The sequence below is a fragment of the Vibrio sp. Evd11 genome (genome assembly GCF_900382755.1).
Lineage (GTDB): Bacteria > Pseudomonadota > Gammaproteobacteria > Enterobacterales > Vibrionaceae > Vibrio > Vibrio lentus.
In genome coordinates, this window is sequence record NZ_OSDX01000009.1 from 57,672 (window position 1) to 173,014 (window position 115,343).

The 115,343-nt window shown below is 45.4% G+C and carries 94 protein-coding genes and 1 pseudogene (2 of these 95 cut by a window edge); 76 read left to right on the plus strand and 19 right to left on the minus strand.

What is annotated here, in order from left to right; translation table 11 throughout:
* From ED652_RS05885 to ED652_RS06105, 45 genes are all read left to right on the plus strand, one after another.
* A protein-coding gene (locus ED652_RS05885; RefSeq protein WP_122053824.1) for a flagellin crosses the window boundary here: on the plus strand, nt 1-569 show its 3' portion. It extends 562 nt beyond the left edge of the window; only the last 569 of its 1,131 coding nucleotides appear in the window; the start codon falls outside the window, past its left edge; its stop codon occupies nt 567-569.
* 81 nt (nt 570-650) lie between these two features.
* Complete coding sequence (flaG, locus tag ED652_RS05890) at nt 651-1,076, plus strand: flagellar protein FlaG (RefSeq protein WP_017104818.1); 426 nt, start codon at nt 651-653, stop codon at nt 1,074-1,076.
* A gap of 22 nt (nt 1,077-1,098) precedes the next feature.
* Nucleotides 1,099-3,123 (plus strand): flagellar filament capping protein FliD, encoded by a 2,025-nt coding sequence (gene fliD, locus ED652_RS05895; RefSeq protein WP_122053825.1) that lies wholly within the window; start codon nt 1,099-1,101, stop codon nt 3,121-3,123.
* A gap of 3 nt (nt 3,124-3,126) precedes the next feature.
* Entirely contained in the window at nt 3,127-3,432 is a 306-nt protein-coding gene (locus ED652_RS05900) for a flagellar protein FliT (RefSeq protein WP_122053826.1), read from the plus strand.
* Nucleotides 3,433-3,444: 12 nt separating this feature from the next.
* A complete protein-coding gene (gene fliS / locus ED652_RS05905; RefSeq protein ID WP_017104821.1) occupies nt 3,445-3,855 on the plus strand; it encodes a flagellar export chaperone FliS in 411 nt (136 codons plus the stop codon).
* Between the two features lie 228 nt (nt 3,856-4,083).
* Complete coding sequence (locus ED652_RS05910; RefSeq protein ID WP_017104822.1) at nt 4,084-5,550, plus strand: sigma-54 dependent transcriptional regulator; 1,467 nt, start codon at nt 4,084-4,086, stop codon at nt 5,548-5,550.
* Nucleotides 5,551-5,735: 185 nt separating this feature from the next.
* A complete protein-coding gene (locus ED652_RS05915) occupies nt 5,736-6,770 on the plus strand; it encodes a PAS domain-containing sensor histidine kinase (RefSeq protein WP_017104823.1) in 1,035 nt (344 codons plus the stop codon).
* 30 nt (nt 6,771-6,800) lie between these two features.
* On the plus strand, nt 6,801-8,210 hold the full coding sequence (locus ED652_RS05920; protein ID WP_017104824.1) for a sigma-54 dependent transcriptional regulator: 1,410 nt from the start codon (nt 6,801-6,803) through the stop codon (nt 8,208-8,210).
* Between the two features lie 132 nt (nt 8,211-8,342).
* A complete protein-coding gene (gene fliE, locus ED652_RS05925) occupies nt 8,343-8,654 on the plus strand; it encodes a flagellar hook-basal body complex protein FliE (RefSeq protein ID WP_010439327.1) in 312 nt (103 codons plus the stop codon).
* Between the two features lie 16 nt (nt 8,655-8,670).
* Complete coding sequence (gene fliF / locus ED652_RS05930; RefSeq protein ID WP_122053827.1) at nt 8,671-10,413, plus strand: flagellar basal-body MS-ring/collar protein FliF; 1,743 nt, start codon at nt 8,671-8,673, stop codon at nt 10,411-10,413.
* Complete coding sequence (fliG, locus tag ED652_RS05935; protein ID WP_017104826.1) at nt 10,406-11,467, plus strand: flagellar motor switch protein FliG; 1,062 nt, start codon at nt 10,406-10,408, stop codon at nt 11,465-11,467. The genes fliF and fliG overlap by 8 nt, the downstream gene beginning before the upstream one ends.
* 123 nt (nt 11,468-11,590) lie before the next feature.
* Nucleotides 11,591-12,391, plus strand: coding sequence for a flagellar assembly protein FliH (gene fliH / locus ED652_RS05940; protein ID WP_065104903.1), 801 nt, complete (start codon nt 11,591-11,593; stop codon nt 12,389-12,391).
* The gene (fliI, locus tag ED652_RS05945) at nt 12,391-13,710 is read left to right on the plus strand and encodes a flagellar protein export ATPase FliI (protein ID WP_122053828.1); all 1,320 of its coding nucleotides are present in this window, start codon (nt 12,391-12,393) and stop codon (nt 13,708-13,710) included. Before fliH ends, fliI begins: the two co-directional genes overlap by 1 nt.
* A 22-nt stretch (nt 13,711-13,732) precedes the next feature.
* Nucleotides 13,733-14,170: a flagellar export protein FliJ gene (fliJ, locus tag ED652_RS05950; RefSeq protein WP_017104828.1), complete on the plus strand. Its 438-nt coding sequence runs from the start codon at nt 13,733-13,735 to the stop codon at nt 14,168-14,170.
* Nucleotides 14,171-14,352: 182 nt separating this feature from the next.
* Nucleotides 14,353-16,470, plus strand: coding sequence for a flagellar hook-length control protein FliK (locus tag ED652_RS05955; protein WP_122053829.1), 2,118 nt, complete (start codon nt 14,353-14,355; stop codon nt 16,468-16,470).
* A 53-nt stretch (nt 16,471-16,523) separates the two neighbouring features.
* Nucleotides 16,524-17,012 carry a flagellar basal body-associated protein FliL gene (gene fliL / locus ED652_RS05960; protein ID WP_122053830.1) on the plus strand — a complete coding sequence of 163 codons (489 nt, stop codon included), beginning with the start codon at nt 16,524-16,526 and terminating at the stop codon, nt 17,010-17,012.
* Nucleotides 17,013-17,019: 7 nt separating this feature from the next.
* Nucleotides 17,020-18,063 (plus strand): flagellar motor switch protein FliM, encoded by a 1,044-nt coding sequence (gene fliM / locus ED652_RS05965; protein WP_122053831.1) that lies wholly within the window; start codon nt 17,020-17,022, stop codon nt 18,061-18,063.
* Nucleotides 18,064-18,091: 28 nt separating this feature from the next.
* The gene (gene fliN / locus ED652_RS05970; RefSeq protein ID WP_122053832.1) at nt 18,092-18,502 is read left to right on the plus strand and encodes a flagellar motor switch protein FliN; all 411 of its coding nucleotides are present in this window, start codon (nt 18,092-18,094) and stop codon (nt 18,500-18,502) included.
* A complete protein-coding gene (fliO, locus tag ED652_RS05975; RefSeq protein ID WP_122053833.1) occupies nt 18,502-18,963 on the plus strand; it encodes a flagellar biosynthetic protein FliO in 462 nt (153 codons plus the stop codon). The genes fliN and fliO overlap by 1 nt, the downstream gene beginning before the upstream one ends.
* The gene (fliP, locus tag ED652_RS05980; protein WP_174214617.1) at nt 18,950-19,879 is read left to right on the plus strand and encodes a flagellar type III secretion system pore protein FliP; all 930 of its coding nucleotides are present in this window, start codon (nt 18,950-18,952) and stop codon (nt 19,877-19,879) included. Before fliO ends, fliP begins: the two co-directional genes overlap by 14 nt.
* 11 nt (nt 19,880-19,890) lie before the next feature.
* Nucleotides 19,891-20,160: a flagellar biosynthesis protein FliQ gene (fliQ, locus tag ED652_RS05985; RefSeq protein WP_029235191.1), complete on the plus strand. Its 270-nt coding sequence runs from the start codon at nt 19,891-19,893 to the stop codon at nt 20,158-20,160.
* Nucleotides 20,161-20,166: 6 nt separating this feature from the next.
* On the plus strand, nt 20,167-20,949 hold the full coding sequence (gene fliR / locus ED652_RS05990; protein WP_102361117.1) for a flagellar biosynthetic protein FliR: 783 nt from the start codon (nt 20,167-20,169) through the stop codon (nt 20,947-20,949).
* A 9-nt stretch (nt 20,950-20,958) separates the two neighbouring features.
* Nucleotides 20,959-22,089 (plus strand): flagellar biosynthesis protein FlhB, encoded by a 1,131-nt coding sequence (flhB, locus tag ED652_RS05995; protein WP_122053835.1) that lies wholly within the window; start codon nt 20,959-20,961, stop codon nt 22,087-22,089.
* Nucleotides 22,090-22,348: 259 nt separating this feature from the next.
* A complete protein-coding gene (gene flhA / locus ED652_RS06000; RefSeq protein WP_122053836.1) occupies nt 22,349-24,448 on the plus strand; it encodes a flagellar biosynthesis protein FlhA in 2,100 nt (699 codons plus the stop codon).
* 27 nt (nt 24,449-24,475) lie between these two features.
* Complete coding sequence (gene flhF, locus ED652_RS06005) at nt 24,476-26,011, plus strand: flagellar biosynthesis protein FlhF (protein WP_122053837.1); 1,536 nt, start codon at nt 24,476-24,478, stop codon at nt 26,009-26,011.
* 13 nt (nt 26,012-26,024) lie between these two features.
* Nucleotides 26,025-26,912: a MinD/ParA family protein gene (locus ED652_RS06010; protein WP_017110122.1), complete on the plus strand. Its 888-nt coding sequence runs from the start codon at nt 26,025-26,027 to the stop codon at nt 26,910-26,912.
* Nucleotides 26,905-27,639: an RNA polymerase sigma factor FliA gene (locus ED652_RS06015; RefSeq protein ID WP_122053838.1), complete on the plus strand. Its 735-nt coding sequence runs from the start codon at nt 26,905-26,907 to the stop codon at nt 27,637-27,639. The genes ED652_RS06010 and ED652_RS06015 overlap by 8 nt, the downstream gene beginning before the upstream one ends.
* Before the next feature lie 42 nt (nt 27,640-27,681).
* Complete coding sequence (cheY, locus tag ED652_RS06020) at nt 27,682-28,050, plus strand: chemotaxis response regulator CheY (RefSeq protein ID WP_017104841.1); 369 nt, start codon at nt 27,682-27,684, stop codon at nt 28,048-28,050.
* A 114-nt stretch (nt 28,051-28,164) separates the two neighbouring features.
* A complete protein-coding gene (locus ED652_RS06025; RefSeq protein WP_122053840.1) occupies nt 28,165-28,896 on the plus strand; it encodes a protein phosphatase CheZ in 732 nt (243 codons plus the stop codon).
* Between the two features lie 9 nt (nt 28,897-28,905).
* Entirely contained in the window at nt 28,906-31,074 is a 2,169-nt protein-coding gene (locus ED652_RS06030; protein ID WP_122053841.1) for a chemotaxis protein CheA, read from the plus strand.
* Between the two features lie 13 nt (nt 31,075-31,087).
* Nucleotides 31,088-32,209: a chemotaxis response regulator protein-glutamate methylesterase gene (locus tag ED652_RS06035; protein ID WP_122053843.1), complete on the plus strand. Its 1,122-nt coding sequence runs from the start codon at nt 31,088-31,090 to the stop codon at nt 32,207-32,209.
* Nucleotides 32,210-32,219: 10 nt separating this feature from the next.
* On the plus strand, nt 32,220-33,002 hold the full coding sequence (locus tag ED652_RS06040; RefSeq protein WP_017104845.1) for a ParA family protein: 783 nt from the start codon (nt 32,220-32,222) through the stop codon (nt 33,000-33,002).
* Entirely contained in the window at nt 32,989-34,092 is a 1,104-nt protein-coding gene (locus tag ED652_RS06045; protein ID WP_122053844.1) for a chemotaxis protein CheW, read from the plus strand. The genes ED652_RS06040 and ED652_RS06045 overlap by 14 nt, the downstream gene beginning before the upstream one ends.
* 72 nt (nt 34,093-34,164) lie before the next feature.
* On the plus strand, nt 34,165-34,659 hold the full coding sequence (locus tag ED652_RS06050) for a chemotaxis protein CheW (RefSeq protein ID WP_004736225.1): 495 nt from the start codon (nt 34,165-34,167) through the stop codon (nt 34,657-34,659).
* On the plus strand, nt 34,659-35,168 hold the full coding sequence (locus ED652_RS06055) for a DUF2802 domain-containing protein (protein ID WP_017104847.1): 510 nt from the start codon (nt 34,659-34,661) through the stop codon (nt 35,166-35,168). Before ED652_RS06050 ends, ED652_RS06055 begins: the two co-directional genes overlap by 1 nt.
* Nucleotides 35,169-35,448: 280 nt before the next feature.
* Nucleotides 35,449-36,066, plus strand: coding sequence for a cytochrome c biogenesis heme-transporting ATPase CcmA (gene ccmA, locus ED652_RS06060; protein WP_102278647.1), 618 nt, complete (start codon nt 35,449-35,451; stop codon nt 36,064-36,066).
* A 1-nt stretch (nt 36,067) separates the two neighbouring features.
* A complete protein-coding gene (ccmB, locus tag ED652_RS06065) occupies nt 36,068-36,736 on the plus strand; it encodes a heme exporter protein CcmB (RefSeq protein WP_122053846.1) in 669 nt (222 codons plus the stop codon).
* Nucleotides 36,737-36,913: 177 nt separating this feature from the next.
* Nucleotides 36,914-37,654 (plus strand): heme ABC transporter permease, encoded by a 741-nt coding sequence (locus ED652_RS06070; RefSeq protein WP_004736229.1) that lies wholly within the window; start codon nt 36,914-36,916, stop codon nt 37,652-37,654.
* A gap of 14 nt (nt 37,655-37,668) precedes the next feature.
* Nucleotides 37,669-37,875: a heme exporter protein CcmD gene (ccmD, locus tag ED652_RS06075; protein WP_004736230.1), complete on the plus strand. Its 207-nt coding sequence runs from the start codon at nt 37,669-37,671 to the stop codon at nt 37,873-37,875.
* Nucleotides 37,872-38,354 (plus strand): cytochrome c maturation protein CcmE, encoded by a 483-nt coding sequence (ccmE, locus tag ED652_RS06080; RefSeq protein ID WP_076678082.1) that lies wholly within the window; start codon nt 37,872-37,874, stop codon nt 38,352-38,354. The genes ccmD and ccmE overlap by 4 nt, the downstream gene beginning before the upstream one ends.
* Entirely contained in the window at nt 38,351-40,321 is a 1,971-nt protein-coding gene (locus ED652_RS06085; RefSeq protein WP_102465761.1) for a heme lyase CcmF/NrfE family subunit, read from the plus strand. Before ccmE ends, ED652_RS06085 begins: the two co-directional genes overlap by 4 nt.
* Nucleotides 40,322-40,326: 5 nt before the next feature.
* A complete protein-coding gene (locus ED652_RS06090; RefSeq protein WP_122053848.1) occupies nt 40,327-40,878 on the plus strand; it encodes a DsbE family thiol:disulfide interchange protein in 552 nt (183 codons plus the stop codon).
* A complete protein-coding gene (locus ED652_RS06095) occupies nt 40,875-41,363 on the plus strand; it encodes a cytochrome c-type biogenesis protein (protein ID WP_122053850.1) in 489 nt (162 codons plus the stop codon). The genes ED652_RS06090 and ED652_RS06095 overlap by 4 nt, the downstream gene beginning before the upstream one ends.
* Nucleotides 41,363-42,583 carry a c-type cytochrome biogenesis protein CcmI gene (ccmI, locus tag ED652_RS06100; protein ID WP_122053851.1) on the plus strand — a complete coding sequence of 407 codons (1,221 nt, stop codon included), beginning with the start codon at nt 41,363-41,365 and terminating at the stop codon, nt 42,581-42,583. Before ED652_RS06095 ends, ccmI begins: the two co-directional genes overlap by 1 nt.
* 124 nt (nt 42,584-42,707) lie before the next feature.
* Nucleotides 42,708-43,493 carry a VacJ family lipoprotein gene (locus ED652_RS06105; RefSeq protein WP_122053852.1) on the plus strand — a complete coding sequence of 262 codons (786 nt, stop codon included), beginning with the start codon at nt 42,708-42,710 and terminating at the stop codon, nt 43,491-43,493.
* Between the two features lie 95 nt (nt 43,494-43,588).
* Here the strand turns inward: ED652_RS06105 and ED652_RS06110 are convergent, their stop codons facing one another.
* The 4 genes from ED652_RS06110 to ED652_RS06125 form a co-directional block, all read right to left on the minus strand.
* Entirely contained in the window at nt 43,589-44,890 is a 1,302-nt protein-coding gene (locus ED652_RS06110) for an outer membrane protein transport protein (RefSeq protein ID WP_122053853.1), read from the minus strand.
* A gap of 296 nt (nt 44,891-45,186) precedes the next feature.
* Nucleotides 45,187-46,464, minus strand: a complete 1,278-nt coding sequence (locus tag ED652_RS06115) for an outer membrane protein transport protein (RefSeq protein ID WP_122053854.1) — start codon at nt 46,462-46,464, stop codon at nt 45,187-45,189.
* Nucleotides 46,465-46,760: 296 nt separating this feature from the next.
* A complete protein-coding gene (locus ED652_RS06120) occupies nt 46,761-47,489 on the minus strand; it encodes a DUF3379 domain-containing protein (protein WP_122053855.1) in 729 nt (242 codons plus the stop codon).
* Complete coding sequence (locus ED652_RS06125; RefSeq protein WP_004736042.1) at nt 47,482-48,030, minus strand: sigma-70 family RNA polymerase sigma factor; 549 nt, start codon at nt 48,028-48,030, stop codon at nt 47,482-47,484. Before ED652_RS06125 ends, ED652_RS06120 begins: the two co-directional genes overlap by 8 nt.
* 574 nt (nt 48,031-48,604) lie before the next feature.
* On the opposite strand from ED652_RS06125, the gene fadI reads away from it, so the two are divergent.
* Complete coding sequence (gene fadI, locus ED652_RS06130) at nt 48,605-49,912, plus strand: acetyl-CoA C-acyltransferase FadI (protein ID WP_122053857.1); 1,308 nt, start codon at nt 48,605-48,607, stop codon at nt 49,910-49,912.
* Nucleotides 49,912-52,158, plus strand: a complete 2,247-nt coding sequence (fadJ, locus tag ED652_RS06135; protein WP_162929921.1) for a fatty acid oxidation complex subunit alpha FadJ — start codon at nt 49,912-49,914, stop codon at nt 52,156-52,158. Before fadI ends, fadJ begins: the two co-directional genes overlap by 1 nt.
* A 399-nt stretch (nt 52,159-52,557) precedes the next feature.
* Here fadJ and ED652_RS06140 read toward each other — a convergent pair whose 3' ends face one another.
* Nucleotides 52,558-55,335: an insulinase family protein gene (locus ED652_RS06140; protein WP_122053859.1), complete on the minus strand. Its 2,778-nt coding sequence runs from the start codon at nt 55,333-55,335 to the stop codon at nt 52,558-52,560.
* A gap of 304 nt (nt 55,336-55,639) precedes the next feature.
* On the opposite strand from ED652_RS06140, the gene sixA reads away from it, so the two are divergent.
* Nucleotides 55,640-56,104 (plus strand): phosphohistidine phosphatase SixA, encoded by a 465-nt coding sequence (gene sixA / locus ED652_RS06145; RefSeq protein WP_012603460.1) that lies wholly within the window; start codon nt 55,640-55,642, stop codon nt 56,102-56,104.
* 135 nt (nt 56,105-56,239) lie between these two features.
* On the opposite strand, the gene smrB is transcribed toward sixA, so the two are convergent.
* Nucleotides 56,240-56,770 carry an endonuclease SmrB gene (gene smrB, locus ED652_RS06150; protein ID WP_065104881.1) on the minus strand — a complete coding sequence of 177 codons (531 nt, stop codon included), beginning with the start codon at nt 56,768-56,770 and terminating at the stop codon, nt 56,240-56,242.
* Between the two features lie 63 nt (nt 56,771-56,833).
* Here smrB and prmB point away from each other — a divergent pair, with 63 nt between their 5' ends.
* From prmB to hflX, 10 genes are all read left to right on the plus strand, one after another.
* The gene (gene prmB / locus ED652_RS06155; RefSeq protein WP_017104863.1) at nt 56,834-57,766 is read left to right on the plus strand and encodes a 50S ribosomal protein L3 N(5)-glutamine methyltransferase; all 933 of its coding nucleotides are present in this window, start codon (nt 56,834-56,836) and stop codon (nt 57,764-57,766) included.
* A gap of 261 nt (nt 57,767-58,027) precedes the next feature.
* A complete protein-coding gene (locus tag ED652_RS06160) occupies nt 58,028-58,669 on the plus strand; it encodes a LysE family translocator (RefSeq protein ID WP_122053860.1) in 642 nt (213 codons plus the stop codon).
* A gap of 489 nt (nt 58,670-59,158) precedes the next feature.
* Entirely contained in the window at nt 59,159-60,616 is a 1,458-nt protein-coding gene (locus ED652_RS06165) for a protein adenylyltransferase SelO (RefSeq protein WP_122053862.1), read from the plus strand.
* 157 nt (nt 60,617-60,773) lie between these two features.
* Nucleotides 60,774-61,502 (plus strand): response regulator, encoded by a 729-nt coding sequence (locus ED652_RS06170; RefSeq protein ID WP_122053864.1) that lies wholly within the window; start codon nt 60,774-60,776, stop codon nt 61,500-61,502.
* A 45-nt stretch (nt 61,503-61,547) separates the two neighbouring features.
* Nucleotides 61,548-62,993: an ATP-binding protein gene (locus ED652_RS06175; RefSeq protein ID WP_122053865.1), complete on the plus strand. Its 1,446-nt coding sequence runs from the start codon at nt 61,548-61,550 to the stop codon at nt 62,991-62,993.
* A gap of 110 nt (nt 62,994-63,103) precedes the next feature.
* Nucleotides 63,104-64,351 carry an ABC transporter substrate-binding protein gene (locus ED652_RS06180; RefSeq protein ID WP_122053867.1) on the plus strand — a complete coding sequence of 416 codons (1,248 nt, stop codon included), beginning with the start codon at nt 63,104-63,106 and terminating at the stop codon, nt 64,349-64,351.
* A 143-nt stretch (nt 64,352-64,494) separates the two neighbouring features.
* Nucleotides 64,495-65,433 (plus strand): carbohydrate ABC transporter permease, encoded by a 939-nt coding sequence (locus ED652_RS06185; RefSeq protein WP_099166264.1) that lies wholly within the window; start codon nt 64,495-64,497, stop codon nt 65,431-65,433.
* Nucleotides 65,430-66,287: a carbohydrate ABC transporter permease gene (locus tag ED652_RS06190; RefSeq protein ID WP_009848502.1), complete on the plus strand. Its 858-nt coding sequence runs from the start codon at nt 65,430-65,432 to the stop codon at nt 66,285-66,287. Before ED652_RS06185 ends, ED652_RS06190 begins: the two co-directional genes overlap by 4 nt.
* Before the next feature lie 6 nt (nt 66,288-66,293).
* The gene (locus ED652_RS06195; protein WP_122053868.1) at nt 66,294-67,406 is read left to right on the plus strand and encodes an ABC transporter ATP-binding protein; all 1,113 of its coding nucleotides are present in this window, start codon (nt 66,294-66,296) and stop codon (nt 67,404-67,406) included.
* Nucleotides 67,407-67,685: 279 nt separating this feature from the next.
* The gene (gene hflX, locus ED652_RS06200; RefSeq protein WP_010439465.1) at nt 67,686-69,053 is read left to right on the plus strand and encodes a GTPase HflX; all 1,368 of its coding nucleotides are present in this window, start codon (nt 67,686-67,688) and stop codon (nt 69,051-69,053) included.
* A gap of 97 nt (nt 69,054-69,150) precedes the next feature.
* On the opposite strand, the gene pfaD is transcribed toward hflX, so the two are convergent.
* Genes pfaD through ED652_RS24140 form a run of 5 tightly spaced genes read right to left on the minus strand, consistent with a single transcriptional unit; the run spans nt 69,151 to nt 86,856 of the window.
* Nucleotides 69,151-70,788: an eicosapentaenoate synthase subunit PfaD gene (gene pfaD, locus ED652_RS06205; RefSeq protein WP_122053870.1), complete on the minus strand. Its 1,638-nt coding sequence runs from the start codon at nt 70,786-70,788 to the stop codon at nt 69,151-69,153.
* 30 nt (nt 70,789-70,818) lie between these two features.
* Nucleotides 70,819-76,761 carry a beta-ketoacyl synthase N-terminal-like domain-containing protein gene (locus ED652_RS06210; protein WP_122053872.1) on the minus strand — a complete coding sequence of 1,981 codons (5,943 nt, stop codon included), beginning with the start codon at nt 76,759-76,761 and terminating at the stop codon, nt 70,819-70,821.
* Nucleotides 76,758-78,800 carry a PfaB family protein gene (locus tag ED652_RS06215; RefSeq protein WP_122053873.1) on the minus strand — a complete coding sequence of 681 codons (2,043 nt, stop codon included), beginning with the start codon at nt 78,798-78,800 and terminating at the stop codon, nt 76,758-76,760. Before ED652_RS06215 ends, ED652_RS06210 begins: the two co-directional genes overlap by 4 nt.
* Nucleotides 78,800-86,665, minus strand: coding sequence for a type I polyketide synthase (locus ED652_RS06220; RefSeq protein ID WP_122053875.1), 7,866 nt, complete (start codon nt 86,663-86,665; stop codon nt 78,800-78,802). Before ED652_RS06220 ends, ED652_RS06215 begins: the two co-directional genes overlap by 1 nt.
* Nucleotides 86,665-86,856, minus strand: coding sequence for a hypothetical protein (locus tag ED652_RS24140; RefSeq protein ID WP_017098773.1), 192 nt, complete (start codon nt 86,854-86,856; stop codon nt 86,665-86,667). The genes ED652_RS06220 and ED652_RS24140 overlap by 1 nt, the downstream gene beginning before the upstream one ends.
* A gap of 527 nt (nt 86,857-87,383) precedes the next feature.
* Between ED652_RS24140 and ED652_RS06230 the strand changes: the two genes are divergently transcribed.
* Nucleotides 87,384-88,211, plus strand: coding sequence for a 4'-phosphopantetheinyl transferase superfamily protein (locus ED652_RS06230; protein ID WP_122053876.1), 828 nt, complete (start codon nt 87,384-87,386; stop codon nt 88,209-88,211).
* A gap of 20 nt (nt 88,212-88,231) precedes the next feature.
* Here the strand turns inward: ED652_RS06230 and ED652_RS06235 are convergent, their stop codons facing one another.
* Complete coding sequence (locus ED652_RS06235) at nt 88,232-88,639, minus strand: thioesterase family protein (RefSeq protein ID WP_122053878.1); 408 nt, start codon at nt 88,637-88,639, stop codon at nt 88,232-88,234.
* Between the two features lie 346 nt (nt 88,640-88,985).
* Here ED652_RS06235 and ED652_RS06240 point away from each other — a divergent pair, with 346 nt between their 5' ends.
* From ED652_RS06240 to ED652_RS06250, 3 genes are all read left to right on the plus strand, one after another.
* Nucleotides 88,986-89,981, plus strand: a complete 996-nt coding sequence (locus ED652_RS06240; RefSeq protein ID WP_012604509.1) for a TRAP transporter substrate-binding protein — start codon at nt 88,986-88,988, stop codon at nt 89,979-89,981.
* Between the two features lie 65 nt (nt 89,982-90,046).
* Nucleotides 90,047-90,802 carry a TRAP transporter small permease gene (locus tag ED652_RS06245; RefSeq protein ID WP_102487433.1) on the plus strand — a complete coding sequence of 252 codons (756 nt, stop codon included), beginning with the start codon at nt 90,047-90,049 and terminating at the stop codon, nt 90,800-90,802.
* A gap of 2 nt (nt 90,803-90,804) precedes the next feature.
* On the plus strand, nt 90,805-92,166 hold the full coding sequence (locus ED652_RS06250; protein WP_004736074.1) for a TRAP transporter large permease: 1,362 nt from the start codon (nt 90,805-90,807) through the stop codon (nt 92,164-92,166).
* A gap of 74 nt (nt 92,167-92,240) precedes the next feature.
* Here the strand turns inward: ED652_RS06250 and ED652_RS06255 are convergent, their stop codons facing one another.
* From ED652_RS06255 to ED652_RS06265, 3 genes are all read right to left on the minus strand, one after another.
* Nucleotides 92,241-92,423, minus strand: coding sequence for a hypothetical protein (locus ED652_RS06255; RefSeq protein WP_122053880.1), 183 nt, complete (start codon nt 92,421-92,423; stop codon nt 92,241-92,243).
* Between the two features lie 156 nt (nt 92,424-92,579).
* Nucleotides 92,580-93,926, minus strand: a complete 1,347-nt coding sequence (locus tag ED652_RS06260; protein ID WP_122053881.1) for a sigma-54 dependent transcriptional regulator — start codon at nt 93,924-93,926, stop codon at nt 92,580-92,582.
* A 60-nt stretch (nt 93,927-93,986) separates the two neighbouring features.
* Nucleotides 93,987-95,795 carry an ATP-binding protein gene (locus ED652_RS06265; protein WP_122053883.1) on the minus strand — a complete coding sequence of 603 codons (1,809 nt, stop codon included), beginning with the start codon at nt 95,793-95,795 and terminating at the stop codon, nt 93,987-93,989.
* A 68-nt stretch (nt 95,796-95,863) separates the two neighbouring features.
* Here ED652_RS06265 and ED652_RS24145 point away from each other — a divergent pair.
* The 8 genes and pseudogenes from ED652_RS24145 to ED652_RS06300 all read left to right on the plus strand — a co-directional run bounded on the left by ED652_RS24145 (nt 95,864) and on the right by ED652_RS06300 (nt 105,433).
* Nucleotides 95,864-96,145: pseudogene (locus tag ED652_RS24145) on the plus strand (hypothetical protein).
* Nucleotides 96,146-96,480: 335 nt separating this feature from the next.
* Nucleotides 96,481-97,779 carry a trigger factor gene (tig, locus tag ED652_RS06270; protein ID WP_004736079.1) on the plus strand — a complete coding sequence of 433 codons (1,299 nt, stop codon included), beginning with the start codon at nt 96,481-96,483 and terminating at the stop codon, nt 97,777-97,779.
* A gap of 105 nt (nt 97,780-97,884) precedes the next feature.
* A complete protein-coding gene (gene clpP, locus ED652_RS06275) occupies nt 97,885-98,511 on the plus strand; it encodes an ATP-dependent Clp endopeptidase proteolytic subunit ClpP (RefSeq protein ID WP_004736080.1) in 627 nt (208 codons plus the stop codon).
* Nucleotides 98,512-98,592: 81 nt separating this feature from the next.
* Entirely contained in the window at nt 98,593-99,873 is a 1,281-nt protein-coding gene (gene clpX / locus ED652_RS06280; protein WP_009847283.1) for an ATP-dependent protease ATP-binding subunit ClpX, read from the plus strand.
* Between the two features lie 132 nt (nt 99,874-100,005).
* Nucleotides 100,006-102,357, plus strand: a complete 2,352-nt coding sequence (lon, locus tag ED652_RS06285) for an endopeptidase La (RefSeq protein WP_122053884.1) — start codon at nt 100,006-100,008, stop codon at nt 102,355-102,357.
* Between the two features lie 170 nt (nt 102,358-102,527).
* Nucleotides 102,528-102,821: an HU family DNA-binding protein gene (locus tag ED652_RS06290; RefSeq protein WP_012604504.1), complete on the plus strand. Its 294-nt coding sequence runs from the start codon at nt 102,528-102,530 to the stop codon at nt 102,819-102,821.
* Between the two features lie 220 nt (nt 102,822-103,041).
* On the plus strand, nt 103,042-104,907 hold the full coding sequence (gene ppiD, locus ED652_RS06295) for a peptidylprolyl isomerase (protein WP_102465941.1): 1,866 nt from the start codon (nt 103,042-103,044) through the stop codon (nt 104,905-104,907).
* Nucleotides 104,908-105,133: 226 nt separating this feature from the next.
* Nucleotides 105,134-105,433, plus strand: a complete 300-nt coding sequence (locus tag ED652_RS06300; protein WP_076678053.1) for a ComEA family DNA-binding protein — start codon at nt 105,134-105,136, stop codon at nt 105,431-105,433.
* Here ED652_RS06300 and rrtA read toward each other — a convergent pair.
* Nucleotides 105,424-105,972 (minus strand): rhombosortase, encoded by a 549-nt coding sequence (gene rrtA, locus ED652_RS06305; protein WP_122053886.1) that lies wholly within the window; start codon nt 105,970-105,972, stop codon nt 105,424-105,426. The two genes, ED652_RS06300 and rrtA, sit on opposite strands and share 10 nt — an antisense overlap.
* A 9-nt stretch (nt 105,973-105,981) precedes the next feature.
* Between rrtA and ED652_RS06310 the strand changes: the two genes are divergently transcribed.
* Nucleotides 105,982-106,581 carry a tRNA-uridine aminocarboxypropyltransferase gene (locus ED652_RS06310; RefSeq protein ID WP_122053887.1) on the plus strand — a complete coding sequence of 200 codons (600 nt, stop codon included), beginning with the start codon at nt 105,982-105,984 and terminating at the stop codon, nt 106,579-106,581.
* A 26-nt stretch (nt 106,582-106,607) separates the two neighbouring features.
* On the opposite strand, the gene ED652_RS06315 is transcribed toward ED652_RS06310, so the two are convergent.
* From ED652_RS06315 to ED652_RS06325, 3 genes are all read right to left on the minus strand, one after another.
* Nucleotides 106,608-107,951 carry an anti-phage deoxyguanosine triphosphatase gene (locus ED652_RS06315; RefSeq protein WP_122053889.1) on the minus strand — a complete coding sequence of 448 codons (1,344 nt, stop codon included), beginning with the start codon at nt 107,949-107,951 and terminating at the stop codon, nt 106,608-106,610.
* Nucleotides 107,952-108,006: 55 nt separating this feature from the next.
* A complete protein-coding gene (gene yfbR / locus ED652_RS06320) occupies nt 108,007-108,591 on the minus strand; it encodes a 5'-deoxynucleotidase (protein ID WP_122053890.1) in 585 nt (194 codons plus the stop codon).
* Between the two features lie 169 nt (nt 108,592-108,760).
* Nucleotides 108,761-109,993, minus strand: coding sequence for a pyridoxal phosphate-dependent aminotransferase (locus ED652_RS06325; protein ID WP_122053892.1), 1,233 nt, complete (start codon nt 109,991-109,993; stop codon nt 108,761-108,763).
* A 296-nt stretch (nt 109,994-110,289) separates the two neighbouring features.
* Between ED652_RS06325 and ED652_RS06330 the strand changes: the two genes are divergently transcribed.
* The 5 genes from ED652_RS06330 to menC all read left to right on the plus strand — a co-directional run.
* Nucleotides 110,290-111,597 (plus strand): isochorismate synthase MenF, encoded by a 1,308-nt coding sequence (locus ED652_RS06330; protein ID WP_122053893.1) that lies wholly within the window; start codon nt 110,290-110,292, stop codon nt 111,595-111,597.
* On the plus strand, nt 111,594-113,318 hold the full coding sequence (gene menD / locus ED652_RS06335; protein WP_122053895.1) for a 2-succinyl-5-enolpyruvyl-6-hydroxy-3-cyclohexene-1-carboxylic-acid synthase: 1,725 nt from the start codon (nt 111,594-111,596) through the stop codon (nt 113,316-113,318). Before ED652_RS06330 ends, menD begins: the two co-directional genes overlap by 4 nt.
* Before the next feature lie 9 nt (nt 113,319-113,327).
* Nucleotides 113,328-114,128: a 2-succinyl-6-hydroxy-2,4-cyclohexadiene-1-carboxylate synthase gene (menH, locus tag ED652_RS06340; protein ID WP_017110064.1), complete on the plus strand. Its 801-nt coding sequence runs from the start codon at nt 113,328-113,330 to the stop codon at nt 114,126-114,128.
* A 102-nt stretch (nt 114,129-114,230) separates the two neighbouring features.
* A complete protein-coding gene (gene menB / locus ED652_RS06345; RefSeq protein ID WP_010439547.1) occupies nt 114,231-115,097 on the plus strand; it encodes a 1,4-dihydroxy-2-naphthoyl-CoA synthase in 867 nt (288 codons plus the stop codon).
* 75 nt (nt 115,098-115,172) lie between these two features.
* Nucleotides 115,173-115,343 carry the start of an o-succinylbenzoate synthase gene (gene menC / locus ED652_RS06350; protein WP_017110063.1) on the plus strand. 837 nt of this gene lie beyond the right edge of the window, so the window shows 171 of its 1,008 coding nt (coding positions 1-171); the start codon lies at nt 115,173-115,175; the stop codon falls past the right edge of the window.

Consider the following 115,343-nt stretch of genomic DNA (forward strand, 5'->3'; position numbering starts at 1 on the left):
TGGCTGCAGGTTCTGATCTGACTATCAAATACAACGATAAGTTTGGTGAAGCTCAAGAGTTGTCTATTTCTGCAAAAGAAGGCAATGATATCGAAGAGCTGGCAACTTACATCAACGGTCAAAGCCAAGACGTTAAAGCGTCTGTTGGTGAAGGCGGCAAACTGCAACTTTTCGCTTCAAGCCAAAAAGTTGATGGTGATGTTGAGTTCGGTGGCAGCCTTGCTGGTGAACTTGGTATTGGTGCAGCTAAAGACGTGACTGTTAACGATATCGACGTAACTTCAGTTGCTGGTGCAAACGAAGCGGTGTCTATCATCGATGGCGCACTGAAATCTGTTGATAGTAACCGTGCTTCTCTTGGTGCTTTCCAAAACCGTTTTGACCACGCAATCAGCAACTTAGATAACATCAACGAAAACGTTAATGCATCTAAGAGCCGTATCAAAGATACTGATTACGCGAAAGAAACAACAGCAATGACGAAGTCTCAAATCCTACAACAGGCGAGTACTTCTATCCTAGCTCAAGCAAAACAATCACCATCAGCAGCTCTAAGCTTATTGGGCTAAACTTACTTCGGTAAGTAGCGGTAAACTCTACTTTGGGTAGAGTTTTACTGTATGGCTCACAAAGGAGGGAGGGAGACTGTTATGGAAATATCATCCAACACATCGAACATCCAGCCTTATGGCTCACCTAATGGCATTAAATTTGCAAGCGATGAAGGTAGTAGTGCGTCGAGTACTTCACGACTGAAAGAAGCAACATCTTATGGCAAAGTAGAGAAATCGAAAGAGGAAGCTACTGAAGCGGCGATTCAATTGGCTCAACATAGACAAGAGTTAAATGATGAAGAGCGAGTCAAGATGGTAGAGAAGGTAAACGAGTTTATCTCTTCTCTCAATAAAGGTGTTGCCTTTAAAGTCGATGAAGAATCGGGGAGAGATGTGGTCACGATTTATGAGACCACGACTGGAGATATTATTCGCCAGATTCCCGATGAAGAAATGCTTGAAATTCTAAGACGCCTAGCAGCCCAAAACTCAAATAGTCGAATATTTGAGGTGAAGGTTTAAGTCGTATTATTGAGGTGATTTAATGAGTTTTGGCCCAATGGGGATTTCGTCTGGCATGGATATCAATTCCATGGTCAGCAAAATTGTTGATTCTGAGCGTGTGCCTAAACAGCAACGAATCGACAATGAACGAACGCGAATCGATACCAGCATTAGTGCCTATGGAAGACTCAGAGAATCTCTCGATTCGATGAAAAACCTGATGACAAACTTTCGTCAGGAGAAAGCTTTCGCTGTGAGAACAGTCGAAAGTACCGATGAAGGTCTGGTTTCTGCAACAGCGACTACCGAAGCGATCGCTGGCAAATATGCCATCGATGTGTTGCAGCTTGCCCAAAGCCATAAAGTGGCTTCTGATGTATTGTCAGAAGACATGAAATTTGGTCCAGGCAAGCTGCAGATTTCATTAGGTGACAAGAGCTTTGACGTACAAGTTAGCGATAGATCGAAACTGATCGAGGTTGTTCGCGGAATTAACGGCGCAGATAAAAACCCAGGCGTTCGTGCTTCTATCATCAATGATGTTGAAGGCCCGCGACTTATCGTTGCTTCCAATCAGTCTGGTTCTGACCAACAAATCAATATCAATGTCGATTCCGACTCTGCAAACCCCTTAAAAAAACTCGAATACAGAACGCTTGAAGAGCGTGTTGAATCGTTAGAGAAAGCTCGCCTTGCTGCTCAAGAACTCCTAGCTCTAACGCCGGCAGGCAAAGCGGTCGAACTCATCGATGGCGCAATCGCTAACGATGACCCAAATGCAAGTGAAACACTCGATGAAAACGGAAATATCATTCCGGCAACCCAAACAGATTCCACAGCAGCTGATGAAGGCTCTCAAAGCCTGAGCTACGGCGAACAAGCCGCAGCTGACGGTCAGGCTGCTCTAGACGCAGCTCAAGCTGCAAAGTCGGTCATGCCTGAAGACAATATTCCAGGCTGGAGTGAGACGGCCTCTGGTACGCTCCTAGACTCCTATTACTCACCTGAACTTGAGCTTGATGAAAAAGCAATTGAGAAAGCACCCGATGTTCCGGGTTGGTCAAATGCAGCATCAGGTACCTTGACCGATTCATACGTCACGCCAAAAGAAGCACAGCAGAAACTCGAAGCCGAACAAGCTCGTATTGAAGAGAAAATCGCTCAAGAAAAAACTAAGCTGGCTGAAAAAGTAGAAAAGGGCGAATTGACCGCTGAACAAGCTAAAACCATCGAGCGCTCTAAGCTATCGCCTGAAGAGCGTGAGCAATTGGAAAAAGTCGACAAAGTACAAGCCGACCTAGCTCAAGCGCAGCAATCATTTGATACCTATAGCGGTATGACGGAAGTTCAAGCTGGTCAAGATTCAATGGTGGTTTTGGACGGCGTTGCTCAGCTTTCTAGCAATAATAATGTGATTGAAGATGCCGTTGAAGGTATCGATATTACGGTTAAAGGAAAAACACCGAAAGATAAGCCACCGGCAGAAATCGGTGTTGAGTACGACCGCAATAGTGTTCGCCAAGATATCGAATCCTTTGTGAGTTCTTACAACCAGTTCTATCAAGTGTCTAAAGATTTGGCGGGTGTTGACCCAACAACAGGCCAAAAAGGCCCACTTTCTGGTGATAGTACGGTACGTAATGCCGACTCAAGGCTAAAAGGTGTCTTCTCGTCGAGCATTGAGGGTGCGCCAGATAACCTTAAATCATTGACTGAGTTTGGTATCACGACAACTAGACAAGGCTCGCTAGAGATCAACTACGACATGCTTGACCGTCAACTCAACAACAACTTCGATAAGTTGGGTGAGTTCTTTGGCGGTAACAATGGTTTCGCCAAAAAAGTGGAAGATGCGATTCAAGGCATTACCGGTATTACGGGCTCTATTCGTACACGAGAAAAGAGTCTGGTCGAACAGAATTATCGCTTGGTTGATGATCAAAGTGCATTGGACCGTCGCATGGATAGCCTACAAAACCGGACACACTCTAAGTTTACGGCTATGCAAGATGCGACCAGCAAAATGCAGTCTCAACTGGGCAGTATGATGAATGCGTTGGGCTAATCGATGAATACCCAGCTTCAAGAGCTTTGTGAACTGGATCAATTAATTATCTCTAAGTTCGAGTTTAGTGAAATTAATGCTGAAGAAATAACGCAGCTTGTCGATAACAGAGAACAGTTATTGCAAAACGTGCTTCAATTCATCGACTCACACCCCGACGTTAAGCAAAGTTCTGAATGGTTTGAAGCCATTACCAGAACCAGAAAATTGGTCGAATTGATGCAGTCTGAGACGACTCGAGTAGGTAAGAACCTACACAAATACCGTCACGGTGCTAAATCAGTTCAACAATACAAAAAGTTTTTATAGAAGAGGTTTACTATGCGCGGTTCTTTACAGGCATATAAAAAGGTATCAGTGGATAGTCAGCTAACAGCTGCCTCACCCCATAAGATTGTACAAATGTTGATGGCGGGTGCTATTGAACGCTTGATTCAAGGTAAAGCGGCAATGCAAGCGGGCAACATTCCAGTGAAAGGTGAGCGTCTTGGTAAGGCTCTAGATATCATTATTAGCCTACGTAGTTGCCTTTCTATGGCCGATGGTGGCGATATTGCGAAAAACCTAGATCAACTTTATGAGTTCATGATCACGCAAATTTCTGCGGCAAATCACAAAAATGACCCACAGCCAATTGATGATGTTATCGATATTATCCGCGAAATTAAGAGCGCTTGGGACCAAATTCCGAACGAATATCACAACTTGACGTCTGCTGACGTAGGTATTTAAAGAAAAACTATCCTTCCAACTAGCGACACTTACGTTAATTGGTTGGTTGCCTTATTTTTTTAATCAAATAAAATAGAAGCCATTAGATAGCCTAATGGCTTTTTTCGTTGCTGATTTCCTTAATTTGTCCACGTAAAACATAATCATTGATATATTCTTCTGTTTTATAGATTACGTTGCTCACCGTTTTTCCGCATCGCACCAAAATAAAGGCAATAATTCCTACTTATGCATGGTTTGGCAAAACTGCTTGTCGTCGATGATAATTCTCAAGATCGTCACAATTTAAGCACAATATTAGAGTTTGTAGGAGAGAGCTGCGAAGTAATCAGCTCGGAACAAGCACGTAAAGTGGATTGGTCACTACAGTGGTCAGGCTGCATTATTGGCTCAATTAAAGGTAAAGGCTTCAACGCTTTACTCAATGAAAAGCTCGTTCACGCAAATCACATCCCATTGCTTGTCATTGGCAAGCATAATCATTCGGTCGATGAACTCACCAACTATGTTGGCGAATTAGAGCTGCCTCTTAACTATCCTCAATTAAGTGATGCATTGAGACACTGTAAAGACTTCTTAGGTCGTAAAGGTGTCCAAGTTGTTTCTTCTGCACGTGATAACACACTGTTTCGTAGCCTCGTTGGGCAAAGTGCTGGCATTCAAGAAGTTCGCCACTTAATTGAACAAGTCTCTTCAACTGACGCGAATGTACTGATTCTTGGTGAATCGGGTACGGGTAAAGAAGTGGTTGCTCGAAACATTCATTATCATTCTAAGCGTCGCTCTGGGCCTTTCGTGCCAGTGAACTGTGGCGCGATTCCGCCAGACTTATTGGAAAGTGAGCTGTTTGGTCATGAGAAAGGTGCGTTTACCGGAGCGATTACCGCACGTAAAGGGCGCTTTGAGTTAGCTGAAGGTGGCACGCTATTTCTTGATGAAATCGGCGATATGCCAATGGCGATGCAGGTTAAACTGCTGCGCGTATTACAAGAGCGATGCTTTGAACGCGTTGGTGGTAACAACACGATTCAAGCTGACGTTCGCGTGATTGCGGCAACACACCGCAACCTTGAAGACATGATCGACGATGACTCATTCCGTGAAGATCTTTACTATCGCTTGAATGTCTTTCCGATCGAAATGCCTGCGCTTCAAGATCGCAAAGAAGACATCCCATTGCTGCTTCAAGAGCTGATGACTCGAATGGAAGCGGAAGGCAGCATGCCTATCTGTTTCACCGCTCGAGCGATTAACTCTCTGATGGAGCATTACTGGCCAGGAAACGTTCGTGAACTAGCAAACTTAGTTGAGCGTATGGTTATCCTCTACCCGAACAGTTTGGTAGACGTCAATCACCTGCCCACTAAATATCGATACAGTGATATTCCTGAGTTCCAACCAGAGTTTAATAGCTTTGTATCAGAGGAAGAGCAAGAACGTGATGCTCTGGCTGACTTGTTCTCAGAGGATTTCAGCTTTGACCAACAAGACGATCTCGCTGATAACGCAAATGCACCTCAAGAGCTGCCTCCTGAAGGTGTAAATTTGAAAGAGCTTCTCGCTGATATGGAAGTGAACATGATCAATCAAGCGTTGGAAGCTCAGGGCGGAATTGTTGCTCGTGCTGCCGACATGCTTGGCATGCGCAGAACGACTCTGGTTGAAAAAATGCGTAAATATAATCTACAGCGATAGAGCTCAGATTCGCGTTCAGCGGTATCAAGTTAAGACGGGTGTTGAGTTAAAACATCGTTTTGATTGAGACAGTAGAAAGGACATAGTCGAGTTGTTGCTTGCTTAACTATGTGATAAATATAGCAAATAGCCTGACGCGTGTTTTACGTGTCAGGCTGTTTTAGTATTTGAGGCAAATTTTTGACATGCACGAATCAGAAAATCAATCACACCTAGATTCAGTTGAACAGCAGGTTGAGCGCTATAAGCAAGTGCTTGATGTGATGCCAGCAGGTGTCATCTTGTTAGATACTCATGGGGAAGTAAGAGAAGCGAACCCAGAAGCGCACCGTATTCTTGGTGTTGAGTTAGTGGGTGAGAAGTGGTTTTCGGTGATTCAAAGTGCCTTTGACCCTAAAGACGATGATGGACACGAGATTTCATTAAAGAACGGACGTAAGGTTCGCTTGGCGATCTCAGCGTCTACCACGGGTCAGCTTATTTTGATTACCGACCTGACAGAAACTCGTCTTCTACAATCTCGCGTGAGTGATCTTCAGCGTTTGTCGTCGTTAGGCAGAATGGTTGCCTCGTTGGCGCATCAGGTACGAACTCCGCTTTCGAGCGCGATGTTATACGCGTCGAATCTTGCCGCGCCTAACTTACCTCCTGCTACAAAGACACGTTTTCAATCTAAGCTTATGGATAGATTGCATGACTTAGAGAAGCAAGTGAATGACATGTTGTTGTTTGCCAAAGGTGGCGACAACAAGGTTGTGAAGCCGTTTACCGTCGCTGAATTGATCACTGAATTTCACCCAATGGTGGAAGCGGCATTAAAATCGAACCAGATTGATTATTGCCAGGAAGTGGAAGGCGAAGAGACTCAGATGTTTGGCAACGCTAATGCTATTGCGTCTGCTCTGAGCAACCTAGTTTTGAACGCGGTGCAAATTGCTGGCAAGGAATCGCAGATTGATGTGTTCTTTAGGCCCGTAAACGGCGAACTTAAGATATCAGTACAAGACAGTGGCCCCGGCGTACCGAAAGAGCTTCAAGGTAAAATTATGGAACCCTTCTTTACCACTCGTTCGCAAGGTACTGGTTTGGGGTTAGCGGTTGTGCAAATGGTCTGTCGAGCACATGAAGGCCGATTGGAATTAATATCAGAAGAAGGGGACGGTGCATGCTTTACAATGTGCTTGCCGTTAGAGAGAAGTACTTCTTCTGAAAATGAATAAGTTTTAACTGAATTTACACTGGAGAATCCTATGGCTCAAAGCAAAGTGTTAATCGTCGAAGATGATGAAGGTCTACGCGAAGCCCTTGTCGATACACTCGCACTTGCTGGCTATGAATGGCTAGAAGCGGATTGTGCGGAAGATGCTCTGGTAAAATTGAAATCGAACTCCGTTGATATCGTAGTCTCTGATGTACAGATGGCGGGTATGGGCGGCTTAGCATTGCTAAGAAACATCAAGCAGCATTGGCCAAATCTTCCGGTCTTATTGATGACGGCTTACGCCAACATTGAAGACGCGGTAGCGGCAATGAAAGAAGGTGCTATTGATTACATGGCGAAGCCATTTGCGCCTGAAGTTCTGCTTAATATGGTGAGCCGTTACGCTCCCGTAAAATCGGACGATAATGGCGATGCCATTGTTGCCGATGAGAAAAGTATCAAGCTAATGATGTTGGCCGACAAGGTGGCTAAAACCGATGCCAACGTGATGGTGCTAGGGCCAAGTGGTTCTGGTAAAGAGGTGATGTCTCGCTATATTCACAACGCTTCGAGCCGTAAAGACGGTCCGTTTGTTGCGATTAACTGTGCCGCGATTCCAGATAATATGTTGGAAGCGACACTGTTTGGCTACGACAAAGGCGCATTTACTGGCGCTATTCAAGCTTGCCCTGGGAAATTTGAACAAGCGCAGGGCGGTACTATTTTGTTGGATGAGATCAGTGAAATGGATCTTAGCCTTCAAGCGAAACTGCTGCGTGTGTTGCAAGAGCGCGAAGTTGAACGCCTAGGTAGCCGCAAGAGCATCAAACTGGACGTCCGTGTTCTGGCAACCAGTAACCGCGACCTTAAGCAGTATGTGTCTGAAGGGAATTTCCGTGAAGATTTATACTACCGATTGAATGTATTCCCAATTACGTGGCCAGCCCTGTGTGAACGTAAAGGCGATATTGAGCCGCTTGCGAAGCATTTGGTTGAACGTCATTGCACCAAACTCGGTATGCCTGTTCCTACTCTTTCCGAGCAAGCGATCAGTAAACTCGTCAATTATCCTTGGCCGGGGAATGTACGTGAACTTGATAATGTCGTGCAGCGCGCGCTAATTCTGAGTGAGCAAGAAAATATTTCAGGTGAACACATCTTACTTGAGGGTGTTGATTGGCAAGACGCAAGTGGCCTACAACAAATTGTTGAAGGTAATAGTGTTGCAGCGCCAGAAATTAAGCCGATTGCTGAAGCGAATCCTATCAATAAAGTTGTGGCAGGCAGCGAAGGGCTTGGAAATGAGCTTCGAGATCAAGAGTATGCGATTATTCTTGAAACATTGATTGCTTGTAATGGCCGCCGTAAAGAGATGGCCGAAAAATTGGGAATTAGTCCACGTACGCTGCGTTATAAGTTGGCAAAAATGCGTGATGCTGGAATAGATATCCCAAACTGAGGCTAGATTAGTGGTGCCAGATTTCTGACTGCTGTAGTACGATGTCTAGTCAAATTAATGTGTGGCACGCTAATTGCTCTGTCAATAATACAGCTAAATAGATAGTCATAATTTTGACTCCTGAGGTAGTAGATGAGAATAGATGGTTTACAAGGCGAAATGCAGGCAATGATGGTTGAAGCTGCTAGCGCGCGTCCCGCTGCAACGGGGCAAGCGGTTGGTGCAGACTTTGGCAATATGTTGACGCAAGCCATCAATAACGTGAACTCACTACAAAAGACCTCTGGCGATCTTCAAGCTCGCTTTGATAGCGGTGACCAGAGTGTATCTCTATCCGATGTGATGATCGCTCGGAATAAATCTAGTGTGGCCTTTGAGGCGACGATCCAAATTAGAAATAAATTGGTCGAGTCGTACAAAGAGCTTATGAATATGCCGGTATAAGTTAGGTAGTTGAATAGTGGCAGAAAATAGTCAAACAACAGATTTAGCCGTAAGCGATAGCAACGACCACGCACTTATTGCCGGTTCAGATCTAGACGGAGAAGGGCAAAATCCCGATCTAGGTGAACGCAGTTCATCAAAGTTCGATATGGCCGTAGGTGATCTTGATTTACTTCGTCAGGTCGTCTTAGTCCTTTCGATTTCTATCTGTGTCGCGCTTATTGTGATGCTGTTTTTCTGGGTTAAAGAGCCAGAAATGCGTCCATTAGGGGCGTATGAAACAGAAGAATTGATCCCAGTTCTTGATTACTTAGATCTACAGAAGATCGAGTATTCTCTTGAAGGCAACACCATTTCAGTACCGGTCAGTGAGTACAATTCACTGAAGCTTAATATGGTACGAGCGGGATTGAATCAAGAGAGAAACGCAGGTGACGACATCCTCATGCAAGACATGGGTTTTGGCGTATCGCAACGTTTAGAACAAGAACGCTTAAAATTAAGTCGTGAAAGACAACTTGCGAAAGCCATTGAACAGATGAAACAGGTGCGTAAAGCGCAGGTTTTACTGGCCTTGCCAAAGCAGAGTGTCTTTGTTCGTCATAATCAAGAAGCCTCCGCTTCCGTATTCCTAACCCTCAAAACCGGTACTAACCTCAAGCAGCAAGAAGTCGATTCTGTTGTGGATATGGTAGCGAGTGCCGTTCCGGGAATGAAAACCTCACGTATTACGGTGACCGATCAGCATGGTCGATTGTTGAGTTCAGGCTCTCAAGACCCAATGTCCACGGCTCGTCGCAAAGAGCACGAACTCGAACGTAACCAAGAGCAAGCGTTGCGTGAAAAAATTGACTCTATTCTTATCCCTATTCTTGGTTTTGGTAATTACACCGCTCAGGTTGATATTCAACTCGACTTTAGCGCGGTAGAGCAAACAAGAAAGCGTTTTGACCCGAACACACCAGCAACACGAAGTGAATACACGCTAGAAGATTACAACAATGGTAATACAGTGGCAGGTATCCCAGGTGCTTTGAGCAATCAACCACCGGCAGATGCTTCTATTCCTCAAGATGTTGCTCAGATGAAAGATGGAGCTTTGACAGGGCAGGGTTCGGTTCATAAAGAAGCGACTCGAAACTTCGAGCTAGATACCACCATCAGCCATGAGCGTAAGCAAAGTGGCACGGTTAATCGCCAAACGGTTTCTGTCGCAATCAAAGATCGCCAGTCGTTGAATCCAGATACCGGTGAAGTCGTTCACACGCCAATCCCAGCGAGCGAAATCAATGCGATTCGTCAGATATTGATCGGTACTGTGGGTTTTGATGAAACTCGTGGTGACCTACTTAATGTATTGAGCATGCAATTTGCGCCTCAAGTGACCGATATCGTAGCGGATGTACCAATTTGGGAGCATCCAAACTTTAACGATTGGATCCGTTGGTTTGCAAGTGCGTTGGTCATTATTGTGGTGGTGTTGGTTCTGGTTCGCCCAGCAATGAAGAAATTGCTTAACCCAGCGGCAGACAATGATGATCAAATGTACGGCCCTGATGGCATGCCGATTGGCGCCGATGGCGAAACCAGCCTGATTGGTGGCGATATCGAAGGTGGTGAATTGTTCGAATTCGGTTCGAGTATAGATTTACCTAACCTTCATAAAGACGAAGATGTGCTTAAAGCAGTACGTGCTCTTGTAGCGAATGAACCAGAGCTAGCAGCTCAAGTAGTTAAGAATTGGATGGCAGATGGCTAACGAAATTGTTCCACAACAAGCTGAAGGCGGTGAAGTGCTTGATGTCGCTAGTGTGGACATCGACTCGATATCGGGTGATGAACGCGCAGCGATCTTGTTATTGAGTCTCAATGAAGAAGATGCAGCCGGTATTATTCGTCACTTAGAGCCTAAGCAGGTTCAACGTGTAGGTAGTGCGATGGCACGTGCCACGGACTTGTCGCAAGAGAAAGTCGGCGCAGTTCACCGTGCTTTCTTGGATGATATTCAGAAGTACACCAACATCGGTATGGGCAGTGAAGACTTCATGCGTAACGCATTGGTGGCGGCTCTGGGTGAAGATAAGGCGAATAACCTTGTTGACCAGATCCTTCTGGGTACCGGTTCGAAAGGCTTGGATTCTCTTAAGTGGATGGATCCTCGTCAGGTGGCAAGTATCATCATCAACGAGCACCCTCAGATTCAAACGATTGTATTGTCTTACCTAGAAGCCGATCAGTCAGCTGAGATCTTATCTCAGTTCCCTGAACGTGTACGTCTAGACTTAATGATGCGTATTGCTAACCTTGAAGAAGTTCAACCTTCAGCGCTTGCTGAACTGAACGAAATCATGGAGAAACAGTTTGCGGGTCAAGCTGGTGCTCAAGCAGCCAAAATTGGTGGCCTGAAAGCTGCGGCTGAAATCATGAACTACATGGATAACAACGTCGAAGGTGTCTTGATGGATCAAATCCGAGATCAAGACGAAGACATGGCAACACAGATTCAAGATCTTATGTTTGTCTTTGAAAACCTTATCGAAGTTGATGACCAAGGCGTTCAACGATTGCTGCGTGATGTCCCACAAGATATTCTTCAGAAAGCACTTAAGGGTGCCGACGAAGGTTTACGTGAGAAGATCTTCAAGAACATGTCTAAACGTGCTGCCGATATGATGAGAGACGATATTGAGGCGATGCCGCCAGTGAAAGTCTCTGAAGTGGAAGCGGCTCAGAAAGAGATCTTGGGTATTGCGAGGAAAATGGCAGACAGTGGCGAGATTATGCTATCTGGCGGTGCCGACGAGTTCCTCTAATACGAAATCTCAAAGCCCCACAGTGTTGGGGCTTTTCTTTATCCAATTTCGAAATCCCGATTACTTAAGTCTAACTCTCTGAATTTAAATAGTAGTTTGACTCACACATAGATAGGTACTGATATGTCAGGTGATAGAAAACGCGGCTTCCTTCGTCCCGATGAAGATAATACGGTTGCCCAGCCTCAAAAATGGGGGCTCCCTGATTACACTTCTGACGTGAGTAAAAATGCTAAAGAGACGGCGTTTAATTACGACCCTAGCTGGATGCCGACGGTTGAAGAAGCCATTGAAGACGAAGAGCTTGTTCTGACTGAAGAGCAGATTGAACTGATCAAGCAAGGCGCTTATCAGGAAGGCCTTCACCAAGGGCAAGAAGCTGGCTTTAAGCAGGGCTACGAAAAAGGCAAAGAAGAAGGACTTGTTGCTGGCCATGCAGAAGGCAATGAAGCGGGTAAGCTTGAAGGTGTTACTGCTGGGCAAGAATATATTCAACAACAAGTCGCGGTTTTCATGGGACTGGCTAACCAATTCGCACAGCCATTAGAGCTAATGAACGCTCAGGTAGAGAAGCAATTGGTCGACATGGTATTAACCATGGTTAAAGAAGTAGTCCATGTTGAAGTTCAAACCAACCCACAAATCATATTAGATACCGTGAAAGAATCGGTCGAGTCATTGCCGATCTCTGGCCACGCAATCACTTTAAAACTTAACCCTGAAGATGTTGCGATTATCCGTTCTGCCCATGGTGACTCTGAACTGGAATGTCGGAATTGGACTCTAGTAGCAGAGCCTGCACTCAACCGTGGTGATGTGCAAATCGAAGCCGGTGAGTCGAGTGTTAATTACCGCATGGAAGATCGCGTGAAAAACGTGATTCAAAACTTCTGTGGCGCCAATCGTCATCAAGGTCATGAGTAATGCTTGAACTCGCGAATCGCCTAAGCCAATACAAAGTCGAAGGGCTGAAATCACGACCGATTGCCTCAGGTAAGTTGGTGCGTGTGGTTGGCTTAACGCTTGAGGCGACTGGCTGTAAAGCTCCGATTGGTAGCCTGTGCTTGATCGAAACTATGTCTGGTCAGATGGAAGCTGAAGTGGTGGGCTTCTCCGGTGATAATCTATTTTTGATGCCGAGTGAGCAAATCACCGGGATCTTACCGGGTGCACGTGTTACGCCAGTGACCTCTGAAAGCGGCATTCCTGTCGGGATGGAACTGCTTGGCCGTGTTATCGACGGCGTGGGTAATCCACTTGATGGATTGGGTCCAATCTATACCGAGCAACGCGCTTCATTTAACGCAGAACCCATCAACCCTTTAGCTCGTAAACCTATTTCTGAGCCACTTGATGTCGGCTTGAAGGCCATCAATGGTTTGCTTACAGTGGGTAAAGGTCAACGTATTGGTTTGTTTGCGGGTTCCGGTGTGGGTAAATCGGTCACGCTTGGTATGATGACTCGAGGCACAACGGCGCAAGTGGTCGTAGTGGGTTTGATTGGTGAACGTGGACGTGAAGTAAAAGAATTTATCGAAGAGATTCTTGGCGAAGATGGCCGTAAACGTTCGGTTGTTGTTGCCGCTCCTGCGGATTCGTCACCATTAATGCGTTTGAAGGGCTGCCAAACCGCACTAGCCGTTGCCGAGTATTTCCGAGACCAAGGCTTAGATGTCTTGCTGTTGATGGATTCACTAACCCGTTTTGCTCAAGCACAGCGTGAGATTGCACTGTCGGTCGGTGAGCCACCTGCTACTAAAGGATATCCGCCATCTGTATTTGCCAAGCTTCCTGCGCTGGTGGAAAGAGCGGGTAACGGCAATGATGAACAAGGCTCTATTACCGCTTTCTTCACTGTTCTAACCGAAGGTGATGACTTACAAGATCCGATTGCCGATGCGTCGCGAGCAATTTTGGATGGTCACATCGTATTGTCTCGAGAAATGGCCGATGCGGGTCATTATCCTGCAATTGATGTAGAGAAGTCAGTCAGTCGTGTTATGCCTCAAATTACCACTGAAGAACATGTTTTGATGTCGAAAGCAGTGCGCCAAGTGCTGTCTATTTGTCGTAAGAACCAAGATTTGGTATCGATTGGTGCTTACAAACCGGGGACTGATCCTGCGATTGATAGTGCCTTCACCTTGAAACCGAGATTGGATGAGTACTTACAACAGAAAATGAAAGAAACAGTTCCCTATGACATGTGCGTCAACATGTTGAAGCATGTGTTAGGGGGCTAGGCCGTGTTGAATAAGGTCAATCATGGATAACGCGTTAGAATTTCTTCTCGATCAAGCGAAAGACCAAGAGAACCAAGCCGTATTGGCGCTAAACAAAGCAAATTCTGAGTTACAAGGTTACTACGATCAGGTCTCGCAGATTGAAAAGTACCGACTGGATTACTGTCAGCAATTGATCGATCGAGGTAAAGCGGGGCTTACAGCCAGCCAATATGGTCACTTGAATCGATTCTTGACTCAGCTTGACGAAACGCTTTCCAAGCAAAGAGAAGCGGAACACCACTTCAAAAATCAGGTCGATAACTGCCAAGACTATTGGATGGAGCTACGTAAAAAGCGTAAATCCTACGAGTGGTTGATGGAGAAAAAGCAGAAAGAGAAAGCCAAACTGCAAGACCAAAGAGAACAAAAGCAAATGGATGAGTTCTCGACTCTGATGTATGGCCGAAAGAAGATGTGATCCTAAGCCACGAACGATGCAGGGATTGTTCGTCAGATTGTAAAATCGAAACTTATAGGCATGTTTCTTGCTCCGTTTTATATAAAATTGCGTGTTATGCCTGACAAAGGTATGAAAAACGCCCGACTTTCTTTTTGTTGCCTAGTTTGTGGCAGCAAAGCTAGTAGATAGAGCTTGTATATATGAATGTTAGTCTTTCCTCAAATTCAGCGACCAACAAAACGTCATCATTGTTGGACACCGGTTCTGCCTCTCCAAAGGTAGAAGAAACCGGCGACTCAAAAGGTTTCTTTGAGTCTTTTAAAGAAGCGCTAGGCTTTGAAGAAAGTGACAGTAAAACAACAGTTAAAGATGCCGACAGCGCCTCTAAATCTGACGGTAAGCAAACCTCGACTTCGGGTGACGACAGTGCATCGGCTAAATCGAGTTCAGCTGAAGCGTCTTCTGAGGTGACTAAAGGTGATAGTAGTGAGCCTAAGAGCGCAGACGCAGCAAGTGAAGCTCAAGCCAAGCAAGCTTCTGCAAAGTTGGAGGCTGAAAAAGTTTCTAATGAAAAGGCTGTCACTGAAAAAATGGCTGCTGAACAAACGTCTGAATTAGAACCGACACTGAAAGGTACAAGCTCATCGAATCCAACCGATGACAATGCACTCACAGAGAAATCACTAGCCAAAGGGGAACAACCTCAAGGTGCCTCTCAAGCGAATGCTGCGATGAGTGAGGGTAATAAGTTACTTGGTCAGTTGGATGAGGCAAATAAAACGCTCAATCAAACACCGAACGGCAAAGGCTTGCCTCAGCAAGCTCAAGGTCATATCGCGGGTGCTTCTGTTGCAGGGGCTTCTTCCCCTACAGGCGAAATGGACAAGGCGGCACAACAAGCCAATGTGGCAAATCAAGATAATGGCTTGGACGTCGATTCTGAAATCGCAGTGCTTACCGGTGGTAAAGGCGTTTCTCAACTGACAGATGATGAAATCCGTCAATTGATGGACAAAGGCGTTACTCCCGAGCAAATCGAAGCGAGTATGAGCCGAGAACTGAGCCAAAAAAATGCGGCTAGCGATGTTGCGGCTGTTCAAGGTCAAGCAATCTCGCCAGCAGATATTGAGCTCGCAAAGCAAGTTGACGCTAAAACCAAAGCGTTGAACCAATTGAATGCGCAAATCGACTCAGAACAGTCAATCGTCGATGGTCTGCTTCAAAAGCAACAAAGCGGGGCTAAGTTGTCGATTGATGAGCAAACCGCTCTGGCTAAAGCGACGTCTAACCTCGAAGTATTGAACCAGCAACTCACGAATGTTCAACAGCAAGCAAACGCTCTGTTAAGCCAAGCTCCGGACTTGAACGGTGCATCAGGTCAAGCCGCCGCGATTGATTGGGATAATACGGATTCGGCTGAAGCCAAAGCGTTAGCAGCAGTGGCATCGACAGCGGCTGTTGCGACGGCAGCCCAACAAGCGACGTCACAGATGTCATCTCAAGCTGCAACTAATGCTGTGGCAGACAAGGCAACAATGTTACATGCCAATAATGCGCACGCGGCTCAACAGGCTGCAGCGCAACAGTTAGCAGCTCAGCAGGGCAATGCCGCTTCTGCACAACAAGCAGCCTTGGACCCGAGTTTAACGGCGCAAAGCTTGGCAATGAATGCACCAGTAGCAACGACTAAAGCGGGTGCAACGGATATGTTGCTCAAAGCTGGCGCTGGCACGGCCGCATTGTCTGGTCTCGGAAAGGCTGGTGCTAAAGAAGACTCCAAAGATTCGACATTGGCTCAGCAGATAGCGTCTGCTGCTGGTGTTCAAAGCTCTGCAACGGCAGGTTCGGCTCCTACACGCGCTGAGATTCAAGCGGCTCAACAAGCTCCTTTGCAGCTCACTAAAGAACTGGCCAATGAGCAAGTGGCAGAAAAAGTACAAATGATGATGTCTAAGAACCTCAAGAACTTGGATATCCGCCTTGACCCACCAGAGTTGGGTCAGATGAAAATTCGCATGACCATGAATAATGACGTGGCGAACGTGCACTTTACGGTGAGCAATCAACAAGCCCGAGATGTTATTGAGCAGACTTTGCCACGCTTGAGAGAGATGCTTGCTCAACAAGGTATGCAACTGGCCGATTCGTCCGTCCAACAACAGAATTCTGGGCAGAGCCAAGATAGCTATAACAATGGTGAACAACAATCAGGCTCTAACCGCACAAATGATGGGCAAGGTGATGAAAACCTTGATAACGGCAGCAATCTTGAATTGAATGTCGCATCAAAGCGTGATGGAATTAGTTATTATGCCTAGTATCAGGTTTAGATCCGTTAGTCCGTGGAAACAACAGGAAGTTAGAGAAGAATATGGCACAAGTACAAGATGCACCCAAAGGGAAGAGTAAGCTTCTCATCATAATTATCGCAGTCGCCGTATTATTGCTTGGCGGTGGTGGTGCTGCATTTTTCTTTCTAGGCTCAAATGATGAAGCGGCTGAATCTGCTTTGGTAACTGAAGCGCAATCATCGGCCGCTGAACCAGTGGCGTATGTTAATATTCCACAACCTTTTTTGTTCAATGTCACCGGTGACAAAAAAGCTCGTCTGGTACAGATCAAAGCGCAGCTTATGGTACGAGGCAGCAAGAATGAAGACCTTGCTCGATACCACTCTCCACTCGTTGAAAGTACGTTATTGGCGACATTTGCCTCTGCAACGGTAGACCAATTGCGCTCTCCGATCGGGCGAGTAGAACTTCGTGACAAGGCAACAGAAGATATTAAAGCAAGTCTGGCTCAAGCTGTGGGTCAGCCTGTTATTGAAAAAGTGTTATTCACTGACTTCGTAATTCAATAGGTAATTTGTGACCGATTTATTAAGCCAAGACGAAATTGATGCGCTATTACATGGTGTCGATGATGTTGAAGAAGTTGAAGATGTCTTAGAGTCCGAAAACGAGAATGCGGTTAATTTCGACTTCTCATCTCAAGACCGAATCGTTCGTGGTCGAATGCCGACCCTTGAACTTATCAATGAGCGTTTCGCGCGTCATATGCGGATCAGCTTGTTTAATATGTTGCGAAAAACGGCTGAAGTGTCGATCAACGGCGTACAAATGATGAAATTTGGTGAGTACCAAAACACATTGTATGTACCGACCAGTTTAAACATGGTGCGTTTCCGACCGCTAAAAGGTACGGCGCTGATTACCATGGAAGCTCGTCTTGTTTTCATATTGGTAGAGAACTTCTTTGGTGGCGATGGACGTTTTCACGCCAAGATTGAAGGTCGTGAATTTACGCCAACTGAAAGACGAATTATTCAGCTACTGCTTAAAATTGTATTCGAAGATTATAAAGAAGCTTGGTCTCCCGTGATGGGCGTTGAGTTTGAATACTTGGATTCAGAAGTGAACCCGAGTATGGCGAATATTGTGAGCCCAACAGAAGTGATTGTGGTGAGTTCATTCCATATTGAGGTTGATGGCGGCGGCGGTGATTTCCACGTGGTTATGCCTTACTCAATGGTGGAGCCGATTCGTGAATTGCTTGATGCGGGTGTGCAATCAGATAAGATGGAGACCGACGTTCGTTGGAGCTCAGCACTGCGTGATGAAATCATGGATGTGCCCGTCAACTTCCGGGTCAATTTGCTCGAGCAAGATATCTCTTTGCGTGATTTGATGGAACTTCGTCCTGGGGATGTTATCCCGATGAATATGCCAGAACATGCGACGATGTTCGTTGAAGAACTACCAACCTATCGTGTGAAAATGGGCCGTTCAGGCGAAAAGCTGGCCGTACAGATTTCTGAAAAAATTCAAAGACCGCACGTAGTTAAAACCGATCTCGCTTTCCTAGGTAAAGACTTGATGTCTGAACTAGAAAATAGCGATGATGACGAATAGTAAAATAGTTAAAGTATAGGAATTGGTAATGGAACCTAGTGAAGATCAAAAGCTAGCAGACGAATGGGCGGCAGCGCTTGGTGAAGATCCTTCTGCTCCTTCTATTGATGTTGATGATGTCTTGGCTGCGCCTCTTGATGAACTTGTCGATTCATCACCTCAAATAACTGAAGACGAGCGTCGTAAACTGGATACCATCATGGATATTCCAGTGACCATTTCAATGGAAGTGGGTCGCTCTCAGATCAGTATTCGTAACTTGCTTCAATTGAACCAAGGTTCGGTTGTTGAGCTAGACAGAATTGCTGGTGAATCACTGGATGTAATGGTTAACGGCACTTTGATCGCTCACGGCGAAGTGGTTGTCGTGAATGACAAGTTTGGTATTCGTTTGACTGACGTGATTAGCCAAACCGAACGTATTAAGAAGCTACGTTAATGAGCCTTTCGTCTCAAAGGCTAGTGGGCTTTTCTCGCGAAGTGACCAATTTATCTCGCGGGATGACGGGTTTGCTTCGTGGAATACTAGGCATAGGCTTGTTTTCTATGCCTTCCATTGCCTTTGCTGCAGCGCCGCCTTCTCTTGATTTAGCGACCACTTTTGGGTCGCTAATTTTCGTTATAGCCTTCATCTTGTTTATCGCTTGGCTGCTTAAGAGAATGCAAGTGCCAACAATGTCCAACCAACAAGGCTTGTCCATTGTGAGACAGATAGCGGTTGGGACAAAAGAACGTATTGCTATCGTTCAAGCGGGTGAGGATCAGTATCTAGTGGGTATCACTACACAATCAATTCAACTGATCTCTAAGCTTGATAAACCTCTTACTCAGGAGATGCTGGAAAAAAGCACATTCTCAAGTCAGCTTTCCCAGCTAATAAAAAAAGATGCAAACAAGTAACGGACCTTTGAACTCATCTTACTTTTGCCAAAGCGGAGTTTTCCGAATGGTGAAAGTGTGGTTAGTTCCGCTCATTCTCCTCTGCTCTCTAGTCTTCAGCATGTCGGTATTTGCACAAGCTGAAGATGGCACCGTGATTCCCGAGAATACAGCTGGTTCAGAGTCGGTCACCATCAGTACGATGGAGCAAGACCAAGCTAAATCGCAAACCATGACCACGGGCAGCCTAACGGGAAATGGTGGCGGTATTCCTGCCTTTACCATGACCACCAATGCTAATGGTGGTGAAGACTACTCGATTAATTTACAAATTTTAGCCTTGATGACCATGCTTGGCTTCTTGCCAGCGATGGTGATTTTGATGACGTCGTTCACCCGTATTGTGGTGGTGATGTCTATCTTGCGTCAGGCGATGGGTTTGCAACAAACACCTTCAAACCAAGTCATCATTGGTATCGCGATATTTTTGACCTTCTTCATCATGTCTCCGGTGATCAATCAGGTCAATGAGCAAGCGGTTCAACCTTATCTGAATGAACAGATATCGGCACGACAGGCATTCGATGTCGCCCAAGGCCCGATTAAATCTTTCATGCTCAAGCAGACTCGAATCAAAGATTTGGAAACCTTTGTTGAGATCTCGGGCGCGGAAGTGACCAACCCTGAAGATGTTTCGATGGCGGTTCTGATTCCAGCATTTATCACGTCAGAGCTAAAAACGGCATTCCAAATCGGTTTTATGCTGTTCTTGCCGTTCCTAATTATTGATTTAGTCGTTGCTTCGGTGCTGATGGCCATGGGTATGATGATGTTGTCACCGATGATTGTATCCTTGCCATTTAAATTGATGCTGTTTGTCCTTGTTGATGGTTGGAACTTGATACTCTCCACACTCGCCGGCAGTTTTGCCTTGTAGCTGGGGGAATAATGAATCCTGAAATATTCGTAGAATTGTTCCGAGATGCACTTTGGATGGTACTGATAATGGTGTGCGCCATTATTATTCCTAGCCTGCTGATTGGTTTGGTCGTGGCGGTATTCCAAGCTGCAACCTCAATCAATGAACAAACCCTCAGCTTCTTGCCTCGTTTGATCGTAACTTTGTTGGCGTTGATGTTGTTTGCTCACTGGATGACGCAGATGATGATGGAGTTCTTTTTTGAACTCATTGAACGCTTACCGCAAGTGTTGTATTAAACCGCAATGGAATACCCAACAAGTCTAGTACTCGAGTGGTTAGCCAATTACTTTTGGCCATATACTCGCATCTCAGCGATGCTGATGGTGATGACGGTAACCGGGGCGCGCTTTGTGTCTCCACGTATTCGTCTGTATCTAGGTTTAGCGATTACGCTTGCGGTTATGCCGGCCATTCCTGCTGCCCCTAAAGACATTGAACTGTTGTCGTTTCAAGGCTTTCTCACGGTTTTTGAACAGATCGTGATTGGTGTCGCCATGGGGTTTGTCACTCAGTTTTTGATTCAGACCTTTGTTATGCTCGGTCAGATTCTAGGTATGCAATCGAGCTTGGGCTTCGCCTCTATGGTTGATCCAGCAAACGGTCAGAATACGCCAGTACTTGGTCAACTGTTTATGTTGCTCGCGACCATGTTCTTTCTTGCGACAGACGGCCACTTAAAAATGCTGCAGCTGGTGGTGTTTAGCTTTACCACATTGCCTATTGGCAGTGGTTCTTTAACCGCTGTTGATTTCAGAGAGCTAGCCTTGTGGTTGGGTATCATGTTCAAAACAGCGTTGGCGATGTCTTTATCTGGCATTATTGCGCTGCTCACGATTAACCTCTCTTTTGGTGTAATGACACGTGCTGCACCTCAGTTAAATATATTCTCTTTGGGTTTTGCGTTTGCGCTACTCGTGGGTCTGTTGCTTTGTTGGTACATTCTTGGCGGCTTATATAGCCACTATGAGCTGTATTGGTTACAAGGAGAGCAGCAGATATGTCGTCTCATCAGATTGGATTGCTAGGAGACTGAAATGGCAGAGTCAGACGGTCAAGAACGCACAGAAGACGCCACGCCCAAACGCTTGCAACAGGCCAAAGAAAAAGGGCAGGTTGCAAGGTCAAAAGAGTTAGCGTCAGCATCGGTACTGATAGTCGGCGCGATTTCTTTAATGTGGTTTGGCGAATCGATGGCGAAAGCTCTGTTCGAGGCCATGCAACGCCTGTTTTCGCTCAGCCGTGACGAAATTTTTGATACCAATAAGCTGCTGGAAATCGCTGGTGGTGCCTTGGTCAATCTGCTGTTTCCACTGTTCTTGATTCTCATCACTTTGTTTGTTGCGGCTGTGATTGGTGCTGCGGGCGTCGGTGGTGTTAACTTCTCGATGCAAGCCGCTATGCCTAAGGCGTCTAAGCTCAATCCTTTGAGCGGTATTAAGCGTATGTTTGGCCTACAAAGTTGGGTTGAGCTGCTTAAATCTATTTTGAAGGTCGCTTTGGTATCGGGCATGGCTATCTATCTTATCCAAGCATCTCAACATGACTTAATGCAATTGAGCATGGAGGTGTATCCGCAGAATATCTTCCACGCCTTGGATATCTTGCTTAACTTTATTCTGCTTATCAGTTGCTCTTTGTTGATAGTGGTGGCGATTGATATCCCATTCCAGATTTGGCAACACGCTGATCAACTTAAGATGACCAAGCAAGAAGTGAAAGATGAGTTCAAAGACACCGAAGGTAAGCCTGAAGTTAAAGGTCGTATTCGTATGTTGCAGAGAGAAGCGGCTCAGCGACGTATGATGGCTGATGTCCCTCAGGCAGATGTTATTGTTACCAACCCAGAGCACTTTTCGGTCGCTCTACGCTACAAACAGAATCAAGATAAAGCACCGATAGTCGTTGCCAAAGGTGTCGACCATATGGCGATGAAGATTCGTGAAATTGCACGTGCAAACGACATCTATATTATCCCAGCGCCTCCGTTAGCTAGGGCGCTTTATCACACTACCGAGCTAGAACAGCAAATTCCTGACGGTCTGTTTACGGCTGTTGCTCAAGTGCTTGCATATGTATTCCAGCTGAAACAGTACAGAAAAAGAGGAGGGGAGAGGCCAAAATTGCAAGATTCTAATATGCCGATCCCACCTGATTTACGTCATTAGATCAATTGCTTGAGCTCAGCCCAATGAAGCCGGATAATGGTCGCTGTATCTGATCGTCTTTATTTGCAAGCTGTGACGATAAATTGACGTTGAGATATTGGTACAGTGCTTGCTATATCAATGCCGAACATTATAAGTCCGATCAGGGAAAACCTGACCATTATAAACCTTATTGCTATAAACTTTGGCAATACAGCTTAGCCCTGAGCTTCGATTCGCTTGGTGGAAAAGCTACAACATAGCGATACTACCCAGATTTATGAAATTTACCCTCCCTTTTGCGGACAAGCTACCTAAAATCCCTAACCGTGCCATGCCTGCGATTGGCGCGCCCGTTATGGTACTTGCCACACTCGCTATGGTGGTGTTGCCAATTCCAGCTTTCTTGTTGGATATGTTCTTCACCTTCAACATCGCACTGTCTATGGTTGTGCTATTGGTTTCGGTTTATACCCGCAGGCCTTTGGACTTCGCCGCATTCCCAACGGTACTTCTGATTGCCACTCTACTTCGACTGGCCTTGAACGTTGCTTCGACACGTGTGGTATTGCTCCACGGTCATGAAGGGGGCGATGCTGCCGGTAACGTGATTGAAGCTTTTGGTAACGTGGTTATTGGTGGTAACTATGCGGTGGGTTTAGTGGTGTTCTTGATTCTAATGATCATCAACTTCATGGTTGTAACCAAAGGTGCGGGTCGTATCTCGGAAGTAAGTGCACGTTTCACGTTGGATGCCTTACCCGGTAAACAGATGGCAATCGATGCCGATTTGAATGCGGGTTTGATCGACCAAGATCAGGCTCGTACCCGACGTTTTGAAGTCACCAAGGAAGCGGATTTCTACGGTTCGATGGATGGTGCGTCTAAGTTTGTTAAAGGCGATGCAATAGCCGGTATTTTGATCCTGTTCATCAACATCATTGGTGGCTTGAGCATTGGTATGGCTCAGTTCGACCTTGGTTTTGGTGAAGCAATCGAAATCTATACGCTACTGACTATCGGTGATGGTCTGGTTGCGCAAATCCCGTCTCTATTACTTTCTATTGCTGCGGCGATGATGGTAACGCGTCAAAACACCGATGAAGATATGGGTGAGCAACTTGTCTTCCAAATGTTCGACAACCCTAAAGCCCTAATGATCACTGCCGCCATCCTTGGCATCATGGGTATTGTTCCTGGTATGCCGCATTTCTCATTCTTGAGTCTTGCCATCGTCGCAGGTGCTGGTGCGTATTACATCGATAAAAAGAACAAGAAGAAGGCTGAACAACCCAATCTTCCCGCTACGGTAGAAGCGAATGGAGAAACGGGTTCCCAGAAGGAGCTCTCTTGGGATGACGTTCAACCTGTCGATATTATTGGTTTGGAAGTCGGTTATCGTTTGATCCCGCTGGTGGATAGAGATCAAGGTGGCGAACTGTTAGAGCGTGTGAAAGGGGTTCGTAAGAAGCTGTCTCAAGATTTCGGCTTCCTGATTCCGGCGGTACATATTCGAGATAACCTAGAACTCACCCCAAATAGCTACCGAATCACTCTGATGGGTGTTGCCGTTGGCGAGGCTGAGATTAAGCCTGATATGGAACTGGCGATTAACCCGGGTCAAGTTTACGGAATGATCGATGGTGAGCCGACGATTGATCCTGCCTTTGGCCTTGAAGCCGTATGGATTCGAGAAGAGCAGCGCGAACATGCCCAAGCGTTAGGTTACACGGTTGTGGATTCGTCGACTGTACTAGCAACGCACCTCAGCCAATTGCTAACCAATAATGCGTCACAGCTTATTGGTCATGAAGAAGTACAAAACCTGCTCGAGATGCTAAGCCGCTCGACACCTAAGTTGGTCGAAGGCTTTGTACCGGATCAGCTGCAGCTCGGTGTGGTCGTAAAAGTGCTGCAAAACTTACTGAATGAAGCCATTCCAATTCGAGATATCCGTACTATAGTCCAAACTTTGTCGGAGTACTCAAGTAAGAGTCAAGAACCTGACATACTTACTGCTGCGGTTCGTATCGCTTTGAAACGATTAATTGTTCAAGAAATCAATGGTATAGAGCCTGAACTGCCAGTGATCACCTTGATTCCTGAGCTGGAACAAATATTGCATCAAACCATGCAGGCATCCGGCGGAGAATCTGCTGGTATTGAACCTGGTTTAGCCGAACGTTTACAGACATCCCTCAGCCATGCAACGCAAGAGCAAGAGCTGAAAGGTGAGCCAGCTGTATTACTGACCTCTGGCGTGTTACGTTCCACTCTCGCGAAGTTCGTGAAAAACACGATTCCAAGCTTAAGAGTTTTATCTTACCAAGAGATACCGGACGAAAAGCAGATACGCATTGTACAAGCTGTTGGTAATTAAGCCGCCTAATTAGAACGGACGATCGAATTGAAAATTAAACGATTTTTTGCAAAAGATATGCGAACCGCACTGCTCCAAGTTAAAGAAGAACTTGGCTCAGAAGCGGTGATCATGTCTAACAAAAAGGTCGCAGGTGGCGTTGAAATTGTGGCTGCTATTGATGGCGAATCTAGCCCATCGACAGCCAGCCCAAAACTCAATAAGCCTCAGCAGCCTACGCAAAGTCAATATACTCAAATGGCAGCGCCAGCCGCTCCATCTGGCCGTCGTCAGTTAGATGATGACAAAGTCAGCCTGCAGTCGAATGCTGAAGGCGGACGTTCAATGACCAAGCGTTTCGCTAATATGCTCAAGCAATATAGCCATGGCGCAGACGACGAACCGCAGCACCGAGCTGAAAATGAAGATTCGTTATCCGCGTTGCTTAACCGCCAGTCTGGTGGTAATCAATCGGCTCTTGGTAACCAACAGTCTCTCGGTTATCAACAATCTCGCAGCAGTGGCAACGTAGATTCGGCTTTTGCTCGTGAGTCTGGTTTATCCAAATTGATTGCTGAAGATCGCAGAATTGAGCGTCCAGCACCTCGCTTAGATCCTACTCGCTACGATCGCGGCCGTGATCCCGGTCAGTCAAAAGGTTCAGACACCGAAATGGAAACGATGCGCGAAGAGATGACCTCAATTCGCCGTCTGTTAGAGCATCAAGTCTCTGGGCTCATGTGGCAAGAAGTCGAACGTCGCGAACCTTTGCGAGCGATGCTTATTAAGCGCCTAGAACGTATGGGTGTTTCGGCAGAACTCGCCGATCAAATGGCCTGCTACATTCCAGAAGACACAAAACCAGCACGAGCATGGAAAGCCTTGCTTGCTCTGGTCGCTGATCAAATCTCTGTGACACAAAAAGATATTTTAAAACGCGGTGGTATTGTGGCCTTACTTGGCCCGACTGGCGTAGGTAAAACAACTACCGTTGCTAAGCTCGCAGCCCGTGCAGCAATGGAGTACGGTGCAGACAACGTTGCGCTAGTGACAACAGACACATATCGCATAGGTGCACATGAGCAGTTATCGATTTATGGTCGAATTATGGGCTGTCCTGTAAGAGTTGCTAAAGATTCTAGTGAACTGGCCGATGTAATATATCAATTACGTAATCGTCGCCTGATTCTGGTTGATACTGCAGGTATGGGACAGCGAGATGTGCGTCTATCTGAGCAGTTAGACACATTGATGCAAGAGAGTGGTTCCGTTATCAATAGCTACCTTGTGTTGCCGGCAACTGCGCAACGTAAAGTGCTGCAAGAAACCATTGAACACTTTAGAAGAATCCCGTTGTCAGGATGTATCCTGACTAAGCTGGATGAATCGCTCAGTTTGGGTGAGTTCATCAGTGTGGTAATACAAAATGCATTACCAGTTGCTTACATAGCAAATGGTCAACGAGTTCCTGAGGATATCGTTATAGCTCAGCCAAAGTACATGATTGCTAAGGCGAATGAGTTATTAGAGAAATCTACAGAGAATGAACCTCATTACTGGAATAGCGATTCTGAAGGACTCTAGGCGGCGGATAAATATGAATGAAAATATGATACATGATCAAGCTAGCGGCCTCCGTCGCTTAACGAAGCCTTCAATCACGAAAGTTATCGCTGTAACTGGCGGTAAGGGTGGGGTAGGTAAATCTAATGTGACGTTAGGTATGGCTATTTGCATGGCTCGCCAAGGCAAAAAAGTCATGGTACTGGATGCCGATTTAGGATTGGCTAACGTCGACATCATGCTAGGCATTCGTTCTAAACGAAACCTAGGGCACGTTTTGGCGGGTGAGTGTGAACTTAAGGATGCGATTGTCGAAGGGCCGTACGGGATTAAGATAATTCCAGCGACATCGGGTACACAAAGCATGACTGAACTTTCACATGCTCAACATGCTGGTTTGATTCGAGCGTTCGGTTCTCTTGAAGACGAGATGGACATCTTGCTAGTCGATACGGCAGCGGGCATCTCAGACATGGTGATTAGCTTTTCAAGAGCGGCGCAAGATGTCGTGGTTGTGGTTTGTGATGAACCAACTTCGATCACTGATGCTTATGCCTTGATTAAGCTGTTGAGCCGAGAGCACCAAGTTCAGCGATTCAAAATCGTTGCAAATATGGTCAGAAGCTATCGCGAAGGCCGAGAATTATTTGCAAAGTTGACTTTGGTCACAGAGCGTTTCTTGAATGTGAGCCTCGAACTCGTAGCATGTATTCCTTTAGATGATAAAGTACGTCAATCAGTCAAGAGACAGAAAATCGTAGTAGACGCGTTCCCTCGCTCTCCTGCGGCATTGGCAATCAGCTCATTAGCAAATAAAGCATTGACGTGGCCAATACCAAAAACACCAAGCGGACATTTGGAATTTTTTGTTGAAAGGCTGCTGAACCGTCCTGAATTTGTAGAGGAACCATTTGGTGAATAAAGCGCTTACCTACGATCAGCATGCAAATCTCAATAGCCAGCAGGCTTTTTTTGAGAAGTACTCTGTGTTGGTTAAACGTATCGCTCATCACTTGTTGGGGCGATTGCCGCCTAATGTATTGGTTGATGACTTAATTCAAGCTGGCATGATTGGCTTGATTGAAGCTCAACAAAACTATGATGGTACGAAAGGCGCAAGCTTTGAGACGTATGCAGGTATTCGAATTCGTGGCGCTATGTTGGATGACATTCGCCGTGGGGATTGGGTGCCAAGATCGGTTCATAAAAATAATCGAGAAATCAGCAGTGCGATTGCAGAACTGGAGAGTGTTCTTAATCGAGACCCAAGTGATGCCGAAGTGGCAAAACACATGGGACTCAGTTTAGATCATTATCACAGTGCTTTAACCGATATTAACTGCTCAAGATTGGTCGGTATCGAAGATTTAGGCGTCTCGGATGATGTCATATCTCCGAATGAAGACTCTCAAGACAATACGCCTTTTCAAGGGGTTGCAGATGAGTCATTCCGCCAAGCTTTGATCGATTCGATCAAACAACTTCCAGAAAGGGAAGGCCTCGTGCTTTCGCTTTATTACGACGAAGAACTCAATTTAAAAGAGATTGGGGAAGTGTTAGGTGTCAGCGAATCTCGTGTCAGCCAAATACTGAGCCAATCTATGCAGCGTTTACGCACTAAGTTAAGTGCTTGGACACAGAACGACTAACAACACTGGTTTTATTCAGTGGAGGCTAATTTGAACAAAAACATGAAAATTCTCATTGTTGACGACTTTTCAACGATGCGCCGAATTGTTAAAAACCTACTACGCGATTTAGGTTTCAACAACACTCAAGAAGCAGACGATGGCTTGACCGCGTTACCAATGCTGAAAAAAGGCGAATTTGATTTCGTGGTAACCGACTGGAACATGCCTGGTATGCAAGGTATTGACCTGTTAAAACACGTTCGTGCAGACGCAGAACTTAAGCACCTTCCAGTGCTTATGATCACGGCAGAAGCGAAACGTGAACAGATCATCGAAGCTGCTCAAGCAGGTGTTAATGGTTACATTGTGAAGCCTTTCACAGCGGCAACTCTGAAAGAGAAACTTGATAAGATTTTTGATCGCTTATAAGCGTCAATAATAACCTGTTTTTAGGCGCTTCTAGAGAAACACTCACTATTAAGTTTGTTGTTTACCTTAATAGTCGAAGCGTCACAAAGTATGCGGAGTAAGGCCGAACTCAGGATGATTTCATTAGAACAAGCAAAAAAATTAGTAGAGCTGCTTGAAAACGACGAGCAGCAAGGTGCTGATTCTCTTGTTAGAAGCATTTACGAAGATAATTTTAATCTTCAAGACAATCCAATGCTTCAAGAAATAGGTAGTCTGACTCGCGACCTCCATGACTCTTTGGCTCAATTCAATTTCGATGAACGCATCAGCGTTATCGCAAATGATGAAATCCCTGATGCTAGGGATCGCCTTCAATATGTCATTGATAAAACGGAAGTTGCAGCAAACAAGACGATGGACGCAGTCGATCGTTGTATGCCAATAGCAGACAACCTACACGAGTGTTTACTTCAAGTAAGGCCTCAATGGAATGAACTGATGCATGGCCGCATTGAGCTGGCACAATTTAAAGCTTTATGTCACCGCATTGATGGATTACTTGTCCAAGTAGAAGGCGATAGCACTGAACTACGTGGACAACTGACTGAAATCTTGATGGCTCAGGATTTCCAAGATTTAACTGGGCAGATCATTAGCAAAGTTATTACCTTGGTAAATGAGGTTGAAGGACGTTTGGTCGAGATTCTCACGGTATTCGGTGCGAATCAGATAGAGCCAACTCCAGAGAAAGAGAAGAAAGCATCTATTGCTCCTGAGGGTCCAATCATGAACCCAGAAGCGCGCGAAGACGCTGTGGCATCTCAAGATGAAGTCGACGATTTGTTATCCAGTCTTGGATTTTAAAGGTAACGTATGAGCTACGATTTAGACGAAGATATTCTTCAGGACTTTTTAGTCGAAGCAGGAGAGATACTTGAACTCCTATCAGAACAATTGGTAGAGCTTGAGAATAACCCTGACGACAAAGACCTATTAAATGCTATTTTCCGTGGTTTCCATACAGTAAAAGGTGGTGCTGGCTTCCTAGCATTGACTGAGCTGGTGGATACTTGTCATGGTGCTGAGAATGTGTTCGACATTCTAAGAAACGGCCAACGCAGCGTAACATCAGGTTTGATGGACACGATGCTGCAGGCTCTCGATACAGTTAATGTACAGTTTCGAGCCGTGCAAGATCAGGAAGCTTTAGTACCCGCTGACCAATCTTTATTGGATGAACTTCATCGTCTCTGCAAACCAGAGGCTGCTGATGAAGTCGCGCCAGCACCTGTCATCCCTGAACCTGTTGTTGCTGCGCCTGAGCCTGTTGTAGAAAGTTCTAGTATCAGTGCATCTTCAGTGGATGATATCTCTGAAGATGAGTTTGAACGCCTACTTGATGAACTTCATGGTAAAGGCGGTTCACCAACAGCAGCTTCTGCACCAACTCCGCCGCCAGCGCCCGCTGCACCTCAGCCAGTTGCTGACAGTGGTGATATTACTGATGACGAATTTGAAAAGTTATTAGATGAGCTGCACGGTGCCGGTAAGAGTCCGACAGCGGCAAGTTCAACGCCTCCACCGCCATCACCTCCTGTTGCTGCTCCAGTTTCGGCGATGTCTGAAGGCGATGACCTGATGACGGACGAAGAGTTTGAGAAGTTACTTGATCAGTTACATGGTTCAGGTAATGGCCCGTCGATTGAAGAGCTTGATGCTGCAACTAAGCCTGCTGATGTAAAAGCTGCTTCTGTTGCACCTGCACCACAAGTCGCGCCTAAGCCACAGCCAGCAACTCCGGCTGTTGCGAAACCTGCTGCTAAAGCTGAACCTAAGCCGAATGTTCCAGCTAAGAAGCAACAAGCAGAAGCAACGGTTCGTGTTGATACATCAACTCTCGATACCATCATGAACATGGTGGGTGAGTTGGTATTGGTTCGTAACCGACTGGTGAGTTTAGGCTTAAACAGCAACGACGAAGAAATGGCGAAAGCTGTCTCGAATTTAGACGTTGTTACCGCAGACCTTCAAGGCGCGGTAATGAAGACTCGTATGCAGCCGATCAAGAAAGTTTTTGGTCGTTTCCCACGAGTTGTCCGCGACCTTGCTCGTAGTTTGAAGAAAGACATTGTTCTTGAAATGCGCGGTGAAGAAACGGATCTTGATAAGAATTTAGTAGAAGCACTTGCCGATCCACTGATTCACTTAGTGAGAAACTCTGTGGACCACGGTATTGAGATGCCTGAAGCTCGTATTGCGGCTGGCAAATCACAAACAGGTAAAGTGATCCTGTCTGCCTCGCAAGAAGGTGACCATATTGAGTTGGCTATCGTTGATGACGGTGGCGGTATGGACCCTGATAAGCTTCGTGCTATTGCGGTTAAACGTGGTCTGATGGACGAAGACGCAGCGTCTCGTTTATCGAACAAAGAGTGTTTCAATCTTATTTTTGCACCTGGCTTCTCAAGCAAAGAGCAAATTTCAGATATCTCTGGCCGTGGTGTAGGCATGGACGTTGTGAAAACAGCGATCAATACACTGAATGGCTCGATCGATATCGATTCTGAAATGGGTCAAGGCACCAAGATTACGATCAAGGTTCCACTGACGCTTGCGATTCTACCAACCTTGATGGTCGGTGTTGCGGGTCACCCATTCGCATTGCCATTGGCTTCTGTGAACGAGATTTTCCACTTAGACCTTAGCCGCACTAACGTGGTTGATGGCCAGTTGACTATCATCGTTCGTGATAAATCTATCCCGTTGTTCTACTTGCAAAATTGGCTTGCACCAAAAGCCGGTATTGTTGAACTTCGCAAAGGACATGGTCACGTTGTTATCGTTCAGCTTGGCAGCCAAAGAGTTGGCTTTGTTGTCGATACGCTGATTGGCCAAGAAGAAGTCGTTATCAAGCCACTTGATAAGTTGTTGCAAGGTACACCAGGTATGGCAGGCGCGACAATTACAAGTGATGGACACATTGCATTGATTCTCGATGTGCCTGACTTGTTGAAGCAGTACGCTGCAGCATCAAGAATTTAATTTAAGGATAAATATGGCGATTAAAGTATTAGTCGTTGATGATTCGAGCTTTTTCCGCCGTCGCGTAAGCGAGATCATCAACTCAGAGGCTCGCCTAGAAGTCATCGATGTAGCTGTAAATGGTAAAGAAGCGGTTGAAAAAGCAAAGAAGCTTAGACCTGACGTCATTACTATGGACATCGAAATGCCAGTCATGGACGGCATCACAGCCGTTCGTGAAATTATGGCCGCGTCTCCAACGCCTATTTTGATGTTTTCATCGTTAACGCATGATGGTGCTAGAGCAACATTGGATGCGTTAGATGCCGGAGCTCTGGATTTCTTACCTAAGAAGTTCGAAGACATTGCTCGAAACCGAGATGATGCCGTCGCTCTGCTTCAGCAACGTGTGATTCAAATTGCTGCTAAGCGCGCATTTATGCGTCGTGTACCTGTTGCTCCTCGAGCAACGGCAGCAACGACTGCGTCGGCACCTTCATCGCTACGTCAAACTTCAGCGGCAACACCTGCTGCGAAGCCTGTTGTTACATCAACTGCAAAATTTAGAGCGTCAGGTAAAAAGTACCAGTTAACTGCCATTGGTACGTCGACTGGCGGTCCTGTTGCACTACAGAAGATTTTGACTCGCATTCCAGCTCACTATCCACATCCGATTGTGTTGGTTCAGCATATGCCGGCTACCTTTACCGCTGCGTTTGCAAGCCGACTGAATACCTTGTGTAAGATTGAAGTTCGCGAAGCGCAAGACGGAGATGTGTTGAAACCTGGAGTGGCTTATCTTGCTCCCGGTGGTAAACAGATGATGATTGATGGCCGTGCAGGATCTGCTCGCTTGAGAATTATCGACGGCGGCGACCGAATGAATTACAAGCCTTGTGTGGATGTCACATTCGGTTCTGCTGCGAAGATCTACGGTGACAAAGTCTTGTCTATGATACTGACCGGTATGGGCGCTGATGGTCGAGAAGGTTCACGTATGTTAAAAACTGCGGGCTCGACGATTTGGGCACAAGACGAAGATAGCTGTGTTGTATATGGTATGCCTCAAGCTGTAGCAAAAGCTGGCATTTCTACTGAAGACCTACCTCTAGACCGCATTGCGGAAAGGATCTTGGTTGAAGTTGGCTTAGCTTAGGTAAATCGACATGATTGTTTGGAGTGTTGCAAACCAAAAAGGTGGTGTTGGTAAAACAACCACGACAGTGACCTTGGCAGGCTTGCTTGCCTTGAAAGGGCACCGTGTTCTATTGGTTGATACCGATCCACATGCATCACTAACCACTTATCTGGGTTACGACTCAGATACAGTGGAGTCGAGTTTGTTTGATCTGTTTCAGTTGCGTGAGTTTAATGCTCAGACGGTAAGACCGTTGCTGTTACAAACGGAAGTCGAAGGCATCGATATTATCCCTGCACATATGTCGCTCGCGACATTAGACCGTGTGATGGGTAATCGCAGTGGAATGGGGTTAATTTTAAAGCGTGCGCTTGCCGCTTTGAAAGATGATTATGACTATGTACTGATCGATTGTCCGCCGATTCTTGGCGTGATGATGGTCAACGCATTGGCAGCCAGTGATCGTATCCTGATCCCAGTCCAGACTGAGTTTTTAGCAATGAAAGGGTTGGAGCGCATGATCCGCACTCTGACCATCATGCAAAAATCTCGAAAAACACCGTTTAAAGTGACGGTGGTACCAACGATGTATGACAAGCGAACCAAAGCTTCATTACAGACGTTAACTCAGCTGAAAGAAGATTATCCAAATCAAGTTTGGACATCTGCTGTCCCTATTGACACTAAGTTTCGAGATGCAAGCCTAAAGCGCTTACCAGCATCTCATTTTGCATCGGGTAGTCGTGGTGTATTTGCTTACAAACAGCTGCTTATTTATCTCGAAAGGCTGGCGATAAATGAGCGCGAATAACGAATCAACAATGGCGCGACCAAGCTTATCGAGTGAACAAGCACTTGATGATTACTTTACTGCGCTGTTAGGCGATGAAGTTCTGGATTCTGACGAATTTGTTGTTGACGAGTCTAATGATGAGTCATCATCTGCAGAGCCAGAGCCAGAGCCAGAGCCAGAGCCAGAGCCAGAGCCCAAACGTGCTAGTTACTCCACCTATGCAGAATTGCGACAGGCGGAGTTTGAGGTTCCAAATCTTGAGGATGTGCAAAAACTGTTGAGTCGCTTAGAAGCGACGAACGTAGTTGATGAACTGAATCTTGATGAATTAATGGATCAAAACACACAGAAAATTGCTCAGCACGCAGACATGCAAATGTTTGATGCTGCCGTTGAATCCGTTCAGCTTTCTGTAGAACCTGAAATTCAAGACTGGAACCTCCCTGAACCTGATTTTTCAATGGTTGTTGAGCAATCTGTTGAACAAGCTATCGAGCCGACAATTGAGTCACCAATAGCTGAAGAGTTGAACGTCGAAGTTCAACAAGACGAAACGAATATTGAACAACCAGAGATCGAATCGATCAGTGAACCTGAGGTTGAGCTTGAAACTCAATCTGGCGGTATTGAGCGGTTTACATCTTGGGAAAGCACAGCTCGAACAGAAGATTTTCAGGTATTGTATTTTGATGTCAACGGGGTAACTTTTGCGGTTCCTCTTGATGAACTGGGTGGTATTCATCGCCTTGAAGAGTTAAGCCATTTGATTGGTAAGCCTGCTTGGTATTTAGGTTTGCAAACAAACCGAGAGAGTCAGTTAGATGTTGTCGACACCGCAAAATGGGTGATGTCTGAGAAACTAACGAATGATGAATACAAAGAGAACTATCAATATATAGTCATGCTCGGAGAAAGCTTGTGGGGGCTTGCCGGCACGGAGCTGAAAGGTACCGAGCTTCTCAATACAGATAAAGTACGTTGGCGAGAAATGGCAGGGAAAAGGCCTTGGCTCGCTGGTATGGTAAAGGAAAAAATGTGTGCTTTGATTCACGTCGAAGCATTGATCGCCATGCTAAACGCAGGGCTAGATGTAAAAGCATTAAGCTAGTAATAAGCATTAGGCTAACAACAAGCATCAAGTTAATAATAGTGGTCGGTAACGACGGCAAGAGGATTAAATATGTCTCATATGAGTGAAATTGAAGTAAGAAAAGACCCAACTAATGATGAAGTACTTCAATGGGTGACATTCCAGCTAGAAGAAGAAACTTACGGCATTAATGTTATGCAGGTACGTGAAGTACTTCGCTACAGCGAAATCGCTCCAGTACCAGGTGCTCCAGACTACGTTCTAGGTATTATCAACCTACGTGGTAACGTGGTTACTGTTATCGACACTCGTTCTCGCTTTGGTTTGATGCAAGGTGAAATCACAGACAACACTCGTATCATCGTTATTGAATCTGAGCGTCAAGTTATTGGTATCTTAGTGGATAGCGTTGCTGAAGTGGTTTACCTACGCTCTTCTGAAATAGACACGACTCCAAGTGTTGGTACTGACGAAAGTGCTAAGTTCATCCAAGGTGTAAGCAACCGTGATGGCAAGCTGCTTATCTTAGTAGATCTAAACAAACTACTAAGCGAAGACGAATGGGATGAAATGGCTCACCTGTAATGTTTGAAGCGCTTCCTTTGAGTCCTGCAGTGCTAATTGCAGGAGTCGGCGTGTTTACGTTGTTCATCTTGATTTTGCTTAGCAAAGTGAAAAGTGCTATTCAAAAACAGGTGGATCAATCACGCCTTCAAGTTCGTAATTTGGACAAAGAGCTGCAAAAATCGAGTAAGCAATTACTTGAGGTTCGTTCTGTTGTTCTTGGTCTTGGTCAAAAAGTGACTGAGCAGCAAGATGTGATTAAGCATTTGAATGAGCGTATTGTTGAGCTCGAACACGCTGATACGGATGGTCGTTTGTACACACGAGCAACCAAAATGGTTCAGCTTGGGGCTGGGATCAACGAACTGATTGAAGAATGCGAATTGCCAAAAGCGGAAGCTGAGCTAATGATGTCTCTACAGAATAAGCTTGCAGGCAAAGAGAAGATTCCTTCATTAAGAAGTAATCCGTCATCTTTTGATGAACAGCCTTCTTCTCACGATCGCAAGCCTCCACCTCGACGTCGTTAAATTGAGCGCTCAATCCGTATTAATATTCAGATGTTTATTATGTACTCCTCTTAAAAAGAAGCTTCGGCTTCTTTTTTTATGTCTGTCGCTTTATTTATAGAACGATGTTTATAAGTGCTTGTATCTAGAGCAATATCTGCTTCAAGAATAAAAATGTGTAAATTGTGATGCGGTAGTAACAGTTTCTTACGGAGTTTGTTCCCTCGAAAACGCCTAGTCCTGTTTTGTGACCTTGTTGGTGTGCTACTATAGCCCTCTCATTACTCGACTAAATTTACCTATGCTAGAAGTCTCTAATTTAACTGCTATTCGTGACGACAGGGTTCTATTTGAATCGTTGTCTTTTCAGCTAAAACCAGGCGAACTGGTTCAAGTTGAAGGTCGTAACGGTACTGGAAAAACGACACTCCTGAGGATCATCACTGGCTTAGGTGACCGTGATGAAGGCACTATCTCTTGGGATGGCAGTTCTATTGAGTCGAGTCGAGATGTTTATCATCAGAACCTTCTGTTTCTTGGGCACCAAACGGGTGTTAAGCGCGAACTTAGTGCGTATGAGAACCTTAGTTTTTATCAATCGATTCATAACGCTGATACAACTAAGGAAGAGCTCTATCATGCCTTGACTCAAGTGGGGCTAGCGGGAAGAGAAGATGTCCCTGCAGGTCAACTTTCTGCAGGTCAGCAACGCCGTGTTGCGTTGGCACGTCTTTGGTTGAGTAAGCAAATGTTATGGATTTTGGATGAACCACTGACTGCAATTGATAAGCAGGGTGTCAAAGTTCTGGAATCTCTTTTTTCTCAGCATGCGGATAATGGTGGCATTGTGTTATTGACCACTCACCAAGATATGTTTGCTGACAGCCCGAAACTAAGAAAAATAAAGTTGGGTGAGTAATATGATCTCTTCAATGACAATGATCATTCGACGCGAATTGCTTATCGCATTTCGCCGTCAAGCGGATATCTTTAACCCTCTGTGGTTTTTCATCATTGTAATCACCCTTTTTCCGTTAAGTATTGGGCCAGAGCCAAACTTACTCGCTCGCATTGCAGCAGGCATCGTTTGGGTTGCCGCTTTACTCTCTGCATTGCTCTCTTTAGAGCGTTTGTTTCGCGACGATTTTCAAGATGGCGCCCTTGAGCAGATGATGCTGATGCCCATCCCGTTGCAGTTGGTAGTATTGTCCAAGGTCATAGCACACTGGTTATTGACCGGGTTACCATTAATTTTGATTAGTCCTTTATTGGCGGTATTACTGTCTTTGGATTTCGATACCTGGCTGTCGGTTGTTTTAACGTTATTGGTCGGTACACCTGCATTGAGTTTTATTGGTGCGATTGGGGTGGCTTTAACGGTAGGGCTTCAGAAAGGTGGTGTGCTTTTAAGCCTGCTTATTTTACCGCTTTATATCCCAATTCTTATATTTGCTACATCAGCGATTGATGCGGCAGCACTAGGCGTTGCGTATAACGGACAATTAGCTGTGTTAGGGGCAATGCTAATGGGCGCAATGACGCTCACCCCATTTGCCATAAGCGCAGCGCTGAGAGTGAGTGTTAACTAGTTAATTATCCAATTAAAACTAGCTAACCAAGCGCTCACCACCGCTTTGTTTGTTCAAAGTGAACTAATTTAAGCTTTCAGACTCATAGAGTCACTGAAAGAGACGTAAGCCAAATAAATTATAATAATTATAGCTGTGATAGCTGTAAGCAATATGAAGTAAGAGTGAGATTACAACATGTGGAAATGGCTCCATCCCTATGCCAAAGCAGAAACCTCTTATCAGCTAGCTGGTAAACTTTTGCCGTGGTTCTCTATCCTAGCGCTATTGTGTCTATCCGTCGGTACTGTATGGGGGCTTGCATTTGCGCCTTCTGATTATCAACAAGGCGATAGTTTTCGTATCATCTACATCCATGTTCCGTCTGCGATTTGGTCGATGGGCGTATACATGTCGATGGCAATTGCGGCATTTATCGGCTTGGTATGGCAGGTAAGACTATCAGATATGGCTGCATTGGCTATGGCGCCTATTGGTGCTGTTTTTACCTTCATAGCGCTGCTAACCGGTGCTGTGTGGGGGAAACCAATGTGGGGTGCTTGGTGGGTCTGGGATGCGCGTTTGACCTCAGAGCTGATTCTTCTATTCCTATACTTAGGTGTGATTGCACTACACCACGCGTTTGATGACCAAAAAACCGCAGCGAAAGCAGCAGGTATTTTGGCTATCGTTGGTGTCATCAACCTACCTATCATTCACTTTTCAGTAGAGTGGTGGAACACACTTCACCAAGGCGCGACGATTACGAAGTTCGATCAGCCTTCTATTTCAAGTGACATGCTATGGCCGCTTCTTCTTAACATCTTCGGCTTCGCCTTTTTCTTTGGTGCTGTGACTATGGTTCGTTTTAGAAACGAAATTATCAGTAAAGAAAGTCACCGTCCGTGGGTTCGTAAACTCGCGGCTGATAAAGCGTAGTAGGGTAGGTAATTATGTATTTTGAATCTCTGAGTGATTTCTTTGCCATGGGTGGCTACGCCTCATATGTATGGAGTGCATTTGGAATCACATTCCTCGCGATGATCATTTTACTGGTCTTAAGCGTTCGTCGTGGTAAGCAATTACTAAATGAAGTACAAGCGAAGATTGATCGTCAAGCTCGTATCGATGCAGCAAAAAATATGGAGAACACTCTATGAACCCAAGACGCAAAAAGAGGCTAGGCATTGTCTTAGCGATCTTTTTTGGTATCAGTGCAACTATTGGATTAATGGTTTATGCGCTTAACCAGAACATGGATCTGTTCTACACGCCAACTGAGCTTGTTAATGGCAAAGACGGTAAGAAACCTGAAGTTGGCCAACGCCTGCGTATTGGTGGCATGGTTGTAGTCGGTTCTGTAAGCCGTGACAACGAATCACTACGTGTAAGCTTTGACTTGAAAGATGTTGGTCCTAAAGTAACGATTTTATACGATGGCATTCTTCCTGATCTTTTCCGTGAAGGACAAGGTATTGTTGCTCAAGGCGTTCTAAAAGATGCGACAACAATTGAAGCGTTCGAAGTCTTAGCGAAACACGATGAAGAGTACATGCCTTCTGAAGTTGCTGAAGCAATGAAGAAAACCCATGAGCCAATGCAGTACTCGACAGAACAAAAAGAAGGAAGTGCTCAATGATAGCCGAGATCGGCCACTTTGCCATGATCCTGTCCTTAGGGCTGGGCTTGCTTTTGAGTGTGCTCCCACTGTATGGGGCTGCTCGAAATAACACATTATTAATGAACAGTGCGCGACCGCTATCGTGGGGTATGTTCGGATTCCTAGCGATTTCGTTTTTTATCCTATGTTACGCGTTCTACACCAATGATTTTACGATTCAATACGTAGCAAGTAACTCGAATAGCCAACTTCCTTGGTACTACCGAATCACTGCGGTTTGGGGGGCTCACGAAGGTTCATTATTGCTTTGGGTTCTTATCCAAGCGGGTTGGACGGTTGCCGTGGCGACATTCAGCCGTGGTATGCCTCAAGAGTCTGTGGCTCGTGTGCTGGCTATCATGGGTTTGATTACTGTCGGCTTCTTGCTGTTCATTATCGTAACATCTAACCCGTTCTTACGAACACTGCCTTACTTTCCTGTTGATGGCCGTGACTTAAACCCACTACTGCAAGACCCGGGTTTGATCATTCACCCGCCAATGCTTTACATGGGCTACGTAGGTTTCTCTGTTGCGTTCTCTTTCGCTATTGCATCTCTAATGAGCGGTCGTTTAGATACGGCATGGGCTCGCTGGTCTCGCCCTTGGACAATCGCTGCTTGGTTATTCCTAACTGTAGGTATCGCACTTGGTTCATGGTGGGCTTACTACGAACTTGGCTGGGGTGGCTGGTGGTTTTGGGATCCAGTAGAAAATGCTTCTTTCATGCCTTGGTTAGCTGGTACAGCGCTGATGCACTCACTAGCGGTAACCGAAAAGCGTGGCACATTTAAAGCTTGGACAGTATTGCTGGCTATCTCTGCATTCTCACTAAGCTTGCTGGGTACATTCCTAGTTCGTTCGGGCATCTTGGTATCTGTTCATGCATTCGCATCAGATCCTGCTCGTGGTATGTTTATTCTAGGCTTCCTAGTGTTCGTTATCGGTGGTTCACTGCTGTTGTTTGCTGTAAAAGGTGCATCGGTTCGTGTCCGTGGTAATTTTGATTTGGTTTCTCGTGAAAACGCACTACTTGGCAACAACGTATTGTTGATTGCAGCGTTAGTGGTTGTGTTAGTCGGTACGCTATTACCATTAGTCCACAAACAGTTAGGTCTGGGTTCGGTTTCTATCGGTGCACCATTCTTTGACATGTTGTTCTTCTGGTTAATGATCCCGTTCTCGTTCCTATTGGGTATCGGTCCATTGATCCGTTGGAAGCGTGACAACCTGTCTAAGCTGATTAAGCCAATGTTAGTGTCGGGTATCTTCTCGTTAGGTTTAAGTGCGCTAATGGTGACCATGCTAGCTGACCGCTTCAGTGGTACTGCTTTTGCTGGTTGGGTGATGGCGTTCTGGATCATCTTCATGCATGGCTTTGAATTGCATGAGCGTGCAACACACCGTCATACCTTCATGAAAGGCCTAACCAAGCTACCTCGTAGCCATTGGGCTATGATCTGTGGTCATATTGGTTTAGCCGTAACAGTGATTGGTATTGCGATGGTGCAGAACTACAGCATTGAGCGTGATGTGCGTTTAGCGCCAGGCGAAAGCTACCAACTTGAAGAATACAGCTTCCTGTTTACAGGGGTACGTGACAAAGATGGCCCTAACTACGATGGTTACATTGCTGACTTTGAAATTACCAAAGAAGGCAAATACATCAACACGCTTCACGCTGAAAAACGTTTCTACACTACTGCCAAGTCTATGATGACAGAAGCGGCGATCGATCGTGGCGTAACGCGCGACCTTTACATCGCGATGGGTGAGCGTTTAGACGACAACAAATCTTGGGCTGTACGTATCTACTACAAACCATTTGTACGTTGGATCTGGGCAGGTTCTTTGATCATGGCAATTGGTGGTGTTATTGCCATCAGTGACCGTCGTTACCGTTTCCGTAAGCCAACGAAAAAATCGGCTCAAGAGCAGGAGGCTTAATTCGAATGAACAAAAAGATTTTATTCATTCCATTGATTGCGTTCATGGTTCTAGTTGGAATCTTTGCAACTCAATTGATTCGTAACCAGTCGGGTGATGACCCGACTAAACTTGAATCCGTATTAATTGGCAAGCAGGTTCCTGAGTTTGGCCTAGAGGATTTGGAACAACCGGGTAAGTTCCATGATCAAGCTATCTTTAAAGGTGAACCACTGCTTCTTAATGTGTGGGCGACTTGGTGTCCGACTTGCTACGCAGAGCACTCTTACCTAAACAAGCTTTCTGATCAAGGCGTTAAGATTATTGGTCTTAACTACAAAGATGATCGCAATAAAGCGGTAGGTTGGTTAAACGAGTTAGGTAACCCGTACTTAATCAGTTTGTTTGATGGCGACGGAATGCTAGGTCTCGACCTTGGTGTTTATGGCGCTCCAGAGACGTTCTTAATCGATGCTGACGGTATAGTTCGCTATCGTCATGTTGGTGACGTAAATCCAACTAACTGGGCATCGACACTTAAGCCGATGTACCAGAAGTTGTTGGAGGAAGCGAAATGATTAAGAAAGCACTGATTATTCTACTCGCTACATTTGCTCTTTCGGCGACAGTTTCTGCTGCGCCTATCGAATTTCATGAATTTGATACGGTTGACCAAGAACAACAGTTCAAAGAGTTAAGCAACACGCTGCGTTGTCCAAAATGTCAGAACAACACGATTGGTGATTCGAATGCAGAGCTTGCGGTCGACTTGCGTCAAAAAGTGTATGAGATGACAAAAGACGGTAAGTCGAAGCAAGACATCATTGATTATATGATTGCTCGCTACGGCAACTTTGTTACTTATAATCCACCACTGACACTAGCCACATCGATCCTTTGGGTTGGCCCATTTTCGGTTGTTGTGTTCGGATTTGGTTTGATCATTTTACGAAGCAGAAAATCAAAGTCGAAAGCAGTGGAGTCAGATAAAGACTGGGATGCAGACAAAGAAGCTCGCTTAAAAGCGTTACTCGATGAAGAGAACGACGGAGATAAGAAGTAATGACTCTATTTTGGATTTCTACAGTTGTCCTTTCATTAGCGGCGATTTTGTTTGTTGTTATGCCTTTCATTAATAAGAAGGCGAACAATGACGAAATGCTTCGCGACGAGTTGAACAAAGCATTCTATAAAGATCGTCTCGTTGAATTAGAAGTAGAAGCAGAAGAAGGTCTTGTTGATAACCAACAAGAACTGATCGCTGATTTGAAACAGTCTCTACTTGATGATGTACCTGCACAGAAAGATATGAAAAAAACACAGGTCTCTACGTTGGGTGTTGTTGTTCCTTCTGTGATTCTGGTTCTGGTTGTGACTTATGGTATGTACTTTCAGTTTGGTGCATTAGATAAGGTTCAACACTGGCAAGAAGTGAGTTCGAACCTTCCTGAGTTGTCTAAAAAGCTGATGTCATCAGAAGGTGGTGCGCTAACCGATGATGAACTTGAAGATTTGACTCTAGCGCTTCGTACTCGTCTTCACTACCAACCAAAAGATTCGACCGGTTGGTTACTGCTTGGCCGTATTGCGTTAGCAAACCGTGACGCTGAAACAGCGAAAGATTCTATGGAAAGAGCTTATAAACTTGAACCTAAGAATGAAGATGTTCAGCTAGGTTTTGCTCAAGCACTGATGCTTTCACCTGATGAAGCCGATCAAAACCAAGCGCGTTTGATTTTGAGCCGTTTGATTCAAAACGATTATGTAGACCTTCGAGTATTCTCGCTGCTAGCGTTTGATTCGTTTGAACGTCAAGATTATCCTGGTGCTGTTAAGTACTGGAGCATCATGCAGCAGATGATTGGTCCACAAGATAGCCGCTATGAGATGCTGTCACGCAGTATTGAAAGTGCTCAGAAGAAAATGGGCGACACCATGGGTGTTGACCAAGGTAAGAGTGTTGCAGTAACGCTTGAGCTGTCTGGCGATGTGAATGCCGATCCTAAGTCTGTGCTGGTTGTTTCGGTACATAGAGCTGATGGTTCACCAATGCCGATTGCTGCCGCTCGTTATCCGCTAGGAACTTTCCCTCGTACTGTCGTTCTTGATGATGGCAACAGCATGTTGGAAGGACAGAAACTGTCCAGCCTTGAAACTCTAATGGTTAGAGCTAGGCTTGATACAGATGGTAACGTTTCAACTCGTGATGGTGATTGGTACGGTGAAAGTGAAGTGGTTGAACTGGGTGCTCCAGTGACCATCAACATCAATAAGCAATATTAATCATCACTTTGCATACGTGTTAGCTATTCCGATTTCACGATAAACGGTATAGACTTACGAAAACAATTGAGGCCAGCGATTACTGGCCTTTTTTATTAAATGAATTCCTTATGGAAAAGGTGATATGTCTGTCAGTGTTTTAAGACTCTCGAGTTTACTTTTTATCGCAAGCTTAACGGTGGGCTGTTCTAGCGCGCCAGATGAAAGCGCTAACGATAATAACCTCGAAACCTCTGAATACGTCGAAGAGTCCCATCCGAATGACCCTTTTGAAGGGTTCAACCGAGCGATGTGGGATATCAACTACGAGTATTTAGACCCTTATTTAGTTCGACCTGTTTCCCTCGCTTATGTTGACTACACCCCTGTACCCGTTCGCTCTGGTATCTCAAATTTTTTAGCTAACTTAGACGAACCTGCGAGCATGGTGAACAACATATTCATGGGCAATGGCGAGAAAGCACTCGACCATTTCAACCGCTTTTGGATTAACTCAACATTTGGTCTTTTGGGCTTGATTGATATTGCGAGTGAAGCCGGGATCACCAAGTATGATGATAAATCGTTTTCTGATGCGATTGGCCATTATGGAGTAGGGAATGGGCCGTACTTTATGGTGCCGGGTTATGGTCCTATTACGACTCGTGAGGTGACAGAGCAAGTAGACAGCTTATATGTTCCTTTGTCCCTGTTGAACTTCTGGGCTAGCTTAGGTAAGTGGGCATTTGAAGGTATGGAGACACGTGCTCAGTTAGTATCGCAAGAAGCCTTGTTGGATGACTCTCCGGATCCGTATGCTCTGACTCGTGAGGTCTACATTCAACGTCGTGACTTTAAAGCCGAAATTGAACCCGAAGAAGTTGACCTCGAAGAAGAAGATTTCATCGATGGGTACCTAGAAGATTACTAGATATAACACTCTGAATAGCGCATAAAAGAAAGGCTCGATGTTGATCTAACATCGAGCCTTTTTAATGTTTGTTACTTTAGATTAAGTAAAACAGATTAGAAGCGGTAGTTAGCTTGGATACCAACTAGCCAGATACTACCTGTCACTTCACCTTCGAAGTCACCACCAAATGGGGCAGAACTTGCATCATCTTCAAGCATTTTTGCATCTTTCGCTAGGATGTAAGTGAAGCCTGCATCTAGAGTTAGTTGCTCAGACCATTGATAGCCTGCACCAATGCTCAACCAAGTGCGGTCTGTTTCTGGGATCGTCGCTGTACGGTGCTCTTCGCTTACAGCAGAAGTGTCATATGCTATACCAGAACGTAGAGCCAGCTTTGGCGTCATTTGATAAGTCGTACCGATAGCAAAGCGGTAGTTGTCTTCCCAGTTCTCTTCTTTGATATCTTGAGTTCTAGCTGGGCCGAATTCAGGGATGTCTGCAACTAGCTCTTTAAAGCTGCTCCAGTTAGTCCAGTTAACGCTCGCGTGTACCGCTACTTTGTCTGTTAACTGATGAAAACTAGCCAATTCTGCTGTAGCAGGAAGAGCTAACGCCATAGACCCGTTGTACTTAGATTTAACTGGTCCACCAATTGCGTTTGCTACGGAATCAAAAGCAAGACCTTCTGCGTGACCTTCCAATGTTAGATCTACCTCAGATTTGTAGGTGAATCCTAGGCGGTTGCTTTCATTGATCTGCCAAGCTGTACCGACTTGCCAGCCCCACGCTGTATCATCACCTTCCATGTATTTAAGAGCATCACCTTGGTTTACCATGGTTGGGATTGTTATTGCTGATACCGCACCAAAGCTACCTTCAGCCATGATGTAACGAATACCACCACCAATAGATACGCTTTCAAGTACTTGGTATGCAGCGTTTAGGTTCAGCTCCATAGTAGTAACGCTTGCTTCGTTACCGTGGTTTGCGCCACCGAAGTCTTTACCTAGGTCTGTTTCCATGCCGTAGTTAGTGCCGGCAGCAAAGCCCAACGCGAATTTGTCGTTGTACTTATGAGAAACATAAAAGTTTGGAATTACTGCACTGTGGGCGAAGTCACTAGAGTTTGAGGTCGTTGTACCACGAAGTGTTGTAGAGGTGCCGTCAACGTCAATATTTGGATCTACATAGATACCACCAACTGAAACTTGAGTGCCTTCTAGGTAAGTTAGCATTGCAGGGTTACGCCATTGTGCGTCTGCACCGTCAGCCATTGCTGCTTCACCAGCGTATGCGCGACCTAGGCCTGTTGCTGAGTATTCTGCTAGTTGAAAGCCTGCTGCTTGAGTCACAGTAGAAGTCGAAAGTAGTCCAACTGCCACTGCAGCAGATAGAAGAGTCTTATTCATTTTCATTATTATGTTCGCTGAATCATAAGTATTTAGTGGCGTGATTCTACGTTTAGAGTTATTACTTTAAAAATGAAATTCGAATAAAACAGCATTTTAGGGATTTAATGATAAAATGTGACTGATTATTAGGTAAATAGTCTGAATGTTTCGGCTGTGTTGCGTAATTTGAGCGTACACCTGTAGGCGTATTTTGCCTTTGCAGGCTACAGCTGTAAGCCTAAATTGATGTCAGTCAGTGGTTTAGGTAATAAAAAAGGGTCGCGTAATGCGACCCTTTGGGATTGTTAACTTCGATTATATTAGAAGCTACGGCTGTACTGCAAACCCATCAAAATAGCATCTGCGTGAGTAGTTCCAGATATCGATGAAAGATATTGTGGTTGTCCAGGTGCGCCAAAGGATGGGTTTTCAGTCTTCTCTTCTACATCCACATCATCGCCCATTAAGTAGGTAAAGCCGAAGTCGATATTCGACTTGTCGTCTAAGTGGTATGTAAAACCAGCTGAGAACCATTGACGATCTGAATCTGGTACAGATATCGATGTCAATTCGTCTTGTGCACTTGTGTCATACATATAACCTGCACGTAATGTCCAGTCACGATTTAGGTAGTATGTACCACCAATAGAGTAGTGCATGCCGTTCTGCCATTCATACTCATTAAGTACGCCAGCGTCTTTAGCTTCTAGCTTGTCGAATGAGCTCCAGCCAATCCATTGAACAGAATAGTGGACAGCATATTTAGTATCTTTAATTCTGTGGTATCCAGAAAATTCAAGAAGGTCTGGCAGAGGCATGTATAAAGTATCGTCTTTATGCTCTACACCTGTGTATGTAATGTCACCTTTTGCTTCGAGTTCTGGAGAGTAATGATAAGCCAAACCAAATCGATTATTTTCATCTAGCTCGTATACCGTACCAACATTGAATCCTAATGCCCAACCATCTGCTTCTGCATCTAAAGCTGTTGAGGAGCCAAGTGCTCCTGCTAAGGTTGGATGAAGGTCACGCTTTAGTGTGCCCTTACCGTAAATTAGGTCTAGGCCGGCACCAAAACTCCATTGGTCATTAAGTCGGTATGAGCCAGCTAAACCAAAGTTAACGCTCTGAACGTCAGTTAACCCACCATATTCATGTCCTGCATAACTGTCAGAAAACTCGGTCTTAGTTCCGAAGTTTGAGTAAGCGTTGAAGCCTACAGCAAATTTTTTGTTAATAGGGACAATTAGATGAATGTTAGGAGCAATAGAGGTATCACCGGCATCATCATAGTTTGCATCTACACCATTTCCAGCGTCAAACAGTTTGTATTTAGCTTCTTTGACTTCAATCTTAGATGTAATGCTTTCAAAGCCGAGTGACAAAGAGGTTTCGTCAAACAGTGCCATTGCTGCAGGGTTACGTGCCATTACTGACGCGTTATCTGCTATTACTGCGTCACCAGCGAAAGCGCGGCCGATGCCAGTTGCTGATTGTGCGTTAATTTGAAAACCTGCTGCCATCGCTTGCGAAGACGCCAGTGTGATTGTTACTGCTAAAAGAGACTTTTTAAACAGACGCGTGTTGTTGGTAGTCATTTATTTATTCCTTTATATATCCGCCTCTACAGGGCGATTAATTTGAGCAATTGCTCAATGGTGGCTGATCCTATTGGTTAGTATAAGATATACAAATCCGACCATTGGGAATTTTGAGTGGAAAATTATGGAAATGACGCCTATCTGACACAAAAATGGTGGGAAATGCTTCTTTTTAGAGTTTTAACTCTATAGGTATTTATTTTATGAATGATTTGTTGTTTGTTTATAAGTAAAGCCCAGCAATATCAGGAGTATAGTTGCTGGGCCTTTTGTGACGGGGCTTTGAGTGCGAATTAGCTCATCGGTTTGATCATTTTGGTTAGCTTTTCGGCGATCTTAGAAACGTCCTCGCCATCTTCACCTACGAGGATCAGACTGCTGTTATCGATAGGTGTTACCGAACCTGACATGCCTTTCTCATCGAAGTCGATAGATTTGTCAGTCGGAATCCCTGTTAAAAACAGTGTGACTTTGCCTTTTTCACCTTGGAAAACCATGTGCATTGCATTGGACTTACCAAAGCCACAATGATTTAGGTAGTAAACGTGATAAGGAAACGCTTTATCAAACTGAAAAGCAAATGGGTTCATCTTGGCATTGATCTGTTGTGATGTGACTTGTTCATCAATTCCACTGACGAAGCTCTTTTCATTAACCACATGTTTCATTGCCGTATCAGCCAAACTTGCTTGAGCTGGAGAGACTAACGCATTTCCCCAGTTAACTTGGCCAACGAGTAAACCTGCAACGAATGCAACTGAGGCTGCCATTGCCATCGCTCGTCGAGCAAAAGTAGGTCTTACTACTTTGCTTTCTTCGCTTGAGGTTTGATTGAAGAGAATGCGATCAGCAAGATCGTCTGGTACATCCACGTTCATTGCTGAATGGATCTTCTTATCAAGCGATAGTACATCGTCTAAAAAGTTACTATTGGTTTCGCTATTTGCTGCCGCATCAATAATATCTTGTGTACGTTGTTTAGGTTCCGACAATACACGACGACGAAATTCCAAATCATCCATTATGTTGCCCCCTCTCTGCCTCTTCTGTATCCAGCATCTCTTTCAACTGATTTCGAGCTCTGAATAAACGTGTCATCACCGTGTTTTTGTTGAGGTCGAGAATATCTGCGATCTCATCACCACTAAACCCACCAATCACTTGCAAGAAAAGAGGTTCACGATAATCAATTTCAAGTTTCATGATCTGAGCTTGTAACCACAGATGTTGATGGTGTGGGTCATCACTGACACTAGCATCATTACCATGATCGTCGATATCAACCAGATCAAACTGCTTGCGTTCAAAACGTCGAGCGTTCTCGCGTCTCAAGATGGTAATCAGCCAAGACTTAGCGGCTTTTTCATCTTGTAGGCTATCGAGTGACTTCCATGCTCGAAGGCAAGTCTCTTGTACTAAATCCTCCGCAATGCTTTTGTCTTTACATAACCAATAGGCGTAGCGAAAGAGGTCACGATGATAGGCACGCACGAGTGCTTCGTATTTTCTTTGTTTGTCCATATCAGAGTTGACCGGACGCTTGGCTGTTTTCTTTCCAAACATTTTTATTATTGACACACGAGCCTCCATAATTGCTCTGCGTATAGCTGTCCTCTATACGTTGTGCTTCGTTTTTATATTTTTAGAGCTAACGATCATCGGCAGGAAATAGTAAAATCACATTAAAATTGATCTACTTCAAAATCTAAGGCCTCGAACCCGTTATAGTACACCTTGTCGTCTAGTTAGTCATTCGTGGCTAGCATGTTGAGCAAGACGACACTTCCTTTTGAAGGCTGACTTTACTTTCTCCTAATCAGGAAACTGATTATTTCAATTGGCGTTAAGTTAATTGCTTTATATACATTCCGACCACACAGCTTTGTGTGGTTTTTTTTTGCCTTCAGAAAATACTCTGATACAAAACCATCGACTCTTTACCCACACATAACAGTCTCAACTAGCAATAGTTTAGTCTCTTAGGACAACCTTTCCCCCAAAAAGGTTCGCCTGAATGTGCAGTTATATTTTCAAGCCGTGAGATACACGTATCACGTTTATTTAAACGCTCGTTTGATTTAATTAACAACTTCTTTACAATGATTCAGGTCAGACCTCTTAACTTTAAGGAGAAACCATGGGCAAACAGGAAGTCAAAACGCGTTCTGGAGAACGTGTTGCCGTTGTCGCTGGACTACGAACCCCATTCGCTCGTCAGAGCACAGAATTTAGCCAAGTGCCTGCGGTTGACCTAGGCAAAATAGTTGTGAGCGAAATGCTTGCACGAACGGATGTCGATCCTGCGCTTATTGAGCAAGTTGTATTCGGCCAAGTTGTGCAGATGCCAGAAGCGCCCAATATTGCGCGTGAAATCGTATTAGGCACCGGTATGGACATTAATACTGATGCTTACAGTGTGACACGCGCTTGTGCAACGAGCTTCCAAGCGGCAGTTAACGTCACAGAGAGCATTATGGCTGGCACGATTGATGTCGGTATTGCGGGTGGCGCTGATTCTTCTTCTGTATTGCCAATCGGCGTTTCGAAAAAGTTAGCGGCAAATTTATTAGCGCTGAGTAAAACCAAAACCATGGGTCAAAAGCTTAAGATTCTTAAAACGCTTTCCGTAAAAGATCTGATGCCAGTGCCGCCTGCTGTTGCCGAATACTCGACCGGTTTATCAATGGGTCAAACCGCTGAGCAGATGGCGAAAACTCATGGTATTACCCGTCAAGAACAAGATGCACTTGCTCATCGTTCTCACTCTTTGGCTTCTCAAGCTTGGAAAGAAGGGAAAATAAAAGATGAAGTGATGACGGCTTTCCCAGCACCTTATAAAAAATATTTAGCGGAAGATAACAACATTCGCCATGATTCAACGGTTGAAGGTTACGCTAAATTACGCCCTGCATTCGATAGAAAGTACGGCAGTGTTACGGCAGCCAATGCCACGCCTCTTACCGATGGCGGTGCCGCGGTGATGTTGATGCGCGAAGGTAAAGCGAAAGAGCTAGGCTTAGAAGTGCTTGGTTATATTCGTGGTTATGCGTTCTCAGCGATTGGTGTTGAGACTGATATGTTGATGGGGCCGACTTACGCGACTTCGCAAGTATTAAAGAACACAGGCCTAGAGCTTTCAGATTTGACGCTGATTGAGATGCACGAAGCATTCGCTGCGCAAGTTCTAGCGAATGTGAAAATGTTTGCCAGCGATGAGTTTGCTCAGAAGAATCTTGGCCGCGATAAAGCGATCGGTGAGATTGATATGGAGAAATTCAACGTACTGGGTAGTTCAATTGCTTACGGACACCCGTTTGCAGCGACTGGCGCACGAATGATGACTCAAACATTACGTGAGTTGAAACGTCGCGGTGGCGGCTTAGCACTGAATACCGCTTGTGCAGCTGGTGGTTTGGGTGCAGCAATGATCTTGGAGGTAGAATAATGTCTACGACTCTTGATGTGAAAAAAGAAAAGAAAGCAGTCAAAAAAACGGATTCAAAGCCAGTGACTGCATCTAAAAGTGACAAGACGATTTCAAACGATGAAGCCGTAAAACCGGCGACCGCGTTTTCTTTAACTATCGATGACCAAGATATTGCATGGCTTGCGATCGATGTGCCAAACGAAAAAATGAACACGCTACAAGCGGCGTTTGCCGAAGAAATGAAAGCAATCTTCGAGCAGTTGAAGGAAAAGCAAAGCCGAGTTAAAGGATTAATCGTTCATTCATTGAAGCCAGATAACTTCATTGCTGGCGCTGATGTTCGAATGCTTGATGCCTGCAAGACGGCTGATGAAGCACAATCTCTCGCTCGTCAGGGGCAAGAGATGTTCCAAGCGCTTTCTGATTTGCCTTATCCTGTTGTCGCAGCGATTCACGGCCCATGTTTAGGTGGTGGCTTAGAGCTAGCACTATCGTGCGATTACCGCGTATGTACAGACTCAGACAAAACTCGCCTTGGTTTACCAGAAGTCCAACTTGGTCTGCTACCGGGCTCTGGTGGTACGCAACGTCTTCCTCGTCTTATCGGTTTACTGCCTTCTCTAGACCTTATTCTTACGGGTAAACAACTGCGCGCTAAGAAAGCGAAATCGCTAGGTGTCGTGGATGCTTGTGTGCCAGAAACTATCTTGCTGGAAGTGGCTAAGAGCTTTGTCGAAAAGAACTCAGGCGGTAAAAAAGGTAAGCGTTTGGCGTCTAAAAGCCAAGCTTCGACCAAAGAAAAACTAATCTCACGTACAGGTCTTGGTCGAAAGGTTATTTTTGAACAGGCTTCGAAGAAAACTAACCAGAAAACACGCGGTAATTACCCTGCAGCCGATGCGATTCTTGATGTAATTCGTTACGGCCTTGAGAACGGCTTTGATAAAGGCCTTCAGTATGAAGCGAAGCGTTTCTCTGAACTGGTAATGACTTCAGAATCTAAAGCCCTTCGTTCGATTTTCTTTGCAACGACTGAAATGAAAAAAGAACACGGCGCAGACGCAGAACCGAAAGCGGTTAAGCGTGTTGGTGTGTTAGGTGGCGGTCTAATGGGCGCTGGTATCAGCCACGTCAGTGTTGCTAAAGCGAAAGTACCGGTTCGTATTAAAGATGTGTCTAATGAAGGTGTGCTCAATGCGCTTAACTACAACTACAAGTTGTTCGATAAGCAGCGTAAACGTCGTATCTTGAGCCGAGCTGGCCTTGAAAGTAAGATGCTTCAGCTTTCTGGTGGTATCGACTTTACAAGCTTTAACCATATTGATGTTGTGATTGAAGCGGTATTTGAAGATCTTGACCTTAAGCAGTCAATGGTTGCGGACATTGAAGCCAATGCCAAGCCTAGTACTATCTTCGCGACCAATACATCTTCATTGCCAATCCATAAAATTGCAGAGAAGGCGCAACGACCAGAAAACGTAGTCGGTCTTCATTACTTTAGCCCTGCAGAAAAAATGCCACTGGTTGAAGTTATTCCTCATGAAACAACGTCAGAAGAAACCATTTCGACGGTTGTTGCATTAGCGAAGAAGCAAGGTAAAACTCCGATTGTTGTTAAAGATACGGCTGGCTTCTACGTGAACCGTATTCTTGCTCCATACATGAATGAAGCTGCGCATCTGTTATTGGCGAATGAGCCGATTGAAAAGCTCGACAGCACGTTATTAGACTTTGGCTTCCCGGTTGGCCCAATTACTTTGCTAGACGAAGTCGGTGTTGATATCGGTGCTAAGATCATCCCGATTCTGGTAAATGAATTAGGCGAACGCTTCCAAGGCCCTGATGTATTCGACATTCTTTTGAATGACAACCGTAAAGGCCGTAAGAGTGGCAAAGGTTTCTACACTTACAAAGGTAAGAAGAAGGAAGTTGATAAGTCAGTTTACAAGCTGCTTAAGCTACAACCTGAACCTAAGCTAAGCGATAACGACATCGCAATGCGTTGTGTGTTACCAATGCTCAACGAAGCAGTTCGTTGTCTAGATGATGGCATTATCCGTAGCCCTAGAGATGGCGATATTGGTGCTATTTTCGGTATCGGTTTCCCGCCATTCCTAGGTGGTCCGTTCCGTTATATGGATCAAGTAGGTATTAAGTCACTGGTAGAGATGATGAACGACTTCGCTAAGAAGTACGGTGATCGTTTCGCGCCATGTGATGGCCTACTGACACGTGCTGGATTGGATGAATCTTTCTACAAGTAATACTCTTTAGAAGTAACTTTCTAGCACATTGATTATCAAGCCCGTATCAAGCAATTGATGCGGGCTTTTTATTTTTTGAGTGTGCGAAAAGAAGGAGCTTCCCGGCTCAGTCGTTCCTCCTTCTCGGGAATGACGGGGGAGGGTGATGTGTTCTGTAAGGTAGTGTTGATTGGTGTGGGAGATTTCTAACTCGGTCGTTTCTCCTTTTTGGGAATGACGATTGAGATGTAAAAAGTAAGCTATTGTGTTGATTAGGAGGGTGGTCAACACACCTCAATCAAAACTACCGTCATCTCCTAAAGCGACGAAGGAGCGTAATAGGAGATCTGCTCTTGTGTTGCACCCAATAAAAAAGGTTGATGCTATAACATCAACCTTTGGACTTTCTGTTAGGAACGACTAACCAAGCTCGCAGTCTTTCGGGCGCAGTTGAAACTCATCAATAGAGCCTATTTCTACACCTGCTGATAGCTTCTCTTCTTCGTTATGCGCATTACCTTGCGCGTGCATAATAAGACGATTTGCGGTGCGCGGTTTTAGTTGGCTGACGACAAAACGCATCATGTCGGAGCGAGTCAGACCTTTGAGCTCTTCTAACACACGATCCCTCTGATTGAATTCCAAATCCTTATTGCCTATCGCAACCCATAAGCGCTGAGCTCGACCTCGTAAGGTGGTATCTGGCGTTGAAATCTGATTCCAGAGGCCGCGTTTACTGCTGTGCCATTGATAGTCATTCAGCTCTAACAGCACCATATAAAAGGCATTGAGGAACTCATCTATAGAGGCTAATAAGTCTGCCGGGGCAGCATTAGGGGACTGCACGTACAACACAATACCTGGGTGTCGGTTAAGCGGCATATTACCGGTGCCGACCATATAACCTAGCTGTTGTTTGGTACGAATTTCGTGGAAGAATGTGGCCGACATCAAGTGGTTAGCCAGTGAATACAGCGCAATGTTTTCAGGTGAAATATCGGCGCACTGGTAATAAACCACGATGGCTGAATCATCTTGGTTACACACCACTTCACGTTGGAAGCTGCCGTTTTCACCCAGCATGATTAATGGGCGCAGTGACTCTTCGTACGCTTGGTCTTGAACACGCAGGGCATCTTTTAGTGTTTCCGCCATTTTGTGTGCGTCGGCTTTTTTCCAGTCGCCATACACAAACATTTCTACGTGAAGTTCAGCCAAGATAGCTTGAACGAAAGAGGATAGCTCATCGACCTCTATCGTTTCCAGCGCTTCAATTAATACAGAGTAGGGAGGATTGTTTGGCTGCAAGATCCCTGTCATTGCATTAAACAGCTGCGAAATAGGACGGTCTTGCGACGCATTATTCCAGTTTCTGAGCAATTGATGCTTAATCGTTTCGAAACGTGTTGGACTAAAGTCGCGTGCTTGAAAGCGTTCAAGGATCATATTGAGCAATTGTGGCTGTTTCTCGCTGAATCCAGATAATGTGAGTGTGACACCACCTTGATGGGTATACATGTTGTAGCCCATTCCGGCAATCTCAGCCTGATAAGTATCTTTCTCAAGCGAGTCTAAGAACATCTCTACACACAAGCGTGTTTTAACGATGTTTCTCGGGCTAGCCACTGAGTGTGGGCTGTCGATGGCGATATACACCACACCTTTGGGTACTCGAAATTGATGATCTTGTAGGTGCCACAACATAAATCCGTCTAACTCTTCGAGCAGCTGTGGAAATTCAGTTTGCTCTTCAAGCTCGGCAGGGTCTAAGTCATAACAAATAAATGGGTTTCTATCGGGTAATTCAAACTGCCAACCGGGGTTGATGCAGGTAAAGCACTGTTGCTGTTCGCTGCTAAACGGTGTCACGGAGTAGGGCGTAAAGTACCACTTCGCTTCTCGGTCGTATTCGAAACCTTGGGCAACAATGGTCGCGCGCATGTTATCGGTGGTTAAGTAAGGCAGCATAGAGCGTTGTAACTCGTCATCGAAATGCGACATTTTATAATCGCCATACACCACGTCTTGCTCTTGGTAGTGTTGCATGTTGATCACTAGGTGACTCACGACATCAAGTGGCCTTGCGGGCTCTTGGAAGCGGAAAGCGGACTCTAAAACCGCACGCTTCTCTAGGTAACGCCACTCTTCAATACCTTGTTGCTCAATCAACTTGATGTACTGGAACACGGCTTGGATGATGTTATCAGTTTTGGTCAAACCCTCGATGGTCAATGAACAACTGACCGTGAAATCACGATAGTTACTGCCACTGGCACCACCACCGGCCGAGAGAGAAGTAATCCAACCTTTTTCCTTGAGTTGCATCATTAGGCTGCCGTCACCCTCATAACCTAATAGGTGAGCAAAGAACGACAGTGGCTTAATACCATAGTGTTCATCCATGCTTGGCATTGGGAAAGTTAAAATCAGTTTTCGTACTTCTTTTATTGGTTCTACGTGTACTTGTACGCCAGTGCTTAACTCGCCAACAATGGGTACTTCAACCTTCTTGCCTTGTAGGTTGTTATTGGTAATCGAGCTAAAGCGATCCTCAACCCAGCTTTGCATCTCATTTAATGACTGATTGCCAGAAAGTGTCAGCGTCATTAAGTCAGCAGAGTATTGTTGCTGGTGGAAAGCTAAGATCTCTTGTCGAATCGTCTCACCGTTTCTGTCGCCCAACGTATCGATATTACCGACAGAAAACTTCGAGAATGGGTGATTGTGATTTACCAGCTCTTTGGTAACTTGGTACAAGCGTCGCGAGTCGTCATTGAGTTTCATCTTGTACTCAGAATCAACAGCTTGGCGTTCTTTGTCTAAGGCTTCTTCGTTGAACAGGGGAGCCGTGAAAAATTGGCTGAAGCGATCGAGTGCGGTTTCAAAGGCATTCAATTCAACATCAAAAAAGAAGCAGGTGTGCTCTGTTCCTGTCCAAGCGTTGTTGCTACCGCCATGTTGACTGATAAAACTTTGGAACTCTCCGACCTTTGGATACTTTTCAGTTCCCAAAAATAGCATATGCTCTAAGTAGTGAGCTAAACCCTCTCGGTCTGTAGGGTCATCAAAGTGCCCGACATTAACGGCGAGTGCGGCTGCAGCTTTTTGAGCGTTCTGATCGTGAACTAACAGTACTCTCAACCCGTTATCCAATGTTACGTAACGGTATTGATGTTCATCATTAGGGCTTAAATGCACAGATGCATCTCCAGAGAAGGTGGTTTTTAAATTATGTACGCGATGATTTAAGGTGCAAACCTCGCGATCATATTTTGGGATATGAAGTGCTTTTTGGTGACTTCTAAATCACTTTTATCGATTTTTATCAGTGATTTATTTTCTTTTAATAAGATTGTTAAGAAAGTTGAACTCTTTAGCAAGTGACTTGATATAATTATTTATATAGACTGCGGTTTCTCTAGTTTGAGAGCCAAACGCTAAGTAGCGTATCGCTGATATGGGATATATCGACTTTCGAAATGTTACGTAGACAGGACTGAACATGAAAATATTCATAATGCGCCACGGTGAAGCAGAACATTTTGCTAACTCGGATGCAGAACGAGCGTTAACGAAGCGCGGTAAAATGGCGTCTCTTGCGGTAGCTCAAGCTGCAAATGAGCAAGGGTTTAGCCAGTTCGATAAAGTGCTTGTGAGCCCATACTTAAGGGCACAAGAAACGTGGTTAGAAATCTCTCAAGCGTTTTCTGGAAAGAAAGTAGAAACCTGTGATGATATTACGCCTTACGGAATGTCCGACGATGTGTTTGATTTGACCATAGCAATGGCTGAAGTAGAAAAGCTAGAGACCATTTTATTTGTTTCTCATTTACCTCTAGTGGGCTATTTAACGGCTGAATTTGCGACGGGCATGGCGCCACCTATGTTCCCAACCTCAGGGCTAGCGTGTATTGAATTCGACCTTGAAAAACAAAAAGGCGAGTTGCTTTGGAACATTAATCCATAGCTGAGACCGTTTTCTCAAGATAAATAAAAGGGCACCTCATGATTATTGAGATGCCCTTTGTTGTTTCTAACGGACTATTTTGACCAAACGACAAGGTGCTGGACGTACTTTTTAGAATAAAGAGCAAGTCGATGGCTATTTATCTGGGATAGCAAGTAAAACCAGTAGCGCCCCATGGCCGCCAAACTCTAAAGGCGCTTGGTGAAAGGCCATTACGTCTGGGTGCTGTGCTAACCACAGTGGCACTTTCTGCTTCAGGATGTGCTTGCCGATACCATGCTGAACACAGGCACATGCCACACTTTCTTTAATACAGTGTGCAATCATAGCCCCAAGCTCACGTTTGGCTTCTTGTTGCGTCATACCATGCATATCGAGATACACGTCGGGCACATAGACCCCACGACGTAGACGTTTCACTTCGTATTTAGAGACATCATCGCGCGCATAACGTGTTGGTCCTTCCTCACTAAGGTGCGGAATGAACTCGTCAGAGAAGTAAAACTCGCTATCACTGGCTTGTCTGGCCGTTCGAGTAATTTCTTTTTGCTTGGTATTTCTTTTTGGCTGCTGGACTATGGTATCCTGTTGCAACTTTTTAACGCCCTTTACTGCATCGTTGAACAGGGCGAAATCGTCATCAAAGTCGGTGTCTTTTTTGCTCATCAGGTTATGAATTCTAAATTAGAAACGTAATTAGCAGTATTGTAGCGCTTTTCGGAGACAATTTTGGATAAGATTTTTGTAGAAGAAGCGGTATCAGAACTACACACGCTTCAAGATGTGATTCGTTGGACTGTTAGCCGCTTTAACGCAGCGGGCCTATTTTATGGTCACGGCACTGATAACGCGTGGGATGAGGCGGTACAACTTATTTTACCTACTCTGTATCTACCGATTGATGTTCCTCCGCATGTTTTGAACTCTCGTTTAACAAGCAGTGAGCGTCTACGCATTGTTGAGCGTGTGATCAAGCGTATCAATGATCGCACCCCAACGGCTTACCTAACCAATAAAGCTTGGTTCTGTGGTCTTGAGTTCTTTGTTGATGAGCGCGTACTTGTACCTCGCTCTCCAATTGGTGAGCTGATTGAAGCTCAATTCCAACCTTGGCTAACTGAAGAACCTGTTCGTATCATGGATATGTGTACGGGTAGTGGCTGTATTGCGATTGCATGTGCTCATGCTTTCCCTGATGCAGAAGTGGATGCGATTGATATCTCTACTGACGCACTGCAAGTTGCAGAGCAGAACGTTCAAGATCACGGCATGGAGCAACAAGTATTCCCAATCCGTTCGGATCTTTTCCGTGATTTACCAAAAGAGAAATACAACCTGATCGTATCGAACCCACCTTACGTGGACGAAGAAGATATGAACAGCCTGCCAGATGAGTTCACACACGAACCAGAACTTGGCCTAGCTGCAGGTACAGACGGACTGAAACTGGTTCGCCGTATTTTGGCAAACGCACCAGACTACCTAACTGATGATGGTATTCTGATCTGTGAAGTCGGCAACTCAATGGTTCATATGATGGATCAGTACCCAGAGCTTCCATTCACTTGGATTGAATTCTCAAACGGTGGTCACGGTGTATTCATGATTACTCGTGAGCAGTTAGTGGCTTGCGCAGACGAGTTCTCTATCTACAAAGACTAGGTTACTGATAGTTGTTAGCATAGGGACTTAGCTTAGAGATTAAGCTGGAAACTTAAGGTTAGAACTTTATAAGACGTTCTATTTGAAACGTTTGAATTTAAACGCCATGCAGTAATGCATGGCGTTTTTTATTGCTGAAATTTAAGGGTTAAGTAATCAACGCAGCGTGAATGTACTTAATATTTAGTTGCTTAATATGAATAGCTATTACATATTGGTGCTTAATATTTAGTCGTTTTAGTGAGTTAAGGAGAATTCGCGATGAGCTTTGATACATGGATTTATTATTTGTTGGCGGTGTTAATTTTAACAGCCTCGCCAGGGCCAAGCTCTTTGTTGTGCATGACTAAGGGTGTGCAATCAGGCTTTAAGTTATCGATATTTACCGCCTTGGGTAGCGTGACTGCCATTACCGGAATCTTAACGTTATCGTTTACCGGTTTAGGGGTAATTATTGCTTCATCAGAAGTGGTGTTTAATATCATTAAGTGGACGGGTGGTGCTTACCTTATTTATCTCGGTTGGAAGTCGCTACGGTCGAGTCAGCAAGATTATGACAAGCTATCGAATCAACAAGCAGGCTTTCAACCTGTTAAAGAAAGCGCTGCGCAGCATTGTGTGAGTGGCTTTATTGTTGGCGCGAGTAATCCAAAAGCTATCCTGTTTTTTACCGCACTTTTCCCTCAGTTTATTGACCCGTCGATAGCGCTATTTCCTCAATTTGTGGTGTTCGCCTTGACCTTCGTTGTCATGGAATTGTCTTGGTTATTGGTCTACGCCTACCTAGGTGCAAAGTCATCAACTTGGTTATTTGCTAAGGGTCGAGCCAAAGTATTTAATCGTGTTACAGGGGGCGTGTTTATTGGTGCAGGAGCGCTACTTTCGACGACAAGCCGAGCATAACTTTTCGATTTATCAAAGGGCTGAATAGTTACAGAAAATTCTTAATGCTGTCATAAAAGGTTAATATTAATATGCTTGCTGCTTTTAGCGAAAAGCCGATATATTGGTGTTACACCATCACGTTCTCAAGGAGAGACATATGCAGCATCAAGAAATGATTCAACACAGTAACTTTGGCGTTATCAGCCGTACTTGGCTTTTCTCTACCCTGTCTCTAGTGGGTATTCTTGCTCTAATGTAGTCAGCTTTATGGCTCTATATTTTTAGTTTTTATTATGAACACACTTATTAAAAAGTCTTCAAAGTCAGAACTCTTCTTCTCTTAAATGTGGCTCTTCTCATCAGGCTAGCCACTTAACCTTTTTCTCTGACGAATCTCTTTGTCTGATTAACCCCCTTTATCTCAATAAACTCACTGCATAACCTGATCTGAAGTTGTTATCAAACTGTGATAATCTTAAGTTATCTTTTATCTACAGTGTATCTCTCATGTCTGTCTGGGATTCTATTTCATTTAACAATCGATTTACTGCATTACCTCGATTGTTCTATACCCCAATTCAACCTACACCGCTCAGCAATGTCCAATGGCTCGCATGGAACCATAACCTTGCGGATGAACTCGGCTTTCCGTCATTTGATGATGCCTCAGAGGAATTACTTGAGACGTTGTCGGGCAATGTTGAACCTGAGCAATTCTCGCCAGTAGCAATGAAATACGCAGGCCATCAGTTTGGCTCTTATAACCCTGACTTAGGTGATGGAAGAGGGCTGTTATTAGCTCAAGTTGTCGCGAAAAGCGGTGAAACGTTCGACTTACACCTTAAAGGTGCGGGTAAAACCCCCTATTCTCGTATGGGCGATGGCCGTGCTGTTATTCGATCAACCGTTCGTGAGTACCTATGTAGTGAAGCGATGGCAGGGCTTAATATCCCAACCACTCGCGCGTTGGCGATGATGACCAGTGACACACCCGTATATCGAGAGAAGCAAGAGTGGGGCGCATTGTTGGTGCGTGCTGCTGAGTCACACATCCGTTTCGGTCACTTTGAACATCTTTTTTATACCAATCAGTTGGCTGAGCATAAGTTGTTGGCCGATAAAGTCATTGAGTGGCATTTCCCTGAATGTCTTGATGAAGAGAAGCCATACGCTGCAATGTTTAATCAGATTGTTGATCGCACTGCGGAAATGGTCGCGTTGTGGCAAGCGAATGGTTTTGCCCATGGGGTCATGAACACCGATAACATGTCGATCATCGGCCAAACCTTCGATTATGGCCCGTTCGCCTTCCTTGATGAATATGACCCGAGATTGATCTGTAATCATTCGGATTACCAAGGTCGTTACGCTTTCAATCAACAGCCTAGAATTGGATTATGGAATTTGTCGGCACTGGCTCATTCTCTTTCGCCGCTGGTGGATAAAGCCGATTTAGAGGCCGCGTTAGAACAGTACGAACCGCAAATGAATGGTTACTTCAGCCAGTTGATGCGTCGTAAGTTGGGGTTGCTTTCGAAACACGAAGGTGACAGTCGCTTGTTTGAATCGTTGTTCGAGCTGATGTCGCAAAACAAAGTCGATTACCCAAGATTCTTTAGAACGCTGTCGAACCTAGATACATTGCCGCCGCAAGACGTGATTGATTTGGTTATTGACCGCGAGGCCACAAAGCTATGGGTGAATAACTACTTGCAACGCTGTGAATTGGAAGAGAGTTCAGTGGCCGAGCGCTGTGAAAAGATGCGACAAGTAAACCCGAAATACATCCTCAGAAACTACCTAGCCCAGCTTGCGATAGATAAAGCTGAGCGCGGTGATAGCAGCGATATTGATGCATTAATGGTGGTGCTGGCAGACCCTTATGCGGAACATCCTGACTACGAACATCTTGCTGCCTTGCCGCCTGAGTGGGGCAAAGCCATGGAAATCAGCTGTTCCTCTTAACTTCTTATGATTCTTTGAGTCGCTAAGTACAAGTAGAGGTCACTAAGATGTGATCTTTATCTGTTTGTTCGTCTAACTTTACAAACATGTCAATAATCAAATAATCGGCCAGCCTATACACTATGTGAATAAGTTGTAAATTTAATAGGTTTGGGCGATGCTAACAAATACTCGAATTCTCGTGGTGGATGATGATCAAGAAATCCGCGAGCTGCTGGAAGAGTACCTCACTAAATCGGGTTTCGATGTCTCTTCTGTTGGAGATGGTGTTGAATTAGAAACCCACCTGCAAAGTCAAGGTTATCCAGACCTGATTCTGCTCGATGTGATGCTGCCCGGTGACGACGGTTTTACCTTGTGTCAGCGCGTCCGAAAGCAATCAAATGTGCCTATCATTATGCTGACAGCGGTATCGGATGAAACCGATCAGATTATCGGGTTGGAAATTGGTGCTGATGACTATATTGCAAAGCCGTTTAGTCCTCGTCAGTTAATGGCTCGAATCAAAGCGTTATTGCGCCGCGTTCAAGTGGTGGATGACAAACCGAGTGATGCACTGCCAAAGCAGATTATCTTTGGTGATTGGACGCTTGATACGCTCGCGCATCGAATCTCTCACAATGAAAACTCAGAAGAGATGGATTTGTCGGGCAGTGACTTTTCTTTGTTAATGTTGTTCTTAACTCGCCCTAACGAAATTCTTGATCGTGACACCATCTCTTTCGCAACCAGAGGCCGTGAAGCGCTGCCTTTTGAACGTGGCATTGATGTGCAGCTTAGTCGTCTGAGAAGCCGATTGGGCGACAGTGGCAAATACCCTCACTACATCAAAACCATGCGTGGTAATGGCTATATTCTTGCTGTGCCTGTTCAGTATGAACACTGATAATCAAGTGCTGTTAATGAACACCTTGCTAATGAAGTATTTCCTATGAACTGGTTGAGTCGATTAAAACCAAACTCCTTGGTCGCAAGAACATTGCTGCTGACCTTGTTAGCCGTTGTGATTGCTCAAGGTATCGCAACGTCTATTTGGTATAGCGAATCCAAACACAAAGAACTGGAGGGGATTCGCTCTGCCTCTTCGAGCATGGCAAACATGTTTGCCTCAACGGTGACTTTCTTCCAATCTCTACCCGTCAAGTATCGCCATATCGTATTAGATCAGATCCGCAATATGGGCGGTACGCGTTTCTTTGTTTCTTTCAATAAAGAGGCTTTGGTCGTTGAGCCTATCCCTGACACCCGCTTAAAAACTGCATCGATAGAAGCGATAGAAAGTGTTTTAAGTAGCAAGCTCAATAAAGTCGAATCAGTTCGGGTAGATTTTTCTCGACCTGAACACCTTCGATTACTTAAAAATGACATCTACTTGAGCGATCTCCCTCGATCGTGGGCACATCACACATTAACGTTAGAACCTCTTAATCCGCCAATTCTGGTTGTTCAAATAGAGCTAACCAGCCATGAATGGGTGTACATTGCGGCGTTGTTGCCTGCGCCATACGTGAAACTCGACGATACGATTCTTGGCAGAGAGCAGGTGATCTTCTTGATCTCTTCAACGCTTATTCTACTGGTGTTGACTTACTTGATGATTCGTCGCCAAGTACGTCCTCTTAAAAAGTTGGCAAGAGCGGCTAATGAAATGAGCATGGACATTCAGCAGCCCCAACTGAAAGAAGAGGGGGCGACTGAACTGGTCACGGCAACCAGAGCCTTTAACCGCATGCAGCAGCGGATTCGTCGTTATGTTGCCGACCGAGAGCATTTGTTCTCTGCTATCTCTCATGACTTGAAGACACCAATCACCCGACTCAGGCTTCGTGCTGAGTTGTTGGAAAGCGAAGTAAAGAAAGACAAATTCAACAAAGATCTTGATGAGCTTGAGATGATGGTGAAAGGTGCATTACAAGCAGTAAGAGACACCGACCTTCATGAAAACAATTCCATTATCGATCTCAACGAGATGATGCTCTCCGTGATTGAATTGCACAACCAATACCAAACTCAGGTCGAGTTTGAACCTGCTGTGGTTGAGCCTTTGGTAGCTAAACCTTTAGCGATTAAACGCGTGCTCACCAATCTTATCGACAATGCTGTGAAATATGGACAATCCGCCGAAGTCGATATCAGCAGTGATTCAGTGTGGGTCATTGTGACGATTCAGGATCACGGCAAAGGTATCCCTGAAGACAAGTTAGAGTTGGTTTTTGAACCCTACTTTAGGCTGGCAACCGACGACCAAGGACACGGTTTAGGGCTCGGGATCTGTCGAAACATCCTGCATGGACACGGCGGAGATCTCATTATTCGCAACTCCTCTCAAGGTGGCTTAGAAGCCAAAGTCTATATACCAAGAGGCCTAGAAGTGTAATGTAACAATTGTGTTACATAGGGCTTACCTTTTGTTTCAATCTTATAAATCAGAATAAGTAGACTCTTTATTGAACCGGACGTCGAGTCCGCTAAACATGGAAGATTATAATGAAAATCAATAAAACCCTACTTACTCTATCTCTTCTTGCTGCCTCAACATTTTCTCAAGCTGGTGAAGTGGAAGTGCTTCACTGGTGGACTGCCGGTGGCGAAGCGAAATCCGCTGCGGTACTGAAAGAGATGATTGAAGAACAAGGCCATACGTGGAAAGACTTTGCTGTTGCTGGTGGCGGCGGTGAAAGTGCGATGACTGTTTTGAAAACTCGAGCAGTATCGGGCAATCCTCCATCTGCCGCGCAGATTAAAGGTCATGATATTCAGGAGTGGGGTGGTTTAGGTTTTCTAACGTCTCTCGATGCGACTGCTAAACAAGAACAATGGGATGAACTACTACCAGAAGTAGTAATTAAAGTGATGAAGTGGGATGGCGAATATGTGGCAGTTCCTGTCAACGTTCACCGTGTTAACTGGCTTTGGGCTAACCCTGTTGTTTTAGAAAAATCAGGCGTTACGGTTCCAACTACGTTAGATGAGTTCTTTGTTGCTGCAGACAAGATTAAAGCGGCTGGCTTCATTCCATTGGCTCATGGTGGTCAACCTTGGCAAGACGCGACGGTATTCGAAGCCGTGGCACTTGATGTACTAGGCAGTGAAGACTACAACAAAGCGTTCGTTGATCTTGATATGGACGTATTATCTGGCGACAAAATGGTGGAAGTGTTCACCAAGTTCAAAAAGATGCGTGATTACATCGACAGCAACTCTCCAGGTCGTGATTGGAACGTCGCAACTTCAATGGTTATCAATGGCGAAGCCGCGATGCAAATCATGGGTGACTGGGCGAAAGGTGAATTTACTGCGGCAGGCAAAGTGCCGGGTAAAGATTACATCTGTGCACCAGCTCCAGGTACTGACGGCCAATTTACCTTCAATATCGATAGCTTTGCGTTCTTTGAGTTAAGTGACAAAGAGAACCAAAAAGCGCAGCAAGACCTAGCGAAAACCATTCTTACTAAAGATTTTCAAGAAGTCTTCAACCTTAACAAAGGTTCTATCCCTGTACGTCTAGATATGGATATGTCTAAGTTTGACCAATGTGCGTTGGACTCAATGGCTACCTTCAAAGCGAGTGCTGAATCGGGCGATCTTGTTCCGAGTATGGCTCACGGCTTAGCGACAACAAGCTACGCTCAAGGCGCTATTTATGACGTGGTGACCAACTTCTTCAACGAGAAAGATGCCGATCCGAAGCAAGCGGCAGCTAAGTTAGCAAAAGCAGTGAAAGCGGCTATCTAATCTCACTTGGTCTAACACCAAACCCCCAGGGTGGGTAGGCTCGTAGGGAGCCTATCTACTCTTACTCCCAATTCTGATATGCGTGATGCTGATGTGGTGCCGAGAGGTAAGCCATTGGCTCGATTGTGCAACAAGGATAAGTTATGGAGCATGTTTTGACTGAGTCGACTCCAAAACCCACAAGGAGCCAGCCTGCACCGAAACCGAGTTTTGCTGACAGGTTGCAACATTGGTTACCTAAAATAGTACTGGCGCCAACCGCGTTAGTGACCGTGGTGTGTATCTACGGCTACATTTTTTGGACGGCAGCGTTGTCGTTCACCAACTCTCGATTTTTGCCGAGCTTTAACTTCGTTGGTTTAACCCAATATGAAAAGCTGATGGATAACGACCGCTGGATCACCTCAATCACCAACCTCGGTTTGTTTGGTTTTCTATTTATGGCGATTGCTATCTTGCTTGGTGTTGGTTTAGCGGTATTGCTTGACCAGAATATCCGTCAAGAAGGAGCGATTCGTACTATCTATCTTTACCCAATGGCGCTGTCATTCATTGTGACGGGTACGGCGTGGAAATGGATTCTTAATCCGGGTCTTGGCATTGAAAAACTGATGCAAGATTGGGGATTTACTGACTTCAAATTTGATTGGCTAGTCGACTCTGAAATGTCGGTCTATACCTTGGTTATCGCGGCGCTTTGGCAGTCTTCAGGGTTTGTGATGGCGATGTTCTTAGCGGGTCTGCGTGGTATCGATTCTTCAATTATCAAAGCGGCGCAAATTGATGGGGCAAGCTTACCGACCATCTATCTCAAAATCATTCTGCCTTGCTTGCGCCCAGTGGTCTTCAGTGCGGTGATCATTACGTCGCACATTGCGATTAAGAGCTTCGACCTTGTGACCGCAATGACGGCAGGTGGCCCCGGTTATTCATCGGATCTTCCTGCGCTATTTATGTACGCACACTCCTTTACTCGCGGACAAATTGGCCTTGGTGCTGCCAGTGCCATGATGATGCTTGCCGGTATCTTAGCGATTCTCGTGCCTTATCTTTACTCTGAACTTAGGGAGAAAAAGTCATGATGAATAACATCAATTTTGCTCGAATCTTTATTTATTCAGCACTGCTTTTTTTCTGCTTAGTGTATTTAATGCCATTGTTCGTGATGGCGCTGACGTCATTCAAAACTCTGCCTGATATCAAGGCGGGTAACCTGATGAGCTTGCCAAAAGAGTGGGTGTTCGATGCTTGGTATAAAGCGTGGGACACCGCTTGTACTGGCGTGAAATGTGAAGGCATCAAAGGCTACTTCTGGAACTCGTTCCAAATGGTGATTCCTGCGGTTGCGATTTCAACATTGCTCGGTGCATTTAATGGTTATGTGGTGACGAAATGGCAATTCAGAGGTTCAAATCTGTTCTTTAGCTTGTTGTTGTTCGGTTGCTTCATCCCATTCCAAGTGGTGTTGTTACCAATGGCAACCATGCTCGGCAAGATGGGGCTAGCGAACACAACTATCGGCTTGGTGATTGTGCACGTTATCTATGGCATGGCGTTTACCACACTGTTTTTCCGTAACTTCTACATCTCGATTCCTGATGAATTGATCAAAGCGGCAAAACTTGATGGTGCAGGTTTCTTTACGATTTTCTTCAAGATCTTATTACCGATCTCAACGCCAATCATCATGGTGACGGTGATCTGGCAATTCACCGCAATTTGGAACGATTTTTTGTTCGGGGTGGTGTATTCGGGCTCAGAGACTCAGCCTATCACCGTGGCATTAAACAACCTAGTCAACACCAGTACGGGTGTTAAAGAATATAACGTCGACATGGCTGCCGCGATCATCGCCGCACTGCCAACGTTGTTGGTGTATGTCTTCGCAGGAAAATATTTTGTTCGTGGCCTAACGGCAGGATCAGTAAAAGGATAATTACCCATGGCAACATTAGATTTAAAACAGATCCGTAAAACTTATCGCAACGCGGACAACGAAACGTTAAAGGGCATCGACATTAGTATCGATTCGGGGGAATTTTTGATACTTGTCGGCCCTTCGGGGTGTGGAAAATCCACCCTAATGAACACCATCGCTGGGCTCGAAAATATTAGCTCGGGTGAAATCGTGATTGATGGTGTCGATGTGGCTCAGGTTGAACCTAAAGATCGCGATATTGCGATGGTATTCCAGTCGTACGCGCTTTACCCAAACATGACGGTACGCGGCAATATCGCTTTCGGTTTGAAGATCCGCAAGATGCCGCAGCAAGATATTGATGCAGAGGTAAACCGAGTAGCGGAAATGCTGCAAATTGAACAATTGCTGGATCGTAAACCGTCGCAGCTTTCTGGTGGTCAGCGTCAACGTGTCGCGATGGGCCGTGCATTGGCTCGCCGTCCTAAGCTGTATCTATTTGATGAGCCGCTTTCTAACTTGGATGCCAAGCTGCGTGTTGAAATGCGCCATCAGATTAAACGTCTGCACCAGAAGCTGAATACCACGATTGTTTATGTGACCCATGATCAGATCGAAGCTATGACTCTTGCGGATCGCATCGCAGTAATGAAAGACGGTGAACTGCAGCAACTCGGCACACCAAAAGAGATCTACACCAAGCCAAACAACATGTTCGTAGCGGGCTTTATGGGCTCACCATCAATGAACTTCATTAAAACCATGGTGGACTTGGATGACGATCAGAATCCAATCATTAAGGTTGTGGGCACGGCAGATCAAGAACACCACATTCGTTTACCACAAAGTATGCGCGACCAAGACGGCAAGGAATTGGTAATAGGGCTACGTCCTGAGCACATTACCGAGCAAGAAGGTGATGATGTGTCGGCAACCACAAAGCTAGACCTGCAATTGGAAGTATTAGAACCAACAGGGCCAGATACCATCGCAATGGTTAAAGTGAACGATCAAGAAGTCGCGTGTCGTTTATCGCCAGAATTTGAAGTGTCGGTTGGGCAAATGGCACCGCTTCATTTTGATTTATCAAAGGCGGTATTCTTCGATGCTCAAACCGAAGCGAGAATCGACTTCTAACTGCTAGTTGCTGAGTTAGTTTAACAATCAAAGTTCATGTCTAAATCAAAGGCAGTATCACCAACTACTAATAAGTAACGTGATGCTGCCTTTTTCGTTGTCTATACTTGCTTTTTATCCCTTATAAAAACAGAGGGATAAACGATATATATGCTTCTACTGCAATAATATCGTGATTTAGTATCCCTTAGCTCTATAAAGCTGACGTAGAAACGCGTAGGATCACACTACTTTAGACCAGAAACTAGGCTGCACCTTGGTGCATAAACAGAAGAATACATGAAACTAACAGCAAAACCAGCGGCGAATAACGCTTTACTTATTTCTATTACGACACCGGATTTTAAAGGTGACGAAGCAAAAGAGTCTCTTGCCGAACTTGCTCGCTTAGTGACAACCCTAGGGTTTAAAGTCGTCGGTACGCAATCGCAACACCACAGTTCATCTCAAAGACAGAATGTGTTGGGTGCGGGTAAGCTTGCCGAAATTGCACATCTAACTGGTTACCAAGGCTCTATTGAAGAAGCTGAAGATGAAGACTTTCTTGATGAGTCGGGTTTGTTTGATTCTGAAATCGATGAGCTAGATTTTGATGATCTTCCAACGGGCAACTTCCAATACGGTGCTGCTGATGTTGTGGTATTTGACTGTGATTTAAGCCCATCTCAAATGCGTACTGTTGAGGCGAGTTTGGGTGTGGAAGTATTTGACCGTACTGGCATCATCATCGAAATCTTTAGCCGTCACGCCCGTACTCGTACTGCTCGTCTGCAAGTTGATATCGCTCGTCTAAACTACTTAGTGCCACGTCTTCGTGAAACGGCTGAGGGCGATAAAGAGCGTCAAATGGGTCAGGGCGCCGGTGAAACTTCACTAGAGCTAGACCGTCGTAACGTACGTGACCAAATTGCTGCGCTTAAGCGTGAGCTAGTAAGCGTACAAGATGAAATGAAGACTCGACGCACAAGGCGCGCAGAGCTTTTCACTGTTGCTTTAGTTGGCTACACCAATGCCGGTAAATCTTCGATGATGCGTGCAATGACCGCAACCGAAGTGGTGGGAGAAGATAAACTGTTCGCAACACTAGATACTACGGTTCGTGCACTTCAACCGATTACTCAGCCACGTATCTTGGTTTCAGACACGGTTGGTTTCATCAAGAAATTGCCACACGATCTGGTTGCTTCGTTCCACTCAACGCTAGCAGAAGCGCATGATGCTTCATTGTTGCTTTATGTGGTTGATGCTTCTGACGTTTCATTCCGCGCACAACTTGATGTTGTACACGACGTATTAGCACAAGTGGGCGTTGAAGGTAGCGAAAAACTATTAGTGCTGAATAAGTGCGATAGATTGACTGAAGAACAGCAATTAGAGCTGATCGAAGAATTCCCAGATGCGATGCTAACGTCGACTCGTGATCCGTTAGATATCACTAAACTGCACAAATACATCGTTGGTGTTGCAGAAGAAGGCATGATCGAAGAAGAGATCACTATCCCTTATTCTGGCCAAGGCATCATCGGTGAGATTCGTTCAAACATGAGTGTGGTTAAAGAAGAGTACGATTACGAGTGTATTAAGTTGACTGTTCGTTCTAGTGAAATTGACTTAGCTCGACTGAAAAAGCGTATGCAGAAATCTTAATCTCTTAGCTAGTTTAAGAAGAATAACTAAAAGAAAAGCGACCCGTTAAGGTCGCTTTTTTTATTCGTTGAACTTAATTAACGCTGTATTGAAATGCCTAGGCCATTCTTTGCGTCGGCTTCCAGCGTGCTAGCTCTGGATCAAGCTTGATACCTTGCGAAGTCAGCAGGTTAACACGAGCTAAGTACGCAGCACCGTGCATCAGATGCTTAGCAAGATCAACGGCATTACGCTGTTGGTAATTATCTAAATAGCTGTCTTTTGCCCATGCGTTGAATGCGCCAAGTGCCGGGCCAGCCCATACTTGATAATCCATCTCACGACCTTGTTCACCTGTGTTTGACCAACGGCTAGAAAGGCCCAAGTACCAACGGAAAATCAACGCCATCTTACGCTTCGGGTTGCCTTCAGCACGTTCGATCTGTTTAGGGTCACGCTCGTTAAAGTGCGCCACAGTCCCTGCCCAAATGTCATCCAGTGTTGAACGGAATACTTGCTTCTCAAGCTTAAGGCGCTCTTCTACTGGAATCGCTTCAATCGAGTCATAACGTGTGTATAGCTCATACAGTTTGTTGGCACGCATTGGGAACAAGGTGCCACGCTTAACCACTTGCAGTTTCACGCCCATTTCGAACATGTCGGCCGCCGGAGCCATAGTCACGTCAGCCATTTCAGTTGTCGAAAGCAGCTTACGTGTGTGTTCGCTCGCGCCAGCCTCAACACACGCTTGGTTGATTGAACCAGTAACAATGTAAGCAGCACCCATGTTAAACGTCGCTAGAGCAGCGTCAGGCGTGCCTACGCCACCACCACAGCCAACACGTAGCGGTGTTTTGAATTGGTACTGAGCTTGAATCTGCTCTTTCAGTGCAAGAATCGTTGGTAGCAGTGTTACTAGCGGACGGTTGTCGGTGTGACCACCAGAATCGGCCTCTGCAGTAATGTCATCAGCCATAGGAACCAGCTGCGCCAGTTCCATCTGTTCTGTTGTGATTCGACCTTCATCAACTAGAGCTTGCAGCATTTTAGCTGGAGCTGGTTGCATGAACTTACTCGCGACTTCAGTACGGCTTACCTTAGCAATAACCTTGTTTCCAATCTGAATCTCACCTTGTGCATTACGGCTAAGGCCAGCGGCACGGTAGTGAACGATTTGCGGTGTTAAACCTAAGAAGGCTGAAGCCTCAACGGTTTTCACTTTGTGCTTCAAAAACAGCTCTACACTGCCGCGCTCTAGAGCGGGTTCGCTTGGGCTGTGAATCAGGTTAAACGCATAAGGACCGTTTGGCAGTGCTGCTTGAATACGGTTGATCGCTTGCTCAACGCGAGACGGGATTAAGCCCGCCGCGCCAAATGAACAAAGAATGCCAGCTTGGCCAAGCGCAATCACCAACTCTTCAGATGAAATGCCGTTTGCCATTGCGCCCGCATAGTAAGCGTATTTCACGCCATGACAGCGACGAAAATCTTCGTCGCCTAGGCTTTGTGTACCAAGAGCTGGAGCAAAGGCGCTAACAGGTTGGTTGTTCGCTGAGCTTGCTGAATCGCCCGATGCAATCTCAGCTTGTTGGCTAACACCTAAGCCTTTTTCTGGGTGGTTCACGACGTAACAAGCAAGGCTTAAGTCTTTCAATATTGTCGACATTGCTGCGTTATCAAAGCGAGTTGTGCTCTCTTCGATCTGCCAAGGCCACGGAGATAGCTTTTCGTTATTGATTGTAGTTTGAGTTGTCATACTAAATTCTTTCCTAGTTCTCTGTCAGGCTTATGCTTCTTCGATACAAATCGCGATGTCTTTCACTTCGTAAATACGCAGACCATCTTTGCTCAGGTTTGCGTCGCCAACGATGATGCGTTTGCCGTCTTCGTCTTTGATTGCGGTGATGTGTACATCCAGTGACATCTGTTTGTTCAGAGGGTTAATCTGACCACGGTATTTCCACTTCACTTCAGATTGAATTTGACCAAACTTCGGATTGCGGAAGCCAGCGCCAAGGTCTTTGTTTAGCGCGTAGGTTTGCATTAGTTCGATGATCGCTTCGACACCTAGAGAGCCTGGCATTACCGGATCTTGATGGAAGTGGAACTGGAAGAACCAATCGCTTGGGTCAATCGTACGCTCAGCGTATAGGTAACCCAGACCGTCTTTACCACCATCGCTGGTGATCTGCACCGTATCGATAAAGTTCAAGCGACCGCCAGCCAGTTGGTAGTGCTCTTGTACTTCACCAGCAGCAGAAACAGGTGCATTGAAGTAACGCGTCGTTTTGTCTAGTAGGTTGATGTTTACATCCGGCGTGCGATTGTTATCAACGTGCCAAGGGTGAGTTACTTTACCGTTGTCCAAACCCAGCTGATCTTTCAGTGCTGCGCCCTTGAAGTAACCAAATACCGCTGTACCTTGGTAGAAAGGCACGCCGTCAGTGCTCAGTTCGAAGCTGAAGCTCTGTACGATGTTGGTGCCCATCATTACTGTTGAAAGCAGACGAGAATCGTTGGTAATTGTTTTGCCACGCAAGTCGACGTTACGCAGCATTTTGCCGCTGCCATCTAGGTTGCGGAAAAACAGTTCTTCACCTGGGAAGCCCAGTGTTGTGCCCATGTAGCCAGAGATAAAGCCGTTTGGTTGCAGTGAAATCTCCATCAATACCGAGTAAGGCATTAGGGTCTGGTGGCTGTTTTCATCAAAGTACCATGCATTTTCTGGCACTTCGTACTCTGCGATACACGATGAAGGCTTCTTGAAGTCGCCACGCTTACCGTCGATCTCAACAACACGAGTAGTTAGCTGTAGGTCGCCACACGGAGTACGTGGTGGAATCATTCCACGGTAGATAGAGAAATCAGGACCGAAACATTTCTCGATATCGCCAGTCGCGAATTCGAACATGTGATAAGGCGTGAATGGAACCGTATCGGGTGTGCGGTTCGGGTAATCAGGCGTTATCGGAGCTTCAACGTGTTGAAGAGGAACGACACCTTTGTTTGGTGCAGTTTCTAGGTCTTCAATTTGAGCCATCAATGGCGCATTTGCTGAAGCTTGTTGGTTCATTGCTGGCGTATGGCCCAAGTTTTCGATAACAGGGGTCGCGACAGCTGTTTCTAAAGAAGGTAGGTAACGAGTACATTCGTCGTCTTCTTTGATCATCACACCCAAGTTTTGGAAATCAACAATCACTTTGCCGTTCAGCAAAATATCGATGTTGGCTTTTGCGTATGGGCGAGGGCTCAGACCAATCTCAGTCACTTCCATGCGGTAAGTCAGTTCTGCCGATTGTGGTAGAACTTGACCACGACAGCGTACTTGTTGAGGGGCATTTTCAAGTGGTTGGAAACGACCATTTTGGACAAGCGTGTGCATGCCAAGGTGCATCATGAAGAACTGAAGCAGTTGACCACAACCTTCTGCCATCAAAGAGCCAGCCATTACTGAATCATCTTTGAAGTGACAAGGGAAGTACCAGTGCTCAGGCTCTAGTTGCTTGTGACCTTCAATCAGACCAAGTCCCCATGTGCCACCTTGTGGTTCAACATGGCTAACCTTTTCGATCATCATGAACTTCTCTGAGCTGAAGCATAGAGAAGGCTGGTGGCTATTGGATTGGTGAGTTGGGCCAAAACACTCTGCAATGTTAGCAGTCAGTAGATGACGTAATTCTTGGTGGTTAAACTGCGTTTTAGGGCAATGCAACATAGGGTCGAAGCGTTGCTTAGTTGCAAGCTTACGCGCCTTAATTTCATCTTCAGTGTGAATCACACCTTTGCCATCTGCTAGCTCTTCATCAGTGAAGAAGCCTGCACAGCCGTTATCCATTTTCAGGATCATCTTGTCGCCAACGAAACATTCGTACGAGAAGAAGAACAGCAACGTGTCGCCATTGCGAGCAAAGTTGTTGATTGAGATATCGTAACGCAGCGTATCGCCACCACGAGGCAAGTCACCAAGGAAAGTCAGCGTACAATCAAGCAGGCGATAAACTCGCTCGCCTTTGTTTTCAAAATCGATACCTAAGTAGCTGATCAGCATTAGATCACACTGACCAGATTCAACTGCAACAGCCCAAGGGATCTGACCATCAACAAGATACGGCGCATCAACTGGGATGTCGTATTCGGTGGTCATTGTGCTTGGCTTATACTCGTTAACGGTCGCGTTTAGCTTAGTTACACGAGATACCAGTAGGTAGTCGGTGGTTGGTAGGCGAACGCGGCGCGAGTAGCTATCGATGATCGCGTAGTCAGGGCCAAATACGTTGGCGATGTCGCCTTCCGCGTATTCAACCAAATCATCGTAATCCCAGATACATGGTTTACGGATAGGTTTTACTGGTGCAGGTGTCGCAAGTGCGTTTACCGGCGCTGACTGAACCTGAGCTGGTTGAGTTTGAACAGGCTGAGCTGATGTTTGCTGACCAGTCGTTTGTTGACCATTCGTTTGTAGAGAAATGGCATTGCTATCTAAACCAGATGTCACTGCGTTTAGCTGTGCTTTTAATAGCGCATCAGCCATCTGCATGCCTTGGGCACGAGTGTGCAGGAATGCTTTGTGTACTTGCTGCGCCGCTTGCTGGTTTTGAGCAAAAGCTTGGTTGTGTGGTGTTACAGACGGCTGTAATGCTGCATCCGTATTAGCGTCGATATTCGATTCGCCATTTTTAGCGGATAGGACATGAGTCATATTGCTGTGGTTACCTGTTAGCTGACTGTGGCGAGTTGGCGCCAGAGTAGGGGATACTGATGTAGGAGTTTCGATGACTGGCTCTACCGCGTTCTGCGCTAATGCTTTCTTCTCTAACTCTTTTTGCACAAGAGCTGCTTGAATGCTTGCTGTCGTTGGAACCGACGCGACTCTTGCTGCTTGTTTACCAGAAGCTTTCTGTTGAATCGTTGCTAAGTTAGTCACTGGGGTTTGGGCAATATGTTGATAGATATCGCGACCACCAAGAGTCACTTGCTTAACCAATTGACGTTTAGCATCACTCGCCAGTTCACTGCTTAAACGAACGGAAAGTGATTGAGATTCAACACTCGATTGGCTTAGTAGCAGCTGTGAACATTGTCCTTCGCTGATGTTGGCAACCATCGCGCTCTTAGAGCTGATATTTGGATCCAGAGACTCAAGGTTCAGGTTGAGCAGACCGTGTAGCAGGCTTGCCATGCCAGAGGCTGCAGAGCAGTGACCAACACGTTGACTTGCTTGAGTCGTCTTTGTGTTCCCTAAACTTAGAGATGAAAACTGATGAGACGAAGACTCTGGTGCATGGTTAAGCTCAAGCAGAGAAACATCGTTCGAGCTCATACCGACTTGAGTCAGTAACTCATCAACAACGGCGTTGTTACGCTCGCTTGAGCCAAAGGCTAATGCGTTGATGCTGCCGTAAGCCGTATCTTGGTTGCTCGCTACTCGACCTTCTTCCACAAGAACAATTGCACCTGCGCCTTCGCCCACATTCCAACTGCCGTCTTGCGGTTGTCCGAATTTTGGAGCAAGTGACACTGGGCTCATGCTGTTCTTCAGAATCACATGTTCCGCACTGCCGCTTAGGTCGACGGCGGCAATCACAACGGCGTCCATCGACTCTTGCGACATTAGGTTTTGCGCGACATCGATACAACGAGCAACTGATTGTTCAGCGGCTGAAATCGTAAAGGCAGGGCCGTTAAAGTCCCACAATGAAGAGATACGCGAAGCCATGATGTTGCCGATGAAACTGGTGTATTGGTTCAGCTTGGCTGCGTCCATCACACTGTCCATCGCGATGGTTTCTAGCGCTTGGTATTCGTCTTGAGTTAGTTCGATACCCATGTTGGCAAAGCTGTCTGCCAGTTGGCTATGCAGGTTTACGCGTCCACGGAATTGGTGCATCTCAAGCTCAGTTTCCATCGCGACTAAAACCGCAACCTTTTGGCCTGCAACAAGCTTGGCATCTTTGATGGCTTCGTCTGCGACTTTCATCAGTAGCAACTGCTGAGAGATCAAACGGTCATCTTCATTTGGCGGCACTTTGAAGCGAAGGAAATCGAGATCGAATTGATCGATGTAGGCTCCGTTTGGAATGCCGGGTAAACCAAACTGATTCAGGAGTTCTGGATGTTGGTCTAAGCCTTTCCAGCGTTTCTTAGGCAAAGCAATGAAAGCATCGTTGTTGGTTTCAATCGCAGTGCTCAGTGCATTGATACTTTGCAGAGAACCGAAGTGAGACGCGAGGCCTGTAATGCTTAAATTAGACGGTTGTAGGCTTGGAGAAGCCGACTCTAAAGTCTGGTTTACATGACGAGTGTCTGAATACGCTTCAAGCAGTAAGTGAGCGTTACAACCACCGAAACCAAATACAGAAACACCCGCGCAGCGCTCTGGGTTGCCCGCTTTACTTGGCCAAGGTTGGACCTGAGTTGGTAGAGTCTGTGAGCCAAATAAACCTTCTGGCGAAGACAGTGGTTTGTCCAAGTTAATACTTGGCGGAAGCACACCTTCTTTCATCGCAAAGATCATCTTCATGATCCCCGGCATGCCTGCCGCAGTCAGCAAGTGACCGAGGTTGGACTTCGCAGAGCCAATCAATGGCGGGTTAGAACCATTCAATTTGTCAGCAAAGAAACGCTCCATTGAGGTTAACTCAACCTTGTCACCTAATGGTGTGCCGGTTGCGTGACACTCAATCACTTCGATACTGTCTGGTGTTAGGTTTGAAGCCAAGTAAGCGCGTTCAAAGGCTTGTACTTGTCCCTTGCTGTTTGGGCTTAATACGAACTGGCCACGGCCATCGTTCGACAAGCCAATACCGCTGACGACTGCGTAAATATTGTCGCCATCACGCTCTGCATCAGCTAAGCGTTTTAGGACTAAAACACCCGCACCTTCGCCAGCAAACAGCCCTTTACTGTTGCTATCAAACGGAACCGACACACCGTGGTCAGGGTAAGCGTGGAAGATCGAAAAACCCATGTTGATAAAGAATGGGTCAGCACCGGATACCGCGCCTGCCAACATCATGTCGGCTTTGCCTGTGTTCAAGTAATCACACGCTAACTTCAATGAATACACTGAGCTTGCACATGCCGCGTCTAGGCTAAGTTGCACGTTGCCTAAACCCAATGCATCAGCCACTAACTTAGAGGCGTTATGTGCTGCAGCACCATTGATAGGATTGAGGTTTTGCGCGGTTTCATTGGTTGGTAGCAGTGAAAACTGGTCATTAGCTAATTTAGCTTGTAGTGCTTTTTCGACCACTGAATGATACATCGGCAGAAACAGGTCGTTTGAGCGTGTGGTTGGGAACGAAAGGGCACCCATGATCACGCCTGTGCGCTCTAAAACATCGGCATTTAAATCAATGCCGGCGTCGACTAACGCCTTACGACTGGTATCCAAAGCCCATAGGAAACTCTGGTCAACACCGTCGAATGATTCTGCTGTTAAGCGGTAGCCATTACTATCGAAATTGAAATTTTCGATGTAGCCGCCTTTGTCACAGTAAAAGCGGTCTGATTCGCCTTGCACGCCCTGATAGCTTTCAGGTTTAGCACCTAACTTTTCAGCGCTTAATGTGGTGCGAGAATCTTTTTTATTCAGCAAGTTATGCCAAAAGTCTTTTGGCGTATCCGCTTCTGGGTATTGATTAGCAATACCAACAATCGCGATCTTATTGCACTTCACTTGCTGGTTATTCTTAGCTTGAGCCTGATACTGGTTCGATTGAGAACTCATACTAGCTCTCCTTGATGATTCACTGCGCTACCTTTAGACACACCACTTAATTGCTTAGCGGCGGTGATCTGTTGTTCTAGCCCTTGAATTAGTGGCTCGACAGACAGTGGGATTTGATGAGTAATGAGCTGACCAATGCATTTGATGAGCGTGACAACATCGTCACCGCCTTTGGCATTGGAAGCGATTGTGCAGTATTGGTCGGCTACGTTGTCGCTACGATTGATCTTGTCGATCAATGTGCTGGTTTGACGATCGGCACCGACTTCGACAAACAGGCGAGCACCTTGTTGACGCGCACTCTGGATCAACGCGGTGAAATCTAACGTTGAACAGAAGGTGTCGGCAATCGAAAGGGCGATGCTGTCGCTGTCGATATTGATTGGTGCGCCAGTCGGTAGACCGGCTGCGCTGATAAAGCGGATATGCTTTGGCAACTCGCCGAACAGTGGTTGTGTGTAAAAATCGCGTACTTGGCTATGCTGGCTTAGTGCTGGTGTGGTGTGCATTGCAGTAACACGATTAGCGGCAATGCCACGTTTACCCAGTTTCTTGAGCAATGCACGACATGTGCTTTCACAACCTGCCAGTACGCAAGTGTCACCTTGGATGATAGCGAGATAAGCGCGTGGGAATTCTGGTAACAGAGCCTCAATCGCTTGCGCATTACTGCGAACCACAAAGCTGTTCCATTGGATGCTTTCGTCGCCGTTCAGCTGCCAATCTTGACGCACTGCGGTGAGTTCACCAGAAATAGCCGTCGTGAAAATAGGGCTAGTTTGAGTCATCTCAATCAGCGCATGTGGGTTTTTCCAAACATTCAAGCTCGCCCACATGGAGGCTTCACCCTTGGAATAGCCCAAGGCGAAATCTGGCTGCACTTTGAATTCATCACACAGCAGTTGTGTTAACAGATAACTACTGCCCACACCTGCAATTGCCAGCTCACTGAGCGACATTTCTTGCGCATCGTCAGCATAGGTTTTTTCAGCCTGTAGCATCTCTTTCAAGTTACCTTCGCGCTCTAAGCGGGCAAATAACTGTGGGAAATGGTGGTGAAATTCACGCAACATACCGGGATAAACCGTGCCAACACCAGGGTAAACAAATGCAACGCCACCTTTGCTTTGAGGCTTCGGTGAGAAACAACTGCCCGCTGGCGTTTTGTATTGGTTATTGTCAGCCATTACTTTTGGCAACGCATTTTCTAGCGCTGTGATCTCTTGTAGTGCAGCATCGATTGAAGCCGCTTGAATCACGATGTTCGCGCTAAGTCCTGCATTGTGCTGAACGCTTTGAAAGTGGCTTAGGTTTGAATGCATTAAGCTGGCGATAGCAAGTTCGCTGTCCTCTGAGTCGTTAACGCATTTAAGCTCTGCTCTTAGTGAAGCTAGCTGATAAACCAAATCGGCTTGTTCGTTGCCTGAAACCACAAACATCAAACGCTCGCTTGATAGCAAGGGTTTTGGTTCTTGCAAACCTGTCGCTTGAGTCAATATCAGGCTGGTGGATTTTTGGCTATTGTCATTGAAGGTCAATGATGCAACACGCGCTTTGTTCGGCTCAGTGAACCAGTAATGGTTAGGTAATGAACGGCTCGATATCGCATTAACCATATTCAACAATTCATCAAACTGCTGCGAAGCAGATAGGGTTGAGTATTGCTGTTGATGGCTTAAATCTGAAGCGGGGCGGCGTGACATCTCTAGAGCAAGCTGAACGCTATCTCCATTATTTAGATCGAGAGTTTCGGCAAAGCCCGCTAAATTCGCGTGTGGGTGAATCTTATTCTGAGCAGCATTCAACGCACTTAACATCAACAATGATGGTGAGTGAGAATCCAAACAGAGTTTAACAGCAGTGCCTTGATTTACAGTCTCAATCGCACGGCTAAGTGCTTGATTAAAATTGCCATCAACCACAACAGTTATCATGTCTGGGAACGAGGGGAATAAGTCGGCAGAAAGCTCAGCCGCGTTTGCTGGCTGAGCTAAAAGAGCGATGCGCAATGGCATCGCTTTATTAGAAGGAACAGTCACTATGACAATTGCTCCTTTTCTGCGTTCTTAGTAGCCTCTTTCTTCGATACTGCTGAGCTAGACTTCGGCAAAAATGCGTCGTTTAAGCTCTTGCTGATGGTGACTTTTGCACCTTTCATTACTGCGCTTAAACGACCATCCTGGTGGTAAAGCGAGATATCAGCTTGCAGCGAACGAGCCGTGCTTTTTATCACGCTCAGCTCTAGCCAACCTTGGTCACCATTGTGCATCGGTGCGTAACAAACAAACTCACTGATTGCAGACGGTAGGCTTGCCGCGCCGTATTTCAATCGAGCCCATACCAGCATTGCTTGCAACAGATAATCTTCAGCAAATGGCTGACTATCGCCAAAACCTTGCTTAGGAATAAATGATCCGCAGTCGCTGTTTTCAATCTGAGGCAATTGGCACTGAGCCAGTAAGCCTAAGTCGTCAAAGCGTTCAACTGAGGTAATACCTTGCAGTCTTGGTCCGTGAAACAGAGTGCCGTCGCTGTATAGATCTTGTGCCGTTGTTACAGGTGCTGGAGTGTTGGCTTCAAAGCGCTTTTCTGACGCTTGTTGAACATCTTCAGACACTTGCACAGAGGCAACTTGCAACTGAGCTTGATACTGTGGTCGCTCTTGGCAACTGATCACCGCTTTTAGCTGATCTTTTGATTTAGCATCAGAGGAAAGAACCAGTTTTAGCTCTTGCACTTTATCAGTATCAAAAATCACACCCTTAAGCAGTTTGTAGTTGTGAACGCTAACGTTCACCCCTAACAGTTGCTCTGCCACTTCACGCATCCATTGGATGGCACACACTGTCGGTAACACTGGGTTACCGGCAATGCAGTGATCTTGAATGAAAGGCAAAGCCTTAGGATCAAGATGACGTGTCACAGTGATGCTTGTATTCAGCGGACTCTTTGCAAGATGCACAGACTCCGCATTAAGCTTTTTTACAGCAGCTTCCTTGTTGTCAGAACCTTGCATGCTCGTACCAACCAGCAGCTGAATGCCAGTTTCGTTCAGTAGTTGAGAACTAAACAGCTCTGCACCTGCCTGAAGAGGAATTACGTACACACCGCGCTCTGTGAACATACGTTTCAGTGCTGCGTTAACCATGCCACCGTCCCACGGTCCCCAGTTGAAGCTCATCACTTTCGCTTGAGGGTTGCGAGCAGACAATTGTAGAGCCGCTTTGTTTAGGATCTCGTTAGACATCGAGTAATCACTTTGGCCAGTGTTTCCGTAGAAACCCGCCGCCGAAGAGAACATCGCAATCAGTTTTAGCTTGCTGCTATCAAGACCACCAAGAACCGCTTCTAGTCCGCCCACTTTGGTGCCGTAAACCATGTTCAGTTCATCGAGTGTTTTATCTTGAATGTGCTTGTCAGCCAGTACGCCTGCGCCGTGGATAAGCCCCGTGATACCGTCGAAATTCGCCAGCGTTTTCGCTACTGACTCATGGTTCGACACATCTAGGCTTAGGTACTCAGCGCTCGCGCCAATCTCGTTGAAAGCGGCAAGTGCTGCGTTGATTTCAAGGCTGCTTAATACAGGTTTCAGCAAAGCATCAACTTTCTTCGGCGTTGGTTTGTCACCTGTTGCTTGTAGGTGAGCGATAGCCGCTGGTTTTAGCTCTTTCTCTTGCTTGCCTTGTGCCCACTGAGGTAGCTCAGCTGAAGTAATATGCTTACTACGACCTGCAAGAATGAAGTGAGACTTACATTGCTTAGCAAGCGTCAGTGCACATTCAAACGTCACGCCTTTAGCGCCACCAGTTACGAGAATTTTGTCGCTCTTGGTGAGTTGAGCGCCTGTGTTCTTCGTTTGTGCAGCACCCGGTGTTGCCGCAATCAATGTTGAACGACCAGATTCCCCGTTTTCTGCATGGCTAAGGCCGATTTCAACCGTGTTGGTATCGATATCGAACAGTTCGCTTGTGATAGCTTCAGCTAGGTGACGAGCATCAATAGAAACGTCAGCATCCAATGCACGGCAGAACACGTTTGACCATTCATGGCTCAGTGTCTTAGTTAGACCAGACAGTGCTGCTTGGTTAAGTTCTGCATTCGCTAGTTGCTTAGTATCTAGGTAACCAAAGCCACCATCGATACGGCTTAGTGTGAAGAACACACTACGACCAGAAACGGCATTCAGTTGGCCATTTAGGTGCTTCGCGAATAAGAACGCTGTGGTTAGTGAAGCTCTTGAGTCTGCATTCAAGTTAACCGCTTGCTCGTTGCTTTGTTTCGCATCAACGATAGCTTGTAAATGAATGAAGCCAGCAATCACTTTGTTCGACGTTTTAAGGTCTGCTTCAATGTCGTTAATAACTGTAATCACACCAGCATCATCGACGCTGTTGAGCGTGTAGCTTGCGATTTCACTGTTTAAAGGTGACGCGGCAGAAAGGGCACTACGCACTACGGCAACTTGAATGCCGTTAGCGGTCAACTTTTCTGCTAGAACACCAGCGTTGTGACCATCATCTGTGATCACGACGCAAGCGTCTTTTGAGAAACAATCGACGAGTTTATCTGCCGCTGGTAGCTTTTTTAGCGCTACCTCATTGTGTGGAGGAAGTTCCGCTGTCGCTGTTTCTGCGATAGGCGTTACCGATTCAGCTTTTGGAGTTGCTACCGGTGCAACAGCGGATAGCTTGCTTTGCATGTAAGTAACGATTTCACCAAGCGTACGACACTCAGCTAGGTCTTCAGGGTTTAGTTCTGGCAGCGTTGGTAGCTGGTCTTGAACTGTACCTAGAATCTCAACACGTTTGATAGAGTCGATACCAAGGTCTGCTTCCATGTCCATCGCTAGGTCGAGCATTTCTGCTGGGTAACCTGTTTTGTCGGCAACCACTTCCATCATGGTTGATTGAACATGATCAGGGTTTAGGTCGTTACTTGCGCTTTCTACAGCGGCTGTAGCTGTTTCTGGAGCGACTGTCGCAGCTTCTGAACTAGGAGCTAATTTGCTGTTCATGTAGTCAACGATTTCGCCAAGAGTACGACACTCAGCTAGATCTTCAGGGTTCAGCTCTGGCAATGTTGGTAGCTGGTCTTGAACTGTTCCAAGGATCTCAACACGTTTGATTGAGTCGATGCCAAGGTCTGCTTCCATGTCCATTGCTAGATCAAGCATTTCTGTTGGGTAGCCCGTTTTATCAGCCACTACGCTTAGCATTGTGCCTTGAACTTGTTCTGCGTTTAAACCGTTTGATACTGCTTGTACTGGAGCAGATGCTTGAGCAGCTACTGGAGCAGAAGCTGGAAGCTTGCTATTCATGTAAGCAACGATTTCGCCAAGAGTACGACACTCAGCGAGATCTTCAGGGTTTAGCTCTGGAAGAGTCGGTAGCTCGTCTTGAACCGTACCTAGAATTTCAACACGCTTGATTGAGTCGATACCAAGGTCAGCTTCCATGTCCATTGCTAGGTCTAGCATTTCAGTCGGGTAGCCTGTCTTCTCAGCGACCACTTCTAACATGGTTTTCTGAACGACAGCGGCATCTAGTCCGTTGTTAGATGTTACCGGAGCAACTACTTCGATTTGTGCTGCAACCGGTGCAGACGCTGGAAGCTTGCTGTTCATGTAGGCAACAATTTCACCTAGAGTGCGACACTCAGCTAGGTCTTCAGGGTTTAGCTCTGGAAGAGTAGGCAGTTCATCTTGAACCGTACCAAGAATCTCAACACGTTTGATTGAGTCGATGCCAAGGTCTGCTTCCATATCCATTTCTAGATCAAGCATTTCTGTTGGGTAACCTGTCTTCTCAGCAACCACTTCTAGCATGGTTTGTTGAACGACTTTCGCATCAAGACCGTTAGCAGCTTGAACAGGAGCAGTTGCGCTTGGCTGTGCTGCCACAGGCGCTGATGCTGGCATCTTGCTGTTCATGCTTTTACTGTTCATGTACTCGACGATTTCACCAAGAGTACGACACTCAGCTAAATCTTCAGGGTTCAGCTCAGGTAGGTTCGGCATTTCATCTTGAACGGTACCAAGGATCTCTACGCGCTTGATTGAGTCGATACCAAGGTCTGCTTCCATGTCCATTTCTAGATCAAGCATTTCCGTTGGGTAACCCGTTTTCTCAGCAACTACTTCTAGCATCACTTTTTCAGCATCGGCTGATTGCACTGCTACTGGTGCAGCCACAGGAGCTGGTTGCGCTTTAACTGGCACAGGTTGAGCTGCAACAGGCGCTGCCGCTTGAGCCGCTACTTGTGGTGCAGAACCAGCTTTCTGTACTGGAGCTTGTTGAGCTGTTGTATTTTGAACCGGTGCAGCTTGAACAGACTGAGCTTGTACAGGAGTCGCTTGTACTTGAGCTACAGGCTGTTGAACGATAGCTGTTGGAGTAGCTTGAATCACTGGCTGAGCATTTACAGACGCAACGAAGGTAGGTTGTGCCGTTTGTACTGAACCTTGCGTCAGCATATTAAGTGCAGAGCTGTTGCTGTGCGCTTGCATCTCTAGGTAATGAGCGTGCGCTTTGAGCGTTTCAGCTTGGTGCTGGTGGAACATTTCCATAGAACGTTGCAGGTTCTCAGGAATTGCTACGCCTGCCGTTGCCATTTTCGCTTGCTCAGACATTAGGGTGTTGAATGTGTCACCGTATTGCTGAGGAATCGCCAAGAATTGCTGATGTACTTCTGCTGCTTGTTGTTGAGCATTGAAGAACGATTGCAGTGAAGATTCATCAACCGTTACTTGAGCTGCTGGCTGAATAGTCGCTGGTGCAGCTTGCGCCACTTGAGGTTGCTGAGCTACTTGTGCACTTGGTGCTGCTGCAACTGACTGTTGTACATTTGAAGCTTGAGGAGCAGCCACAGGTACTTCAACAATTTCTGTTTTAATCACTTCTTTTTCCACGATTTTCTCGACTTCAACTTTCACTTCAACAATCTCAGTCTTTTCGGTGACGTTGCCCGAAGCCAATGATTGATCCATTTTCTTACGAGTAGCAGGGCTGATGTAGTTGGTTGCATTCAGCTTGATGTTCATTGGTGATGCCTTTGCAGGTTCAGCAATGTCAGCTTGGTAAGGGTCAATGTTGTCTAATGAAACACCTGCCACGCACAGTTGAACTGCAGCTAAACGAAGCTGTTGGTCACTGTCGCCTTTAGGGCTTGGGTTGATGCTGATTGCGTAAAGCTCTTCGTTCTTATCAGCCAATGTTTTCTCAACCAGCTTTTGAAGAATGTTCTTCGGACCGAACTCAACGAATACACGCGCACCGGCTTCATACATCGCTTCAATTTGCTCGCTGAAACGAACCGATTGCAGCATGTGTTGCTTGAACGCTTTCTTGATCGCTTTAGCGTCTTTGCTGTGCAGTTTGCCCGTTGCGTTCGAGTAAAGCGGCAGCGTTGGAGCGCTGAATGAAGCTTTATCAATTGCAGAAGCAAATGGTTTTTGAGCGTGAGCAACAAGCGGTGTGTGGAAAGCACCAGACACTGGCAGAGCAATCGCCTTGAAGCCTTGTTCTGTTAGCGCTTGTGCTGCTTGTTGAACCGTCGCAGTTGGACCTGCAATAACCAGTTGAGTCGGAGCGTTGTAGTTGGCAATGCTCACGCCTTCGAATTGGCTGATGCAGCTTTCAACGGCTGGAAGTTTGTCTGCGTCTAGGATGACCGCAAACATAGTACCGCTGTCGCCTTGTTCTGGTGTCGCTGCCATCGCATCGCCACGAGCGAAAGCTAGCTGGTAGTAATCGTCTTGCGAGATAACACCCGATGCACATAGTGCACTTAGCTCACCAAAGCTGTGTCCTGCGACCATGTCGGCTTTGAAGCCAGCTTGAGTCATGATGTCGAACTGACCCATAGACACAGTACCAATCGCACTTTGAGCATTGGCCGTATTGGTTAACACAGCTTCTTGAGCTTTGGTTGCTTCTGGTGTGAAAGTTGGAATTGGGAACAGAATTTGCGACAGAGCCGTTTTCTTGTGCTGACCAAATACCTGATCCGCTTGAGCAAGCTGTTGACGCATCTCTGGGTAGTGACAAGCAAGCTCGCGACCCATGTTTAGGTATTGCGAACCTTGACCAGCAAATAATGCAGCCACTTTACCAGCACCGTTTTCAGCAATCAGTGCCGACTCACGGTAGCTAGTACCGTTTGGCATTTGCCAATGTGCTTTGGTTTGGCCCTCAAGCATAGAAACCGCTTGAGTCAGTTGTGTTTGAAGGTCTGCTTGGTCAGTTACAACTAAACCAAGGCGAGCGTGCTTAGCGTCTACTTCGCGTAGAGCGTGCTGCTCAGCAAGCGCTTCTAGTTTGAATGCGGCTAGTTTGAATGCGGCATCTGCAGCTTGAGTTGAAACCTGCTTGAGCTCATTGATCAGTGCTTGACGAGATTCCGCGCTGAATAACAGAGTTTGCGGTACTTGGCGTTGACGGTATTTGTCACCGCGAGCGTGTTCTGGTGTGTACTCTTCCAATACTACATGGAAGTTCGTGCCACCAAATCCAAACGAGCTGATGCCTGCACGGCGCGGTGTGCCGTCGACACGCTTCATCCAAGGACGCGTTTGTGTGTTTAGGTAGAACGGTGAGTTCTCGATATCCAGCTTAGGATTCGGAGCCGATACGTTAATCGTTGGCGGCAGTACTTTGTGGTGCAGTGCTAATGCAGCTTTGATTAAACCGGCAGTACCCGCGGTTGATTTAGTGTGACCAATTTGAGATTTCACAGAGCCTAACGCAATGTGTTGCTTCTCTTCATTGTTCTCACTGAATACCGAGTTTAAGCCACCAAATTCAGCCACATCGCCCGCTGCAGTACCTGTACCGTGCGCTTCTAAAAGGCCAAGTGTGTGCGGTGCGAAACCAGCATCATCGTAAGCACGTTTCAGTGCTTTTGCTTGTCCTTCAGGGCGAGGTGCGTAAATACTCTTGAACTTACCATCCGAAGAAGAACCGACACCTTTTATCACGGAGTAAATTCTGTCGCCGTCGCGCTCTGCATCTTCAAGGCGCTTCAGAGCAACCATACCGATACCTTCACCAATCATCATGCCTTTTGAGTCGATGTCGAAAGGTTGAATGGTTTCATTGGTGGTAAACGCAGGTGTTTTAGAGAAGCTCATGTACATGGTTGGCGAGTTATCAGTACACACACCACCTGTGATCATCATTTCACTGCGGCCTTCAACCAGCTCACTTAGAGCCATACGCATTGCGGCTAGAGAACCTGCACACGCAGCATCTACTACACAGTTGATGCCACCAAGGTCAAACCGGTTAGCAATACGACCTGATATTACGTTACCCAATGAACCTGGGAATGAGTTCTCTTCCCAGTGGATGTATTGGTCTTGGAATTTTTTGATCAGCATTTCGCTGTCATCGTCGCTGATACCACTGCTCTTGAAGACTTTTTTCAAAACAGGGTATTGAAGACGAGCATTTAGGCTTTGAGCGATCTTCTGACCACCACCAACACCGAGCGTGATACCGATCTTATCGCGATCGTAGCCTTCAGGCAGCTTGGCATCTTCAAGTACTTCTTTTGCAACGATCAGAGAAAGCAGCTGTGAGGTATCAGTCAGTTCTAGGATATTTGGCGGAAGACCGAACTCCATAGGGTTGAAGTCTACTTCTGGGATGAAACCACCGCGCTTACAGTAAGACTTGTCTGGCGTAGTACGATCTGAATCGTAGTAATCTTCTGGACGCCAGTGCGTATCTGGTACTTCAGTAATCGCATCGATCTTTTCGCTGATAAGATCCCAAAATTTATTCAGGTAGCGAGAGTTTGCAAACATGCTCGCCATACCAACGATAGCGACAGGCATATCTTTAAGGCGTTTATTCAGTCGAGAATCGTCGACTGATTCCGGTGTATTTGTCTCGGGTTGGCTCATTATGAGTCTCCACTAGAAATCACAGAAAGTGATGTCGTGTTTTGAGGCTGCGCTTTTAAAGCTATAGAAAGAAAATCTGAAACAGACTTAGGGAAGCGCAGCTGAAAATTCAGGTTGCTGAGTGGCGGCAACCAGATAGAAATTAGTTTTTCGAAGTGCGTTGACTTACGAGAGTAGGGGAGGTGTTTCATGCGCGACGGTGGCATTCAAATGTTGAGGCGATGTCCATTAAAATCCTGTTCAAAGTCTGACTAAACGACAAGTCGGTATCCGCAAAGAAAACGTGTGAATTTGTTTAATGGTTGAGCAGGCTACCCGAGGTGAGTGGTCGATACAATGCTCCCAGAGGCCACTATGATCTGTTCAGACCAGATGAATTTGGCATGGTTTTGATTTTTGTATTTTTAATTTAATTAACTTATTGATAATTAATGGGTATGGGTTGTTTTTTAGTGTTTTTACTCTATATTTTGACTTGGTGAGATCTATGTCATATTTTTGTAAGTAACATTTAATGGATGCCTCTTGTGTAAGGCTAAGTGTGATCTGTGTTTTAATTTGTTATTATTTGAAAAATTAGTTTTAAGTCCTCATATGAAGGTGGTTTCCCTCCCGTATTCTCTAGGTTCCACTTAATTCATAGGTGAGTTAAATTTGTTCGATTGGGTTGTTCCAATCGTGTTGTGAAGAGTGATTTATAGAAGTGATTTCGAGTTAAATGAAAACTCCCGTTGTTGATTTGTGGCTATGCTCTTTGAGTAACTTGAATGACCAGCCAGACAATGTATCTCAGCTCAAAAAGAGACTGACGGCAGACGAGATAGCCAAAGTTGAACGCTATCGAATGCCCTCATCTCAGATTCAGGCCCTGTATGTACGAAATTATCTGAGAAAGGTGCTGTCTAGCTATTCTGATTTGATGCCTGAAGCGTGGCGCTTTGAATATGGTGAGAAAGGGAAGCCAAGATTAATTGAGAAACAACAAATAGAAACCGGCCTGAATTTCAATATCAGTCATAGCAAAGAACATTTGTTAATCGCAGTTTGCCAGAGAGAAGGTAAGCAAGTTCAGCTAGGTGTTGATATTGAACATGCCAGAAGCTCGACCAATATCGACTCGATCATGAAGCACTATTTTTCAGATACGGAATTGACGGATTTACTTAAGCTCAACAAAGAAGAACAAAGAGAGCGCTTTTTCGATCTGTGGGCGCTGAAGGAGTCGTATATCAAAGCGACGGGTAAAGGGCTAGCCACATCGTTGCGAAGCTTTTCGTTTGATTTCTCCAATCTGACGGAGCAAACACTGTCACTTCACGCTTCGGATTTTCAGCCAAACTTGCAGGATGAAATTAGATTGCATGGTGAAATCAGCATATACAGTGGAGTTGGGTTGGATGTTACTGAGAAAACCGATAGTTCTACAGATTGGCAGTGTTGCATAGGGCGGCTGGATGAACAGTATCGCTTTGCGGTTACACTTGGCGGAAATTTGCTACCCATGCAGATAGAGATGAGAACCTTTTCGTCGTCTCACCTCTTTTAAGCGAGTTTGGTGAGACGAAATTAGCTCGTTTCGCCAAGCATCGCTTTTAATACTTCAGCAGGCACGGGCTGTAGTTGCTTGTCTTTGTCTAGGCAAACCATTTCGATATCACCAATCACCGCAGGTTTGGTTGCATCTTTACGCCACACTTCTTGTCGCCATAGCGTTTTGTATTTGCCATCGAGTTCAAAAGAGGTTCGGATGTCGCAGATCTCAGCGAACTCAACCCCATCTTGAAAAGTCATGTTGGCTTTATATACCGCAAAACCTAATCCGTGTTCATTCCACAATGTTGCCAGTTTATCGCTACCCAACACATGCTCGCGTGCACGCTCAAAGTATTTAAGAAAGTTAGGGTGATAAACCACACCTGAGTGATCGGTATCTTCGTAGTAAATCTGTACTGGGTGATGGTAGATCTTGCTCATGGGTAGCAACTCTTGGTAAGTAGTGGATCAGTAAATCTGACTAAGTTGTGCAGCACTCTACAGGATAGGTTGAAATTACTTCAAGGCATCATCGTGAAAGGGGCTTTTGGTCAGACCTCATTTATCACTGATGCTTTGGTCAACTCCCACCCATTTATAAATATTCTATGTGTCATTTTCCACCCATTAAATTTTGCAAAGAGTGGACGACTCATGTTGGCAACTATGATGAAGCCTTGTGGTTAAAGGTTTGTTAATGTCTTGTGTCAATGTGGCGCGCTAATTGCCTTAGTGAAAGCACGCAGTTCCCATTGAAGGGCTGCTTTGTTTACTAAGGAGAATAATAATGTTTAAGCCTCTTACCCTGCTGTCTGTATCTGCTCTGGCGCTCACAAGTTTTAATGCTGCTGCAAACTGTGACCCAGGTGAAATCGTGATTAAATTCAGTCATGTAACCAATACCGACAAGCACCCGAAAGGCATTGCCGCTTCTTTACTGGAAGAGCGAGTAAACACGGAAATGAATGGCAAAGCTTGTATGCAAGTTTTCCCTAACTCAACACTCTACGATGATAATAAAGTACTGGAAGCCCTGTTAAATGGTGATGTTCAAATGGCGGCACCATCGCTGTCTAAATTTGAGAAGTTCACTAAGAAATACCGCATTTTTGACCTTCCTTTCCTATTTGAAGACGTAGAAGCTGTTGACCGTTTCCAAAACTCAGAGTCTGGCGAAAAGCTGAAGAACGCGATGAAGCGTCGTGGCCTTCAAGGACTAGCGTTTTGGCACAATGGCATGAAACAGATGTCAGCAAACAAACCTCTTATCAATCCTGAAGACGCGGAAGGTTTGAAATTCCGTGTTCAAGCATCAGACGTATTGGTTGCTCAGTTTGAACAGCTGGGTGCTAACCCACAGAAGATGTCTTTCAAAGAAGTATACGGTGGCCTACAAACTAAGGTTATCGATGGCCAAGAGAACACATGGTCAAACATCTACGGTAAGAAGTTCTTTGAAGTACAAGACGGCGTGACAGAAACTAACCACGGTATCCTTGATTACCTCGTAGTAACGTCGAACGACTTCTGGAAAGACCTACCTGAAGATGTACGTACGCAACTTGGCACAATCGTTCAAGAAGTGTCTGAGACTCGTAACGCAGAATCTTCAAAAGTTAACCTAGCGAACAAAAACAACATCATCGAAGCGGGTGGTGAGGTTCGTACGCTTACGCCTGAACAGCGTGAAGCATGGGTAACTGCGCTTCAACCAGTATGGAAGAAGTTTGAAAAAGACATCGGTTCAGATCTTATCGATGCAGCGTTAGCTTCAAACCAATAACACCGCTAAGGGAGTGGCGTGAATTTCGCCACTCCTCATTAAAATAACTATAAGCGGAGTCAATTATGGATAATCCTCAAATGGAACAACCAAATTCTAGCGAATCAGCACTGGAAACCTCTCTTTTTTCCAAAGTCGGAAGAGTTACGGATGTGATTGAAGAGTCATTAATCGCATTTTTCCTTGGCGCAATGACGCTACTTACTTTTGCCAATGTTGTATTCAGATACGCATTCAATGGCAATATCTTGTGGGCACTGGAACTGACCGTGTTCATGTTCGCTTGGATGGTGTTAGTGGGCGCATCTTATGGCGTTAAAAAACACTTCCACATTGGCGTTGATGTGATCATTAACCTTGCCCCAGAAAAGCTACGTAAAATGTATGCGTTAATCGCCGTCACAAGCTGCCTAGCATTCTCAATCTTACTTCTTATCGGTTCTTGGAATTACTGGTACCCGTTCGCGACTGAGCGCGCTTGGTATGAAACCGATGATATTCCAATGCCAGAGATGCTTCAGTTTCTTGCCGACTGGCTGAATGAAGGCGAACGATACGAGAAATTGCCACGTTTTATTCCTTACATGGCACTGCCGATTGGTATGGCAATGCTGACGTTCCGATTCATCCAAATCGCTTATCAAGTGGCGACGGGCAAGCTTGACCGCATGATTGCAGGCCATGAAGCGGAAGAAGAGCTGGATGCATTGAAAGCTGATGTTTTAGCGGGTTCTGATGAAGACGCGACTGCGGTATTGGATTCGACTAAGCAAAACAAGGCGAATGAGTCGGGTACAAAATCTAACGGTAAGGAAGACTAATCATGGCAATGTTATTTCTATTTTTAATGGTAATTGCTTTCATGTTGGTCGGTGTGCCAATTGCGATTTCCCTCGGTTTATCAAGCGTCATATTCTTATTGATGCATTCAGATGCTTCTTTGGCATCCGTTGCACAAACGCTGTTTAATGCATTTGCAGGCCACTACACACTCTTAGCGATTCCTTTCTTTATCTTGGCCTCTAGCTTTATGTCTACTGGTGGTGTGGCGAAACGTATTATCCGTTTTGCTATCGCAATGGTAGGTTGGTTCCGCGGCGGTTTAGCTATGGCATCGGTTGTGGCGTGTATGATGTTCGCAGCGTTATCTGGGTCGTCTCCTGCAACGGTAGTAGCAATCGGTAGTATTGTTATCGCTGGTATGATCAAAAACGGCTACACAAAAGAGTTCGCGGCAGGGGTTATCTGTAACGCGGGTACCTTGGGTATCTTGATTCCACCATCCATCGTTATGGTGGTTTACGCTGCGGCGACGGATGTATCTGTAGGTCGTATGTTCTTAGGTGGCGTGATTCCTGGCCTGTTGGCGGGTGTGATGTTGATGATAGCTATCTACATTGCAGCACGTATTAAGAAAATTCCTGCACAGCCATTTGTGGGCTGGGGTGAGATGTTCGCGGCCGCGAAGGATGCGAGCTGGGGCTTGTTGCTGATTGTTATCATTTTAGGTGGTATCTACGGCGGTATCTTTACTCCGACAGAAGCGGCGGCTGTTGCAGCGGTTTACGCGTTTTTTATTGCCAACTTTATCTACAAAGATATGGGGCCGTTTGCGGACAAGAAAAATACAAAGCCTGCTTTGGTGAAAGTGTTCCAAACGTTTTTCCATAAAGACACCAAAGACACGCTTTACGATGCAGGCAAGCTGACCATCATGCTGCTGTTTATCATTGCCAATGCTCTGATTCTTAAGCATGTACTAACCGAAGAACGTATTCCTCAGATGATCACTGAGTCTATGCTTTCTGCGGGCTTAGGTCCGATTACCTTCTTGATTGTCGTGAACGTTCTACTCTTGATTGGTGGGCAGTTCATGGAGCCATCAGGCTTGCTGATCATCGTTGCGCCGTTGGTATTCCCAATCGCAATTGCACTGGGCATCGACCCTATTCACCTAGGTATCATGATGGTGGTGAACATGGAGATAGGGATGATAACGCCGCCTGTAGGGCTCAATTTGTTTGTAACCGCCGGGGTTGCCAAGATGTCGATGATGAATGTGGTAAAAGCCGCACTGCCGTGGGTTGGCGTGATGTTCTTGTTCTTGATTATCGTAACTTACGTACCGTGGGTATCAACATGGTTACCGACCACATTGATGGGACCCGAAATCATAACCAAGTAGTGTGCGGTTTAGTTACACGGCTAGTCTAACAAACGGTTTCATTCTCAATGTAAATAACGGCGATAGATGAAGAGTTACACCTTTTCATCTATCGCTTTATTTTTCCCACGCCTTACTGTGCCTCTTAAACGTCTGTCATAGCCTTTCCAGCGTGCTTTCTTCTTTCTTCGCTCGCGCCCAGACCTTTTTTCTACTTCATAATGGTCATCAATCAGCACTGTTTCTAGAATGATAGGAATGGTCGTTTTTTCATTCATATGCAACTTTTCCTTATAACCGACGCATGAATTATGGAAGAGGAATCTAATCTCTGCCAGTTTCGATATAGATTGAGATCAAGCTGCGCTTTGAGTTTTGTTTCTAGGTTGATTCTTTTATTTTACGGCTTAATTTTCACTTTGAAATCTATTATTTTACTTAAAATTATCTTTGTTGATTTGATAACGCTGCATTTTGTCGTAAAGCGTTTTTCTTGGGACATTTAATTGAGACATGGTTAATTTTATACTCCCTTCATTCTCAATCAAAGCGCGCTCGATCACCGTTTTTTCGAATTCTGCCACTTGGTCCGATAGGTTAATGCTCGCGTCTGAGTGGATTTCTGAGCTTACCCCATCACCCAATTGAGCTAATTTTCCGAGTAAGGTAAAGCGTTCAGCGCTGTTGCGTAGCTCACGCACATTCCCAGGCCAATCATGTACTAAAAGCGCGTGCAGTTCCTTTTTTGGAAGTGCTGGGGCTGTTTTGCCGTAACGCGCCGCAGCGACCAGCAAGAAGTGATGGAAAAGCGCAGGGATATCTTCTTGGCGGCTTCTTAACGGTGGCAAAACTAGGGTCACAACATTAAGTCGGTAATAGAGGTCTTGTCGAAAAGTCCCTTCTTCAGCGGCTTTCTTTAGATCGATTTTGGTGGCGGCAATCACACGAATATCGAGAGGCACCAAGCTATTGGATCCAACTCTCTCAATCACGCGTTCCTGTAATACACGCAGTAGGCGAATTTGTGCCTGCATCGGCATGGATTCAATTTCATCTAAGAATAGGGTTCCGCATTGAGCAAATTCAAATTTACCGACACGTTTGCTTTCTGCGCCAGTAAACGCGCCTTTCTCATGTCCATACAGTTCGCTTTCAATCAGGTTTTCTGGAACCGCACCGCAATTGACCGCAACAAAGTTTTGCTCTCGGCGGCTGCTTTGTTCATGCAGGGAACGTGCGACCAACTCTTTGCCTGTGCCAGTTTCACCAAAGAGTAAAATGTCAGCGCTAGTGTCTGCCACATGAGTGATGATAGAACGCAGCTCAGTCATGGATTGTGTATCACCAATGATTCTTGGTCCAAGTGCTTTACTGGCCTTGAGCGAGCGCTTTAATTCAAGGTTCTCAAGGGTGAGTTGACGTTTATCTATCGCACGTTTGGTTGTTTCAATTAAGCGCTCATTGGCGAACGGCTTTTCAATGAAATCATAGGCACCGTCTTGGATCGCTTGTACTGCCATGGAGATGTCACCGTGGCCTGTGATCATAATGACGGGAAGTTCTTTATCTTTGTGCATCAGGGTATTGAGTAGATCATGCCCTGATATACCTGGCAAGCAAATGTCAGTGATGATGACATGGGGAAGACCATCCGCTTGGATAGCGAGCAAGGCGGATTCTGCATCGGGAAAGAATTCAGCATCGATATCAGCAAGCTCAAAGCTTTGCTCGATGGCTATTCTTAAATCGGATTCATCATCAATGAAATAGACGTGACACATAGTTATTCCTTTAATCTTCTATTTTTATTATTGGTGAAGGTGTACTGGTTTGCTTGGCGACTAATCTGATTCTTTTGTTGGAACGATAGGTAACTCGATACTAAATCGAGCACCACCTTGAGGGCTGGTACCTGTAATAAGCTTTCCGTTAATTCCGCTGATTATTTGTTGAGAGATCGACAGGCCTAACCCAAGCCCATTCTTCTTCGTGGTATGGAAAGGTTCGAAAAAATCGCCGTTCGAAGGTGAGGAAAACCCCGGGCCATTGTCATCGATATGAATAAGCAGTGTACTCGTTGTGTCTTTGCTTGGTGGTCGTATCTCCAACAAGATGGACAATTGCTTGTCGTCTTGTTGATCCATTGCTTGAATGGCATTGGTCAGCAAGTTAATAACGACTTGTTCCAGTTGGATAGCATTGGCGACCACACGAACATCAAAAGCATCGGGTAACTCATTAATTTTTACCCTCTCGCTCTTGAGTTGAGGCTTCATCAGTTCTTTTGAGGAATGAAGAACCGGTAAAATTTGTAACGTGTGTAACTCTTCAGCGGTCGATTTCTTAGCAAAGGAGCGAAGTTGGTGGCTGATTTTAGCCATTCGATCGGTGAGCGCTGAGATCCGAGATAAGTTGTCATCAACACGGTCTGTCTTTTCTTTGGCGAGAAAAAGTCGGCCATTGTCCGTGTAACTACGAATAGCCGCTAATGGGTTATTTAGCTCATGACTGATGCTCGCTGACATCTGACCCAGAACGGCCAATTTTGCGGCTTGTATGAGTTCATCTTGGGTTTGTCTGAGTACGCGCTCTGTTTCGATACGTTGCTTGATCTCTATATGAAGCTCAGAGGTTCTTTCGAGCACTTGAAATTCAAGTTTCTGGTTCGCTTCAGACTGCAATCTGTCGATCTGCGCACGCCTTTGTTGACGATGTGTGCTGAGTTGTATCGCAAGATAAATAATGGCGAACACTAAGCTCAACACCACGAGGTAGGCGATCAAATCCCACCAGACTAGGTGAGTTGGAGAGAACACTCTGACGGTTAATCTAGGATCGGACAGGAAGCGTGAAGAGGTAAAGAACTGTTCCTTTGCCAATGGATGAGACGACTTAATACTGCTGGTGGCGCTTTCTAAATCGCCGGAGAAATGGAGGCTCTCGATATTGGTATCTAGATATTGTTGGCTTTCTCTAATACGAGATCGTTGCTCTTCGCCCAAAGGTTGAAGGCTTTTGAACAGCCATTCAGGGTTACTCGACATGAAAACAATTTGGTCTTTATCGTCAGCAACAAAAAAGCTCTGCTTACCCCTCCAACTGGCTTCAATCAGCGATAAATCCATCTTTACGACAATAACACCAATAATTTCAGCGGCATAGGATACAGGGTAGGAATAGTAATAGCCGCGTTTTCCTGAGGTCGAACCTAACGCAAAGTATTGGTTTTCATGACCAAGAATGGCCTGTTGGAAATAGGGGCGAAAAGCAAAGTTACGTCCAACAAAAGAGCGCTGTTGATTCCAATTACTGGCCGCAATCGTGGTGCCGATGCTGTCGAGTAAATACGTGTCTGATGCTTGAATGACAGTATTTACATGGCGTAGGTAGCGATTGGTGAGTTCAATTTGCGCAGAGTTACTGGGTGAATGCAGGGCATCGACCAGCTCTTTGTCCTTTGAAAGCAGCTCGGGAATGTGCGCGAACTTGTCCAATTGACTTGAAATATGAACCGAAAAGCGGTCTAGCTTAGATTGATGATCATTTAACAAACTTTCATGACTTGTATTCCATACCCAATGACCGCCAAAGACCATCAGTAGACTGTAAGTGGCCATTAATAGTATTGGGATTCGCAAAGCTTGAAACATGAAGGCTCTCCGCTCATTTCTTTGGTAATCAATCAATCAAGCCTGTCTTCTCTCATTTATGGTAGCAAATAGCGGTAGTTTTTGCTGAAAGGAGAAAGTCGACAGGTGGGGCTAGGTTAAGGGTTTGTAACCGGGATTGTTGAAAAAGTTATCGACTCTGAGGGGTAAAACAAGAGCAAGATCTCTTTTTAAGGTTTTTAGCAAAAAAAGCCCTCGATTCCCTTGAAAAAGTCGCTATTGTCCCCATTTCTGTTGTGCTAAGTGATGATTTGATCGTTTTTATATCATTTAGTTGGACGAATTTAGAGCATTCATCATCATGCAGAGGTGAACGGCTCGACAGAGATTAAACAGATCGCTAGAATGTCGCATCTAAAATTTTTGTCCTGAGGCTAATCGGAGATACCTTTCTTGTTTTCGAAAACAAGCTTTACTGCTTTTTGTAAGTACGTGAGAACGTTTTATAACTGCGTGAGAACGTTTAATAAGCATGTGAAGAACGAAGATATCGCTGATTAGTCTGGTGTTTGGTTGAATAATCAATTCAGACATCAATGCTCGATTTTAAATTAGGTGTTCGGATAGAGCACTACACAAGAATGCAGCCAACAACGTCGGCTTTTGAATTAAAGCTAAGTTACGGCTCATATGCTCAGATTACTGAGCCAGTTTTGAGGTTTATATAATGCAAGTTACTGTTGAAACGCTAGAAGGCCTAGAGCGCCGTCTTAATATTACTGTTCCTGCTGCTAACATCGAAGATGCAGTTACAGCTGAACTACGCAACATCGCGAAAAACCGTCGTTTCGATGGTTTCCGTAAAGGCAAAGTGCCTATGAAGATGGTTGCTAAAATGTACGGCAAAGCAGTACGTCAAGACGTGATGGGCGAAGTAATGCAACGTCACTTCATCGAAGCGATCGTTAAAGAGAAAATCAACCCAGCTGGCGCACCTACTTTCGCACCAGTTGAAAACAACGAAGGCGCTGACCTAGTATTCAACGCAACTTTTGAAGTTTACCCAGAAGTTGAGCTGAAAGGTCTAGAAAACATCACTGTTGAGAAACCAGCAGTAGAAGTTAAAGAAGCTGACGTTGAAGAGATGATCGAAACTCTACGTAAGCAACAAGCAACTTGGACTGAAGTTGAAGCTGCTGCTGACGCTGGTTCTCGTGCAACTATCGACTTCGTTGGTTCTATCGACGGTGAAGAGTTCGAAGGCGGTAAAGCTGAGAACTTCCCACTAGAGATGGGTGCTGGTCGCATGATCCCTGGTTTTGAAGACGGTATCGTTGGTAAAACAGCAGGTATGGAATTCGAAATCGAAGTAAACTTCCCAGAAGATTACCACGCTGAAAACCTAAAAGGTAAAGCTGCTAAGTTCTCTATCAAGCTGAACAAAGTTGAAGCTCGTGAGCTTCCAGAACTAAACGAAGAATTCGTTTCTAAGTTCGGCGCAGCTGAAGGCGTTGAAGGCCTTAAAGCTGAAGTTCGTAAGAACATGGAGCGTGAGCTTAAGCAAGCTGTTAAGAACCGTATCAAAGAGCAAGCAATCGACGGTCTAGTTAACGAAAACAACATCGACGTACCTTCTGCTCTAATCGATCAAGAGATCGGTGTTCTACGTCAACAAGCTGCTCAACGTTTCGGTGGCAACACTGAAGCTGCTGACCAACTTCCACGTGAGCTGTTCGAAGAGCAAGCTAAACGTCGCGTAGTTGTAGGTCTTCTTCTTGGTGAAGTAATCAAGACTGAAGAGTTAAAAGCTGACGACGAGAAAGTGAAAGCTATCATCGAAGAGATGGCTACAGCATACGAAGATCCAACAGAAGTTATTGCTTACTACGAGCAAAACGAGCAAATGATGAACAACATGCGCAATGTTGCTCTAGAAGAGCAAGCTATTGATGCAATCATCGCTAAAGCTCAAGTTTCTGATAAAGAAGTTAGCTTCAACGAGCTAATGAATCAGCAACCTGCTTAATATAGTAATATCTGACGTAGAAGGTTGACGTACGGTCAACAATTCTGCTAACAATGGTCCGTATGATTTAATCATTCGGGCCATTTATTTTAGGGACATAAGAATATGAGCTACCAAGAAAAAAATACAATGCCATCGATTATGGACGCACTAGTTCCTATGGTGGTTGAACAGACTTCCCGTGGTGAACGTTCTTACGATATTTATTCTCGTCTATTAAAAGAACGTATCATTTTCTTAACAGGTCAAGTGGAAGACCACATGGCAAATCTTGTCGTGGCTCAACTGCTTTTCTTGGAATCAGAAAACCCAGACAAAGATATCTATCTTTACATCAACTCACCTGGCGGTAGCGTAACAGCGGGCATGTCTATCTACGACACAATGCAGTTCATTAAGCCAAACGTGAGCACAGTCTGTATGGGTCAAGCTTGCTCTATGGGTGCATTCTTACTAGCGGGTGGTACTCCTGGTAAGCGTCACGTGCTTCCAAACTCACGTGTAATGATTCACCAGCCACTTGGCGGCTTCCAAGGCCAAGCGTCTGATATTCAAATTCACGCGCAAGAGATCCTAACGATCAAGCAAAAGCTAAACAAACTATTGGCAGAGCACACAGGTCAGCCTCTAGAGGTTGTTGAGCGTGATACAGATCGTGACAATTTCATGTCTGCTGATCAGGCTGTAGAATACGGTTTGGTGGATTCAGTTCTTAATCACCGCGGTCAATAATTGCAGGGCAATTGTTTAACGCAAAGTGATTCAAATTGATATACACTCAAACATAGAGAGTAAAGGCTAAGAGGTTAGCGAATGACAGATAAAAGCAAAGAGGGTGGTAGCGGTAAATTGCTTTACTGCTCTTTCTGTGGCAAAAGCCAGCACGAAGTTCGTAAGTTAATCGCAGGTCCTTCTGTTTACATTTGTGATGAATGTGTCGATCTTTGTAACGACATTATTCGTGAAGAAATTAAAGATGTTCTTCCAAAGAAAGAATCGGAATCGCTGCCAACGCCGCGTGAGATTCGTGAGCATCTTGACGACTATGTAATCGGTCAAGAATACGCGAAAAAAGTGCTAGCAGTTGCAGTATATAACCACTACAAGCGTTTACGTAATGGTGATACGACGGCTGAAGGCGTAGAGCTAGGTAAGAGTAACATTCTTCTTATCGGTCCTACTGGTAGTGGTAAAACCCTACTGGCTGAAACACTGGCTCGTTTCCTAGACGTTCCTTTCACAATGGCAGATGCAACAACACTAACCGAAGCGGGTTATGTGGGCGAAGATGTTGAAAACATCATCCAGAAGTTGCTTCAGAAATGTGATTACGACGTAGCGAAAGCGGAACGCGGCATTGTTTACATCGATGAAATCGATAAGATTTCTCGTAAAGCTGAAAACCCATCGATCACGCGTGACGTGTCTGGTGAAGGTGTACAGCAAGCTCTATTAAAACTTGTAGAAGGTACAGTGGCTTCAGTTCCACCTCAAGGTGGTCGTAAGCATCCACAGCAAGAGTTCTTGCAAGTGGACACGTCTAAGATCCTATTTATCTGTGGTGGTGCGTTTGCCGGCCTAGATAAAGTGATTGAGCAACGTGTAGAAACAGGTTCAGGTATCGGCTTTGGCGCAGAAGTGCGTTCAAAAGACGAAACCAAAACTATCGGTGAACTGTTCACTCAAGTAGAACCTGAAGATCTAGTGAAGTATGGTTTGATTCCAGAATTCATTGGTCGTCTACCTGTTACAACAACACTGACAGAGCTTGATGAAGAAGCGCTAATCCAAATCCTTTGTGAGCCAAAGAATGCACTGACAAAACAGTACGCTGCATTATTTGAGCTTGAGGATACAGAGTTAGAATTCCGTGAAGACGCCCTACGCGCAATTGCGAAGAAAGCAATGAACCGTAAAACGGGTGCTCGTGGTCTACGCTCTATCTTGGAAGGTGTTCTACTAGAAACTATGTACGAACTGCCATCTTCAACCGATGTAAGCAAGGTTGTGATTGATGAGTCGGTAATTAATGGTGAGTCAGAACCACTATTGATTTACAGTAACTCAGATAACCAAGCAGCTGTTGCAGAGTAGGTCTTTTTAAGACTACACACTCAAATTGAAAAAGGAGGTAAGCAATTACCTCCTTTTTTTTATTCTTCCATTGAATCCAGTCGTTTAAGCCCCATATACTGCTTTATAAGTTAAAGCGGAAGAGAGAAATATATGAACTTGGAACGTTCCGAGCGTATCGAAATCCCCGTGCTACCTCTACGTGATGTAGTGGTTTACCCACACATGGTTATTCCATTGTTTGTTGGTCGTGAAAAATCGATTACTTGCCTTGAATCGGCAATGGAAGCTAACAAACAAGTACTACTTGTAGCGCAGAAAGAAGCGGACACTGATGAGCCTTCAATTGACGACCTATTTAACGTAGGTACAGTCGCGACTATTCTTCAGTTGCTAAAGCTGCCAGATGGTACCGTAAAAGTACTTGTTGAAGGTCAGCAGCGTGCAAAAATTCACCAGTTCAAAGAGAGTGAGTTTTTCTTAGCAGATGCCGAATACGTTGTAACCTCAGAACTTGACGAAAAAGAACAAGAAGTGGTTGTTCGCAGTGCGATCAATCAATTCGAAGGCTTTATTAAGCTGAACAAAAAGATTCCACCAGAGGTTCTAACCTCGCTGAACGGTATTGATGAGGCTGCTCGCCTTGCTGATACGATTGCTGCGCACATGCCACTTAAACTGGTAGATAAGCAGCACGTTCTAGAAATTTCAGATGTGACGGAACGCCTGGAATTCTTGATGGGCCAAATGGAGTCAGAAATTGATATCCTGCAAGTTGAAAAACGCATCCGTGGCCGCGTTAAGAAACAGATGGAAAAGTCTCAGCGTGAGTACTATCTGAATGAGCAAATGAAAGCGATTCAGAAAGAACTGGGCGAGATGGACGACGCGCCTGATGAATTCGAGACTCTGAAGAAGAAGATCGAAGATTCTAAGATGCCTCAAGAAGCTCGTGAAAAAACTGAGCAAGAACTGCAAAAACTGAAAATGATGTCGCCAATGTCTGCTGAAGCAACAGTAGTACGTAGTTACATTGATTGGATGGTAGGCGTTCCTTGGGCTAAGCGTTCAAAAGTTAAAAAGAATTTAGCGAAAGCGGAAGAGATCTTAAACGAAGATCACTACGGCTTAGAGCGTGTTAAAGAACGTATTCTCGAATACTTGGCAGTACAAAACCGTATCAACAAACTAAAAGGCCCAATCCTTTGTCTTGTTGGTCCTCCTGGTGTTGGTAAAACTTCGCTAGGTCGTTCGATTGCCGCGGCAACGGGTCGTAAGTACACACGTATGGCGCTAGGCGGCGTTCGTGATGAAGCTGAGATTCGTGGTCACCGTCGTACATACATCGGTTCACTTCCGGGTAAATTAATCCAGAAGATGTCTAAAGTTGGTGTTAAGAACCCACTGTTCCTATTAGATGAAATCGATAAGATGTCTTCTGATATGCGTGGTGACCCATCTTCAGCGCTTCTAGAAGTATTAGACCCTGAGCAGAACGTTGCATTCAACGATCACTACCTAGAAGTAGATTACGATCTGTCAGATGTCATGTTTGTTGCAACATCTAACTCAATGGACATTCCTGGCCCGTTACTGGACCGTATGGAAGTGATTCGTCTGTCGGGTTACACAGAAGATGAAAAGCTAAACATCGCTAAAAGTCACTTACTGGACAAACAGGTTCAACGTAATGGTCTTAAGCTTCACGAGATTAATATCGAAGATTCAGCTATCGTCGGCATTATTCGTTATTACACGCGTGAAGCGGGTGTGCGTAACCTAGAACGTGAAATCTCTAAGATCTGTCGTAAAGCAGTTAAGAACATCTTGCTAGACAGCAGCCTTAAGTCTGTAACGGTTAACATTGATAACCTGAAAGAGTACTTAGGCGTTCAACGTCATGACTTTGGTAAAGCTGATGAGAGTAACCGTATCGGTCAAGTGACTGGTTTAGCGTGGACTCAAGTTGGTGGCGACTTGCTGACTATCGAAACTGAATCCATGCCAGGTAAAGGTAAGCTAACGCAAACCGGTTCTCTTGGCGATGTGATGAAAGAGTCGATTCAAGCTGCCATGACCGTGGTTCGTTCTCGTGCGGAAAATCTGGGTATTAACACCGATTTCTACGAGAAACGTGATATTCACGTTCACGTACCGGAAGGTGCAACACCAAAAGATGGCCCAAGTGCGGGTATCGCAATGTGTACTGCATTGGTATCCAGCCTAACAGGTAATCCTGTGAAAGCTGAAGTCGGTATGACAGGTGAAATTACCCTTCGTGGTGAAGTTTTACCTATCGGTGGCTTGAAAGAAAAACTGCTTGCAGCACACCGTGGCGGCATCAAAACTGTCTTGATTCCTAAAGACAATGAGCGTGATTTGGAAGAGATTCCAGACAATGTAATCGCTGACTTAAAGGTGATTCCGGTCCAATGGATTGATGATGTACTTAAAGTCGCGTTAGAACGAGATCCGTCAGGGGTCGAGTTTGACGTGAAAAAATAGTGATGCATAGCAAAAATAAGTAAAGAATTACGCTGATAGACCCGAAAAGGCTTGTCAGCGTTTTTTTTGGACGCTAAGTTATTTGACTAAAGCGGCAGCCCTTTTGCAATAAGGCTTGCGGCTAAATTAAAACCAAAATGGAACGTACAGTCATCAAGAAGTAGTCACAGATGACACATAGGGGAAAAACAGTGAATAAAACACAACTAGTAGAATCAATCGCAGAAAACGCAGACATCTCTAAAGCTTCAGCTGGTCGCGCTCTAGACGCTTTCATCGAAGCAGTTGGCACAACGCTACAATCAGGTGACCAAGTTGCCCTTGTTGGCTTTGGTACTTTCAGTGTTCGTACTCGTGCTGCTCGTACAGGTCGTAACCCAAAAACTGGTGAAGAGATCCAAATCGCAGAAGCTAAAGTACCTGGCTTCAAAGCAGGTAAAGCACTTAAAGACGCATGTAACTAATTTTCACTGCTGAAACCTCGATTTTAGAGAGGGGAAGGCAGTAAAATGCGTTTACTGTTTGAACAATGATGTTTCATTCTTAGACAGTATGTGTGCAAAGCACATTGAACTTATTTAAATTATGCGCATCCTACTGATGCGCATTTCTTTTTCTGATAATATCGCGTGAATAGATTTTTATTTTGAAGCCAATGCTTCATATCCGGAGAGCACTTAAATTATGATGGATCGATTACGCGAAGGCGTGAATAGCATCGCGGTAAAAATTATCCTTGGGTTGATTATCCTGTCATTCGTATTCGCAGGTGTAGGCAGCTACATCACCGGTGGCGGTAACAACGCAGCAGCTAAAGTTGGCAACACAGAAATTGCTCGTGGTGAGTTCGAACAAGCTTACCAAAATGAACGTAATCGTATGCAGTCTCAACTTGGCGATTACTTCGCTCAAATGCTTGCAGACCCTGCATACGTAGAGTCTTTCCGTAAATCAGTACTTGATCGCATGATCAATGATGTTCTACTTGAGCAGCAAGCTGAGTCACTAGGCCTACGAATCAGTGATTCTCAAATCCGTACAATGATTCTAGAAATGCCTCAGTTCCAAACTGCTGGTCAATTTGATCAAGAAGTTTACCAAGCAGCACTGCGTCGTGCTGGTTTCAGCGCAGAAAGCTTCGCTGAATACATGCGTCGTGACCTCATGCGTAACCAGCTTGTTACTGCGCTTCAAGGCAGTGAGTTTGTTCTTCAAGGCGAAATCGATACTCAGAGCAAGCTTATTGCTCAAACTCGTGACATTCGCACAGTGACCTTATCTGTTGCTGATCTAGCAAAAGACATTGAACTAACTGATGAGCAAATTGAACAGTACTACTCTGAGAACCCTCAAGCTTACACTCGTCCAGAGCAAGCTAAGGTGTCTTACATCGAGCTTTCAGCTGAAGCACTTAAGTCTCAGCTTGAAGTAAGCGATGAAGAAGCACAGAAATACTACCAAGAGCACCTAGACAAGTACTCAACTGAAGAGCAACGTAAAGTTAGCCACATCCTAGTTCAAGGTGATGACGAAGCGAAAGCTCAGTCAATCCTAGACGAGCTAAATGCAGGCGCTGATTTTGCTACGCTAGCGGAAGAGAAATCTGACGACTTCGGTAGTGCCGATGTTGGCGGTGACTTAGGTTGGATTGAACGCGATGTTATGGACCCAGCATTCGAAGACGCGGCTTTCGCTCTTGAGAATATTGGCGATACGACTGGCCTAGTTAAATCTGATTTTGGCTACCACATCATCAAGCTAGACGAAATTAAAGCGTCTCAAGCTCAGCCTTACACAGAAGTAGCCGTTGAAATTAAACAAGAGCTACTAGACCAGCGTGCTGTAGATCAGTTCTACGAACAGCAAACTGAGCTAGAAAAAGTAGCGTTTGAATTCCCAGATTCTTTGGATGATTCTGCTGAAGCTATCAACGCGAAGATCACGACAACTGATTTCATCTCTCAAGTTGACGCTCCAGAAGTTCTGATGACGCCTGCCGTTATGCAAGCTATCTTGAGCCCTGAAGTGAAAGAAGACGGTCTGAACTCTGAAGTTATCGAAGTGTCTCCTGAGCACGTGATTGTTGTGCGTGTAGAAGAGACTCGCGACGAGACAGTTCTTCCTCTAGCTGAAGTGAAAGATCAAGTTGTGGCCGCATTATCTGCTGTACAAGCTGAGCAACAAGCAGTTGAGCTAGGTGTTTCTCTAGTGAATGAGCTTAAGCAAGGTAACGAAGCAGTACTTGCAGATAACAACCTTGAGTTCACTGAACTTGAAACGATTGACCGTAATTCGCCACTAGCGGCGTCTGTATTCGCTCTAGCGAAACCAGAAGCAGGTCAAGCTGTGTTCGGTCAATCTAAAGACCAAAACGGGAACATCGTTGTTGTTGAGCTCTCTAAAGTGACGGCTGAAATCAACCCAGCTTACAGTACTCAAATTGGTGCACAGTTGGAACGAGTTGGTAATCAGCAAGACCTTACTAATGTATTAAACGTACTGCGCAAAAACGCAGACGTTGAATACTACGTAGTGGGTCAAGGTCAGTAAGCGTTTGATTATCTCAGTAGTAAGGTCAACTTGATGATTTGCTACTGATAATCAAAGCATGGTTGTTGCTCTGTAAAAGAGATTTGCGAGCCAACAAACAAGCTGATGAAAATAAGATGTATAACGAAGCGGGTCACTTTGGTGACCCGCTTTATTTTTATCTGGTGATTGTGTTATCTAGTGCGGCAAATGCATAAATTACGTTTTTTGTTCAAAGGAACGGTTTATGCGCACGATATATTCAACACTACTTCTTTCATTTCTGATGGCCCTGAGCTACCCAGCGTTCTCTGATAGCCCAACTAAAGCTGAGCTTTACGATGGCATTGAGATTACGGTAAACATCAATACCGCGACGGCGGAGGAGCTATCAGCACTATTAGTTGGTGTAGGGGACAAGAAAGCCCAAGAGATCGTCGATTACAGAGATCAAAACGGTGCGTTTACGACTGCTGATGATTTGGTGAGTGTGAAAGGGATAGGTGAAGCCACAGTTGAAAAGAACCGAGATAGAATTCAACTTTGATCCGTTTTCCTATTTGTTAGAAATGAAGCGATAGATATGAAGCCTCCGGCCAGTGCACCGGCTAGGTGGGCTTCAATCGCGACACGAGCATTAATCAGTTCGCCAGTTGTACTCGATGGACCGACAAGCTGCTCCCAAGCGATTTTAGCGACTAATCCTAATACTAACAGCCAACTTGATCTCCTACCGTTTAAAGCCTCACTGAGCGCGAATAAGCCAAACAACCCATGCAAAGTGCCAGATAGGCCAACATAGATCTGAATACTCGAAAGCAGCAGAGCGATCCCAGTCACTAAACTAATGACAAGCAGAGCAAGAACAAGCTGTTTTTTACTCGGTTGAAACAGATAGCTGATGATCCACAAGCCTGCTAAATTCATCAGAAGGTGTGAGTGGTTGGTATGTGAAAAGTTTCCTGTTAGGATCCGCCACCATTGCCCATCGGCGATCGCATTTTTATCCCATACGACCCAAGCCTGCACAGGCTCTAGTTGGAATAATTCGCATAAAAGTGAAGTGAAAATTAAAACAGGGTACACATTAAATCCATGTCTCGTTATTGCCGCCAATGCAGCAAGGCTTTGAAAGCTTGTATTTGTCAGTGGGTTACGCCACTAGAATCGAACGTTGAGCTTATCATTCTTCAGCACCCATCAGAAGAGCATCGCCCGATGGGAACTGCGCGTATTCTCTCGTTATCTCTGAAAAACAGCGTGACGCTTGTGGGGGAAGACTTTTCAGAGAATACAAAACTGAACGAGTTGTTGGCCGATGAAGATTACCAACATGTAATTTTGTACCCAAGTGAGCACTCTGTGTCTGTTGAATCTGCAATACACTCAAGCAAAAAAATGCGTGTAATTCTATTGGATGGCACGTGGAAGAAGGCATTCAAGATGTGGCAGGTATCGGGTAACTTACACGCGTTGCAAACCGTTCACCTACCCAAAGATCTCAAAGGTAACTATCGAATTCGTAAGGCGCCGAGCGAAAACAGCTTGTCGACGGTAGAAGCCGGATACAATTTGTTGAATTTGTTAGAGGGCGACCGAGATTTCAGTCCGTTGCTAACGGCATTCGACCAAATGATTCAGTTTCAAATCAATCAAATGCCGCCCGGTGTATTTGAGAAAAACTACCTAGATTAAGCTGCTTTAGTCGAATGGAGCCGCTGCTAAAACTCGGTATGCGCCGAGAACAGCTGCTGATGCATTTTCTGCGCAAGATCATCGGTCATCGATGAAATGTAATCCGCTATCACGCGCATCTTTCTTGATTCATCTTGATGCTGCAGCCATTGCTTCTTGATTGGCAGTGGCAACAAACGTTCAGGATCGGCACTGAATGCTTCAAACATGTCCATGATGATCTGCTGACCCTTATATTCAATCACTTGAACCTGTGGCACTTGAATCACAAATTCACTGACAAAGCGCTTAAGCCTATCCAACGTCGCATCCATGCTCGGCTCAAGAAAAGCGTTATAAGCCAGCAGCACGTTCTCAAATTCTGTATCAACGGGCTTGATAGAAATACTGGTGAGTAGTGCGTTAACTATCCCACCTATCGCATCTTTTCTACGATATTGCTCTCCTGAAAAAAGCATTTCAGTAATCGAATCTAGATGCTCACAGATCCAAGGATCTGCCATCTCTTTCAATTGAGGATAAGCCGATTCAACCCATTGTGCTTTGGTTACCGAGCCAAGCACAATCGCATCTTCCAAATCATGCACGCCATAAGCGATATCATCGGCCAATTCCATGATCGAACAATCGAGAGATTTGTATTTGGTTTTGTTGTGCTCAAGTGGTTCGGTGTGTGATTTTCTTTTCTGTTTTAGAAGCTGTTGGTCGTTGCTTGAAAGCGGCTCCAGTACCCAGTTAAACAGTTCTTCATCATGATCGTAGATGCCTTTTGCTGGCATCCAATCTTTTGCTCTTAACTGACGTTGATGCTTTACAGGTTCAGACTGTAATCTCGCTTGGACTTGGCTGAGCAGAGAAGGGTACTTAATCAGACCTAACAAAGTGCGTCGAGATAGGTTCATCCCGTGATGTTCAGTGTAGGGTTCTAATTGAGTCACGATTCGGAAGGTTTGGGCATTGCCTTCAAAGCCACCATGATCGCGCATCATATAGTTCAGCGCGACTTCACCACCGTGCCCATAAGGTGGATGACCGATGTCGTGAGCCAGACACAATGAATCGATCAAACTGTCTGAAGGCAACAAATCACGAAACTCAGGCTGTTTTTTCTTTAGCTGAGCGACAATCCCCGTACCAAGCTGAGCAGCTTCTAGTGAGTGGGTTAAGCGGGTACGGTGAAAATCATTCACCGTGGTGCCATGCACTTGTGTCTTGGCCTGTAAACGACGGAATGCAGCTGAGTGAAGCACGCGAGCACGATCGCGTTGATATGGGCTACGGTGATCGTCTCTTCTGATCTTATGCTCATCGTTGTTTCGATCTTGCCATTCTTGCTCGAGTACAAATGGTGGTTCGATTGGAGAAGTCAAAATAGCACCTATCAAATTGATTTTATTTAGATAATTACACTCAACTTATACCTAGCTAGCTGATTTCGTCTAGTGATAATTCAAAACTGGGTGCAAATGTCGTCAAAAAGTAATCCATCTCCGGGCTTTTGCGTTGTGATAGCGTCTCTTCAAGCCTGCGTTTGGCCTGTTCGTATTCGTGGTTTCCCGCGCTGAGTTCTTCCAAGCATTTGAGGTAAGCACAGATAGTGTCGGCTTGCTTGACGATGCTTTGTTCTTCTTTGTTTGCTGTTCTGGATATTAAGAAGGGCGCGAAATCGTCTTGGAATTCTTCCGGTAGCATTGAAAGCAGTCTTTGTTCTGCTGCGGCTTCTATCTTCTTGTACTCTTGGGCTATGTCTGGGTTGTAGTATTTAACCGGCGTTGGTAAATCACCAGTCAGTACCTCGCTGGTATCGTGGTACATGCCAAGCAGCGCAATGTGCTCGGGGTTGAGCTGACCATCAAACTTCTTATTTTTAATTAATGCCAAGGCATGTGCGACGAAAGCCACCTGTAGGCTATGTTCTGAAATATTCTCGCTTGAAATTGAACGCATCAGGGGCCAGCGTTGAATCAGCTTCATACGGGCAAGATGGGCAAAGAAATGGCTTTGTTTCATAAGAGTCCTTTCTAAACTGTGCTCCACTCGTATCTTGTGTTTGCACAGGGATACGAGACAGCGGATACAAAAAAGGCTCCCAAACAGGAGCCTTTTAAGCATAGAAGTGATTGATTACAAGTTAAAGTCTTTTAAAACAGCAAATTGTAGTCATAACTTTTTGCGTTAATTAATCGACTGTGAGCTCATCTTGGCTGTAAGTCTGTAAGAAGCGCTCTAGGCGACCAATCGCGATTTCTAGATCTTCGATGTGCGGCAGAGTCACGATGCGGAAGTGATCCGGTTTCGGCCAGTTGAAGCCAGTACCTTGAACCAATAACACCTTCTCTTGCTTAAGGAAGTCGAGTACGAATTTCTGATCGTCTTTGATGTTGTACATGTTGGTGTCGATCTTAGGGAACAGGTACATAGCGCCTTTTGGTTTCACACAAGAAACGCCAGGGATCTTGTTGATCAGTTCCCATGCACGGTCACGTTGCTCAAGCAGTCGACCACCAGGAAGAATCAGTTCGTTGATACTCTGATAACCACCCAGTGCCGTTTGGATGGCGTGCTGCATTGGTACGTTGGCACACAAACGCATCGAGGCGAGCATTTCTAGCCCTTCGACATAGCCTTTCGCAATGTGTTTCGGACCCGTTAAGAACATCCAGCCACCACGGAAACCACATACACGGTAAGCCTTAGACAGACCGTTGAATGTCACCATGAGTACGTCTTCAGCCAGCGTTGCGACTGACGTGTGGACTGCACCGTCGTAAAGTACTTTATCGTAGATTTCATCAGCGAAGATGATCAAACCGTGCTCACGCGCAATCTCAACAACTTGTAATAGGAAATCGCGGCTGTATACCGCGCCTGTTGGGTTGTTCGGGTTGATAAGAACGATGCCGCGAGTCTTTGGTGAGATCTTCGCACGCATGTCGTCTAGATCTGGATACCAATCAGCATCTTCATCACACATGTAGTGAACCGGTGTGCCACCAGAAAGCGCAACAGACGCTGTCCATAGTGGGTAGTCCGGAGCGGGAACTAAGATTTCATCACCATTATCCAGTAGCGCCTGCATAGACATAACGATAAGCTCTGATGCGCCGTTACCAATGTAAACGTCTTCTACATCAATGTTACGTAGGCCTTTTTTCTGGTAGTGCTGAACAACCGCTTTGCGGGCTGAATAGATGCCTTTTGAGTCGCAGTAACCTTGAGATGTCGGTAGGTTACGGATTACATCAACAAGGATTTCATCAGGGGCGTCAAAACCAAATGGGGCGGGGTTACCGATATTAAGCTTCAGTATTTTATGCCCTTCTTCTTCCATGCGCTTAGCATGTTTGAGTACAGGTCCCCTGATTTCGTAGCATACGCTGTTGAGTTTTGACGACATCCCGATATTTTGCATTGCCGATTTCCTGAAATTAATTTAAATACTTTATTAAAGTACCGCAAAACGGGGTTTGATAGAATAAAAATCTGATGAATGTCGCATTTCAGTGTCACGTTTGGTCTTTTTGTTGTCACTCTTTTTTAAATTTTAATTAATCGCTTTCTTTGTTATTGGCTAAGATGAATAAAGAGGTTGGATCGCTTAGAATCACAGGAATGTTCAAAAGATATAGTACATTCTTGATCTAAGTGGGTACTGCCCATAAAGTATCAAACTAATATAATAATAATTTAGATGTGAACGAGGTCGATTTGTCACATTTCCAGCAAACTATCTCCGCTTTGATTGAGCGAGTACAAAATGCCCAAGCAAGTGAAGTTCGTTGTGTTGAAGTTCTAACGCAAAAACCATCGTTTGCATTTATAGAATGGCTTCATGCTCAACCGCTCTTTCCAAAGTTCTACTGGCAGTCACGCGACACTCGTGAAGAAGTGGTCGCGCTCGGTCAACTGCATACTTTCTCCGATCCAGCTCCCGCGTATGCCATTCTTGGTGAAGACCAACGAATTTGGGGTGGACGTTCATTTGACGGACATACCGCAAAGAACCGCCGTTGCATGGAATCATTTTTCTTTCTTCCTCAGGTTGAATTAATTCGCTTTGACGACACTTGGTCGCTGGCGGTTAATTTGTCTCCTGATCGCGTTGCTTCCATTAATGCTTTGAATAAGCTTTCTGTAGAAGCGGCGATATTGGCACCCTTGTCGGCGCACATTGAACAGATTAACCACGTTCCAGAACGAGAACAGTGGGGCAATCTGGTCGATAAAGTGCTGCAGGGCATCAGCGATGAAGAATATAAGAAAGTCGTATTAGCTCGTAGAACCACATTGCAATTGGATGCGCCAATCTGCGCGGCTCAGTTACTCAAGGCCAGCTATCTGCAAAACCATCACAGCTTTCACTTTATGTTGGTATTGGATTCCAAACACAGCTTTATTGGCTCAACGCCAGAGCGTTTGTACAGTCGATATGGTACAGAGCTTGATACTGAAGCTCTGGCGGGAACCATTGGTCGCGGAGAAAACGCGACAGAAGATATGGAGTTAGCCAACTGGCTTTCTCAAGACAGTAAAAACCTCAATGAAAACCAATATGTGGTTGACGATATCATTGAACGTCTCACTCCTCACTCTCAAACGGTACACGTTGAAAAAGAGGCGCGACTTGTGCGTTTGCGTAAGGTACAACATCTTAAGCGTAATATTCATGCTCAACTCAATACTGGTGTGAATGGTGTCCAGCTACTGGCTTCATTACAGCCAACAGCTGCCGTTGCGGGACTGCCTCGTAAAGAAGCGATGGATTTCATACTTGAACATGAACCGTTTGCGAGAGGCTGGTATGCAGGCTCTGTTGGTTATATTAGTCATCAACGCGCTGAATTCTGTGTCGCAATTCGAAGTGCCTTGATTGTAAACGATCAAGTACAACTGTTTGCGGGTGCCGGGATCGTGCCGGGATCTGTTGCTGAACATGAGTGGCAAGAGTTGAATAAGAAAATGTCGACTCTGCTCAGCCTAATTTCAGATCACCCACCTCTGGGTGTGGCCTCATGAACCATGACCAAGCCGTATTAAATAGAGTTTGGTGTCACACGTTACTTGAAGAGCTAGCCCGGAGTGGTGTTGAACATGTTTGTGTCGCGCCAGGCTCGCGCTCAACGCCGTTAACACTCGAAGCCGAAGCCAATCCAAAACTGACGCTGCACACGCACTTTGATGAGCGTGGGCTTGGTTTTCTTGCGTTAGGTTTAGCGAAAGCCAGCGATAAGCCAGTTGCCGTGATTGTCACCTCTGGTACTGCTGTTGCAAACCTTCTTCCTGCGACGGCTGAATCTGGGCTGACACGAGAGAAGCTGATTTTGCTGACCTCTGATCGACCAATCGATTTAGTCGACTGTGGCGCTAATCAAGCGATTCAGCAGCAAGGTATCTTTTCTTCCCATGTTGAAAGTGCTTTAAATCTACCAAGTCCAACCACACAGATTTCATTGAATTGGCTTCTGACATCCGTTGATAACGCGCTAGCGAAACAACGCAATGTTGGCGGTGCGATTCATATCAACTGTCCGTTCCCAGAGCCTCTATATTCTGCGAATAGCGCGGAAATGTATGCGGAATACACATCCAGTATCACTGGGTGGAAGTCGGGAACAGGTTGTTACAGCCAAACGTTTTTACCTAATCAAGTGAATACACAACCGATTGCTCTAGGTGAGTATCTTGGACGTAAGGGTGTGGTTATTCTCGGTTCGCTCGATATTGAACAAGCGACAAAAGCTCAGCAGTTTGCTACTGCATTAGGCTGGCCAGTTTTTTGCGATCCTCAATCAGGTGTCAGCAGTGATTGGAAACATTATGATTTGTGGATGCAGAGTGACGTAGCCAAAGCGCAACTCAACCAATGTGATTTCATCCTTCAGTTCGGTGAGCGTATTGTTTCTAAGCGCCTTAATCATTGGATAAAGTCGCAAGCTTCATCATTCTGCTCATCACAATACATTGTTGTGTCGCCAGATACGCACCGAATCAACCAAGATCATCTGCCTCAAACCCATATCGTTGCTGATATCGAGTCGTGGGTGTCAGAACAGCACTTACCCACCTTGTTAGGTCAACATGCAGGTTGGGCAGCACCTTTGGTCGAAATCGCGAATACGGTTCAACAATTGGCATTGGCGCAAATATCCAATAATGACCAACTGACCGAGTTGAGCGTTGCAGTTGACTTGTCGACTAGACTTAAAGACAGAGAGTTGTTTGTGGGAAACAGCTTGATGGTAAGGCTGGTGGATATGCTGTCATCAATATCTGCAAATCAAGTTTACAGTAATCGTGGCGCATCGGGCATTGATGGCTTGGTAGCAACGGCTGCGGGCGTGGTGAAAGCCAACCAGAACCCCTTGATAATGTTGATTGGCGATACCTCTTTGCTTTACGACCTCAATTCACTGGCTCTGCTTACTCACAATGTAACGCCGATGGTGATTGTTGTGACCAACAATGATGGCGGTGCGATCTTTGACTTGTTGCCTGTTCCTGAGCAACAAAAACAATCTCTATATCAAATGCCCCATGGTTTCGGTTTTGAACATGCCGCTGCGCAATTCCAGCTTGGTTATGCGGCGCCAGAAACTTTGAATTGCTATCAAACGATTGTCGAACAACATTTCGAACAGGGTCAGGGTACCTTGCTCGTTGAAGTTAAGACGCCTCCCGAACAAGCGTCTACTTTGCTGAAACAATTCAGTTCAATGCTCACCGAGGCATTAGCCTAAGGACTTTACATGCTTTACTCCAATTATTACCCAGCTGTACAAGAATCTTCTGACAAACCTTTGCTTGTTTTTCTACATGGTTTACTCGGAAGCGGGGATGATTGGAGCGCATGTCATCCATATCTAGAGGACTTTCCTCGTCTTTGCATAGATTTGCCCGGGCACGGACAAAGTCGCTTTATCGACCCGGTAGGCTTTGATCATTGCTGCAAGAAAATCGTTCAGTGCATCACTTCTCAACTTGCTCTCAACGATCTTCCTGCGGATTACCCTATCGTGGTGATTGGCTACTCTATGGGTGGTAGGCTTGCCATGTATGGGGTGACAAGCCCTTGCTTCGAAACGCTCAATCTTGAGAAGGTCATTATTGAAGGTGGCAACTTTGGTCTGGAGCGTGATGAAGAACGAGCACAAAGGTTAGTACATGATACGCAATGGGCTGTCCGCTTTGCGCAGCAGTCGATTGAAGATGTTTTAGACGATTGGTATCAACAAAGCGTCTTTTCTTCACTAAATCATGAGCAAAGACAAACTTTGGTCATAAAGCGTAGTGGTAACCTTGGAGTATCCGTAGCAAATATGTTGTTATCTACTTCGTTAGCGAAGCAACCGGATTTACGTGCCACATTGAAATCTCATGAGCATCAATTGCATTATGTGTGTGGTGAAAAAGATCGTAAATTCATGGAGCTAGCTGAGAATAGTGGCTTTGAATATAGTCAGGTTGATTACGCTGGTCATAATGTTCATTTTGAGCAACCAGAGTTGTTTTCCAACCTGATCATCCAATGTATCGCCAGTCGTCGTTAAACTGACTGAGCGGTTCTCTCGTATCAAGCACTATCAAAAGCAGAGCAACACCGTCACGACTACTCGTTAGTCGTGGTCTCTAATAGAACAATGGGAATCACCATGGCTAAAACAGTAGGCATCACAGAAGAAGAACTTTACGCAGCAGTTAACTGGCGCGATGAAAGCAGTCAATTTGAAGATATTCAGTACCATAAGTCTGACGACGGTATTGCGAAAATCACGATTGCTCGTCCTCAAGTCCACAATGCGTTCCGTCCACAAACCGTAAAAGAGATGATCAATGCACTGGCTGATGCTCGTTATGACGAGAAGGTTGGCGTAATCATTTTGACGGGTCTTGGTGAGAAGGCGTTCTGTTCTGGTGGTGACCAAAGTATCCGTGGTGACTACGGCGGCTATCAAGATGATTCAGGTACACACCACCTGAACGTACTTGATTTCCAACGTCAAATTCGTACTTGTCCAAAACCAGTAATCGCAGCGGTATCGGGCTGGGCAGTCGGTGGCGGTCATGTTCTTCACATGATGGCAGACCTGACCATTGCAGCTGAAAACGCACAGTTCGGTCAGACGGGTCCTAAAGTAGGTTCATTCGATGGCGGTTGGGGTGCTTCTTACATGGCTCGTATCGTTGGTCAAAAGAAAGCGCGTGAAATCTGGTTCTTGTGCCGTTTCTACGATGCTCAAGAAGCATTGGACATGGGTCTAGTAAACACAGTCGTGCCTGTTGCCGACCTAGAAAAAGAAACGGTTCGTTGGTGTCGTGAAGTTCTTCAACACAGCCCGATGGCACTGCGTTGCTTGAAAGCCGCACTGAACGCAGACTGTGATGGTCAAGCCGGTCTACAAGAGTTGGCGGGTAACGCAACCATGATGTTCTACATGACAGAAGAAGGTCAAGAAGGCCGAAACGCATTTAACGAGAAGCGTCGACCTGATTTCGACAAATTTCCGCGTAACCCATAGTCTTTCTCTTCTTTAAAATGAGTCGCTAATAGCGGCTCGTTTTGTTTTGATGTTCCCCGTTTTTTAGGAAACTTTATGAACTCAGTGAATTCTCAACGTCACGCTAAACTCTACCGTTATCAATTACCTATGGATAGTGGTGTGATTCTTCGTGACAATAAGTTGAACGAACGCGTTGGCTATATCATCCAACTTGAGTGTGATGGTAAAACTGGTTTTGGCGAAGTTGCGCCTTTGCCGGGTTTT

Bases quoted from the DNA above. Each gene is read 5' to 3' on its own strand.
- fliJ (WP_017104828.1), top strand. From the start codon at position 13,733: ATGGATAACGCGTTAGAATTTCTTCTCGATCAAGCGAAAGACCAAGAG.
- ED652_RS06310 (WP_122053887.1), top strand. From the start codon at position 105,982: ATGTCTCGTTATTGCCGCCAATGCAGCAAGGCTTTGAAAGCTTGTATT.
- ED652_RS06195 (WP_122053868.1), top strand. From the start codon at position 66,294: ATGGCAACATTAGATTTAAAACAGATCCGTAAAACTTATCGCAACGCG.
- ED652_RS06220 (WP_122053875.1), bottom strand. From the start codon at position 86,665: ATGAGCCAACCCGAGACAAATACACCGGAATCAGTCGACGATTCTCGA.
- ED652_RS06325 (WP_122053892.1), bottom strand. From the start codon at position 109,993: ATGCAAAATATCGGGATGTCGTCAAAACTCAACAGCGTATGCTACGAA.
- ED652_RS24140 (WP_017098773.1), bottom strand. From the start codon at position 86,856: ATGAAACACCTCCCCTACTCTCGTAAGTCAACGCACTTCGAAAAACTA.
- ED652_RS06170 (WP_122053864.1), top strand. From the start codon at position 60,774: ATGCTAACAAATACTCGAATTCTCGTGGTGGATGATGATCAAGAAATC.
- fliH (WP_065104903.1), top strand. From the start codon at position 11,591: ATGTCAGGTGATAGAAAACGCGGCTTCCTTCGTCCCGATGAAGATAAT.
- ED652_RS06010 (WP_017110122.1), top strand. From the start codon at position 26,025: ATGAATGAAAATATGATACATGATCAAGCTAGCGGCCTCCGTCGCTTA.
- ED652_RS06090 (WP_122053848.1), top strand. From the start codon at position 40,327: ATGAACAAAAAGATTTTATTCATTCCATTGATTGCGTTCATGGTTCTA.
- ED652_RS06095 (WP_122053850.1), top strand. From the start codon at position 40,875: ATGATTAAGAAAGCACTGATTATTCTACTCGCTACATTTGCTCTTTCG.
- ED652_RS06160 (WP_122053860.1), top strand. From the start codon at position 58,028: ATGAGCTTTGATACATGGATTTATTATTTGTTGGCGGTGTTAATTTTA.
- ccmI (WP_122053851.1), top strand. From the start codon at position 41,363: ATGACTCTATTTTGGATTTCTACAGTTGTCCTTTCATTAGCGGCGATT.
- yfbR (WP_122053890.1), bottom strand. From the start codon at position 108,591: ATGAAACAAAGCCATTTCTTTGCCCATCTTGCCCGTATGAAGCTGATT.
- fliS (WP_017104821.1), top strand. From the start codon at position 3,445: ATGCGCGGTTCTTTACAGGCATATAAAAAGGTATCAGTGGATAGTCAG.
- ED652_RS06085 (WP_102465761.1), top strand. From the start codon at position 38,351: ATGATAGCCGAGATCGGCCACTTTGCCATGATCCTGTCCTTAGGGCTG.
- ED652_RS06230 (WP_122053876.1), top strand. From the start codon at position 87,384: ATGAAAACTCCCGTTGTTGATTTGTGGCTATGCTCTTTGAGTAACTTG.
- menB (WP_010439547.1), top strand. From the start codon at position 114,231: ATGGCTAAAACAGTAGGCATCACAGAAGAAGAACTTTACGCAGCAGTT.
- ED652_RS06235 (WP_122053878.1), bottom strand. From the start codon at position 88,639: ATGAGCAAGATCTACCATCACCCAGTACAGATTTACTACGAAGATACC.
- ED652_RS05910 (WP_017104822.1), top strand. From the start codon at position 4,084: ATGCATGGTTTGGCAAAACTGCTTGTCGTCGATGATAATTCTCAAGAT.
- fliQ (WP_029235191.1), top strand. From the start codon at position 19,891: ATGAATCCTGAAATATTCGTAGAATTGTTCCGAGATGCACTTTGGATG.
- fliD (WP_122053825.1), top strand. From the start codon at position 1,099: ATGAGTTTTGGCCCAATGGGGATTTCGTCTGGCATGGATATCAATTCC.
- ED652_RS06165 (WP_122053862.1), top strand. From the start codon at position 59,159: ATGTCTGTCTGGGATTCTATTTCATTTAACAATCGATTTACTGCATTA.
- clpX (WP_009847283.1), top strand. From the start codon at position 98,593: ATGACAGATAAAAGCAAAGAGGGTGGTAGCGGTAAATTGCTTTACTGC.
- ED652_RS06175 (WP_122053865.1), top strand. From the start codon at position 61,548: ATGAACTGGTTGAGTCGATTAAAACCAAACTCCTTGGTCGCAAGAACA.
- ED652_RS06240 (WP_012604509.1), top strand. From the start codon at position 88,986: ATGTTTAAGCCTCTTACCCTGCTGTCTGTATCTGCTCTGGCGCTCACA.
- ED652_RS06115 (WP_122053854.1), bottom strand. From the start codon at position 46,464: ATGACTACCAACAACACGCGTCTGTTTAAAAAGTCTCTTTTAGCAGTA.
- menD (WP_122053895.1), top strand. From the start codon at position 111,594: ATGAACCATGACCAAGCCGTATTAAATAGAGTTTGGTGTCACACGTTA.
- ED652_RS06070 (WP_004736229.1), top strand. From the start codon at position 36,914: ATGTGGAAATGGCTCCATCCCTATGCCAAAGCAGAAACCTCTTATCAG.
- flaG (WP_017104818.1), top strand. From the start codon at position 651: ATGGAAATATCATCCAACACATCGAACATCCAGCCTTATGGCTCACCT.
- flhA (WP_122053836.1), top strand. From the start codon at position 22,349: ATGAAATTTACCCTCCCTTTTGCGGACAAGCTACCTAAAATCCCTAAC.
- ppiD (WP_102465941.1), top strand. From the start codon at position 103,042: ATGATGGATCGATTACGCGAAGGCGTGAATAGCATCGCGGTAAAAATT.
- ED652_RS06190 (WP_009848502.1), top strand. From the start codon at position 65,430: ATGATGAATAACATCAATTTTGCTCGAATCTTTATTTATTCAGCACTG.
- fliG (WP_017104826.1), top strand. From the start codon at position 10,406: ATGGCTAACGAAATTGTTCCACAACAAGCTGAAGGCGGTGAAGTGCTT.
- lon (WP_122053884.1), top strand. From the start codon at position 100,006: ATGAACTTGGAACGTTCCGAGCGTATCGAAATCCCCGTGCTACCTCTA.
- ccmD (WP_004736230.1), top strand. From the start codon at position 37,669: ATGTATTTTGAATCTCTGAGTGATTTCTTTGCCATGGGTGGCTACGCC.
- fliR (WP_102361117.1), top strand. From the start codon at position 20,167: ATGGAATACCCAACAAGTCTAGTACTCGAGTGGTTAGCCAATTACTTT.
- ED652_RS06290 (WP_012604504.1), top strand. From the start codon at position 102,528: ATGACACATAGGGGAAAAACAGTGAATAAAACACAACTAGTAGAATCA.
- ED652_RS06045 (WP_122053844.1), top strand. From the start codon at position 32,989: ATGAGCGCGAATAACGAATCAACAATGGCGCGACCAAGCTTATCGAGT.
- ED652_RS06105 (WP_122053852.1), top strand. From the start codon at position 42,708: ATGTCTGTCAGTGTTTTAAGACTCTCGAGTTTACTTTTTATCGCAAGC.
- ED652_RS06030 (WP_122053841.1), top strand. From the start codon at position 28,906: ATGAGCTACGATTTAGACGAAGATATTCTTCAGGACTTTTTAGTCGAA.
- ED652_RS06265 (WP_122053883.1), bottom strand. From the start codon at position 95,795: ATGTTTCAAGCTTTGCGAATCCCAATACTATTAATGGCCACTTACAGT.
- ED652_RS06055 (WP_017104847.1), top strand. From the start codon at position 34,659: ATGTTTGAAGCGCTTCCTTTGAGTCCTGCAGTGCTAATTGCAGGAGTC.
- fliO (WP_122053833.1), top strand. From the start codon at position 18,502: ATGAGCCTTTCGTCTCAAAGGCTAGTGGGCTTTTCTCGCGAAGTGACC.
- ccmA (WP_102278647.1), top strand. From the start codon at position 35,449: ATGCTAGAAGTCTCTAATTTAACTGCTATTCGTGACGACAGGGTTCTA.
- ccmB (WP_122053846.1), top strand. From the start codon at position 36,068: ATGATCTCTTCAATGACAATGATCATTCGACGCGAATTGCTTATCGCA.
- tig (WP_004736079.1), top strand. From the start codon at position 96,481: ATGCAAGTTACTGTTGAAACGCTAGAAGGCCTAGAGCGCCGTCTTAAT.
- ED652_RS06035 (WP_122053843.1), top strand. From the start codon at position 31,088: ATGGCGATTAAAGTATTAGTCGTTGATGATTCGAGCTTTTTCCGCCGT.
- fadJ (WP_162929921.1), top strand. From the start codon at position 49,912: ATGTCTACGACTCTTGATGTGAAAAAAGAAAAGAAAGCAGTCAAAAAA.
- ED652_RS06260 (WP_122053881.1), bottom strand. From the start codon at position 93,926: ATGTGTCACGTCTATTTCATTGATGATGAATCCGATTTAAGAATAGCC.
- smrB (WP_065104881.1), bottom strand. From the start codon at position 56,770: ATGAGCAAAAAAGACACCGACTTTGATGACGATTTCGCCCTGTTCAAC.
- ED652_RS06250 (WP_004736074.1), top strand. From the start codon at position 90,805: ATGGCAATGTTATTTCTATTTTTAATGGTAATTGCTTTCATGTTGGTC.
- ED652_RS06040 (WP_017104845.1), top strand. From the start codon at position 32,220: ATGATTGTTTGGAGTGTTGCAAACCAAAAAGGTGGTGTTGGTAAAACA.
- fliE (WP_010439327.1), top strand. From the start codon at position 8,343: ATGAGAATAGATGGTTTACAAGGCGAAATGCAGGCAATGATGGTTGAA.
- ED652_RS05915 (WP_017104823.1), top strand. From the start codon at position 5,736: ATGCACGAATCAGAAAATCAATCACACCTAGATTCAGTTGAACAGCAG.
- fadI (WP_122053857.1), top strand. From the start codon at position 48,605: ATGGGCAAACAGGAAGTCAAAACGCGTTCTGGAGAACGTGTTGCCGTT.
- menH (WP_017110064.1), top strand. From the start codon at position 113,328: ATGCTTTACTCCAATTATTACCCAGCTGTACAAGAATCTTCTGACAAA.
- cheY (WP_017104841.1), top strand. From the start codon at position 27,682: ATGAAAATTCTCATTGTTGACGACTTTTCAACGATGCGCCGAATTGTT.
- fliN (WP_122053832.1), top strand. From the start codon at position 18,092: ATGGAACCTAGTGAAGATCAAAAGCTAGCAGACGAATGGGCGGCAGCG.
- ED652_RS06120 (WP_122053855.1), bottom strand. From the start codon at position 47,489: ATGGATGATTTGGAATTTCGTCGTCGTGTATTGTCGGAACCTAAACAA.
- sixA (WP_012603460.1), top strand. From the start codon at position 55,640: ATGAAAATATTCATAATGCGCCACGGTGAAGCAGAACATTTTGCTAAC.
- ED652_RS06025 (WP_122053840.1), top strand. From the start codon at position 28,165: ATGATTTCATTAGAACAAGCAAAAAAATTAGTAGAGCTGCTTGAAAAC.
- ED652_RS06185 (WP_099166264.1), top strand. From the start codon at position 64,495: ATGGAGCATGTTTTGACTGAGTCGACTCCAAAACCCACAAGGAGCCAG.
- ED652_RS06180 (WP_122053867.1), top strand. From the start codon at position 63,104: ATGAAAATCAATAAAACCCTACTTACTCTATCTCTTCTTGCTGCCTCA.
- hflX (WP_010439465.1), top strand. From the start codon at position 67,686: ATGAAACTAACAGCAAAACCAGCGGCGAATAACGCTTTACTTATTTCT.
- ED652_RS06255 (WP_122053880.1), bottom strand. From the start codon at position 92,423: ATGAATGAAAAAACGACCATTCCTATCATTCTAGAAACAGTGCTGATT.
- ED652_RS06125 (WP_004736042.1), bottom strand. From the start codon at position 48,030: ATGTTTGGAAAGAAAACAGCCAAGCGTCCGGTCAACTCTGATATGGAC.
- fliI (WP_122053828.1), top strand. From the start codon at position 12,391: ATGCTTGAACTCGCGAATCGCCTAAGCCAATACAAAGTCGAAGGGCTG.
- fliL (WP_122053830.1), top strand. From the start codon at position 16,524: ATGGCACAAGTACAAGATGCACCCAAAGGGAAGAGTAAGCTTCTCATC.
- ccmE (WP_076678082.1), top strand. From the start codon at position 37,872: ATGAACCCAAGACGCAAAAAGAGGCTAGGCATTGTCTTAGCGATCTTT.
- ED652_RS05955 (WP_122053829.1), top strand. From the start codon at position 14,353: ATGAATGTTAGTCTTTCCTCAAATTCAGCGACCAACAAAACGTCATCA.
- ED652_RS05900 (WP_122053826.1), top strand. From the start codon at position 3,127: ATGAATACCCAGCTTCAAGAGCTTTGTGAACTGGATCAATTAATTATC.
- fliP (WP_174214617.1), top strand. From the start codon at position 18,950: ATGCAAACAAGTAACGGACCTTTGAACTCATCTTACTTTTGCCAAAGC.
- ED652_RS06050 (WP_004736225.1), top strand. From the start codon at position 34,165: ATGTCTCATATGAGTGAAATTGAAGTAAGAAAAGACCCAACTAATGAT.
- ED652_RS06210 (WP_122053872.1), bottom strand. From the start codon at position 76,761: ATGAGTTCTCAATCGAACCAGTATCAGGCTCAAGCTAAGAATAACCAG.
- pfaD (WP_122053870.1), bottom strand. From the start codon at position 70,788: ATGACAACTCAAACTACAATCAATAACGAAAAGCTATCTCCGTGGCCT.
- ED652_RS06245 (WP_102487433.1), top strand. From the start codon at position 90,047: ATGGATAATCCTCAAATGGAACAACCAAATTCTAGCGAATCAGCACTG.
- ED652_RS05920 (WP_017104824.1), top strand. From the start codon at position 6,801: ATGGCTCAAAGCAAAGTGTTAATCGTCGAAGATGATGAAGGTCTACGC.
- clpP (WP_004736080.1), top strand. From the start codon at position 97,885: ATGAGCTACCAAGAAAAAAATACAATGCCATCGATTATGGACGCACTA.
- ED652_RS06300 (WP_076678053.1), top strand. From the start codon at position 105,134: ATGCGCACGATATATTCAACACTACTTCTTTCATTTCTGATGGCCCTG.
- flhB (WP_122053835.1), top strand. From the start codon at position 20,959: ATGGCAGAGTCAGACGGTCAAGAACGCACAGAAGACGCCACGCCCAAA.
- ED652_RS06110 (WP_122053853.1), bottom strand. From the start codon at position 44,890: ATGAAAATGAATAAGACTCTTCTATCTGCTGCAGTGGCAGTTGGACTA.